Source organism: Streptomyces sp. NPDC090108, from assembly GCF_044747185.1.
Classification (GTDB): domain Bacteria; phylum Actinomycetota; class Actinomycetes; order Streptomycetales; family Streptomycetaceae; genus Streptomyces.
Window position 1 is genome coordinate 1 of the sequence record NZ_JBIVDQ010000002.1, and the last position, 115,343, is coordinate 115,343.

General features: G+C 71.9%; 93 protein-coding genes (1 of these 93 running past the window's edge). 62 read left to right on the forward strand and 31 right to left on the reverse strand.

The features are described 5' to 3' along the window. Positions 1–91 precede the first annotated feature (91 nt). Entirely contained in the window at positions 92–1,222 is a 1,131-nt protein-coding gene (locus tag ACIPRD_RS05385) for an ATP-grasp domain-containing protein (RefSeq protein WP_401560077.1), read from the reverse strand. Positions 1,223–1,507: 285 nt separating this feature from the next. On the opposite strand from ACIPRD_RS05385, the gene ACIPRD_RS05390 reads away from it, so the two are divergent. Further along, entirely contained in the window at positions 1,508–2,413 is a 906-nt protein-coding gene (locus ACIPRD_RS05390) for a metallophosphoesterase (protein WP_356399272.1), read from the forward strand. Next, positions 2,361–3,053 carry a 4'-phosphopantetheinyl transferase superfamily protein gene (locus ACIPRD_RS05395; RefSeq protein ID WP_356399270.1) on the forward strand — a complete coding sequence of 231 codons (693 nt, stop codon included), beginning with the start codon at positions 2,361–2,363 and terminating at the stop codon, positions 3,051–3,053. The genes ACIPRD_RS05390 and ACIPRD_RS05395 overlap by 53 nt, the downstream gene beginning before the upstream one ends. Positions 3,054–3,099: 46 nt before the next feature. On the opposite strand, the gene ACIPRD_RS05400 is transcribed toward ACIPRD_RS05395, so the two are convergent. The 3 genes from ACIPRD_RS05400 to ACIPRD_RS05410 all read right to left on the reverse strand — a co-directional run bounded on the left by ACIPRD_RS05400 (position 3,100) and on the right by ACIPRD_RS05410 (position 5,075). Next, complete coding sequence (locus ACIPRD_RS05400) at positions 3,100–3,327, reverse strand: hypothetical protein (RefSeq protein ID WP_356399268.1); 228 nt, start codon at positions 3,325–3,327, stop codon at positions 3,100–3,102. A 498-nt stretch (positions 3,328–3,825) separates the two neighbouring features. After that, on the reverse strand, positions 3,826–4,386 hold the full coding sequence (locus ACIPRD_RS05405) for a toxin-antitoxin system, toxin component (RefSeq protein ID WP_356399788.1): 561 nt from the start codon (positions 4,384–4,386) through the stop codon (positions 3,826–3,828). 32 nt (positions 4,387–4,418) lie between these two features. After that, a complete protein-coding gene (locus ACIPRD_RS05410) occupies positions 4,419–5,075 on the reverse strand; it encodes a helix-turn-helix transcriptional regulator (protein WP_356399266.1) in 657 nt (218 codons plus the stop codon). A gap of 240 nt (positions 5,076–5,315) precedes the next feature. Here ACIPRD_RS05410 and ACIPRD_RS05415 point away from each other — a divergent pair, with 240 nt between their 5' ends. The 9 genes from ACIPRD_RS05415 (at position 5,316) to ACIPRD_RS05455 (ending at position 17,555) form a co-directional block, all read left to right on the forward strand. Continuing rightward, positions 5,316–5,984, forward strand: a complete 669-nt coding sequence (locus tag ACIPRD_RS05415; protein WP_356399264.1) for a hypothetical protein — start codon at positions 5,316–5,318, stop codon at positions 5,982–5,984. 152 nt (positions 5,985–6,136) lie between these two features. Further along, the gene (locus tag ACIPRD_RS05420; protein ID WP_356399262.1) at positions 6,137–7,135 is read left to right on the forward strand and encodes a LacI family DNA-binding transcriptional regulator; all 999 of its coding nucleotides are present in this window, start codon (positions 6,137–6,139) and stop codon (positions 7,133–7,135) included. Between the two features lie 127 nt (positions 7,136–7,262). After that, entirely contained in the window at positions 7,263–8,621 is a 1,359-nt protein-coding gene (locus ACIPRD_RS05425; RefSeq protein WP_401560084.1) for an ABC transporter substrate-binding protein, read from the forward strand. A gap of 5 nt (positions 8,622–8,626) precedes the next feature. Further along, positions 8,627–9,583 (forward strand): carbohydrate ABC transporter permease, encoded by a 957-nt coding sequence (locus ACIPRD_RS05430; RefSeq protein WP_401560087.1) that lies wholly within the window; start codon positions 8,627–8,629, stop codon positions 9,581–9,583. After that, positions 9,580–10,455 carry a carbohydrate ABC transporter permease gene (locus ACIPRD_RS05435; protein ID WP_401560090.1) on the forward strand — a complete coding sequence of 292 codons (876 nt, stop codon included), beginning with the start codon at positions 9,580–9,582 and terminating at the stop codon, positions 10,453–10,455. Before ACIPRD_RS05430 ends, ACIPRD_RS05435 begins: the two co-directional genes overlap by 4 nt. A gap of 91 nt (positions 10,456–10,546) precedes the next feature. Further along, on the forward strand, positions 10,547–12,163 hold the full coding sequence (locus ACIPRD_RS05440; RefSeq protein ID WP_401560093.1) for an alpha-amylase family glycosyl hydrolase: 1,617 nt from the start codon (positions 10,547–10,549) through the stop codon (positions 12,161–12,163). A 59-nt stretch (positions 12,164–12,222) separates the two neighbouring features. Then, positions 12,223–14,406 (forward strand): discoidin domain-containing protein, encoded by a 2,184-nt coding sequence (locus ACIPRD_RS05445; RefSeq protein ID WP_401560096.1) that lies wholly within the window; start codon positions 12,223–12,225, stop codon positions 14,404–14,406. Positions 14,407–14,616: 210 nt separating this feature from the next. Next, positions 14,617–16,665: a phosphocholine-specific phospholipase C gene (locus ACIPRD_RS05450; protein WP_401560099.1), complete on the forward strand. Its 2,049-nt coding sequence runs from the start codon at positions 14,617–14,619 to the stop codon at positions 16,663–16,665. A 65-nt stretch (positions 16,666–16,730) separates the two neighbouring features. Beyond that, positions 16,731–17,555, forward strand: a complete 825-nt coding sequence (locus ACIPRD_RS05455; protein WP_356399248.1) for a phospholipid scramblase-related protein — start codon at positions 16,731–16,733, stop codon at positions 17,553–17,555. Between the two features lie 131 nt (positions 17,556–17,686). Here the strand turns inward: ACIPRD_RS05455 and ACIPRD_RS05460 are convergent, their stop codons facing one another. Continuing rightward, complete coding sequence (locus tag ACIPRD_RS05460) at positions 17,687–18,781, reverse strand: hypothetical protein (protein ID WP_401560103.1); 1,095 nt, start codon at positions 18,779–18,781, stop codon at positions 17,687–17,689. Beyond that, entirely contained in the window at positions 18,778–19,584 is an 807-nt protein-coding gene (locus ACIPRD_RS05465) for a phosphatase PAP2 family protein (RefSeq protein WP_356399244.1), read from the reverse strand. The genes ACIPRD_RS05460 and ACIPRD_RS05465 overlap by 4 nt, the downstream gene beginning before the upstream one ends. 224 nt (positions 19,585–19,808) lie before the next feature. Between ACIPRD_RS05465 and ACIPRD_RS05470 the strand changes: the two genes are divergently transcribed. Beyond that, positions 19,809–20,420: a TetR/AcrR family transcriptional regulator gene (locus tag ACIPRD_RS05470; protein WP_356399242.1), complete on the forward strand. Its 612-nt coding sequence runs from the start codon at positions 19,809–19,811 to the stop codon at positions 20,418–20,420. Between the two features lie 243 nt (positions 20,421–20,663). Here ACIPRD_RS05470 and ACIPRD_RS05475 read toward each other — a convergent pair whose 3' ends face one another. From ACIPRD_RS05475 to ACIPRD_RS05485, 3 genes are all read right to left on the reverse strand, one after another. After that, entirely contained in the window at positions 20,664–21,926 is a 1,263-nt protein-coding gene (locus ACIPRD_RS05475) for a DUF2510 domain-containing protein (protein WP_401560107.1), read from the reverse strand. 169 nt (positions 21,927–22,095) lie between these two features. Continuing rightward, positions 22,096–23,286 carry an anhydro-N-acetylmuramic acid kinase gene (locus ACIPRD_RS05480; RefSeq protein WP_401560110.1) on the reverse strand — a complete coding sequence of 397 codons (1,191 nt, stop codon included), beginning with the start codon at positions 23,284–23,286 and terminating at the stop codon, positions 22,096–22,098. 4 nt (positions 23,287–23,290) lie between these two features. Further along, positions 23,291–24,697 carry an MFS transporter gene (locus tag ACIPRD_RS05485; protein WP_401561818.1) on the reverse strand — a complete coding sequence of 469 codons (1,407 nt, stop codon included), beginning with the start codon at positions 24,695–24,697 and terminating at the stop codon, positions 23,291–23,293. Positions 24,698–25,032: 335 nt separating this feature from the next. Between ACIPRD_RS05485 and ACIPRD_RS05490 the strand changes: the two genes are divergently transcribed. Beyond that, positions 25,033–27,720 (forward strand): AAA family ATPase, encoded by a 2,688-nt coding sequence (locus tag ACIPRD_RS05490; protein ID WP_356399235.1) that lies wholly within the window; start codon positions 25,033–25,035, stop codon positions 27,718–27,720. Positions 27,721–27,850: 130 nt separating this feature from the next. On the opposite strand, the gene ACIPRD_RS05495 is transcribed toward ACIPRD_RS05490, so the two are convergent. Further along, the gene (locus ACIPRD_RS05495; protein ID WP_401560113.1) at positions 27,851–28,927 is read right to left on the reverse strand and encodes an ATP-dependent DNA ligase; all 1,077 of its coding nucleotides are present in this window, start codon (positions 28,925–28,927) and stop codon (positions 27,851–27,853) included. After that, positions 28,912–29,301, reverse strand: coding sequence for a DUF6879 family protein (locus ACIPRD_RS05500; RefSeq protein ID WP_401560115.1), 390 nt, complete (start codon positions 29,299–29,301; stop codon positions 28,912–28,914). The genes ACIPRD_RS05495 and ACIPRD_RS05500 overlap by 16 nt, the downstream gene beginning before the upstream one ends. A 74-nt stretch (positions 29,302–29,375) precedes the next feature. Between ACIPRD_RS05500 and ligD the strand changes: the two genes are divergently transcribed. Continuing rightward, positions 29,376–30,395 (forward strand): non-homologous end-joining DNA ligase, encoded by a 1,020-nt coding sequence (ligD, locus tag ACIPRD_RS05505; RefSeq protein ID WP_401560118.1) that lies wholly within the window; start codon positions 29,376–29,378, stop codon positions 30,393–30,395. A gap of 87 nt (positions 30,396–30,482) precedes the next feature. Continuing rightward, complete coding sequence (locus ACIPRD_RS05510) at positions 30,483–31,535, forward strand: LacI family DNA-binding transcriptional regulator (protein WP_401560120.1); 1,053 nt, start codon at positions 30,483–30,485, stop codon at positions 31,533–31,535. Positions 31,536–31,556: 21 nt separating this feature from the next. On the opposite strand, the gene ACIPRD_RS05515 is transcribed toward ACIPRD_RS05510, so the two are convergent. After that, positions 31,557–32,345 carry a VOC family protein gene (locus tag ACIPRD_RS05515; RefSeq protein ID WP_401560123.1) on the reverse strand — a complete coding sequence of 263 codons (789 nt, stop codon included), beginning with the start codon at positions 32,343–32,345 and terminating at the stop codon, positions 31,557–31,559. 415 nt (positions 32,346–32,760) lie between these two features. Here ACIPRD_RS05515 and ACIPRD_RS05520 point away from each other — a divergent pair, with 415 nt between their 5' ends. Further along, positions 32,761–33,006, forward strand: coding sequence for a WhiB family transcriptional regulator (locus tag ACIPRD_RS05520; protein ID WP_356399223.1), 246 nt, complete (start codon positions 32,761–32,763; stop codon positions 33,004–33,006). A 19-nt stretch (positions 33,007–33,025) separates the two neighbouring features. On the opposite strand, the gene ACIPRD_RS05525 is transcribed toward ACIPRD_RS05520, so the two are convergent. From ACIPRD_RS05525 to ACIPRD_RS05535, 3 genes are all read right to left on the reverse strand, one after another. Next, a complete protein-coding gene (locus ACIPRD_RS05525) occupies positions 33,026–34,000 on the reverse strand; it encodes an acyl-ACP desaturase (protein WP_356399221.1) in 975 nt (324 codons plus the stop codon). Between the two features lie 279 nt (positions 34,001–34,279). Next, on the reverse strand, positions 34,280–35,056 hold the full coding sequence (gene ddaH, locus ACIPRD_RS05530) for a dimethylargininase (RefSeq protein ID WP_356399219.1): 777 nt from the start codon (positions 35,054–35,056) through the stop codon (positions 34,280–34,282). 143 nt (positions 35,057–35,199) lie between these two features. Next, on the reverse strand, positions 35,200–36,849 hold the full coding sequence (locus ACIPRD_RS05535; protein WP_356399217.1) for an ABC-F family ATP-binding cassette domain-containing protein: 1,650 nt from the start codon (positions 36,847–36,849) through the stop codon (positions 35,200–35,202). Positions 36,850–37,184: 335 nt separating this feature from the next. Here ACIPRD_RS05535 and ACIPRD_RS05540 point away from each other — a divergent pair, with 335 nt between their 5' ends. Continuing rightward, complete coding sequence (locus ACIPRD_RS05540) at positions 37,185–38,024, forward strand: isocitrate lyase/phosphoenolpyruvate mutase family protein (RefSeq protein ID WP_401560128.1); 840 nt, start codon at positions 37,185–37,187, stop codon at positions 38,022–38,024. 367 nt (positions 38,025–38,391) lie between these two features. On the opposite strand, the gene ACIPRD_RS05545 is transcribed toward ACIPRD_RS05540, so the two are convergent. Together ACIPRD_RS05545 and ACIPRD_RS05550 are read right to left on the reverse strand one after the other, a co-directional pair. Next, entirely contained in the window at positions 38,392–39,828 is a 1,437-nt protein-coding gene (locus ACIPRD_RS05545) for a hypothetical protein (protein WP_401560131.1), read from the reverse strand. Positions 39,829–39,910: 82 nt separating this feature from the next. Continuing rightward, positions 39,911–40,327 (reverse strand): SsgA family sporulation/cell division regulator, encoded by a 417-nt coding sequence (locus tag ACIPRD_RS05550; protein WP_356399211.1) that lies wholly within the window; start codon positions 40,325–40,327, stop codon positions 39,911–39,913. A gap of 203 nt (positions 40,328–40,530) precedes the next feature. On the opposite strand from ACIPRD_RS05550, the gene ACIPRD_RS05555 reads away from it, so the two are divergent. Both ACIPRD_RS05555 and ACIPRD_RS05560 read left to right on the forward strand, forming a co-directional pair. After that, entirely contained in the window at positions 40,531–41,748 is a 1,218-nt protein-coding gene (locus tag ACIPRD_RS05555) for a WD40/YVTN/BNR-like repeat-containing protein (RefSeq protein WP_401560134.1), read from the forward strand. Between the two features lie 152 nt (positions 41,749–41,900). After that, a complete protein-coding gene (locus tag ACIPRD_RS05560; protein WP_401560137.1) occupies positions 41,901–42,233 on the forward strand; it encodes a plasmid stabilization protein in 333 nt (110 codons plus the stop codon). A 55-nt stretch (positions 42,234–42,288) separates the two neighbouring features. On the opposite strand, the gene ACIPRD_RS05565 is transcribed toward ACIPRD_RS05560, so the two are convergent. Beyond that, on the reverse strand, positions 42,289–42,585 hold the full coding sequence (locus ACIPRD_RS05565; protein WP_401560140.1) for a YciI family protein: 297 nt from the start codon (positions 42,583–42,585) through the stop codon (positions 42,289–42,291). 138 nt (positions 42,586–42,723) lie between these two features. Between ACIPRD_RS05565 and ACIPRD_RS05570 the strand changes: the two genes are divergently transcribed. Beyond that, on the forward strand, positions 42,724–43,416 hold the full coding sequence (locus ACIPRD_RS05570) for an endonuclease V (RefSeq protein WP_356399203.1): 693 nt from the start codon (positions 42,724–42,726) through the stop codon (positions 43,414–43,416). Positions 43,417–43,557: 141 nt separating this feature from the next. Here the strand turns inward: ACIPRD_RS05570 and ACIPRD_RS05575 are convergent, their stop codons facing one another. Beyond that, positions 43,558–44,760, reverse strand: coding sequence for a saccharopine dehydrogenase family protein (locus ACIPRD_RS05575; protein ID WP_401560143.1), 1,203 nt, complete (start codon positions 44,758–44,760; stop codon positions 43,558–43,560). Positions 44,761–44,900: 140 nt separating this feature from the next. Here ACIPRD_RS05575 and ACIPRD_RS05580 point away from each other — a divergent pair, with 140 nt between their 5' ends. From ACIPRD_RS05580 to ACIPRD_RS05595, 4 genes are all read left to right on the forward strand, one after another. Then, positions 44,901–45,317: an MmcQ/YjbR family DNA-binding protein gene (locus tag ACIPRD_RS05580; protein WP_401560146.1), complete on the forward strand. Its 417-nt coding sequence runs from the start codon at positions 44,901–44,903 to the stop codon at positions 45,315–45,317. 95 nt (positions 45,318–45,412) lie between these two features. After that, positions 45,413–46,738: a CoA transferase gene (locus ACIPRD_RS05585; RefSeq protein ID WP_401560149.1), complete on the forward strand. Its 1,326-nt coding sequence runs from the start codon at positions 45,413–45,415 to the stop codon at positions 46,736–46,738. A 76-nt stretch (positions 46,739–46,814) separates the two neighbouring features. Further along, on the forward strand, positions 46,815–48,029 hold the full coding sequence (locus ACIPRD_RS05590; RefSeq protein ID WP_356399197.1) for an acetyl-CoA C-acetyltransferase: 1,215 nt from the start codon (positions 46,815–46,817) through the stop codon (positions 48,027–48,029). A gap of 42 nt (positions 48,030–48,071) precedes the next feature. Then, positions 48,072–50,249 carry a 3-hydroxyacyl-CoA dehydrogenase NAD-binding domain-containing protein gene (locus ACIPRD_RS05595; RefSeq protein ID WP_401560153.1) on the forward strand — a complete coding sequence of 726 codons (2,178 nt, stop codon included), beginning with the start codon at positions 48,072–48,074 and terminating at the stop codon, positions 50,247–50,249. 109 nt (positions 50,250–50,358) lie between these two features. Here ACIPRD_RS05595 and ACIPRD_RS05600 read toward each other — a convergent pair whose 3' ends face one another. Continuing rightward, positions 50,359–51,165, reverse strand: coding sequence for a MerR family transcriptional regulator (locus ACIPRD_RS05600; RefSeq protein ID WP_401560156.1), 807 nt, complete (start codon positions 51,163–51,165; stop codon positions 50,359–50,361). Between the two features lie 205 nt (positions 51,166–51,370). On the opposite strand from ACIPRD_RS05600, the gene ACIPRD_RS05605 reads away from it, so the two are divergent. Beyond that, the gene (locus ACIPRD_RS05605) at positions 51,371–52,834 is read left to right on the forward strand and encodes an amino acid permease (RefSeq protein ID WP_401560159.1); all 1,464 of its coding nucleotides are present in this window, start codon (positions 51,371–51,373) and stop codon (positions 52,832–52,834) included. Positions 52,835–53,008: 174 nt separating this feature from the next. Here ACIPRD_RS05605 and ACIPRD_RS05610 read toward each other — a convergent pair whose 3' ends face one another. Further along, positions 53,009–54,517, reverse strand: a complete 1,509-nt coding sequence (locus tag ACIPRD_RS05610) for a M1 family metallopeptidase (protein WP_356399190.1) — start codon at positions 54,515–54,517, stop codon at positions 53,009–53,011. A 173-nt stretch (positions 54,518–54,690) separates the two neighbouring features. Here ACIPRD_RS05610 and ACIPRD_RS05615 point away from each other — a divergent pair, with 173 nt between their 5' ends. Both ACIPRD_RS05615 and ACIPRD_RS05620 read left to right on the forward strand, forming a co-directional pair. Beyond that, on the forward strand, positions 54,691–56,640 hold the full coding sequence (locus ACIPRD_RS05615; RefSeq protein WP_401560162.1) for a Xaa-Pro dipeptidyl-peptidase: 1,950 nt from the start codon (positions 54,691–54,693) through the stop codon (positions 56,638–56,640). Positions 56,641–56,835: 195 nt separating this feature from the next. Then, a complete protein-coding gene (locus ACIPRD_RS05620; protein ID WP_356399186.1) occupies positions 56,836–58,476 on the forward strand; it encodes an ABC-F family ATP-binding cassette domain-containing protein in 1,641 nt (546 codons plus the stop codon). A 162-nt stretch (positions 58,477–58,638) separates the two neighbouring features. Here the strand turns inward: ACIPRD_RS05620 and ACIPRD_RS05625 are convergent, their stop codons facing one another. Continuing rightward, on the reverse strand, positions 58,639–61,143 hold the full coding sequence (locus ACIPRD_RS05625; RefSeq protein WP_401560166.1) for a Tex family protein: 2,505 nt from the start codon (positions 61,141–61,143) through the stop codon (positions 58,639–58,641). Between the two features lie 230 nt (positions 61,144–61,373). Between ACIPRD_RS05625 and ACIPRD_RS05630 the strand changes: the two genes are divergently transcribed. Then, positions 61,374–62,345, forward strand: coding sequence for a GlxA family transcriptional regulator (locus ACIPRD_RS05630; protein ID WP_401560169.1), 972 nt, complete (start codon positions 61,374–61,376; stop codon positions 62,343–62,345). 183 nt (positions 62,346–62,528) lie between these two features. Next, a complete protein-coding gene (locus ACIPRD_RS05635) occupies positions 62,529–63,164 on the forward strand; it encodes a DJ-1/PfpI family protein (RefSeq protein WP_356399180.1) in 636 nt (211 codons plus the stop codon). Here the strand turns inward: ACIPRD_RS05635 and ACIPRD_RS05640 are convergent. Continuing rightward, the gene (locus ACIPRD_RS05640; RefSeq protein WP_401560171.1) at positions 63,151–63,906 is read right to left on the reverse strand and encodes an enoyl-CoA hydratase/isomerase family protein; all 756 of its coding nucleotides are present in this window, start codon (positions 63,904–63,906) and stop codon (positions 63,151–63,153) included. The genes ACIPRD_RS05635 and ACIPRD_RS05640 overlap by 14 nt on opposite strands. Positions 63,907–63,995: 89 nt before the next feature. On the opposite strand from ACIPRD_RS05640, the gene ACIPRD_RS05645 reads away from it, so the two are divergent. After that, positions 63,996–64,595 carry a DUF308 domain-containing protein gene (locus ACIPRD_RS05645; protein ID WP_356399176.1) on the forward strand — a complete coding sequence of 200 codons (600 nt, stop codon included), beginning with the start codon at positions 63,996–63,998 and terminating at the stop codon, positions 64,593–64,595. A 173-nt stretch (positions 64,596–64,768) separates the two neighbouring features. Next, the gene (locus tag ACIPRD_RS05650; RefSeq protein ID WP_356399786.1) at positions 64,769–65,266 is read left to right on the forward strand and encodes an ATP-binding protein; all 498 of its coding nucleotides are present in this window, start codon (positions 64,769–64,771) and stop codon (positions 65,264–65,266) included. A gap of 138 nt (positions 65,267–65,404) precedes the next feature. Here ACIPRD_RS05650 and idi read toward each other — a convergent pair whose 3' ends face one another. From idi to galE, 3 genes are all read right to left on the reverse strand, one after another. Further along, positions 65,405–65,998: an isopentenyl-diphosphate Delta-isomerase gene (gene idi, locus ACIPRD_RS05655; protein WP_356399174.1), complete on the reverse strand. Its 594-nt coding sequence runs from the start codon at positions 65,996–65,998 to the stop codon at positions 65,405–65,407. A gap of 229 nt (positions 65,999–66,227) precedes the next feature. Continuing rightward, positions 66,228–67,163 carry a cation diffusion facilitator family transporter gene (locus tag ACIPRD_RS05660; RefSeq protein ID WP_356399172.1) on the reverse strand — a complete coding sequence of 312 codons (936 nt, stop codon included), beginning with the start codon at positions 67,161–67,163 and terminating at the stop codon, positions 66,228–66,230. 136 nt (positions 67,164–67,299) lie between these two features. Next, positions 67,300–68,271, reverse strand: coding sequence for a UDP-glucose 4-epimerase GalE (gene galE, locus ACIPRD_RS05665; RefSeq protein ID WP_401560176.1), 972 nt, complete (start codon positions 68,269–68,271; stop codon positions 67,300–67,302). Between the two features lie 302 nt (positions 68,272–68,573). On the opposite strand from galE, the gene ACIPRD_RS05670 reads away from it, so the two are divergent. From ACIPRD_RS05670 to ACIPRD_RS05770, 21 genes are all read left to right on the forward strand, one after another. Further along, positions 68,574–70,370 (forward strand): DUF5941 domain-containing protein, encoded by a 1,797-nt coding sequence (locus ACIPRD_RS05670; protein WP_401560179.1) that lies wholly within the window; start codon positions 68,574–68,576, stop codon positions 70,368–70,370. Further along, positions 70,367–71,119 (forward strand): phosphocholine cytidylyltransferase family protein, encoded by a 753-nt coding sequence (locus ACIPRD_RS05675; RefSeq protein ID WP_356399166.1) that lies wholly within the window; start codon positions 70,367–70,369, stop codon positions 71,117–71,119. The genes ACIPRD_RS05670 and ACIPRD_RS05675 overlap by 4 nt, the downstream gene beginning before the upstream one ends. Next, positions 71,107–72,168, forward strand: coding sequence for an iron-containing alcohol dehydrogenase family protein (locus tag ACIPRD_RS05680; protein ID WP_401560182.1), 1,062 nt, complete (start codon positions 71,107–71,109; stop codon positions 72,166–72,168). Before ACIPRD_RS05675 ends, ACIPRD_RS05680 begins: the two co-directional genes overlap by 13 nt. Next, on the forward strand, positions 72,146–72,925 hold the full coding sequence (locus tag ACIPRD_RS05685) for a CDP-alcohol phosphatidyltransferase family protein (protein ID WP_356399162.1): 780 nt from the start codon (positions 72,146–72,148) through the stop codon (positions 72,923–72,925). The genes ACIPRD_RS05680 and ACIPRD_RS05685 overlap by 23 nt, the downstream gene beginning before the upstream one ends. A gap of 5 nt (positions 72,926–72,930) precedes the next feature. Beyond that, positions 72,931–73,803, forward strand: a complete 873-nt coding sequence (locus ACIPRD_RS05690; protein ID WP_401561821.1) for a glycosyltransferase family 2 protein — start codon at positions 72,931–72,933, stop codon at positions 73,801–73,803. A 287-nt stretch (positions 73,804–74,090) separates the two neighbouring features. After that, positions 74,091–75,020, forward strand: coding sequence for an ABC transporter permease (locus ACIPRD_RS05695; RefSeq protein WP_356399160.1), 930 nt, complete (start codon positions 74,091–74,093; stop codon positions 75,018–75,020). Beyond that, positions 75,013–75,810, forward strand: coding sequence for an ABC transporter ATP-binding protein (locus ACIPRD_RS05700; RefSeq protein ID WP_401560186.1), 798 nt, complete (start codon positions 75,013–75,015; stop codon positions 75,808–75,810). The genes ACIPRD_RS05695 and ACIPRD_RS05700 overlap by 8 nt, the downstream gene beginning before the upstream one ends. A gap of 373 nt (positions 75,811–76,183) precedes the next feature. Further along, on the forward strand, positions 76,184–77,065 hold the full coding sequence (gene hpnC, locus ACIPRD_RS05705) for a squalene synthase HpnC (RefSeq protein ID WP_401561823.1): 882 nt from the start codon (positions 76,184–76,186) through the stop codon (positions 77,063–77,065). Continuing rightward, the gene (gene hpnD / locus ACIPRD_RS05710) at positions 77,062–78,015 is read left to right on the forward strand and encodes a presqualene diphosphate synthase HpnD (RefSeq protein WP_356399155.1); all 954 of its coding nucleotides are present in this window, start codon (positions 77,062–77,064) and stop codon (positions 78,013–78,015) included. Before hpnC ends, hpnD begins: the two co-directional genes overlap by 4 nt. Beyond that, complete coding sequence (locus ACIPRD_RS05715; protein WP_356399154.1) at positions 78,015–78,155, forward strand: DUF6380 family protein; 141 nt, start codon at positions 78,015–78,017, stop codon at positions 78,153–78,155. Before hpnD ends, ACIPRD_RS05715 begins: the two co-directional genes overlap by 1 nt. Next, positions 78,152–79,588, forward strand: a complete 1,437-nt coding sequence (gene hpnE / locus ACIPRD_RS05720) for a hydroxysqualene dehydroxylase HpnE (protein WP_401560190.1) — start codon at positions 78,152–78,154, stop codon at positions 79,586–79,588. Before ACIPRD_RS05715 ends, hpnE begins: the two co-directional genes overlap by 4 nt. After that, positions 79,588–80,715 (forward strand): polyprenyl synthetase family protein, encoded by a 1,128-nt coding sequence (locus ACIPRD_RS05725; RefSeq protein WP_401560193.1) that lies wholly within the window; start codon positions 79,588–79,590, stop codon positions 80,713–80,715. Before hpnE ends, ACIPRD_RS05725 begins: the two co-directional genes overlap by 1 nt. Positions 80,716–80,832: 117 nt before the next feature. Further along, positions 80,833–82,863, forward strand: a complete 2,031-nt coding sequence (shc, locus tag ACIPRD_RS05730) for a squalene--hopene cyclase (RefSeq protein WP_401560196.1) — start codon at positions 80,833–80,835, stop codon at positions 82,861–82,863. Then, positions 82,864–83,529 (forward strand): 1-hydroxy-2-methyl-2-butenyl 4-diphosphate reductase, encoded by a 666-nt coding sequence (locus ACIPRD_RS05735; protein ID WP_401560199.1) that lies wholly within the window; start codon positions 82,864–82,866, stop codon positions 83,527–83,529. Between the two features lie 6 nt (positions 83,530–83,535). Further along, positions 83,536–84,558 (forward strand): adenosyl-hopene transferase HpnH, encoded by a 1,023-nt coding sequence (hpnH, locus tag ACIPRD_RS05740; protein WP_356399144.1) that lies wholly within the window; start codon positions 83,536–83,538, stop codon positions 84,556–84,558. 4 nt (positions 84,559–84,562) lie between these two features. Then, positions 84,563–85,696, forward strand: a complete 1,134-nt coding sequence (gene ispG, locus ACIPRD_RS05745) for a flavodoxin-dependent (E)-4-hydroxy-3-methylbut-2-enyl-diphosphate synthase (RefSeq protein ID WP_401560201.1) — start codon at positions 84,563–84,565, stop codon at positions 85,694–85,696. Positions 85,697–85,731: 35 nt separating this feature from the next. After that, positions 85,732–87,648 (forward strand): 1-deoxy-D-xylulose-5-phosphate synthase, encoded by a 1,917-nt coding sequence (gene dxs, locus ACIPRD_RS05750; protein WP_401560204.1) that lies wholly within the window; start codon positions 85,732–85,734, stop codon positions 87,646–87,648. Further along, positions 87,645–89,030 (forward strand): aspartate aminotransferase family protein, encoded by a 1,386-nt coding sequence (locus tag ACIPRD_RS05755; protein WP_401560207.1) that lies wholly within the window; start codon positions 87,645–87,647, stop codon positions 89,028–89,030. The genes dxs and ACIPRD_RS05755 overlap by 4 nt, the downstream gene beginning before the upstream one ends. A 111-nt stretch (positions 89,031–89,141) precedes the next feature. Further along, the gene (locus tag ACIPRD_RS05760) at positions 89,142–92,618 is read left to right on the forward strand and encodes a hypothetical protein (protein ID WP_401560210.1); all 3,477 of its coding nucleotides are present in this window, start codon (positions 89,142–89,144) and stop codon (positions 92,616–92,618) included. Positions 92,619–92,727: 109 nt separating this feature from the next. Beyond that, positions 92,728–93,366, forward strand: coding sequence for an XRE family transcriptional regulator (locus ACIPRD_RS05765; RefSeq protein WP_356411012.1), 639 nt, complete (start codon positions 92,728–92,730; stop codon positions 93,364–93,366). Next, positions 93,363–93,491: a DUF6126 family protein gene (locus tag ACIPRD_RS05770; RefSeq protein WP_356411009.1), complete on the forward strand. Its 129-nt coding sequence runs from the start codon at positions 93,363–93,365 to the stop codon at positions 93,489–93,491. Before ACIPRD_RS05765 ends, ACIPRD_RS05770 begins: the two co-directional genes overlap by 4 nt. Positions 93,492–93,601: 110 nt before the next feature. Here ACIPRD_RS05770 and ACIPRD_RS05775 read toward each other — a convergent pair whose 3' ends face one another. Beyond that, entirely contained in the window at positions 93,602–94,399 is a 798-nt protein-coding gene (locus ACIPRD_RS05775; protein WP_401560214.1) for a tyrosine-protein phosphatase, read from the reverse strand. A gap of 325 nt (positions 94,400–94,724) precedes the next feature. Between ACIPRD_RS05775 and ACIPRD_RS05780 the strand changes: the two genes are divergently transcribed. After that, a complete protein-coding gene (locus ACIPRD_RS05780) occupies positions 94,725–95,510 on the forward strand; it encodes an SGNH/GDSL hydrolase family protein (protein WP_356411029.1) in 786 nt (261 codons plus the stop codon). A gap of 145 nt (positions 95,511–95,655) precedes the next feature. Here the strand turns inward: ACIPRD_RS05780 and ACIPRD_RS05785 are convergent, their stop codons facing one another. Together ACIPRD_RS05785 and ACIPRD_RS05790 are read right to left on the reverse strand one after the other, a co-directional pair. After that, positions 95,656–96,276 (reverse strand): TetR family transcriptional regulator C-terminal domain-containing protein, encoded by a 621-nt coding sequence (locus ACIPRD_RS05785; RefSeq protein ID WP_356411003.1) that lies wholly within the window; start codon positions 96,274–96,276, stop codon positions 95,656–95,658. A 128-nt stretch (positions 96,277–96,404) separates the two neighbouring features. Next, a complete protein-coding gene (locus ACIPRD_RS05790; protein WP_401560217.1) occupies positions 96,405–97,583 on the reverse strand; it encodes a Glu/Leu/Phe/Val dehydrogenase dimerization domain-containing protein in 1,179 nt (392 codons plus the stop codon). 338 nt (positions 97,584–97,921) lie between these two features. On the opposite strand from ACIPRD_RS05790, the gene ACIPRD_RS05795 reads away from it, so the two are divergent. The 3 genes from ACIPRD_RS05795 (at position 97,922) to ACIPRD_RS05805 (ending at position 102,873) form a co-directional block, all read left to right on the forward strand. Beyond that, complete coding sequence (locus tag ACIPRD_RS05795) at positions 97,922–99,160, forward strand: MBL fold metallo-hydrolase (RefSeq protein WP_401560220.1); 1,239 nt, start codon at positions 97,922–97,924, stop codon at positions 99,158–99,160. Positions 99,161–100,184: 1,024 nt separating this feature from the next. Then, positions 100,185–101,939: a NaeI family type II restriction endonuclease gene (locus ACIPRD_RS05800; RefSeq protein ID WP_401560222.1), complete on the forward strand. Its 1,755-nt coding sequence runs from the start codon at positions 100,185–100,187 to the stop codon at positions 101,937–101,939. Between the two features lie 125 nt (positions 101,940–102,064). Further along, a protein-coding gene (locus ACIPRD_RS05805; protein ID WP_401560224.1) for an IS5 family transposase occupies positions 102,065–102,873 on the forward strand; the annotation gives its coding sequence in 2 pieces (ribosomal slippage) (positions 102,065–102,404 and positions 102,404–102,873; 810 coding nt in all). Positions 102,874–102,882: 9 nt separating this feature from the next. On the opposite strand, the gene ACIPRD_RS05810 is transcribed toward ACIPRD_RS05805, so the two are convergent. Continuing rightward, positions 102,883–104,340, reverse strand: coding sequence for a hypothetical protein (locus ACIPRD_RS05810; RefSeq protein ID WP_401560227.1), 1,458 nt, complete (start codon positions 104,338–104,340; stop codon positions 102,883–102,885). A gap of 812 nt (positions 104,341–105,152) precedes the next feature. On the opposite strand from ACIPRD_RS05810, the gene ACIPRD_RS05815 reads away from it, so the two are divergent. The 3 genes from ACIPRD_RS05815 to ACIPRD_RS05825 all read left to right on the forward strand — a co-directional run bounded on the left by ACIPRD_RS05815 (position 105,153) and on the right by ACIPRD_RS05825 (position 108,063). Continuing rightward, positions 105,153–105,317, forward strand: a complete 165-nt coding sequence (locus ACIPRD_RS05815; RefSeq protein WP_401560230.1) for a hypothetical protein — start codon at positions 105,153–105,155, stop codon at positions 105,315–105,317. Between the two features lie 461 nt (positions 105,318–105,778). Then, entirely contained in the window at positions 105,779–106,831 is a 1,053-nt protein-coding gene (locus tag ACIPRD_RS05820; RefSeq protein WP_401560233.1) for a hypothetical protein, read from the forward strand. Between the two features lie 437 nt (positions 106,832–107,268). Then, positions 107,269–108,063 (forward strand): hypothetical protein, encoded by a 795-nt coding sequence (locus ACIPRD_RS05825; RefSeq protein WP_401560236.1) that lies wholly within the window; start codon positions 107,269–107,271, stop codon positions 108,061–108,063. A 352-nt stretch (positions 108,064–108,415) separates the two neighbouring features. On the opposite strand, the gene ACIPRD_RS05830 is transcribed toward ACIPRD_RS05825, so the two are convergent. Further along, positions 108,416–109,723 (reverse strand): hypothetical protein, encoded by a 1,308-nt coding sequence (locus ACIPRD_RS05830; protein WP_401560239.1) that lies wholly within the window; start codon positions 109,721–109,723, stop codon positions 108,416–108,418. A gap of 228 nt (positions 109,724–109,951) precedes the next feature. Here ACIPRD_RS05830 and ACIPRD_RS05835 point away from each other — a divergent pair, with 228 nt between their 5' ends. From ACIPRD_RS05835 to ACIPRD_RS05845, 3 genes are all read left to right on the forward strand, one after another. Next, entirely contained in the window at positions 109,952–111,052 is a 1,101-nt protein-coding gene (locus tag ACIPRD_RS05835) for a hypothetical protein (RefSeq protein WP_143684108.1), read from the forward strand. A 427-nt stretch (positions 111,053–111,479) separates the two neighbouring features. Further along, on the forward strand, positions 111,480–114,908 hold the full coding sequence (locus tag ACIPRD_RS05840) for a serine/threonine-protein kinase (RefSeq protein WP_094216382.1): 3,429 nt from the start codon (positions 111,480–111,482) through the stop codon (positions 114,906–114,908). Continuing rightward, on the forward strand, positions 114,895–115,343 hold the 5' end (the start) of the coding sequence (locus ACIPRD_RS05845; RefSeq protein ID WP_401560243.1) for a hypothetical protein. Its footprint extends 961 nt past the window's final position; the window shows 449 of its 1,410 coding nt (coding positions 1–449); its start codon is at positions 114,895–114,897; the stop codon falls past the right edge of the window. The genes ACIPRD_RS05840 and ACIPRD_RS05845 overlap by 14 nt, the downstream gene beginning before the upstream one ends.

Below are 115,343 nucleotides of genomic sequence, written 5' to 3' on the forward strand. Positions count from 1 at the left end.
ACGTACGCCCAGTACGAGGGCGGTCCGGCCGCACGCCGAGGCACCGCACCGGACGCCGCGGCCTGATCCACGAAGATCGAAGAGACGCCCCCTAGAGCGGCAGCGCCTCGGCCGGTGCGGCGGCCGGTTCCACCCGGGCCGCGGGCATCGCCGGCAGCAGCACCTCGGCCTCCTCCGTCCGCTGGCGCGGCAGCTGCGCCGCGGCGCGCAGCGGGCGCGGTCCCGAGACCACCGCGTAGTCCTGTCCCAGGAACGGCGGCTCGATCACCCCCGGATCCTCACCGAGCGCCAGCTGCACGGCGGCCCAGGGGGCGTTCACCCCGCACTGCGACAGCTGGTGCAGGCCGCCCGCCGCCCGCGTGTTCACGTCCAGCAGCACCGGACGGCCGTCGTACATGCGGAACTGGATGTTGGACAGGTAGTGCAGCCCGAAGCCCTCGGCGATCAGCCGGGCCGGCTCCAGCCACTGCTCGCGCAGCGTGAAGCCGCGCCGGCGGCCGTTCTTCGTGCGGCCCACCGCCAGCCGCACCCGGTTGTCCGGGCCGGTCAGGCAGTCGACCGACACCTCGGGCTCCTCCAGCCGCGGCATCACCAGCCAGTCCACCGGCTCCTCGGCCCGGCGCAGGGCGTCGACCACCAGGTCCAGCTGCACGTGCGGCCCGGGGAAACCGCCCAGGTTCGTCAGCGAGAAGGGGGCGCGGGTGATGATCCGGAAGCCGACACCGCCCGCGCCGGAAGCCGGCTTGAAGCACGCCTTGCGCCCGCCCGCCTCCAACACCTCGACAGCCGCTATGAGTTCGTCCGCAGTGCGGACCCGCCACCACGGCGGCACCGGGACGCCGACCGAGCGGACCGCCTCGTACGCGGTCGCCTTGTCCTCGAACACGGCCACCGCCTCCGGCGTGGGCGCGAGCAGCGCCGTACCCACCGCCTCGAAGTCCGCGCGGTGCGCCACGACCGCGGCCTGGTTCAGCCGGGGCACGAAGACGTCGATGCCGCGGCGCGCGCACTCGGCGAGGGCGTACTCGACGTACGCGGCCGGGGACAGGCCCTCCGGCTCCATCGCCGCCGTGTCGGCGGCGGCCAGCACGGGGGAGTCGGCGTCACCGTGCGTCGCGTGGACCTCGACCGCACGGTCACTGGGATTTCTGCGCAGCTGATCGATGAAGAACACGTTCTCCGCGTACGTGCGATTGAGCCATACGCGTACGCGAGAGAGCATGCCGGGCCGCCTTTCACGGTTTTCGGGCACGACTCGGTGGCCCGTGCCCGGGCAGGAGAGAGGAAGGGTCACCAAAGCGCCCTGGAAAAGGGGACGTTGGGCGCCGGTGATGGGGCGATCATACGGCTTTCAAAGGCGTGTTCGTGCAACGCGGGTGTTACGGATTCCCGACGGCCGTCAACCGTCTCCCCGGCCGCGCGCGGCCGTCCGGCCGGGGTGGTCCTTGCCCCCCGCCGGAGGCGTGTGCTGTGGTGGTCACGACAGCGGACGCGGAAGGGGTGCGAGGTGGGACCGACGGCCGGAACCGGACAGCTGCTGGCCATCAGCGACCTGCACATCACCTACCCGGAGAACCGCGCCCTCGTCGAGCGGATGCGCCCGCACACCGACGAGGACTGGCTGATCGTGGCCGGCGACGTCGCCGACACCGTCGCCGACATCCACTGGACGCTGAGCACCCTCGCGGGCCGCTTCCGCAAGGTCCTGTGGGCGCCCGGCAACCACGACCTGTGGACCCACCCCAAGGATCCCGTCACCCTGCGCGGCGTCGCCCGCTACGAGCACCTCGTCGACCTCTGCCGCGACCTGGGCGTCACCACACCCGAGGACCCGTACCCCGTGTGGCGGGGCCCCGGCGGCCCGGTCGTCGTGGCCCCGCTGTTCCTGCTGTACGACTACTCGTTCCTGCCCGCCGGATGCGCCACCGAGGCCGAGGGGCTCGCCTACGCGGAGGGCACCGGGATCGTCTGCAACGACGAGTACCTGCTGCACCCGGACCCCTATCCGTCCCGGGCCGACTGGTGCCGGGCCCGGGTGGCCGAGACGGAGCACCGGCTCGCCGGGCTGCCCGACGACCTGCCGACCGTCCTCGCGAACCACTATCCGCTGGACCGGCACCCGATGGACGTGCTGTGGCACCCCGAGTTCGCGATGTGGTGCGGCACCCGTCTCACCGCGGACTGGCACCGCCGCTTCCGCGTCGAGGCCATGGTCTACGGCCATCTGCACATCCCCCGCACCACCTGGCTCGACGGAGTCCGCTTCGAGGAGGTCTCCGTGGGATACCCCCGAGAATGGCGCAAGCGCCCGGAACCTCCCGGGCGGCCGCGCCGCATACTGCCGAAGGAGGCCGGACCCGGTGATCGAGGAACTGCTCCCGGTGTCGGTGACGGCCGTCGAAGCGTTCGGTGACCCGGCCGCCGACCCCGACGCCCAGGAATCCTCGCTGTACCCGCAGGAGCGGCTCCTGGTGGCCCGCGCCGTCGCCAAACGACGCCTGGAGTTCACGTCCGTGCGCGTGTGCGCCCGGCGGGCCATGGAGAAGCTCGGCGTCCCGCCGCAGCCCGTACTCACCGGCGAACGCGGTGTCCCGCTGTGGCCGGACGGCCTGACCGGCAGCATGACCCACTGCGACGGCTACCGCGCCGCCACGCTCGTACGCGCCACCGACCTGGCCTCCCTCGGTATCGACGCCGAACCGCACGACGTGCTGCCCGACGGGGTCTTCGGCACCATCGCGGTCGGGCCCGAACGGGAGCGGCACGACGTGCTGCGCGCCGCGCTGCCCGAGGTCCACTGGGACCGGCTGCTGTTCAGCGCCAAGGAGTCCGTGTACAAGGCGTGGTTCCCCCTCACCCGGACCTGGCTCGACTTCTCCGAGGCCGACATCGAACTCGTCCCGCGTCCGGATCGCGCCACGCGCGGCAGCTTCCGCGCCCGGCTCCTCGTCCCCGGGCCGGAGGTGGGCGGCACCCGCCGGAACGTCTTCGAGGGCCGCTGGCTGGTCGAGGACGGCCTGGTGCTCACGGCGGTGACCGTCCCGCACTCCTGAACCGGCGCGGGCGGGCGGACGCCGGGCGGCCGCGGGTGTGCCCGCCTCAGCGCCGGGGGCACCATTCGCCCACCAGCCGGAAGAAGTCCTCCTCGTTGCCCGAGAGCCCGGCCCGCGTCAGCGCCTCCTCCGCCTCGGCCAGGACCGCGGGCGGTACGACGACGGGTCCACCGGCGTCGGGCGGTCCGTCGAGGACGGCGCGCACCGTGTGCAGCAGCCTCAGGTACGCCTGGACGGCGGTGCGCTCACGGTCGGTCAGTACGGCGGTGGGCATCGGTCGGCTCTCCCCGGTTCGGCGTCACGGATCACGCGCCCTGCGGCGCCGCGCACCGCCTCGTGCGGCGCACGTGTCCAGCTTGCCGTCCGCCACTGACAACGCCCCGCTTCCGCCCCGGGGCTTCCCCCGGCCGGCGGCGCGCACGCCGGAGCCCGGGCGCCCGGCGGGGACCACTTGGTGCGGGACTCTCGGTACCCTCCGGGTCCGGGCCTCCCGGTACTCTCCGGGTCCGGGCCTCTCGGTATCTTCCAGGTCCCGGGCCTCACGGCCGGACTCCCGCTGCCGCTGCCGCCCGCCACTCCAGCCCGCCGCTGCCGACCGCCGTTGCACCGACCGCCGCTGCCGACCGCCACTCCCGCCCGGCTGGTCGCCGCGGATCCGCCCGGACCGGGGGTGTCTACCGGGATCTGCCTGGGCGTCACACAGCCGTACCGGGGGCGCATCTGGTCACACCTGGTCACACCGGGCCGCCCGGGCCGCCCCGGGACTCGCCCCTCAGCCCGTCCCGGACAGGCCCGCACCGCCCGGATAGCCGAGCGAGGCCTCGATGCGGCCGGCCAAGTCGTCCCGCCGCGCCGGGCCCCGCAGGGCCGAACCGGTCATCCGGGCGCGGAACTTGGCCGCCAGGAGCAGCCCGAACGTCTCCGCCTCCCGCTCCTCGGTCTGCTCGAAGCGGGTGCGCGCCGCGATCCGGTGCACCGCGGCGCGGAGCGCGGCGCCGTCGGTCTCCTCGTCCAGCAGCCGGGCGGCGCCCTGGACGGCCGGCCCGGTGTACTGGTGGGTGCCGTGATCGGCCTGCATGTGCCACAGTTCGTGACCGAGGATCACCAACTGATGGTCTGGAGCGGTGCGTTCCTCGATGACGACCAGGTCGCGGTCGGTCATGTCCAGCCACAGTCCGCTGGCCGTGCCGGGCGGGAAGGCGGCCGTACGGAACTGCACGGGCCGGCCGCGTCTGCGGCCCATCGCCTCGCACAGCGCGCCGTACAGTTCGAGCGGCGGTGTCTGCGGGGGCAGGGTCAGCTCCCCGGCCAGCCCGGTGCACAGCCGCCGCATCTCCCTGCCGATCCCCACGGTTCTCCTCCGGCTCACGACTCGGGCCGTTTGACGCTTTCCAGGAGCATGTCGAGCCACTCGGCGACCTTGTCCCGGTGCTGGTCGGTGGGCAGTTGAGCGGCCCGCCACGCGATCCCGCGCACACCGTGGTCCTGGAGCAGCCGTTCCAGCGGGTCGTCCGCCGCCCCGGCCGCCGCCCGCTCCCGGTCGGCGAGCTTCTGGAGGAGTTCCTGCTCGGTGCGCTGGAGCGCGCCCGCGAGCGCCTCCGGGTCCTCGGCCGTCAGGAATCCCGCGTGGACCCGGAAGAAGCGCTGGAGCGCGTCGCAGTGCTCCATCGTGGGGCGCCGGTCGCCGTTGATCAGGGCGCCGGCCTGCTGACGGGACATCCCGGCCCCGTCGGCGATCTCCTGCTGGGTGTACCTGCGGCTGCCGGGCTTCAGACGCGTGCGCCGCAGCAGGTCCAGCCGTTGCAGGAAGCGGGCCTGGACATCGGGTTCACCGGCGGGCCGGCCGCCGAGCAGGGCCTTGGCCACCTGCTCCGGCACACCGCACGCGACGGACAGCCGTGCGACGTCGAAGACCTCGCCGTGCGGTACGCCGAGCCGGTCGGCGAGCGCGGTGACGCGGGCGACGACGGCCGGCAACTGAGCGGTCGCCGTGGCGCCCGGTTCCTCGTAGCCATCCGTCACCGACAGCACTCCTACGTCTCTTGAGGGTTTCCGATGCGTCCGTGCGTGTGGTGTGTGGTCGCCGTGAACTTCCCGGAGAGTATCGGGTGCTTCGAACTCACATCCAGGTCTCGCCACAACTGTGGCGAATTTCGGCCGTCAACCGGCATGAAATGCCACGATAGTTGACACGACTCACGTCGGAGCAGCAGGATCGCAGGGCCGCGAGAAGGCCGCATAGGCAAGAGGGGTGACCTCCCGATGGCACATCAGGCAGGAGGGCAGCGGCCGGCGCCGCGGCCCGTCCCCGACAGCTACGAGACCCAGGCGTATCTCCAGGACTACGCCGCACTGGTGGAGGCCGCTCCCTTTCCGTCCCTCGTCGTGGACCACGGCTGGAACGTACTCATGGCCAGCGGCGCCTTCGAGACACTCTTCCGCGGCATGGGGCCGCACCCCACGGCCATGCCCGGGGACAACTTCCTGCGGTTCGTCCTCTTCCACCCGGACGCGGGCCGGATCCTCGGCGACCACGAACCGGCCTGGTGCCTGCCGATGCTGGCCCAGCTCAAGACCGCCGTGGAGAGCCACGGCCACGACCACGGCGTGCAGGCGATCCGCCGCGACGTCGCGCACGACCCGATCATGGAGGCCGCCTACCGGCAGGGTCTGCCGCACTGGATGCGCGCCGTGGGCGAGTCGGCCACGCGGATCGACGGCGCCGTACGCCTCCTGCTCCACCCGGACCCGCGCCGCGGCCCCACCGAGTGCCGCATCGTGGACGAGACGCCCCCGCTCCTGCGGGAACTCGGCCACCGGCGCCTGACGATGGTCCTCCGTGACGCGCCCCGTCCGGCGGCGGCCCCGCGCAAGGCGCGCCGCCCCTCCGCGGCCGCGCATCTGACCGTCGTTCCGCCGTCCCAGGACTGACCCGGCCCCGTCGGCGTTCAGGTCGCCGACGGCGCCGGGTCGTACGTTCCCCGCCCGCAGTTCCCGCCCGCGGTCTCCGTTCGCAGTCTCGACCCGCAGTCCCCTGCCGTTCCACGCAAACCGCTTGCATGGCTTGCGCTACGCTTGCGCGCATGACGCGACGACTTGCGGAAGTGGCGAAGAAGGTCGGGGTCAGCGAGGCCACGGTCAGCCGGGTGCTCAACGGCAAGCCCGGAGTCTCCGAAGCCACCCGGCAGGCGGTCCTCACCGCGCTCGACGTCCTCGGCTACGAGCGGCCCACCCAGCTGCGCGGCGAGCGCGCCCGGCTCGTCGGCCTGGTCCTGCCCGAGCTGCAGAACCCCATCTTCCCCGCGTTCGCCGAGGTCATCGGCGGCGCGCTGGCCCAGCTCGGACTGACCCCCGTGCTGTGCACCCAGACCAAGGGCGGCGTCTCCGAGGCGGACTACGTCGACCTGCTGCTGCATCAGCAGGTCTCCGGGGTCGTCTTCGCCGGCGGCCTGTACGCGCAGGCGGACGCGCCGCACGACCACTACCGGCTGCTCGCGGAGCGCAACATCCCGGTCGTGCTGGTCAACGCGGCCATCGAGCACCTCGGCTTCCCGGCCGTCTCCTGCGACGACGCCGTCGCCGTCGAGCAGGCCTGGCGACACCTGGCCTCGCTCGGGCACGAGCGGATCGGCCTGGTCCTCGGCCCCGCCGACCACGTGCCCTCCGCGCGCAAGCTGGCCGCGGCGCGCGTCATCGCCGGCGGCCTGCCGGAGGAGTTCGTCGCGCGGGCCATCTTCTCCGTCGAGGGCGGCCACGCGGCCGCCGCCCGGCTGATCGACCGCGGCGTCACCGGCATCATCTGCGCCAGCGACCCGCTCGCCCTCGGTGCCGTCCGGGCCGCCCGCCGCAAGGGGCTCGACGTCCCCGGCCGGATCTCGGTCGTCGGCTACGACGACTCGGCGTTCATGAACTGCACCGAGCCCCCGCTGACCACCGTGCGCCAGCCCATCGAGGCCATGGGCCGCGCCGCCGTGGAACTGCTGCACGCCCGCATCGGCGGCACCGCCGTACCCGCCGAGGAGCTGCTGTTCGAGCCGGAGCTGGTGGTCCGCGGCTCCACCGCGCAAGCGCCCCGCGACTGAGATCGAGAAGGTCCAGCCGACTGTCGATTAATTTCATATCGCGCGCGACATCTTGCGACCCCGTCCGGTCGGTGCTTGAGTGTGCGGCACCCACCGCTCACCGCTCCCGCCTACGAGGGGTCCACCGATGAGAAGCACCGGGTTCCGCCACCGCCGTACCGTTCTGGCCATCGGCGTCTGTTCCTCCCTCGCCCTCGCCGCCACCGCCTGCGGGTCGGGCGACGAGGGGTCGGCGGGCGGGAGGACGCGCATCACCGTGAACTGCGAACCGCCCAAGAGCGCCAGGATCGACCGGCAGTTCTTCGACGAGGACACCGCCTCCTTCGAGAAGAAGAACCCGGACATCGACGTCGTCGCGCACGACGCCTTCCCCTGCCAGGACCCCAAGACCTTCGACGCCAAACTCGCCGGCGGGCAGATGGAGGACGTCTTCTACACGTACTTCACCGACGCCCGGCACGTCGTCGGCATCGACCAGGCCGCGGACCTGACGCCGTACCTCAAGGAACTCAAGAGCTACGACAGCATCAGCAAGCAGCTGCGGGACATCTACACCGTGGACGGCAAGGTCTACGGCATCCCGCGCACCGGCTACTCGATGGGCCTGATCTACAACCGCGCGCTCTTCCGGAAGGCCGGCCTCGACCCCGACAAGGCACCGGCCACCTGGGAGGAGGTCCGCGCCGACGCGAAGAGGATCGCGGCCCTCGGCGGCGGAACCGTCGGATACGCCGACTACAGCGCGCAGAACCAGGGCGGCTGGCACTTCACCGCCGAGCTCTACTCGCAGGGCGGCGACGTCGTCAGCGCCGACGGCAGGAAGGCCACCGTCGACACCCCCGAGGGCCACGCCGTGCTGCGCAACCTGCACGACATGCGCTGGACCGACGACTCGATGGGCAGCAAGCAGCTCCTCGTCATCAACGACGTCCAGCAGCTGATGGGTTCGGGCAAGCTCGGCATGTACCTCTCCGCGCCCGACAACATCCCGATCCTCGTCAAGGAGAAGGGCGGCGACTACAAGGACCTCGCCCTCGCCCCCATGCCCGGCGGCAAGGGCACCCTCATCGGCGGCGACGGCTACATGTTCGCCAAGCACGACACGCCCGCCCAGATCCGCGCCGGCCTGAAGTGGCTCGACCACATGTTCCTCACCCCCGGCAAAGGCTTCCTCGGCGACTACGCCCGCGCGAAGAAGACCGACTCGCCCGTCGGCCTGCCCGAGCCGCGCCTGTTCACCGGCGCCGCCGACGCCAAGGACCAGGAGGTCAAGAAGGCCAACGCCAATGTGCCGGTGGAGAACTACCAGGCCTTCCTCGACGGCAACCAGAGCCTGCAGATGAAGATCGAGCCGCCGGACGCCCAGCAGATCTACTCCGTCCTCGACGGAGTCGTCTCCGCCGTCCTCACCAAGAAGGACGCGGACATCGACCGACTCCTCCAGGACGCGTCCGGCAAGATCGACAGCATCCTCGCCCGGAGCTGACCGCCATGACCGAGACGGCCGAGCGGCGCGGCACCGGCCGGAGCCCGGCGCGCCCGGCCCCCGCGCCGACCGCCCCGGCGCGGGAGCGCGGACGGCGCCGGCTCCTCGACCAGGCACGCGCCTACGGCTTCCTCCTCGGCGGCCTGGTCTGCTTCGCCCTGTTCTCCTGGTACCCGGCGATCCGCGCCGTCGTCATCGCCTTCCAGAAGTACACGCCGGGCTCGGCCCCCGAGTGGGCCGGCACCGCCAACTTCTCCCGGGTGCTGCACGATCCGGAGTTCACGGCGGCCTGGCGCAACACCCTGACCTTCACCCTGCTCGCCCTGCTCCTCGGCTTCGCCGTCCCCTTCGTCCTCGCCCTCGTCCTCAACGAACTGCGCCACGCCAAGGCGTTCTTCCGGGTCGTGGTCTATCTCCCGGTGATGATCCCGCCGGTGGTCAGCGCCCTGCTGTGGAAGTGGTTCTACGACCCCGGGGCCGGCCTCGCCAACGAGGCGCTGCGCTTCCTGCACCTGCCCACCTCGGACTGGTCCAACGGCGCCGACACCGCGCTCGTCTCGCTGGTGATCGTGGCCACCTGGGCGAACATGGGCGGCACCGTCCTGATCTACCTGGCCGCCCTGCAGTCCATCCCCGGCGAGCTGTACGAGGCCGCCGAACTGGACGGTGCGAACCTCCTCCAGCGCGTCCGGCACGTCACGGTGCCGCAGACCAGGTTCGTGATCCTGATGCTGATGCTCCTCCAGATCATCGCCACCATGCAGGTGTTCACCGAACCGTTCGTCATCACCGGCGGCGGTCCCGAGAACGCGACCGTGACCGTCCTCTACCTCATCTACAAGTACGCCTTCCTCTACAACGACTTCGGCGGGGCGTGCGCGCTCAGCGTCATGCTGCTGGTCCTGCTCGGCGCCTTCTCCGCCGTCTACCTGCGGCTCACCCGCTCCGAGGGGGACGCATGAGCACCCGCACCCTGATCTCCCCGGCCACCCTCGCCCGGCCGCGCGGCAAGGCCGTCTACTGGACCGTGTTCACCGCCGTCGTGGCGCTCTTCGCGCTCGCCTTCCTCTTCCCGGTCTACTGGATGGTCACCGGCGCGATGAAGTCCCCGGACGAGGTCGCCCGCACCCCGCCCACCTTCGTCCCCGAGCACTGGCGCCTCACCGGCTACACCGACGCCTGGGACCTGATGCAGCTCCCGCAGCACCTGTGGAACACGGTGGTGCAGGCGGCCGGCGCGTGGGCGTTCCAGCTGGTGTTCTGCACGGCCGCCGCCTACGCCCTGTCCAAGCTGAAACCCGCCTTCGGAGGCGTCGTCCTCGGCGGCATCCTCGCCACCCTCATGGTCCCGGCCCAGGCACTGGTCGTACCCAAGTACCTGACCGTCGCCGACCTGCCGCTGATCCACACCAGCCTGCTCAACGACCCCCTCGGCATCTGGCTGCCGGCCGTCGCCAACGCCTTCAACCTTTACCTGCTCAAGCGGTTCTTCGACCAGCTGCCGCGCGACGTCCTGGAGGCGGCCGAGATCGACGGGGCCGGCAAGCTGCGCATCCTGTGGTCGGTCGTCCTGCCCATGTCGCGGCCCGTCCTCGGCGTCGTGTCGATCTTCGCGCTGGTCGCCGTCTGGCAGGACTTCCTGTGGCCGCTGATGGTCTTCTCCGACACGGACAAGCAGCCGATCGGCGTCGCCCTGGTCCAGCTGTCGCAGAACATCCAGCTCACCGTGCTCGTCGCCGCGATGGTGATCGCCAGCATCCCGATGGTGGCTCTGTTCCTCGTCTTCCAGCGGCACATCATCGCCGGGATCAGCGCGGGCAGCACCAAGGGCTGACCCGAGCCGGCTCCCCGGGACGGCGCCCATCCGGCGGCACCCCGGGACGGCACCGAACCGCCCGGCACCCCGAGACAGAAAGGCACGCACCGTGGGACAGCCCACCCCTGCCCGCACCTCGCCCGCCGACGGCGACTGGTGGCGTTCGGCCGTCATCTACCAGGTGTACGTCCGCAGCTTCGCGGACGGCGACGGCGACGGCACCGGAGACCTCGCGGGAGTCCGCGCCCGACTGCCCCACCTCGCCGCACTCGGCGTGGACGCCCTCTGGTTCAGCCCCTGGTACCCCTCACCCATGAAGGACGGCGGCTACGACGTCGCCGACTACCGCGCCATCGACCCCGCCTTCGGCACCCTCGCCGAAGCGGAGAAACTCATCGCCGAGGCCCGTGAGCTGGGCATCCGCACGATCGTCGACATCGTGCCCAACCACGTCTCCGACCGGCACCCCTGGTTCCGGGCCGCGCTCGCCGCGGGCCCCGGCAGCCCGGAACGCGAGCTGTTCCACTTCCGGCCCGGGCGCGGCGCGCACGGCGAACTGCCGCCCAACGACTGGCCCTCGCAGTTCGCCGGCTCCACCGCGCCGGTGTGGACCCGGCTGCCCGACGGCGACTGGTACCTGCACCTGTTCACCCCCGAACAGCCGGACCTCAACTGGGACCACCCGGCCGTCCGCCAGGAGCACGAGGACATCCTGCGCTTCTGGTTCGAGCGCGGCGTGGCCGGCGTCCGCATCGACTCCGCCGCCCTGCTCGCCAAGGACCCCGCCCTGCCCGACCTCGCCACGCACCCCGGCCCGCACCCCTTCGTCGACCGCGACGAACTCCACGACGTCTACCGCTCCTGGCGGGCCGTCGCCGACGCCTACGACGGCGTGTTCGTCGGCGAGGTCTGGCTCCCCGACGCCGAACGCTTCGCCCGCTACCTGCGCCCCGGCGAACTCCACACCGCCTTCAACTTCTCCTTCCTGTCCTGCCCCTGGGACGCCGGGCGGCTGCGCGCCGCCATCGACACCACCCTCGCCGAACACGCCCCCGTCGGCGCCCCGGCCACCTGGGTGCTGTGCAACCACGACGTGACGCGCACGGTCACCCGGTACGGCCGCGAGGACACCGCCTTCGACTTCGCCACCAAGGCCTACGGCACCCCCACCGACCTGGCCCTCGGCACCCGGCGGGCCCGCGCGGCCGCCCTGCTGTCCCTGGCCCTGCCCGGCTCGGTCTACCTGTACCAGGGGGAGGAACTCGGGCTGCCGGAGGCGGACGTCCCGCCCGACCGGATCCAGGACCCCATGCACTTCCGGTCGGGCGGCGCCGACCCCGGCCGCGACGGCTGCCGGGTGCCGCTGCCCTGGACCGCCGGCGCGCCGTACGCGGGGTTCGGCTCCCGCGAGGAGCCGTGGCTGCCGCAGCCGGCGGGCTGGTCCGCGTACGCCGCCGACCTCCAGGAGCGCGACCCCGGCTCGATGCTCGCCCTCTACCGCGCGGCCGTCGCCGCCCGCCCCGCCTTCGGCGACGGCCCCCTGACCTGGCTGCCCGCCCCCGACGGCGTCCTCGCCTTCGCCCGCGCGGACGGCGCGCGATGCGTGGTGAACCTCGCCCCCACCCCCGCCGAACTCCCCGCGCACACCCGGCTCCTGCTCGCCAGCGGCCCCCTGGACGACGCGGGCCGCCTGCCGCAGGACACGGCGGCCTGGCTGCACGCCTGAGCCGCCGTATCCGCACCGCACTGCTATCCCCGTACCCCCCACCACGAAGGGATCAGCACATGCACACCAGCAGCACCATCACCAGACATGCCAGGCGCATGCCGGCCATCGGGGCGGTCGTCGCCCTCGCCGCCGGAATGCTCGTCACCGTGGCTCCCGCGGCCCACGCGGCCGCCGGCGCCACGCTCCCCTTCACCTCCGTCGAGGCGGAGTCGGCGAGCACCACCGGCACGAAGATCGGCCCCGACTACACACAGGGCACCCTCGCCTCCGAGGCGTCCGGCCGGCAGGCCGTACGGCTCACCTCCGGCCAGCGCGTCGAGTTCACCGTGCCCCGCGCCGCCAACGCCGTGAACGTCTCCTACAACGTGCCCGACGGCCAGTCCGGTTCGCTGAACGTGTACGTCAACGGCACGAAGATCGCCAAGACGCTTTCCGTCACCTCCAAGTACTCCTACGTCGACACCGGCTGGATCGCCGGCGCGAAGACGCACCACTTCTTCGACGACGCCCGCCTGCTGCTCGGCCAGAACCTCCAGGCCGGCGACAAGGTGGCCTTCGAGTCGACCGGGACCCAGGTCACCGTGGACGTCGCCGACTTCGAGCAGGTCGCCGGGGCCGCGAGCCAGCCCGCCGGCTCGGTGTCCGTCGTCTCCAAGGGCGCCGACCCCAGCGGCAACGGCGACTCCACGCAGGCCTTCCGGGACGCCGTCTCCGCCGCCCAGGGCGGCACCGTGTGGATCCCGCCGGGCGACTACCGGATCACCTCCTCGCTCAGCGGGGTGCAGAACGTCACCCTCCAGGGCGCCGGCAACTGGTACTCGGTCGTCCACACCTCCCGCTTCATCGACCAGTCCGGCTCCTCCGGCGGCGTCCACATCAAGGACTTCGCCGTCATCGGCGAGGTCACCGAGCGCGTCGACTCCAGCCCCGACAACTTCGTCAACGGCAGCCTCGGGCCTGGGTCCTCGGTCTCCGGCATGTGGATCCAGCACATGAAGGTCGGGCTCTGGCTGATGGGCAACAACGACAACCTGGTGGTGGAGAACAACCGCATCCTCGACACCACCGCCGACGGCCTCAACCTCAACGGCAACGCGCACGGGGTGCGGGTCAGCAACAACTTCCTGCGCAACCAGGGCGACGACTCGCTCGCCATGTGGTCGCTGAACTCACCCGACACGAACTCCAGCTTCGTGAACAACACGATCTCCCAGCCCAACCTCGCCAACGGCATCGCGGTCTACGGCGGTTCGGACATCACCGTCAGCAACAACCTGGTCTCCGACACCAACGCCCTCGGCAGCGGCATCGCGATCTCCAACCAGAAGTTCCTCGACCCCTTCAGCCCGCTCGCCGGGACCATCACCGTCTCCGGCAACACCCTGGTGCGGGCCGGCGCGCTCAACCCCAACTGGAACCACCCGATGGGCGCCCTGCGCGTCGACTCCTACGACAGCGCCATCAACGCCACGGTGAACATCACCGACACCACGATCACCGACAGCCCCTACAGCGCCTTCGAGTTCGTGTCCGGCGGCGGACAGGGATACCCGGTCCGCAACGTCAACGTGACCGGCGCGACCGTGAAGAACACCGGCACGGTCGTCGTCCAGGCCGAGGCGCAGGGCGCCGCCACCCTCCGCAACGTCACCGCCACCCAGGTCGGCGCCGCCGGGATCTACAACTGCCCCTACCCGGCGAACTCCGGCTCCTTCACCCTCACCGACGGCGGCGGCAACTCCGGCTGGAACACGACCTGGGGGGACTGCTCCACCTGGCCCCAGCCCGGCCAGGGCAACCCCGACCCCGACCCGAACCGCAACCTGGCCAAGGGCCGCCCCGCCACCGCGACCGGCTCCCAGGACGTCTACACCCCGGGCAAGGCCGTCGACGGCGACGCCAACAGCTACTGGGAGTCCACCAACAACGCCTTCCCGCAGTCCTGGACGGTGGACCTCGGCTCGGCCCAGACGGTACGGCGGCTGGTGCTGAAGCTCCCGCCCTCGTCCGCGTGGGGCGCGCGCACCCAGACCATCGCCGTGCTCGGCAGCACCGACGGCTCGGGCTATTCGACCGTCTCCGGAGCGCAGGGCTACCGCTTCGACCCCGCGAGCGGCAACACCGCGACCGTCTCGCTGCCCAGCGGGACCAGCCTGCGCTACCTGCGGCTGACCGTCACCGCCAACACGGGCTGGCCGGCGGGCCAGTTCAGCGAGGTGGAGGCGTACTCGGCCCCCTGACCGGCCCCGCCGCCCACCGCGCGGACCGCACCCCGGGAGCCCGGTCGGCCCCCGGGGTGCGGCACGGCGTGGGCACCTCGTCGACCGCCGGGTTTCACACGGGCGCCACCAGACCCTTCCCCGACGTCCGCCGCAGTTGGAACACTCACTGCGCGCGGGTTCCGTCGGCCGACGGAACGCCCGGTACGGCAGGACGAGAGGACCTCACCCATGACCGGAGTCGACCGGCGGCGATTTCTGCAGATCGCCGGGAACGCAACGGCGTTCACCGCTCTGTCCGGAAGCATCCAGCGCGCCGCCGCCCTTCCCGCCCACCACCGCACCGGTTCGCTGGAAGACGTCGAGCACATCGTCGTCCTCATGCAGGAGAACCGTTCGTTCGACCACTACTTCGGCTCGCTCAGAGGCGTCCGCGGCTTCGGTGACCCGCAGTCGGTGTCCCGGAACGGCAGGTCCGTCTGGCGGCAGTCCGACGGGACGAAGGACGTGCTCCCCTTCCACCCGGACGCCGACGACCTGGGCCTCGCCTTCATCCAGGACCTCCCGCACGGCTGGAACGACGGGCACGCCGCGTTCGACGGCGGCCGGTACGACGGGTGGATCGCCGCCAAGTCGCCGACGACCATGGCGTATCTGACCCGCGACGACATCCCGTTCCACTACGCGCTCGCCGACGCCTTCACCGTCTGCGACGCCTACCACTGCTCGTTCATCGGATCCACCGACCCCAACCGCTACTACATGTGGACCGGCTGGACCGGCAACGACGGCAAGGGCGGCGGCCCGGTCCTCGGCAACGACGAGGCGGGCTACTCCTGGACGACGTATCCCGAACGCCTGGAGCGGGCCGGTGTCTCCTGGAAGATCTACCAGGACGTCGGCGACGGGCTCGACGCCGCCGGCGGCTGGGGCTGGATCGGCGACGCCTACCGCGGCAACTACGGCGACAACTCGCTCCTCTACTTCGACCAGTACCGCGACGCCCGGCCGGGCGACCCCCTCTACGACAAGGCCCGCACCGGCACCGACGCGAGCAAGGGCGAGGGCCTCTTCGACCGGCTGAAGGCCGACGTCCGGGCGGGCACGCTGCCGCGGGTCTCCTGGATCGTCGCCCCCGAGGCGTTCACCGAGCACCCCAACTGGCCCGCGAACTACGGCGCCTGGTACGTCTCGCAGGTCCTCGACGCGCTCACCTCCGACCCCGGGGTCTGGGGCAGGACGGCGCTGTTCCTCACCTACGACGAGAACGACGGCTTCTTCGACCACGTCGTCCCGCCCTTCCCGGCGGCCTCCGCGGGCCGGGGGAAGTCGACCGTGGACGTCTCCCTCGATCTCTTCACGGGCGACAGCACCCACACCGCCGGCCCCTACGGGCTCGGCCAGCGGGTGCCGATGCTGGTGCTCTCCCCGTGGAGCAGGGGCGGGTACGTCTGCTCCGAGACCTTCGACCACACCTCGATCATCCGCTTCATCGAGCGCCGCTTCGGGGTCCGTGAACCGAACATCACCCCCTGGCGGCGGACCGTGTGCGGCGACCTGACCGCCGCCTTCGACTTCTCCCGCAAGGACACCGCGCCCGTCACGCTGCCCTCCACGGCCGGCTGGCGGCCGCCGGACCACGACCGCCACCCCGACTACGTGCCCGCACCGCCCGCCGCCCCCGCCCTGCCCCGGCAGGAACGGGGCTGCCGTCCCGCCCGCCCTCTGCGCTACGACCCGGTGGCCGACGGGGCCGTGGACCCCGCGGCCGGCACCTTCACGCTCACCCTGCGCTCCGGCGCGCGGGCGGGCGCCGCCTTCCTGGTCACCTCCGGCAACAGCGCCGACGGGCCGTGGACGTACACCACGGAGGCCGGCAAGAGCCTCTCGGACACCTGGGACGCGGCCCGCCCGGACGGCTCGTACGACCTCACCGTGCACGGTCCGAACGGCTTCGCGCGCGGGTTCAGGGGCCACGGAGGCACCGCCGGCCCCGAGGTCACGGCCCGGACCGCCGGGGACGACCTCGAACTCACCTTCACCCACGCGGGCTCCGGCACGGTCAGGCTGAGGCTGGCCGACGGCCACGGCGGCGCCCCCGTCGCCGTGACGGTGCGCCCCGGGGCGACCGTACGGCGCAGGATCGGCCTCGCCGCGAGCCGGCGCTGGTACGACCTCACGGTCACCTCGGACGCCGATCCGGGTTTCCTGCGCCGCTTCGCCGGCCATGTCGAGAACGGGCTCCCGGGGGTCAGCGACCCGGCCCTCGGCAGGGCGTGAAAACAGGGGAGACCCGGTCCGTACGAACTGGTCAGGTACCGGTCAGATCAGGATAGTGTGCCCCGGTGACCACGCAATCGAACACTCCTGCAGGCTGGTATCCCGATCCGCACGGTGCGGCCGAGACGCTCCGGTACTACGACGGCGCGAAGTGGACCGAGCACACGAACCCGGCGCAGCAGGGCGCCGGGCAGCCCGCGCCCCCGTTCCCGCAGCAGCCGGCCGCCGACGCCAAGGTGCAGCACCAGGTGCAGCAGCAGGCCGGCGTCGCGGCGGGCGGGGCCGGCGGCGGCACCCTCTTCACCGAGCCGGTCCTGGTGGTGAACCAGAAGGCCAAGCTGATCGAGCTGACCAACGAGTACAAGGTCATGGACCAGGGCGGCCGCGAGCTCGGCTCGGTCGTCGAGGTCGGGCAGAACGCGTTCAAGAAGATCCTGCGCTTCGTGTCCGACCTCGACCAGTACATGACGCACAAGCTGGAGATCCGCGACGCCCACGGTCAGCCCCAGCTGCTGCTGACCCGGCCCGCGAAGATCTTCAAGTCCAAGGTCGTCGTGACGCGCCCGGACGGCTCACCGGTCGGTGAGATCGTCCAGCAGAACATGATCGGCAAGATCAACTTCGCGATGAACGTGAACGGCCAGAAGGTCGGCGCGATCAAGGCGGAGAACTGGCGCGCCTGGAACTTCGCGATCGTCGACCACGCGGACAACGAGGTCGCCCGGATCACCAAGACCTGGGAGGGCCTGGCCAAGACCCTGTTCACGACGGCGGACAACTACGTCCTCCAGATCCACCAGCAGCTGTCCGAGCCGCTGCTGAGCCTCGTCGTGGCGGCGGCCCTGACCGTCGACACCGCGCTCAAGCAGGACTCGCGGGGTCTCGGCTGATCGCGTCCGACGGGGACACGGCGACGGCGGCCGGCGCGTGCGGGGAATCCGCACGCACCGGCCGCCGTTCTTTCGCGTCCTGTGCCGTCCTGGCGTCCCGTGGCCCCGTCGTCCAGGAGGGCCCTTCGCGCTCAGTGCGAGGTGAGGTGACCGGGGTGTTCCGGCTGCCGAGGGGCCAGGGCCGGTTCGGCCGTCGCCGTCGCGGGCTCCAGGGCCAGGACCGCCGCCACGGGATGCTCGTCGTCGTGCGCGGGTGCGCCGTCGATCCGCCGGACACGCCGGGACAGAACGCGTACGGGCCGGCGCCGGGGAGCCGGGACGGGCCGCGGGGGCGCCGCCGCGAGGACGGGCGACGGTTCCGGGTGTGCGAGCCCGGCCGCGGCACCGGCGTCCGCCGGGCCCGGCGTGCGGGGCGCCCGGGTCAGCAGGATCACGCCCCAGGCGGAGAGGCCGGCCCCGGCCAGCGCCATGAGGACTCCGTCGGCGCCCCCGTGCAGCCCCTGGCCGAGCAGGGTGAGGCCGATGACGGCGGCGGCCGCCGGGTTGGCCAGGGTGACCACGGCCAGCGGGGCGCCGAGGCCCCCGCGGTAGGCCGTCTGCGCCAGCAGCAGGCCGCCCGCGGCGAAGGCGGCGACCAGGACGGCCACCACGATCACCTCGATGCTCAGGACCGGCCCCGAACGGTCGGTCGCCGCCACGGTCACCGTCTGGGTGAGCGCGGAGGCGACGCCCGAGGCGAAGCCGGAGGCGGAGGCGTGCCGCAGGCCGGGCCGGGTGCCGGGGCGGGCCAGCAGGCCGATCACGGCAGCCGTCGTACCGGCGACCACCAGCGCCTCCGTGGTGCTCATCACCCGTGACGGCGCCGGGCCGGAGGCGGAGATCAGCAAAGCGCCGAGCCCCACCAGCGTCAGCCCCGTGCCCCGCCACTCCATCGCGCTGACCCGCCGCCCGGCGGCGCGCGCCCCCAGCGGCACCGCCGCGACGAGGGTGAGCGCGCCCAGCGGCTGGACCAGGGTGAGGGAGCCGTACTTCAGGGCGACGGCGTGGAGCAGCGCGGCGGCCGAGTTCAGGCCGACGGAGGACCACCAGGAGCCGGTGCCGAGCAGGCGTACCAGCCCGGCGCCGGTGCTGCGGGCGGCCAGGCGTTCCTGGGCGACGGCGGCCAGGGCGTAGGCGACGGCCGAGACCAGCGACAGGGCCAGGGCGATCAGTCCGGCGGCGTTCATCGGCCCGCCCCCACCAGCGTGGGGTCCTGCGGGGTGAGCTGTCCGGTGCCGCGCCCCGCGGTGGTCGAGGTGCGGTGCGGGGGGTGGACGAGCGCGAGGGCGGTGCCGAGCAGGGCCGTCGCCACGATCGAGTCGAGCCAGTAGTGGTTCGCGGTCCCCACGATGACCGCCAGCGTGACCAGCGGGTGCAGCAGCCACAGCCAGCGCCAGGGCGACCGGGTGGCCACGATCAGGCCGATCGCCACCATCAGGGCCCAGCCGAAGTGCAGCGAGGGCATCGCGGCGTACTGGTTGGAGAGGTGGTCGGTCGCGGGCGGGCCGTAGACGGAGGGGCCGTAGACCCGGCCGGTGTCGACCAGGCCGGTGCCCGACAGCATGCGCGGCGGGGCCAGCGGGAACGCGAACGGGAACACCAGGGCCGCGCCGGTCACCGCCGCCAGTATCCGGCGCGCCCATATGTAGTGCGCGGGGCGGCGCAGGTACGTCCAGACCAGGAAGGCCACGGTGGCCGGGAAATGGACCGTCGCGTAGTAGGTGTTCGCCACGTGGACGAGGGCGTCGCTGTGCAGCAGGGCCGACTGGACGCCGGTCTCGCTGGGCAGGCGCAGGGCCCGCTCCAGGTCCCACACACCGTGCGCGTCGTCCAGGGCGTGGCGGGTGTGGCCGATGGCCAGCCGCCTGCCCTCCTTGTAGACGAGGAAGAGCCCCGCGACGAGCAGGAACTCACGGATCAGCGGCGGCCGCGCCGCCGGTGGTCCGTCCGGCTCGGGCTCCGCTCGCGCAGGCTCGGTGCGGTCTTTCATCCCCGGCCCTTTCATGACTGTGGTGCTTGTGGTGGTGCTGTGCCGAGTCCGGGCCGAGGTCCGCGATTCAGCGATACGTTTCCGTACCGATACGGTAGTGTACCGATACGTCGCCGTACCGGTACACTGCCGTATCGATTGAGGTGCGACACACTGGAACCAGGTGTGGCGCGGTCCTGGGGGGAAGCCGGGGCGAGCCGTACGTGAGTGAGGAGGAGCCACGCATGACGTCGCAGGCCGCTGATGGTCCGGACACGGTCGCCGGGCGTCGCTCCAAGATCACGCCCGAGCGCGAGCGCGAGTTCTTCGACGCCGTCCTGGAACAGATCCGCGAGTGCGGCTACGACTCCGTGACGATGGAGGGCATCGCCGCCAGCACCCGGTGCAGCAAGTCCACGCTCTACCGGCAGTGGAAGACCAAACCCCAGTTCGTCGCCGCGGCGCTGCGCTCCAGCCGCCGGGTACGCTTCGCCGGGATCGACACCGGCTCCCTCGCCGAGGACCTGCGCCAGGCCGCGCGGGCGGCGGGCGACTGGTCCACCAAGGACACCAAGCTGCTGCAGGCGCTGGGGCACGCGGTCACGACCGACGAGGAGCTGGCCCAGGCGCTGCGCGAGGCGCTGATCCTGCCCGAGCTGGCCGCGCTCCAGGAGATCATCGGGCGGGCCGTGGCCCGGGGCGAGGTGGCCGCGGACCACCCCGCGCTCGAGTACATCCCCGCGATGATCTTCGGCGTCCTGCGTGTGCGGCCCGTGCTCTGCGGGCAGTACGGCGACGCCGAGTACCTCGTCCGGTTCGTGGAGGCGGCGGTGCTGCCCGCCCTCGGACTGACCTGAAGCCCAGGCCGCCGTTCAACGGGATGACTGAACGGCGACCTGCTCGCGCCGCACCGTGGGGACGGGCGCGGCGCGCACCCCCGGCCGGGTGAGGGTGCCTCTTGAGCGGAGAGGCACCCTCACCCGGCCGTTCGGCGTTCCGGGCCGCCCAGCCGCCCAGCCGCCCAGCCGCCCAGCCGCCCAGCCGCCCAGCCGCCCAGCCGCCCGGAGACGGCAGAGCGGACGTGCGGACGTGCGGACGGCTCAGACGTGCTGTCCGCTCCCGTCGCCGGACGACACCTCGATGCCCTTGAGGATCTCGTCGATGACCGACGTCGGCCGGCCGACGTCCAGGCCGAAGCGGACCACCACGATGTTCCGGGGGTCGGTGGGGGAGGGGAAGGCGACCGACTCGGCGTAGCCGTCGGCGCCCTTGCTGGTGACCGCCTTCCAGCGCACCAGATACCCCTTCTGTCCGGCCACCGTGACCGCCTTGGAGTCGAGCACCTGGTGCGAGGTGATGCTGCCGTAGGTGGTACCGCCGTAGGACTGCTCGGCGTTGGCCGCGATGTCCGCCTTGGCGACCGCCTCGGCGGTGTCGCCCCTGGTGCCCAGGTCCTCGGCGGACGCCGAGTACGCGCCGCCGGCGGTGCATGTCTTGGAGGTGTCGCCCGGGCACTTGTAGCTGTCGTCGGAGGTGATCTGCGCGCCCGCGGGGAGCGGTTCGCCCGTCCACCCCTTCGGCACCGGGAGACTGATCCCGTTCACCGGGTCCGGCAGGGTGCCGCCGCCCTGGACCTTCGGCTGTCGGGGCGCCGGTTCCTGGGACCCGCCCGGACCGCCGTCGCCGCCCTGTCCGCCCTGTCCGTCCGGATCACCGGGGCCGCCCGGTGTACGGCCGCGTCCCTGTCCCTGGCTCTGTCCCGGCCGCGCGTCCGCGCGGGAGCCGCCGCCGTCCTTGGTGAGGGCGAACACGCCGACGCCGATGCTGGCCAGGACCACGGCCGCCGCCGCGACGGCTATGCCCGTACGCAGCCCGCGCCGTGGCGCGGCCGGCGGGTGGGTGGGGTAGGCCGGGTACCCCGGGTGCGCGGGGTACCCCGGCTGTGCCGGATACCCCGGGTGCGCCGGGTAGCCCTGAGGCCCCTGCGGCGCCCCGTAGGCCGGACCGCCCGTGTACGCCGGACCACCGGGGTACGCGGGACCGCCGGGATGGGCCGGACCCCCCGCGTACGCGGGACCGCCGGGGTATCCGTAGCCGCTCACAGGGCCCGGGCTGCCCGGGTAGCCGTAGCCGCTCACAGGGGCCGGGCCGCCGGGGTGCGCGGGGGCGCCGGGGTTCTCCGGACCGGCCGGGGCCGCCGGAGCGCCCGATTCCACCGTGCCGTCCGGCTGTGCCGTCCCGGCCCCGCCCGCGGGACGCGTCCGGTCCGTCCAGCTCGTACCGTCCCACCAGCGTTCGGTGGGCGGGGCGTCGTGCGTCTGCCCGGGGTCGGGATGCCAGCCGGGAGGAGTCACCTGCGTCATGCCCCCACCGTAAGAGGCGTCGCTAAGAGAGTGATGAGAGCACCCCCATAAGGAAGACGAGGCGGTGTCCCCGCCCGCCCCGCGTGCCGCCGCCGGTCAGCTCCGTTCCCGCCACCGGGACTTGCCGCGGGGACGGCGGCCCCGTCCGGCGGGAGTCGTACGGGTGCCCTCACCGGGACCGGGCCGCGGGCGCCGGTTCCGTCCGCGTGCCGCCCGCGACCACGAGCCGCCGCGGCCCCCTGTCCACGGCCGGCGGCAGCCGCAACGGGCCCCGGCCGGGCGTCAGCGAGCCCAGCACGCTGGGATGCCGGGCGCCCGTGCCGCGCGGGTCGGTGCCGTGCAGACCGTGGGCGGTGAGGAAGCCGAGCACCGCGAAGGCGTACGCCTCCTTCGCCGCCGCGGGCAGGCCCAGTTCGTCCGAGGTGCGGACCGCGATGCCGGGGAGCAGCTCCCGGAGCATGCCCATCAGGACCGGGTTGCGGGTGCCCCCTCCGGAGGCGACCACCTCCGTCGCGCCGGCGGACCGCACCGCGTCCGCGACCGTACGGGCCGTCAGCAGGGTGAGTGTCGCCAGCACGTCGCCGGCCGTCAGGCCGTCGAGCCCGGCGTCGCGCAGATACCCGGCGTGGAACAGCTCCTTGCCGGTCGTCTTGGGCGGCCGCAGCGCGTAGTACGGCTCCGCGAGCAGCCGTTCCAGCAGCTGCCGGCACGGCACTCCGCTTGCCGCCAGTGCCCCGTCGACGTCGTACGCCAGACGTCCGCCGCTGAACTCCCGGGCCGCCGCGTCGAGCAGCGCACAGCCCGGACCGGAGTCGAAGGCCGTCCCGTCCGGCGCGGTCAGGTTGGCGATGCCCCCGATGTTCAGCGCCACCGGGCGGCCCGGCCGGCCCCGCAGCCACAGCAGGTCGACCAGGCTCACCAGCGGCGCCCCCTGTCCGCCGGCCGCGACGTCCCGGGCGCGGAAGTCGGCGACCACCGGCAGTCCGGTCGCCTCGGCGATCCAGGCCGGCTGCCCCAGCTGGAGCGTGCCGTGCACACGGCCCGCCTCGGCCCAGTGGTAGACGGTCTGGCCGTGCGAGGCCACCAGTTCGGCCCGGCCGGAGCACAGTTCGCGGTCCGCCCGGACGGCCGCGGCCGCGAAGGCCTGCCCGATCCGGGTGTCCAGCCGGCACACCTCCGCCAGCGGTACGGCGGACGGCGGGAGCGCCGCCGCGAGCGCGTGGCGCAGGTCCTCGTCGTACGGCGTGCTCACCATGCCGTACGGCTCCAGCACCAGCGCCTCCCCGTCCAGCCGGAGTCCGGCGGCCGCCGCGTCGACCGCGTCGTAGGAGGTGCCCGACATCAGCCCGATCACCAGCATCCGCTCAACCGTCCTTCCTGGAGGGCTCCTTGACCAGCGCGAGCGCGCTCACCGCGCACGCCGCCGCCGCGTAGTAGGCGGGCACGTCCGTGTTCCCGGTGCGCCGCACCGCTTCCGTGATGATCAGCCCCGCGCATCCGGAGAACACCGCGTTCGACAGGGAGTAGGCGAGCCCGAGCCCCGTCCAGCGCACGCGCACCGGGAACATCTCGGCGAGCAGAGCGGGTCCGGGTCCCGCCATCAGCCCCACCACCGCACCCGCGGCGAACGTGGCCACGCCCTTCACGGCCGCCGGGGCCCCGTCGTCCTGGAGCAGGTTCAGCAGAGGCACCGCCAGCGCCGTGACCAGCGCCGCCCCGGCCAGCATCACCGGCCGCCGGCCCACCCGGTCGCTGAGCAGTCCCGCCGGGAGGATCGCCGCCGCGAAGCCGAGGTCGGCCGGTACCGAGGCCAGCAGCGCGTGCCGTACGTCCGTGTGCAGCGAGGTCTGCAGATACGACGGCAGCACCACGAGGAACGTGTACCCGGCCGCCGCCCAGCCCATGACCCGCGCGGCCCCCAGCAGCACCACGGGCAGCAGCGCCCTCGTCCCGGCGGGGTGCGACACCTCGGTGCCCACGGGGGCGGAGGCCGTCGTCGCCCCGGCGCCTGTCCCCGTGCCTGCCTCCGCGCCCGCCCCGGCGCCTGCGCCCGCGCCCGCTCCTGTGTCCACGCCCGCGCCTGCCTCCGTGCCCGCGTCAGTCCGCGCGCCCGCCCCCGCGCCCGCCTCCCGGAACTCCGGGGTCTCCGCCAGTCCCACCCGCAGCCACAGCGCGACCAGGCCGAGCGGAAGCGCCAGCAGGAAGGGCAGCCGCCAGCCCCACGAGGCGAACTGCTCACCCGTGAGCACCGTGGCCGTGCCCGCCGCGACCCCGGCGCCGCCGAGGAGGCCGAGCGCCACCGTGAACGACTGCCACGCCCCGTACAGCCCGCGCCGGCCGGGCGGGGCGTACTCCGTCAGCAGTGCCACGGCGCCGCCGAACTCCCCGCCCGCCGACAGCCCCTGGACGATCCTCAGGAATGTCAGCAGCCAGGGGGCCAGGGCGCCCGCGGTCGCGTAGGTCGGCAGCACGCCGATCAGCGCGGTGGCCGCCGTCATCAGCGCGACGACCCCGATCAGCACCGGCCGCCGGCCCACCCGGTCGCCGAGGCGGCCGAACAGCGCGGCGCCCAGGGGCCGGAAGAAGAACGCGAGGGCGAAGGAGGCGTACGTGCGCACCAGCGCCTCGGCCGCGCCCCCGCCCGCCGGTGTGAAGAACCGGTCGGCGATCACGGTGGCCAGGAAGCCGTAGACGCCGAACTCGTACCACTCGACGAGATTGCCGACCGACCCCGCGGCCACCGCCCGCACCGACGGGAGCGCACCCGCCATGTCCGCGCGCGCACCGCGCCCCCGTCGCGGGGCGCCGCGGCCGCTCACCCCGCCGCGTCCGTCTCCGCCACCCCGGTCGTCCCGGCCGTCCGGGTCGTCCGGGTCGTCAGGGTCGTCCGGGTCGTCGTGGTATCCGAGAACCAGCTTCATCCCAGGCCTTGCTGACGGTCCGTCGGACGCACACGGGCTGATCGGGCCGTGCGCGCGCCGACCGGGCCTACCGTGTTTCACCCGGCGGTGCAACTCCTGCCCGGACAGGCCTCCGCTTATCCCTCCCGAGGACTACGCTCGTGCTCAGTACGTCATTCGGGCTAGTCGATGGGGAGGGAAACAGGATGACGGATGGACGGCCGCCGACGGCCGCCTCGGCCCCTCTGTGGGAGCGGGACGAGGAGGTCGCCGCCGTCGCGCGGGCGCTCGACGAGCTGTGCGCCGACCAGGCCTCCTCGGGCAGTCTGCTGGTCGTCCGGGGCGAGGCCGGGCTCGGCAAGACCGCGCTGCTCGCCGAGACCCGCCGCATGGCGGAGAGCCGGGGCTGCGTCGTCTGGTCGGCCCGTGGTGGCGAGACCCTGAAGTCCGTCCCGTTCCACGTCGTACGCCAGCTCCTCCAGCCCGCCCTGCTCTCCCTGCACCCGGAAGAGGCCCGCGAGTACCTCGGCGACTGGTACGACATCGCCGGCCCCGCCCTCGGCATAGTGGACCCCGGCGCGGGCAGCGCCGACCCGCAGTACGTGTGCGACGGACTCGTCGCGGCCGTACGGCGCCTCGCGCGCCGGGACTGGCCGCTGGTGCTGCTCGTCGACGACGCGCACTGGGCCGACCAGGAGACCCTGCGCTGGCTCGCCGCGTTCGCCGAGCGCCTGGACGACCTGTCCGTCCTGATCGTGGTCGGCCGCAGGCCGGGCGAGGCGAGCGGCCCGCGCGCCCAGCACCTCGACGCCGTGGCGGCGGCCGCGAGCCGCCCCGTCATCGGCCTCAGCACCCTCACCCCCGACGCCACCGCCGGGATCACCCGCGCCACCGTCGGCCGGCACGCGGACGACGCGTTCTGCCGCGAGGTCTGGGCCGTCACCGGCGGCAACCCCTACGACACGGTCGAACTCCTCGCCAAGGTCCAGGACAGCGAACTCCAGCCGGTCGAGACCCGCGCCGGCGAACTGCGCGCGCTGAACCGCTCCGCCCGCGGCGGCGGACTCGTCGACCGGCTCAAGGGGCTCGGCACCGAGGCCACCCGGTTCGCCTGGGCCGCCGCCGTCCTGGGCAACGAGTGCACCGTGGGCCTCGCCGCACGGCTCGCCACCATGAACCCGCGGGTCGCCGGTGACTGCGCCGAACTGCTCCGCACCGCCCGCATCCTCACCGACGCCCCCGGCGACCGCCCGGCCGGCGGAGCCGAGGGCGGCGCGCTGGAGTTCGCCCACCCGCTCATCGCCTCCGCCGTCTACAACTCCATCCCGTCCGCCGTGTGCACGGCCATGCACGGCATCGCCGCGCAGATCGTCAGCGAGACCGGACGCGGCGCCGCCGAGGCCTCCCGGCATCTGCTCAAGGTCCACCCGGACGACGACGAGGAACTGGTCGGGCAACTGCGCGAGGCGGCCCGCGAACACCTCGCCGTCGGCGCGCCCGACGCGGCCCGCCGCTGCCTGGAGCGTGCCCTCGACGAGCCCCCGCGGCCCGAGACGCACGCGCAGGTCCTCTACGAACTGGGCTGCGCCACCCTGCTCACCGCGCCGGCCGTGACCATAGGGCATCTCCGCTCCGCGCTCGCCATGCGGGGTCTCGACGGCGGCCGGCGCGTCGACGCCGTGGTCCGGCTCAGCCAGGCGCTGCTCCACAACGACCAGCTGGAGGAGGCCGTCCGCACCGTCGAGGCCGAGGCCGCCCGGCACGACGCGGGTCCCGTCAGGATGAGGCTCCAGGCCGTCCAGTTCATGTGGGAGGCCATCCACGGCGAGACCGTCTCCCCGGAACGCTCGACGCGGCTCGCCGAACTCGCCGCCACCTGCACCGGCCGGGACAACTCCGAGCGCGCCCTGCTGATCCTGCGCGGCTTCGACGCGATGGCCCACGGCGAGAGCGCCGAGGAGGTCCTCGACCTCTGCGACCGCGCCCTCGTCAACGGCCGCCTCGCGCCCGGTCTCGGCTGGACCGACGGCGAATGGGGCATCGAGCTGCTGATGATGCTCGGCAGCACCTACTGCTACGCGGACCGTCTCGACCGCGCCGAGAGCCTCTTCTCCGAGGCGCTGCGCGCCTACACCGGGGCCGGCTGGCGCGGCGGCCACCTCTCGCTCGCCAACGCCTACCTCGGTCTCGCCTACCGGCGGCAGGGCCGGCTCCGGGACGCCGAGACCAATCTGCGCGAGGCCCTGACCCAGGCCGAACGCGTCGGCCGGGGCCTGCCGCTGTACTGGTCCGCGACCTGCGGTCTCATCGACACCCTGCTCGCCCGCGGTCATGTCGACGAGGCCTGGTCCATCGCCGACCGGTACGCGTTCAGCCCGCCGTACCCGTCCACGATCGTCCTCCCCGACATCCGGACCGTCCGCGGCCGGCTCCTGCTGGCCGTCGGCCGCACCGAGGACGGCATCCACGAGCTGGAGGCCGCGGAGAAGACCGCCGCCTCCCGGAGCGGTCACAATCCCGTGCTCGCTCCCTGGTCCGTCGACCTCGCCAAGGCCCTCGCCGTGCACGACCCGGCCCGCGCGGCCCAACTCGCCACGGAGGCCCGCCGCCAGGCCGAACGCTTCGGCACGGACACCGCGATCGGCGAGGCCCTGCGCTGCGCGGCCGCGCTGGAGACAGGCCAGCGGGCGGTGCGCCTGGCCGCCCAGGCCGTGGCCTACCTGGAGGCCTCGCCGTGCCAGTACGAGCACGCCGCGGCCCGTGTCGAGTACGGCATCGCCGCCCGCTCCGTCGCCGAACTGAACCGGGGACTCGACCTGGCCCGCTCCTGTGGCGCCGACGGACTGGTGGCCCAGGCCCGCGAGGTGCTGGAGAAGGGACGAGGGCTGCGGTAGCGGGACCGGGACCGGGCGCCGTGATCCGGGGTGGTCGGCCCGCCGTACCCGGTCGGTTCCGGTCGTGCGCGTCCGACGGCCCAGGCCGGGACCGGTGCGTTTCTCGCCGGTGTCACTCCGGGACGCGTCGCTACGCGTTCTTCCCGCTGCCCAGGATCTCCGCGAGGTCGTAGCGCACCGGCTCCTCCAACTGGGCGTAGGTGCAGCTCCGCGGGGTGCGGTCGGGGCGCCAGCGGCGGAAGCGGGCGGTGTGGCGGAAGCGGGCGCCGTTCTCCATGTGGTCGTAGGCCACCTCGGCCACCCGCTCCGGGCGCAGCGGCACCCAGGACAGGTCCTTCTTGCCCGACCAGCGGCTCGGCGCCCCCGGCAGCCGTGCCGTGTCGTGAGCGCTCGTCTCGCCCCAGGCGGCCCAGGGGTGCCCGGAGACGTCGTCCATGCGCAGCGGCTCCAGCTCCTCGATCAGCTCGGCGCGCCGCTTCATGGTGAAGGCCGCCGCCACGCCGACGTGTTGCAGGGCGCCCCGGTCGTCGTACAGGCCGAGCAGCAGGGAGCCGACGACCGGGCCGCTCTTGTGGAGGCGGTATCCGGCGACGACCACGTCGGCGGTCCGCTCGTGCTTGATCTTGAACATGGCCCGTTCGTCCTGCCGGTACAGCAGATCGAGCGGCTTGGCGACGACCCCGTCGAGGCCGGCGCCCTCGTACTGCTCGAACCATCGTCCGGCCAGTTCGGGATCGGTCGTCGCCGGGGCCACGTGGACCGGCGCCGTCGTCCCGGCCAGGGCGCGTTCGAGCAGGGCCCGGCGGTCGGTCAGGGGGACGTCGAGCAGGGAACGGTCGTCCAGGGCCAGCAGGTCGAACGCGACGAACGAGGCCGGGGTCCGCTCGGCCAGCGTCCGCACCCGTGAGTCCGCGGGATGGATCCGCTCGGTCAGCGCGTCGAAGTCGAGCCGGCCGTCACGGGCGATCACGATCTCCCCGTCCAGCACGCACCGCTCGGGCAGCCGCTCCTTCAACGCCGCGACCAGCTCGGGGAAATACCTGGTCAGCGGCTTGCCGGTACGGCTGCCCAACTCGACCTCGTCCCCGTCCCGGAACACGATCGCCCGGAAGCCGTCCCACTTCGCCTCGTAGTGCATGCCGGGCGGAATTCCGGCCACCGACTTGGCCAGCATCGGCTTGACGGGGGGCATCACCGGCAGATCCATGCGGTTTCACCTGCCAGAACTACGGTGCGTGGCCGGAGCGGGCGTTTCCTCTGCATGGTAGCCACTGTGTGGTGATTCCACCCGCTGTGCGACCGGGTGCCCACCCAGTGGCCGTCGCCGTCGACGACGTCGAACTGGACCAGGCGCTCGTCGGACAGCCAGAAGTCATCTCCTGGCCGGGCGAGTTCGGACTCCTCCCGCCTCGGCGGCCGGCGGACCTCCTCGCCCGCGGCGACGCCGGTGAAGGACAGCGCGTGCTCGTAGAAGCGCTCGTCCTCGGCGGCGATCGCGTACACGTCGCGCGTCTCCAGGTGCACGGCGGAACGCTCCGCGGACCGGAGCAGGCCGGCGAAGCTGTCCAGGCTCTGCGTCATGAGGTGTCTCCCGCGGCGGCGGGGCCGCGTCCGCCCGGTGTGCGAGGCGTGCGGGGTGCGCCTACGGTGGCCGCATGGGCGATGCGGTGGAACTGGACGTGGCGGGCAGGACCGTACGGCTGTCCAGCCCGGACAAGGTCTTCTTCCCCGAGCGCGGATACACCAAGCTGGACGTCGCCCGCTACTACATGGCCGTCGGCCCCGGCATCCTGCGCGCCCTGCGCGACCGTCCCACCACGCTGGAACGGTACCCGGACGGCGTCGACGGCGAATGGTTCTACCAGAAGCGGGCCCCCAAGGGCATGCCCGACTGGATCCCGACCGCCCACATCACCTTCCCCAGCGGCCGCAGCGCCGACGAGATGTGCCCCACCGAGGAGGCCGCGGTGGTGTGGGCCGCCCAGTACGGCACGCTCACCTTCCATCCCTGGCCGGTGCGCCGCGACGACGTCGACCACCCCGACGAACTCCGCATCGACCTCGACCCGCAGCCCGGCACCGACTACACCGACGCCACCCGTGCCGCCCTCGAACTGCGGGCCGTACTGGCGGAGTTCGGCGGTCTCCGCGGCTGGCCCAAGACCTCCGGCGGCCGGGGCCTGCACGTCTTCGTGCCCATCGAACCGCGCTGGACCTTCACCCAGGTACGGCGTGCCGCCATCGCCGTCGGCCGCGAGCTGGAGCGCCGGATGCCCGACCGGGTGACCACCAGATGGTGGAAGGAGGAGCGCGGCGAACGCATCTTCCTGGACTACAACCAGACCGCCCGCGACCGCACCATCGCCTCCGCCTATTCCATCCGGCCCCGGCCCGGCGCTCCGGTCTCCGCACCGCTGCGCTGGGAGGAGGTCGGCGAGGCGGAGCCCCGCGACTTCGACATCGTCACCATGCCCGAGCGCTTCGCGGAACTCGGCGACGTGCACGCCGACATGGACGACCACGCCTACTCCCTGGACGCCCTTCTGGAACTCGCCCGCCGCGACGAGCACGACCACGGCCTGGGCGACCTGCCGTACCCGCCCGAGTACCCGAAGATGCCCGGCGAACCGAAGCGGGTGCAGCCGAGCCGGGCCCGCCGCGAGACGCCGTCCTGACGGCCGCGGCCCCCCGCACGGCAGCCCCCGTCGTCGGCGCCGCCGCGCCGCTATCCTGATCGTCAGCCGCCGATGAGGAGTCCCGAAGTGACCGACGCAGTCTCGCGTCCCACGCTGGAGGCCGTCGCCGCGCGGGCCGGGGTGTCCCGGGCCACCGTGTCACGGGTGGTCAACGGAGGGGACGGGGTCAGGGAGAACCTCGCGGGCCGGGTCCGGCAGGCCGTCGAGGAACTGGGGTACGTGCCCAACCAGGCCGCCCGCAGCCTGGTCACCAAGCGGCACGACGCCGTCGCGGTGGTCATCGCCGAACCCGAGGCGCGTGTCTTCGCCGACCCCTTCTTCGCGCTCCAGCTGCGCGGCATCGGCAAGGAACTCGCCGCTCACGACAACCAGTTGGTCCTGCTGCTCACCGAGGGCCGCGGCGACCACGAGCGGGTCGCCCGCTATCTCGCGGGCGGCCACGTGGACGGCGCCCTCGTGTTCTCCCTGCACCTCGACGACCCGCTCCCGGCACTGATCCGCAGAGCGGGTGTCCGTACCGTCTTCGGCGGCCGGCCCGACTGGAGCGACGGCACCGGCGAAACCGGCGGAGCGGTGTACGTCGACAGCGACAACCGGGGCGGCGCGCGTACGGCCGTACGGCATCTGGTGAGCCTCGGCCGGACCCGGATCGCGCACATCACCGGTGCCCTGGACCAGACTTCGGCGGTGGACCGGCTCGACGGCTACCGCGATGTGGTGGGCGGCGCCGACCCCCGGCTCGTGGTGGAGAGCGACTTCACCCCGGCGGGCGGTGAACGCGCCATGCGGGGACTCCTCGACCGGTGCCCGGACGTGGACGCGGTGTTCGCCGCCAACGACCTCACCGCGCTCGGTGCCCTGCGTGTGCTGCGCGAGCGCGGCCGGCGCGTGCCGGAGGACGTGGCCGTGATCGGCTTCGACGACATGGTGCCGGTGGCCGAGCAGACCGACCCGCCGCTGACCACCGTCCGTCAGGACATCGAGGGCATGGGCCGGGTGATGGTCCGTCTCCTGCTCCACGGGACCGCCGAGGCCGTGCCCGCCGAGCGGAGCGACGGGGACGGGGAGGTCCCGGGCGTCGTCCTGCCCACGACGCTGATCCGGCGGGCGTCCGCCTGAGCTGTCGCCCGCCGCCCGGACTCAGCTCTCCCGGGGCTCGCTCGTGATCACCGCGAAGACGGCCCCGTACGGGTCGGCGAGCTGGGCCATCCGGCCCACGCCGGGCACCGTGGTCGCGGGCACGCGCACCGTCCCGCCCCGCTGCCGCGCGTTCGCGACGACCGCGTCGGTGGACTCCACCTCGAAGTAGGGGAGCCAGTGCGCGCCGGAGCCCGCGCCCGCGGGGGCGCGGGAGAGCGGGACCAGACCGCCGAACATCGAGTCCTCACCCCCGCCGGCCGGATTCACACAGGTGTAGGTGCCGTCCGGGAACGGCACCGCGGAGGTCTCCAGCCCGAGGACCCGGTGGTAGAAAGCCGCGGCCGCGGCCTCGTCCGGGGTGTACAGCTCGGCCCAGTACAGCGCTCCGGGTTCGGCCGCCACGTCCACGCCTTCGGTCCGGCCCGGCTGCCAGACGCCGAACGCCGCCCCCGCCGGATCGCGGAGGATCGCCATGTGGCCCTCTCCCATGACGTCCATGGGCCGGAACAGCACGCCTCCGTGGGCCTGTTCGGCCGCCTCGGCCGTCGCCTGCGCGTCGCGGCTCTGGAAGTAGACCGTCCACGCCGCGGCACCTTCCGGCCCGGTCGGCATCGCACCGGCGACGGTCCTGCCGTCCAGCTGGAGGAAGCCGTAACCGCCGGCCTCGGGACCGGCCGACCGGAACCGCCAGCCGAACAGAGCGCCGTAGAAGGAGAGCGCGCCGTCGAGGTCGGGGGAGCCGAGGTCGATCCAGTTCGGAGCGCCGTCGGTGAAGCGGGTGGTGAGCATCTTCGCCCTCCTTGGAAGGGGGCCCCTGAGGCCGGTCCTCTGCACTGCCGCATGCACTGCCGAGTCTGGCACCGCCCACCCGCGATCGCTGGCGGAGCGGCCCCCGCGCGTCGGGCCCTGCGCGTCGAGCCCCAGGCGTCGGCCCTGAGCCCCGCCCCCGGGCTCCCGCCCCTGGGCTCCCGTGCCCGGGCTTCCGTTCCGGGGCTCCCGCCCTCGGGCCTCGCTCCGCGGACTCCCGCGCCGGTCCCGCGGCCCTCGCGTCCGGGCGCGCGGAATCCGTGGCCCCGCGTCCCGCGCGCCGCCGTGCGCGGGACGCGGCGGCGGAGCATCATCGGCGGTCCGCGGGAAGCGCCCCCGCGATGCCGTTGAGCCGGCGTTGATCGAACGTTTTTCGCCGCACGGCAGGCTTTCGACCATGCCCATCGACACGATCACCCCGGCCGTCCCCACCTGGCAGGCTCAGGCCCTGTGCGCCCAGACCGGGGCGGACTTCTTCTTTCCCGAGCCCGGCAGCTCGGTGCGCGAGGCGAAGCGCATCTGCGGTCTGTGCGAGATGCGCTCCGCCTGCCTGGAGTACGCGCTGGACAACGACGAGCGCTTCGGGGTCTGGGGCGGCATGTCGGAGCAGGAGCGCCTCACCCTGCGGCGCGCCTCCCGCTGACGGCAGCCGCCCCGCCGGGTCAGCCCGCCGCCCGTGCCGCCATACGGGCCTTGCGGGCCGCCAGCCGCTCGTCGAACTTCGCCGCCTCCGCGTCGAGACCGCCCATGAACAGGCCGAGTTCCTCCTGCGCCTGGCGTCCCTCGGGGCCGAGACCGTCGATCTCCATGATCTTCAGGAAGCGCAGCACCGGCTGCAGGACGTCGTCGTGGTGGATGCGCAGGTTGTAGACCTCTCCTATCGCCATCTGCGCGGCGGCGCGCTCGAAGCCGGGGATGCCGTGGCCGGGCATACGGAAGTCGACGACGACGTCCCGCACCGCCTGCATGGTCAGGTCGGGGGCGAGCTCGAAGGCGGACTTGAGCAGGTTGCGGTAGAAGACCATGTGCAGGTTCTCGTCGGTGGCGATCCGCGCGAGCATGCGGTCGCAGACCGGATCCCCGGACTGGTGCCCGGTGTTGCGGTGCGAGATGCGGGTGGCCAGCTCCTGGAACGCCACGTAGGCGATCGAGTGCAGCATGGAGTGCGCGTTGTCGGACTCGAAGCCCTCGCTCATGTGCGACATGCGGAACTGCTCCAGCTGGTCCGGGTCGACCGCGCGCGAGGCCAGCAGGTAGTCGCGCATCACGATCCCGTGCCGGCCCTCCTCGGCCGTCCAGCGGTGCACCCAGGTGCCCCACGCGCCGTTGCGGCCGAAGAGCGAGGCGATCTCGTGGTGGTAGCTGGGGAGGTTGTCCTCGGTCAGCAGGTTGACGACCAGCGCGATGCGGCCGATCTCCGTCACCTTGGACTGCTCCTTGCCCCAGGCCTCGCCGTCCTCGAACAGGCCGGGGAAGTTGCGGGCGTCGCTCCAGGGGACGTACTCGTGCGGCATCCAGTCCTTGGCGACCTTCAGGTGCCGGTTCAACTCCTTCTCGACGACTTCCTCCAGCGCGTACAGCAGGCGCGCGTCGGTCCACACGGACGGGCTGCCGAGGTGGGGGGAGGTGATCGTCACGAGAACTCCAAGGGATGCCGAGCAGGGGAGTGCGAGAGAAAGCGGAAAACCCGAAAATGGGGTCGAAAAATGGTCGAAAAGGGTGCGGAAAGGGGACGGTCCGGCGAGCGGTGCCGGGAACCTACGAGATCGTAGGCTACGACTGCGTAGGTTACGAAGCCGTAGGTTAAGGACGTCGTAAAGATCATCGGCCAACCGGGGCGACCTGGTCTTTTGCGGACATGCGAAACGGCCCCGGGACAGGGGTCCCGGGGCCGTCGAGGTGACGGGATCACCCCGTCAGGCGTACAGCTCCCGCATGCGCACCGAGAGGCACGTCACGCAGCCCTCCAGCTTCTCGAACTCGCTGATGTCGACGGTGACCACCTCGTAGCCGAGGTCGGACAGCAGCTCGGCCGTCCTCGGCGCGCTCCGGGACATCAGCAGCGTGTGTCCGCCGAGCAGCACCACGTGCCCGCCGGACTCCTCGGGCACCGACAGGAAGCGCGGGAACAGCGACGGCCGGTCCAGTTTCGGGATGTGGCCGATGACCGTGCCGTCCGGCAGCGCGGTGACCGCCGACTTCAGATGGAGCACCTTGCTCACAGGAACGGGCACCACGCGCGCCCCCAGCGGCTCGAACGCGGCCCGCAGCTGCCGCAGCCCGTCCACGTTGGTCCGGCCGCCCCGGCCGACGTAGATCGTGTCGCCGACCTTGAGGACGTCACCGCCGTCCAGCGATCCGGGCGCCCATATCCAGTTCACCGAGCAGCCGAGGCTCGCCACCGCCTCCTCGACGCCCGGCGACTCCCCGCGCCGGGACTCGGCTCCCGGCCTGGTGATCAGGGCCACGTTCCTGTACATGACGACGGTGTCCTCCACGAACACCGAGTCCGGGCAGTCGTCGGCCGGATCGACCTCGACCGTCTCCCAGCCGTGCTCACGGAGGGCTTCGACGTACGCCTCCCACTGGGTGACGGCGAGCTCCACGTCGACCTTCTCCCGCTCGATGTGGGTGACCAGGCCTTCGGCGAGGCGCGGGCTGGGGCGGCGTACCAGGGCCTTCTTGCTGGGCACGAGGGAATCTCCGTATCGGCGGCGCGGTTCCGGCGCCCGTGACGCGGCGCCGGTCCGCCATCATGCAGGGCGAGTTGACATGCGCAAAACCGCGCCCGGTGAGCCGCCGCCGGCCTGCGGCGGCTCCCCTCGCACGGGCCCCGCTACGCAGGGTCCGCGAGTTCCTCCGGCGTGGTCGGCCGCACCTCGCCGTCCTCGGCCAGGAGCCAGCGGGTGATGCCGAGGGACTCCAGGAACGGCATGTCGTGGCCGGCGACGATCAGCGCGCCCTCGTACGACTCCAGGGCGGAGGTCAGCTGCCGGACGCTCGCCATGTCGAGGTTGTTGGTCGGCTCGTCGAGCAGGAGCAGCTGCGGCGCGGGCTCGGCGAGCATCAGCGCGGCCAGCGCCGCCCGGAACCGCTCGCCGCCGGAGAGAGTGCCCGCCCGCTGGTCGGCCCGTGCGCCCCGGAACAGGAACCGGGCCAGCCGGGCCCGGATCCGGTTGCCGGTGGCGTCCGGTGCGAACCTGGCCACGTTCTCGAAGACGGTGAGCCCGTCGTCGAGGACGTCCAGGCGCTGCGGCAGGAACCGCAGCGGCACGTGCGCGTCCACCGTGCCGGCCACCGCCTCCAGCTCCCCGGCCACCGTCCGCAGCAGCGTCGTCTTGCCGGAGCCGTTGCGTCCGACGAGAGCGATCCGCTCCGGTCCGCGCAGATCGAGGATCCCCCGGACGCGCGCCCCGTGGGCCGTCTCCAGGTTCTCCAGGGTGAGCACCTGCCGGCCGGGCGGTACGGCGGTGTACGGCAGGTCGACGCGGATCTCGTCGTCGTCCCGTACGGCCTCCGCGGCCTCGTCCAGCCGTTCCCGGGCCTCGGCGAGGCGCCCCTCGTGCATGATGCGGTGCTTGCCCGCGGACTCCTGTGCGGCGCGTTTGCGCGCGCCCATCACGATCTTCGGTTCACGTTTGTTCTCCATCATCTTCTGCCCGTACCGCTTGCGGCGGGCCAGTTTCACCTGGGCGTCGGCCAGTTCGCGCTTCTGCTTGCGCACGTCCGCCTCGGCCACGCGCACCGTCCGCTCGGCCGCCTCCTGTTCCACGGCCAGCGCCTGCTCGTACGCCGTGAAGTTGCCGCCGAACCAGGCGACCTCCCCGGAGCGCAGCTCCGCGATCTGGTCGACCAGGTCGAGCAGTTCACGGTCGTGGCTGACCACGACGAGGACACCGGACCAGGCGGCCACGGCCGCGTACAGACGCCGTCGCGCGTACAGGTCGAGGTTGTTGGTGGGTTCGTCCAGGAGCAGGACGTCCGGGCGGCGCAGCAGCAGCGCGGCCAGGCGGAGCAGGACCGACTCGCCGCCGGACACGTCCCCGACGGTGCGGTCCAGGCCGATGTGGCCGAGGCCGAGTTCGCCGAGGGCGACGAGGGCGCGCTCCTCGACGTCCCAGTCGTCGGCGAGGGTCTCGAAGTGCGCCTCGGACGCGTCGCCCGCCTCGATCGCGTGCAGGGCGGCCCGCCGGGCGGCGATGCCGAGGACCTCGTCCACGCGGAGCGAGGTGTCCAGCGTGACCGTCTGCGGGAGGCAGCCGATCTCGCCGGACGACCTGACGACGCCCTCGGACGGGGTGAGTTCACCGGCCAGGAGTTTCAACAGGGTCGATTTTCCCGATCCGTTGACGCCGACCAGGCCCGTCCTGCCGGGGCCGAAGGCGATGTCGAGCCCCTCGAAGACAGGGGTGCCGTCGGGCCAGCCGTAGGTCAGGCCCGTGCAGGAGAGGGAGGAGGAGCGTGCGGGGGAGGAGGAAGATGACATGGAGGCCTCGCGAAAGTCGGGGTGCGGTCCGGATGGATGCGTGGAGAGACACCGCGAGGCGGAAAACCGGAGACCCGGGCACGAGAGGGCCTCGGAAGAAGGCCTGTGCCTGAGGACGGCTCGGACGCCGAGGTCGTACGCCACGTACACCCCAGGGGGTGTGAACGCGGTGTCCCTGAACCTCAGACGAGCAACGTCCTTCTCCGATCGACGGCAACAGAACCGCTGAACACCGTAGGAGGAGCGGTCAAGGGGTGTCAACGCGATTGGTCACGACCATGTGCGTGTCGGATTCCTGCCAGCGTCCGTCCGGTCCCGGCTGTTTGATGGTGGTCATGACGAACCAGAACCCGCACCCGCTCACCGACGCCGCCCTCGCCTTCCGCGCCCTGCACGTGCCCGGCCGGCCGCTGGTCCTGCCGAACGCCTGGGACGCGGTGAGCGCCGCGATCGTCGAGGAGGCGGGCGCCGCCGCGGTGGCCACCACCAGTGCCGGGCTCGCGTGGGCGCTCGGTGCCGCCGACGGCGACCGGCTGGGGCGCGAGCAGGCGCTGGAGGCCGTCGCCCGCGTCGCGCGGGCCGTACGGGTCCCCGTCACCGCCGACATCGAGAGCGGCTACGCCGAGGACGCGGCGGGAGTGGCCGGCACGGTCCGCGCCGTCATCGAGGCCGGGGCGGTCGGCGTCAACATCGAGGACGCCCGGCACGAGGCGGACGGCGGACCGCTGCGGCCGGTGGCCGAGCAGGCGGAGCGGATCGCGGCCGCCCGCGCCGCCGCCGACGCGGCCGGGGTCCCGCTGTTCGTCAACGCGCGGATCGACACGTTCCTGCGCGGCGCCGGGGGAGTGGAGCAGACCCTGGAGCGAGCCGCCGCCTACCTGGCCGCCGGAGCCGACGGCGTCTTCGTCCCCGGGGCCGTCGACCCCGTCACGGTCAAGGCCCTCGTCACCGGCGTCGACGCGCCGCTCAACGTGCTGGTGGGCCCCGGCGCGCCGTCGGTCGCCGAACTCGCCGCGCTCGGCGTGGCCCGGATCAGCGCGGGTTCCGCGCTCGCCGAGGCCGTCCACGCCCTGGTCCGCCGCGCCGCACGCGAACTGCTGGAGAAGGGGACGTACGGCGAACTGGCCGGCGGTCTCGACTACGGCACCCTCAACGGCCTGCTCACCCGCGCGTAGGCCCCGCGCCGCGGCGCCCGGCCGCTGCGCGCGCGGGCGAGCCGCGCGTGGCGTCGTCCCGTGGTCGCGCGGCCGGGTGACGGAGGCGTCAGGACGGTGCCGCGGGAGCCCCGCCCGGGTTCGCGGGCCGCCTGACCGCGGACGCGCCTGCGTGGCGTTGTCCCGTGGTCGCGCCGCCTGGTGACGGAGGCGTCAGGGCGGCGCCGCGGGAGCCCCCCCGCCGGGGTTCGCGGGGCGCCTGACCGCGGACGCGCCTGCGTGCAGTCGTCCCGTGGCCGCGTGGCCGGGCGAGGGCGGCGTCAGGGCGGGGCGCGGGTTCGCCGGAGGCGTGCCGGTGAGCGCCCGCGCCGGACCGGGCGGCGCCCGTTCAGGACGCGGGAGCGCCCATGTCGGACCAGGGGTCGTACGGGTCCGTCCCGGAGGCATCGGCGTCGTCGGTACGGGAGGCGTCGGCGAAGGCGCTCCACCACTGACGCGTGTCCGGTTCGGGTTCGTCCCGCTGAAGGAGCGCCACGGCGTCCTCGACGCGGCCGGCGTCGATGAGGCGGCCCGCCAGCAGGGTGCGGTGGGCGTGGGCGTGCGGCTCCAGCAGGGCGACGGCCTCCTCGGTCCGTCCGGCCGCGGCGAGCAGGTCGGAGACCGTCCAGGCGGCGTACCAGGTGTCGCCCTCGGGATGCGCCCGCGCCCGCTCGACCGCCTCGTCGAGCCGACCGAGCCCGGCCAGAAGCCGGAGACGCACCCGGAAGAACTCCCATTCCTCGGCACCGGCACCGACATCGGCACCGGCGCGCGCTCCGAGGGCGTCGAGCCACTCCAGGCCCTCGTCGGCACGGCCGTGGTCGGCGTACAGGGTGCACAGCGTCTCGACGACGCAGTCCTCCGCGCCGCCGGGCGGGTCCGCGAGCGCGCGCATCACCTCGATCGCCTCGTCGCCCCGGCCGTGCCGGGCCAGGAGCGCGGCCAGGTCGAACGCGCCGTGGTAGCGGCGTTCCGCCGAGTCGTCCGGCCGCCGGTACACGGCGATCGCGCCCTCCACGTCCCCGCGCGCCTCCAGCACCCCGGCCAGGTGCCGCGCGGCGTGCCCGTGATCCTCGGACACCGCGTACGCGCCCAGTTCCTCGGTCCGTCCGTGCCGCGCCAGCAGACCGGCCAGTTGGTCGTCGTCGTTGACGGAGGTGATCCGACGGGTGCGCAGCAGAGCGATCGCCTCGTCGACGCGTCCCTGCCGTTCGCGGACGGTGGCGAGCAGTCCGGCCGCCGTGTCCGGGTCCAGGCCGCGGCAGCACCACGGCGTGTCGCAGCGGTGCCCGGCCGGGATCCGGGCGGCCAGCAGCGAGGCGACGTCCTCGTCCCGGCCCGCGCCCTCGGAGACCTCCACCAGCGCGGTGGCGAGCGCCCCGTCCTCGACCCCGTCGCTCAGCAGCGTGATCGCCTCGCCCCGGTGCCCGTGCCGGGCCAGCAGCCGCGCGAGGAATTCCAGGGGAGGCCCGCCGGCCACGGCGTACGGCCGGGCCAGCGCGATCGCCTCCGGGGCCCGGCCCCAGGCCTCCAGCAGCTCCGCCCGCGCCCGTGCGGCCGGCCACCAGCCCGTGGCGACGTACGGGGCGAGCACCTCCAGCGCCTCCGCCCGCCGCCCCCGCTCACCGAGCAGCCGCGCCCACTCCCGTGCGCAGAACCACTCCCCGCGCCCGGCCTGGAGCTCGACCTCGCTCTCGTGGCCGAGTACGAGGAGGCGTGCGACCAGGGGCGCGGGGATGCAACCCGCCCCCGTCCGGGCCTTGCGGTCGAGATCGGCGGCGTCCATGGCGACGAACCCTAGGGGACGTGTCCCCGGCCACCCCCACCGGCACCGGCCGACGGCTTCCGGATCAGCGGGCGCTCCCCGATCAGCGGGCGTCCCGGATCAGCTGTTCCAGACCGTCGTCCAGGTCCATCTGCAGGTGTTCCCGGCCCTCGGGCACCAGATCACGGGTCGCCGCCAGGAACCCCCGTATCTCGCCGGAGCGCACGTGCACGATCGCGGTGCCCTCGGGAGCGTGGAACTCCAGCACCGTGCGGTCGTAGCCGTACGGCCGCACGCGCACGTCGCCGTGGCCCTCCGCGTCCAGGAGCCCGGCGGCGAGCAGCTCGCGGGAGAACGTCCAGCAGACCTCGACGCCCTCCAGCGTGGCCGGCGCCGGGAAGGTCATGCGGACGGCGAACGGGTCGCGGCGGTCGTAGTGCAGCTTGGCGGGAATGGTCGGCATGCGCGGTGCGGCGGCGACGAGACGCGCCTCGACTGCCTGCTCGATGACGGTGGACAACGCCTGGCTCCCTCATGACGGCTGGACGGGCTTTCGGACGTGTGCGACCTGGTACTGGAAGAGACGACGGAACAGGCCGATCCGTGCACAGAGGGACGGGTGGAGCGCGAGTGACCTCGGTCACCGTCGCCGTGACCGTGCCGCCCCGCCCCACCCGTCGGCCCTCTGGACGCCGACCGGGCGCTGGGCTAGCTTCGCCCGCCATGAGGCGCTTGGGAAGCACGCGACGTGGGAGACGTACGGGACTGCTGGTCACGGCGGGTGTGGTCTGCGGGGCCGCCCTCGCCGCGCTCACGACCCCGGCCGCGCAGGCCCGGCCGGCGACCGCGGGGCAGGGGACGGAGCGAACGGTGGCGCACGGGTCGGAACGAACAGCGGCGCGCGGGTCGGAACGAACAGCGGCGCACGGGGCGCCGGGAGCGGCGGCGCAAGGGGCCGGGCGGACGGCGGCGCACTGGGCGGAGAAGGACACCGGCACCCCGCAGGTCCGCTACCGCGGCCTGTCCGCCGTCGACCGCGACACCGCCTGGCTGGCCGGCAGCGGCGGCACCGTCCTGCGCACCACGGACGGCGGCACGAACTGGCGTGACGTCTCGCCGCCCGGCGCGGCGGACCTGGAGTTCCGGGACGTCGAGGCGTTCGATGCGCGCCGCGCGGTCGTCCTGGCCATCGGCGAGGGAGAGGCCTCCCGCGTCTACCGCACCGACGACGGCGGGACGACCTGGACCGAGTCCTTCCGCAACGCCGACCCCAAGGCGTTCTACGACTGCCTCGCCTTCTTCGACCACCGGCACGGCCTCGCCATGAGCGACCCCGTGGACGGGAAGTTCCGCCTCCTGTCCACCGTCGACGGCGGCCGCAGCTGGCGCCCGCTGCCCGCCGACCGGATGCCCGCCGCTCTGGACGGCGAGGCGGGGTTCGCGGCGAGCGGCCAGTGCCTGGTCACCGCCGGACCGAAGGACGTGTGGCTGGCCACCGGCGGCGGCGCCCACGCGCGCGTGCTCCACTCCGGCGACCGCGGGCTGACCTGGACGGCCACCGTCACGCCGGTCCCGGCCGGCGATCCGGCCCGGGGCGTGTTCGCGCTCGCCTTCCGCGACCGGGCCCACGGCATCGCCGTCGGCGGCGACTACCGCGCCGGCCAGAACTCGCCGCAGGCCGCGGCCGTCACCGGCGACGGCGGCCGCACCTGGCGTCCGTCGGCCACCCCGCCGCCCGCCTACCGCTCCGGCGCGGTCTGGCTCCCGCGCAGCCGCACCACCGCCCTCGCCGTCGGCCCCACGGGCACCGACCTCACCAGGGACGGCGGCCGCACCTGGCACACCTTCGGCACCGGCTCCTACGACACCGTGGACTGCGCACCCGACCGCGGCTGCTGGGCGGCCGGGGAGAAGGGCCGGGTGGCCCGGCTGGAACGCTGACGAAGACGCCCGTGACCGGGTACTCGCCTGGTGGACGCAGGAGGGAGCGCCGGGGACGCGGGCGGTCCGGACGGCGCGGGCGGCACGGATACGCGCCGCCCGCACCCGACGAGCCCGGTGCGCCAGGTGCTCCCGGACCGGAAGGAGCGGCCATGCCGGCCGGGTTCAGCCGTAAACGCGAGCGGCAGTACGAGCACATCAAGGACAGCGCCCTGGAACGGGGCGAGAGCACCCGGCGGGCCGAGGAGATCGCCGCGCGGACGGTCAACAAGGAACGCGCGCGCTCCGGCGAGTCGAGGACCGCGAGCCGCAGCTCGATCGAGGACATGTCGTCCGGCGAGCGCGGCGGCAGGCGGTCCGGCAAGGGCTCCCGGGGGCCGACCTACGACCAGCTGTACAACGAGGCCAGGCAGCGCGGCATCCACGGCAGGTCGGCCATGGACAAGGAGCAGTTGCGGCGGGCGCTGGACGCCGGGAAGCGGTGAGGGCCGGCCCGGCGGAGGCGCTCCGCCGCGGCGTGGGGCAGGCACCGCCCCGTGTTCAGCCCAGCGTCTGCCGGTGGGCCTCCAGGCCGGGGGCGGTCTTCGTGGCGACGAACTCCGTGATCCGGTAGGCGCAGACACCGGCGGTGACGAACGGATCGCCGGCCACGACCTCCTCGATCCGCGCACGGTCCTCGGCGACGGCCAGGATCACCCCGCCGTCACGGGGCACCTTGCGCCCGGAGGCGAGGAAGTACCCCTTGTCGTACTGCTCGTTCAGCCACGCCACATGGGCCTCCAGCGCGGCGTCCACGGCGTCGAGCGGGGCGGTGTAGGTCAATTCCAGTACGAACATGATCACGAGCCTACGCCCGCGCGCCCCGGCACCCGCCATGCCCCCTCACGCTCGCCGGGCGGCCGGGCGGCCGGGCAGCCGGGGTGTCCGAGCCTCAGGGCCGCCGGGCGCCCTGGGCGCCGTAGAGTCGGGGCCACCATGACCACCGCAGACATACCCGCGGGTCGGCCCGCGACCGAGGAAGAGGCCCGCGCCGTCCAGGACGCACTGCGCGGACGGGTGGTGCGCGACGAACCCGGACCGCCGCCCGGCACGGGTCACGTCACCGGCGTCGACGTCGCCTACGACGACGAGCGCGACCTCGTCGCCGCGGCCGCCGTCGTCCTTGACGCCGCCACCCTGGAGGTCGTCGCCGAGGCGACCGCCGTCGGCCGGGTCTCCTTCCCCTACGTCCCCGGACTCCTCGCGTTCCGCGAGATCCCGACCGTGCTGGAGGCCCTGGACGCCCTCGCCCGCCCGCCCGGCCTGGTCGTCTGCGACGGCTACGGCATCGCCCACCCCCGCCGGTTCGGCCTCGCCAGCCACCTCGGGGTGCTCACCGGGCTGCCCGCCATCGGCGTCGCCAAGAACCCCTTCACCTTCACCTACGACGATCCCGGCCCCGCCCGGGGCAGCACGGCCCCGCTCCTCGCCGACGCCGAGGAGGTCGGCGCCGCGCTGCGCACCCGGGACGGCGTCAAGCCGGTCTTCGTCTCCGTGGGCCACCGGGTGAGCCTGGACAACGCCCTGGCCCACACCCTCGCCCTGACCCCGCGCCACCGGCTCCCGGAGACCACCCGCAGAGCGGACGCCCTGTGCCGCCATGCCCTGCGCGAGGCCTCCGCCGCCTGAACCGGCGACGGAAGAACGCCCGAACAAACAGGCAACGGAGGAACGCCCGAAGGAACCGGCGACGGAGGGACGCCCGAACGCACACGACGTCGGGGGAGGGGGAACGCGGTTGGGCCGCCGCCCGTGGCCGGGCCGCGCCCGTCAGTCCTTCGCCCCCGGCGCCCGGTCCCGTTCCGCCGCCACGCGGAACGTGATGCCCGCCGCGCGCAGACGGCCGGTCAGGGCGTCGCCCATGGCGGTGACCGTGGTGACCTGGCCGGAGGCCGGCGGGGTGTCGTCGAAGGCCAGGCACAGGGCCGCCTCGGCGAACATCTTGGCCGTCTCGTCGTAGCCGGGGTCACCGCCGGAAACCTCGGTGAAGACCCGCCGGCCGCCGCCCTCGCCGACGAAACGCAGCCGGAACCAGCTCTTCGCGCGCTTCTCGGCGCTCGGGCCGTCGCCGGGCCTGAGCCGGCCGGACAGCCAGCGCCGGGCGGCGGGGAGCTGCGCCGCGGCCGCGAGCGCGGTGACCGCGGCGACGCCGCCGGCGGCGACCGGCAGGTGCCGGACCGCGGCGTAGTGCCGGTAGCGGAAGTCGGGGCCGTACCGGTCCAGCGACTTCGCCGAACGGCGCACGATCAGCGGGTCCAGGGTCGGCAGCGGCAGGGCCCAGGCGCCGACCTCTCCGGCGAAGCGCGGCGCGCCGGTCGGGGTCGTCACCCGGCGGTCCATCAGCCGCGGTTCGTGGCGGCCCCGGTCGCGGGCCGCGGCCCGCATGTGGCGGCCGCGCGCGAACTGGTTCAGGGCCGACGCCAGCGTGCCCCCGGAGAAGGCCGCGTCGGCGGTCACGAAGCCGTCCACGGTCAGCGGCACCCCCTCCGGCAGCTGCCGCACCGTGAAGTACACGCCCAGGTCGTGCGGTACGGAGTCGAACCCGCACGCGTGCACGAGACGGGCACCGGTCTCCCGCGCGCGTGCGTCGTGCCGGACGTACATCAGGTCCACGAACTCGGGCTCGCCGGTGAGGTCGAGGTAGTCGGCACCGGTGTCCGCGCAGGCGGCGACGAGCTCCTCGCCGTAGGTGAGGTACGGCCCCACGGTCGTGGCCACCACGCGCCCCTGCTCCGCCAGCGCGCGCAGGGAGGCGGGGTCGCCCACGTCGGCGCGCAGCACCCCGACACCCTCGCCGCCGGGCAGCCGCTCGCGCAGCCGTTCCAGCTTCTTCCCGTCACGGCCCGCGATCGCCCAGCGCAGACCCTCGGGGGCGTGCGCGGCGAGGTACTCCGCCGTCAGTGCGCCCACGAAGCCGGTGGCTCCGAAGAGGACGATGTCGTAGGGACGGTCGGTCCGGTTCATCCTGTTCATGACACCCCTTGGTCCTGCCCGCTGCCGCCTGCCGCGTCCGGCGCTGTCCGGTCCCGCTTCGGTCGCGCAGCCCGTGCCGCTGTCGGTGGCCGAGGCTAGCGTGAGGGGTGCGGAGTCCGACGACCAGCCCGGAGGCAGCGGTGGCGGTGCCCAGGAACGCCCTGAAGAAGTGGGAGAAAGTACGCGGGTTCGCGCTCTCCCTGCCCGGAGCGGCCGAGGAGTTCCCCTGGGGCGGGACCGTGGCCAAGGCCGGCCGGAAGGTGTTCGTCTTCCTCGGGGTGACCGACGGCAGTCACCCGCTGGGGCTCACCGTCAAGCTCGTGGACGAGGCCCCGCACGCCCACGCGCTCAGCGTGCCCGGCGCCGCGCCCGCGCGCTACGGCCTCGGCAGGGCCGGCTGGGTGTCCGTGCCGCTCGCGGACCGGGGCGCCCCCGCCGCCGGGGTGCTGTGCGACTGGATCGAGGAGAGCTACCGCGCGGTCGTCCCCAGACGGCTGGCGGCCGAACTCGACGCGCTCAGGCGCGTCCCGGGTCCGCCTCACCGGGCACTTGGCTAAGCGCTTGCTCGTCAGGTCTTGTGCCGGGTGGAACACGTTCTTAGCATCACCGGTGTCACATCGGTTGTGTCACACACGCTTGGGGGCCCGACGGCATGACGCAGGCACAGACGCCGGAGCGGCACGGTCCGCTGCACGGCGTGCGCGTGGTGGAACTGGCCGGCATCGGTCCCGGCCCCTTCGCCGCCATGCTGCTGGCCGACCTCGGCGCCGACGTGGTCCGGGTGGACCGCCCGGGCGGCCCCGGACTCGGCATCGGCCCCGCGCACGACGTGACCAACCGCAACAAGCGCTCGGTGGTCGTCGACCTCAAGGCCCCCGACGGACCCGCGCGCGTGCTCGGTCTCGCCGCGCGGGCCGACATCCTCATCGAGGGCTACCGCCCCGGTGTGGCCGAGCGCCTGGGCATCGGGCCCGAGGCCTGCCATGCCCGCAACCCCCGTCTGGTCTACGGCCGGATGACCGGCTGGGGACAGGAAGGCCCCCTCGCCGACCGCGCCGGACACGACATCGGCTACATCGCCGTCACCGGCGCCCTCGGCCTGGCCGGCCACCCGGACGGCCCCCCGGCCTTCCCCGCCAACCTGCTCGGCGACTACGCGGGCGGTTCCCTGTACCTGGCCGTCGGCGTCCTCGCCGCCCTGCACCACGCCCGCGCGACCGGCACCGGACAGGTCGTGGACGCCGCGATCGTCGACGGCACGGCACACCTGTCGTCGATGATCCACGGCATGCTGGCCGCGGGCGCCTGGCAGGACCGGCGGGGAGCCAACCTGCTGGACGGCGGCTGCCCGTACTACGGCACCTACGCGACCGCGGACGGCCTGTACATGGCCGTCGGCGCGCTGGAGCCGCGGTTCTACGCCGAGTTCCTGCGCCTGCTCGGCCTGGAGGACCTCGCGCCGGCCCACACGGACTGGGCGCGCTGGGGCGAACTGCGCGAAGCCGTCGCGGCCCGCTTCAGGTCCCGTACGCGGGCGGACTGGGCCGCCGTCTTCGAGGGCTCGGACGCCTGCGTGGCCCCGGTGCTGTCCCTCAGCGAGGCCCCGGACCATCCGCACCTGGCCGCCCGCGGCACCTTCACCGGCCACGGCGGCATCACCCAGCCGGCCCCCGCCCCCCGCTTCTCCGCCACCCCGACCGCCGTGCGCACCGGCCCCGCCCTGCCCGGCACCGGCACGGACTCCGTCGCCCGCGACTGGGACCTCCCCGAACTCGCCGAGCCGGCCGGACCTGCCGCACCGGCCGGAACTGTGTCCGGTCCCACGCCGGGCGGTCCTGCGTCCGGCGGTCCCACGTCCGGTCCCACGCCGGGCGGCCCCACAGCAGGCCGCCCCGCACCCGGCGCCCCCGCCTCCGGGCCGGGCGCTCACCCCCACCCCGCACCCGCCACCGACCGCACCCCGGCGGCCGGCCCCTGACCTCGCGTCACCGGTCCGTCCGCCGGTGACGGCCTCGCCCGACCCCGCTCGGCCCACCCTCCCGAAAGGCACCCCAGTGAGCACCGAAGCGTACGTGTACGACGCGATCCGCACCCCGCGCGGCCGCGGCAAGGCGAACGGCGCCCTGCACGGCACGAAGCCCGTCGACCTGGTCGTCGGCCTCATCCACGAGATCCGCGGCCGCTTCCCGGACCTCGACCCTGCCGCCGTCGACGACATCGTCCTCGGCGTCGTCGGCCCCGTCGGCGACCAGGGCTCCGACATCGCCCGGATCGCCGCGGTCGCCGCGGGCCTGCCCGACACGGTCGCCGGCGTCCAGGAGAACCGCTTCTGTGCCTCCGGCCTCGAAGCCGTCAACATGGCCGCCGCCAAGGTCCGCTCGGGCTGGGAGGACCTGGTCCTGGCCGGCGGCGTCGAGTCGATGTCGCGCGTGCCGATGGCCTCCGACGGCGGCGCGTGGTTCAACGACCCGATGACCAACCTGGCGACCAACTTCGTCCCGCAGGGCATCGGCGCCGACCTCATCGCCACCATCGAGGGCTTCTCCCGCCGCGACGTCGACGAGTACGCGGCACTGTCCCAGGAGCGCGCCGCCCACGCCTGGAAGGAAGGCCGCTTCGACCGCTCGGTGGTCCCCGTGAAGGACCGCAACGGCCTGGTCGTCCTCGACCACGACGAGCACATGCGCCCCGGCACCACCGCCGACTCCCTCGCGAAGCTCAAGGCGTCGTTCGCCGACATCGGTGAGCTGGGCGGGTTCGACGCGGTCGCGCTCCAGAAGTACCACTGGGTGGAGAAGATCGACCACGTCCACCACGCGGGCAACTCCTCCGGCATCGTGGACGGTGCCTCCCTCGTCGCCATCGGCTCCAAGGAGGTCGGCGAGCGCTACGGCCTCACGCCGCGCGCGCGGATCGTCTCCGCCGCCGTGTCCGGCTCCGAGCCCACCATCATGCTCACCGGCCCCGCCCCGGCCACCCGCAAGGCCCTCGCCAAGGCCGGCCTGACCATCGACGACATCGACCTCGTCGAGATCAACGAGGCGTTCGCGGCGGTCGTCCTGCGCTTCGTGAAGGACATGGGCCTGTCCCTGGACAAGGTCAACGTCAACGGCGGCGCCATCGCGCTGGGCCACCCCCTCGGCGCCACCGGCGCGATCATCCTCGGCTCGCTCATCGACGAACTCGAGCGCCAGGACAAGCGCTACGGCCTCGCCACCCTGTGCGTGGGCGGCGGCATGGGCATCGCCACCATCGTCGAGCGCGTCTGAACTCCCCGCGGAACCACGAGACCTCAACGAAAGACGACTGCCATGACCGAGAGCACCACCATCCGCTGGGAGCAGGACGACACCGGTGTCGTCACCCTCGTCCTGGACGACCCGAACCAGTCCGCGAACACCATGAACCAGGCGTTCCGCGACTCCCTCGCCGTGATCACCGACCGGCTGGAGGCCGAGAAGGACTCCATCCGCGGCATCATCGTCACCTCCGCGAAGAAGACCTTCTTCGCGGGCGGCGACCTGCGCGACCTGATCCGCGTCACCCCCGACACCGCCCAGGAGATGTTCGACGGCGGTCTCGCCATCAAGCGGAACCTGCGCCGCATCGAGACGCTCGGCAAGCCCGTCGTCGCCGCCATGAACGGCGCGGCCCTCGGCGGCGGCTTCGAACTCGCCCTCGCCTGCCACCACCGGGTCGCGCTCGACGCGCCCGGCTCCAAGATCGGCTGCCCCGAGGTCACCCTCGGCCTGCTCCCCGGCGGCGGCGGGGTCGTCCGCACCGTCCGTCTGCTCGGCATCGCCGACGCCCTGCTGAAGGTGCTGATCCAGGGCACCCAGTACAGCCCCCGCCGCGCCCTGGACAACGGCCTCGTCCACGAGGTCGCCGCGACCCCGGAGGAGATGCTCGCCAAGGCGCGCGCCTTCATCGACGCCAACCCCGAGTCGGCGCAGCCCTGGGACAGGCCCGGCTACCGCATCCCCGGCGGCACCCCCGCCAACCCGAAGTTCGCCGCCAACCTGCCCGCGTTCCCGGCCAGTCTGCGCAAGCAGACCGGCGGCGCCCCCTACCCGGCCCCGCGGGCCATCCTCGCCGCGGCCGTCGAGGGCTCCCAGGTCGACTTCGAGAACGCCCAGGTCATCGAGGCCCGCTACTTCGTGGAGCTGGCCGCCGGGCAGACCTCGAAGAACATGATCCAGGCCTTCTTCTTCGACCTCCAGGCCGTCAACTCCGGCGCCAACCGCCCCCAGGGCATCGAGCCCCGCAAGGTCCGCAAGGCCGCCGTGCTCGGCGCGGGCATGATGGGCGCCGGCATCGCCTACTCGTGCGCCCGCGCGGGCATCGACGTCGTCCTGAAGGACGTCTCCCTGGAGGCCGCCCTCAAGGGCAAGAGCTACTCCGAGCAGCTGTGCGCCAAGGCCGTCGCCCGGGGCCGTACCACCCAGGAGAAGGCGGACGCGCTGCTCGCCCGCATCACCCCGACCGCCGACGCGGCCGACCTCGCCGGCTGCGACGCGGTGATCGAGGCCGTCTTCGAGGACACCTCCCTCAAGCACAAGGTCTTCCAGGAGATCGAGTCCGTCGTCGACCCCGACGCGCTGCTGTGCTCCAACACCTCCACCCTGCCGATCACCGCGCTGGCCGAGGGCGTCGAGCGCCAGGGCGACTTCATCGGGCTGCACTTCTTCTCGCCCGTCGACAAGATGCCGCTGGTGGAGATCATCAAGGGCGAGCGGACCGGCGACGAGGCCCTCGCCCGCGCCTTCGACCTGGTCCGGCAGATCAACAAGACGCCGATCGTCGTCAACGACTCGCGCGGCTTCTTCACCTCCCGGGTGATCGGCCACTTCATCAACGAGGGCGTCGCCATGGTCGGCGAGGGGCTGGAGCCCGCCTCCGTCGAGCAGGCCGCGGCCCAGGCCGGCTACCCCGCCAAGGTGCTCTCCCTCATGGACGAGCTGACCCTCACGCTGCCCCGGAAGATCCGCAACGAGACCAGGCGGGCGGTGGAGGAGGCCGGGGGCACCTGGACCCCGCACCCGGCCGAGGCCGTCATCGACCGGCTCGTCGACGAGTTCGAGCGCCCCGGGCGCAGCGGCGGCGCGGGCTTCTACGAGTACGACGAGAGCGGCCGGCGCGCCGGTCTCTGGCCGGGCCTGCGCGAGCACTTCACCCGGCCGGGGTACGAGATCCCGTTCCGCGACATGCAGGAGCGGATGCTCTTCGCCGAGGCGCTGGACACCGTACGGCTCCTCGAAGAGGGCGTGCTGACCTCGGTCGCCGACGCCAACATCGGCTCGGTCTTCGGCATCGGCTTCCCGGGCTGGACCGGTGGCGTGCTCCAGTACATCAACGGCTACGAGGGCGGGCTGCCCGGATTCACCGCCCGCGCGCGTGAGCTGGCCGAGCGCTACGGCGAGCGCTTCACCCCGCCCGCGCTGCTCGTGGAGAAGGCGGAGAGGGGCGAGACCTTCACCGACGCGCGCTGACACCGACGCGCGCTGACCCCGGTGCGCGCCGGATCCCGGCGCGCACCGGCAGCGGCGCCCGCCGGGACCGGCGCGACCTGACGCCCGAGCGCGCCGTCGCGCCGTCGCCTCACCCGCGGGGCGCGCTCCCGGGACGCCCGCCGTCCCCGGGGCGCGCCCCGCCGGCGTGCCCGGCCGCGTTCCCGTCCGGGCCGCCGCGCGCGTGCTCCGGCCGGGCCTCCTCCAGCCATTCCCGCAGTTCCTGCTTCAGGGAGCGCTGGAACGCCGTCAGCAGGGCCTGCACCACCAGCGGCTCCATCCGCGCGGACAGCGAACGCACGTCGCGGGCGTCCCGTTCGGTGACCGCGTCCCGCAGCAGCCGGGACATCTCCTGGGCCGCGGCCCGCGAGTGCTCCAAGAGCGCGGTGCGGGCGGCGAGGATCACCTCCTGCGACAGGGGGACGTCCAGGAGCCGTACGCCGAGCCGCAGGACGGCGGAGTCGACGCGATAGGCGGCCTCCCGCTCACCGGCGACGGCGATCATGTCCATCGCGACCAGCCGCCGCAGCTCCTCCTCGCTCAGCGTCCGGCCCGCCAGCCGCTCCAGCTCCTCGCGGCCCACCGTCTCCACCGCCTCCGGCGCCCAGGAGGAGACGACCGCCCGGTGCACGGCCAGATCCCGCTCGCTCAGGTCCGCCGGGAGCTGCCGCAGGTACCGCTCGATCGCCGCGAGCGTCATGCCCTGCAGCTGGAGCTCCTCGATCAGCGCGAGCCGGGCCACGTGCGCGCCGCCGTACCGCCCCACCCGGCGCGGGCCGATCTCCGGCGGCGGAAGCAGGCCCCGGCTGCTGTAGAAGCGGACGGTGCGCACGGTGACGCCCGACCGCGCGGCCAGCTCGTCGATGGTCAGGGTCGGTCCCTCGGCCTGGGTCGTCATGCGGAGCAGTATCGCTGTCCCACCAACGGTGTGAAACCCGAGGAGGTCGTGTGAGAAGTGCCGCTCTGTGACCTGGACCACCGCAAATGGGTGATCTCTCTGAGAAACTGCTGCCTTGGTCTGTACCACTCTTCGAGCCGGTGCCGGCCGGACTGTACCGACCCCGGGCCCTCGTGGTCCGGGCGCACCAGGAAGTGGAACCACCGTGAGCAAGGACGCCGTGGAATCGGCACAGGCCACCGCCCCCGCGGTGGCCCAGGCGCCCGCTGACGCGGGCGACGCCGGCTACAGCAAGGACCTCAAGGCCCGCCACGTCAACATGATCGCCATCGGCGGTGCCATCGGCACCGGGCTCCTACTGGGAGCCGGTGGCCGTCTGCACAACGCGGGCCCCGCCCTCGCCCTGGCCTATCTGGTCTGCGGCGTATTCGCCTTCTTCGTCGTGCGGGCGCTCGGAGAGCTCGTCCTCTACCGGCCCTCGTCGGGTTCCTTCGTGTCGTACGCGCGCGAGTTCCTCGGCGAGAAGGGCGCCTACGTCGCCGGCTGGATGTACTTCCTGAACTGGTCGACCACCGGTATCGCCGACATCACCGCGATCGCGCTCTACACGCACTACTGGAGCATGTTCACGACCATCCCGCAGTGGGTGCTCGCGCTGATCGCCCTCGCGGTGGTCCTGGCGGTGAACCTGATCTCGGTGAAGATCTTCGGCGAGATGGAGTTCTGGTTCGCGATCGTCAAGGTCGCCACCATCGTCGGCTTCATGCTGATCGGCATCTGGCTGCTCGCCACCCAGCACAAGGTCGGCGGCCACACCCCCGGCCTGAGCGTGATCTCCGGGCACGGCGGCTTCTTCCCGCACGGCGCGATGCCGGTCGTCCTGGTCATGCAGGGCGTGATCTTCGCGTACGCCGCGCTGGAGCTGGTCGGTGTCGCGGCCGGCGAGACCGCCGAGCCGCACAAGGTCGTCCCGCGCGCGGTGAACTCGATCATGTGGCGCGTGGGCATCTTCTACGTCGGCTCCGTCGTGCTGCTGGCGCTCCTGCTGCCCGGCTCGGTCTACTCCGGCGACCAGAGCCCGTTCGTGACGGTGCTGTCGAAGATCGGCGTCCCGGCCGCCGGTGACGTGATGAACCTGGTCGTGCTGACCGCCGCCATGTCGTCGCTGAACTCGGGCCTGTACTCCACCGGCCGCATCCTGCGCTCCATGGCGATGGCGGGCTCCGCGCCCAAGTTCACCGCCCGGATGAACAGCCGGCAGGTCCCCTACGGCGGCATCCTGCTCACCTGCGGGGTGTGCGTGCTCGGCGTCGGCCTGAACTACCTGGTGCCGTCCCAGGCCTTCGAGATCGTGCTGAACGTCGCCTCGCTCGGCATCATCAGCACCTGGGTGATCATCATGCTCTGCCACATGATCTTCGTCCGGCGTGCCAGGTCCGGCCTGGTCACCCGGCCGAACTTCCGCCTGAAGGGCAGCCCGGTCACCGAGATCGCCACGATCGCCTTCCTGCTGGTCTGCCTCGGCATGATGTGGAACGACCCCGATGTCGGCCGCAAGACCCTGCTGCTGATCCCGGTCATCGCCGTCCTGCTGGTCGCCGGCTGGTTCGGCGTCCGCCGCCGGGTCGCGAGCACCGCCGACAGGGAACTGGCGGACCTGACGAAGTAACTGCCTGGAGCCACCGCGAGTGGCACCGCCCGCGGTGGCGCCGGCCCGGAGACCGATCTCCGAGGGGCCGGCGCCACCGTCGCGTCGGGCCCCGGTTCCGGGCCCCGGTTCCGGGCCCCGGTTCCGGGCCCCGGGACCGGGCCCAGTGACAGGGGCCCGACGCCGGGCCGTCCGTCAGTGCACGTCGTTCGTCGCCTCGATCTTCTTCCACGACTCCGGCCGGGCCACGGCCCCGGTCCCCGCGTCCGCTCCGGCCCGCGTGGCCTTCAGGGCCGCCGCGCCCCCGGCCGGCGCCGCCGGCTTCACCGGCTGGAACAGCCAGGTGTCGAAGAAGGCGGCCAGCGGCCTGCCCGAGACCCGTTCGGCGTACCGCTCGAAGTCGGCGACCGACGCGTTGCCGTAGGCGTGCTCCTTCGGCCAGCCCTTCAGGATCGCGGAGAACGCGTCGTCCCCGATCTCGTCGCGCAGCGCCTGGATCGCGAGCGCGCCCCGGTCGTAGACCGCGATGTCGAACTGGTCGTCCGGACCCGGGTCACCGGGCTTCACCGTCCAGAACGGGTCGTCCGCCGGGTGCGAGGCGTACACGTAGTCGGCGAGCTCCTGCGCGGTGCCCTCGCCCTCGTGCTCGGACCACAGCCACTGCGCGTACCGGGCGAAGCCCTCGTTGATCCAGATGTCCTTCCAGCCCTTGAGCGACACGTCGTCGCCGTACCACTGGTGGGCCAGCTCGTGCACGACCACCGAGGTGTTCGAGCCGTTCGCGAACTGCTTCGGGCTGTAGTAGACGCGGGTCTGCGTCTCCAGGGCGTAGCCCGTGGTGGTGTTCGGCACGTACCCGCCCGCCGAGGCGAACGGATATGGCCCGAACCAGCCGCTCAGCCAGTCCACGATCTCCCCGGTGCGCTCCACGCTGGCCCGCGCCGCCCCGTCGTTGTCGCCGAGGTCCGCGCTGTAGGCGTTGACGACCGGGACCCCGCCGTCGGAGGTGCTCGTCGTGATGTCGAACTTCCCGAGCGCGAGCGTGGTCAGATAGGTGGCCTGCGGCTTGTCCTGCCGCCAGTTGTAGCGCGTCCAGCCCAGCTTCGAGCTGCTCGACTGCAGCGTGCCGTTGGAGACGGCCTGGGTGCCGTCCGGCACGGCCACGGAGACGTCGTAGGTGGCCTTGTCGCTCGGGTGGTCGTTGCTCGGGAACCACCACCAGGCCGACTCGGGCTCGTCGGCGGCGACGGCGCCGTCGGGCGTGCGGTGCCAGGTGGTGAAGCCGTAGGCGCTCTTGGACGAGGGCACCCCGCTGTAGCGGACCACGACCGTGATCTGTGTGCCCTTGGCGAGCGGCTTCTTCGGCGTGACCACCAGCTCGTGCTCCCCGGACCTCGCGAAGGCCGCCGCGGTGCCGTTGACCCGCACCTCGCTCACGTCGAGCAGGAAGTCCAGGTCGAAGCTGGACAGGTCCTGGGTGGTGCGGGCCAGCACCGTCGCGGTGCCCTGGAGCTCGTCCGTCGCCGGCTGGTACTGCAGCCGCAGGTCGTAGTGCGAGACGTCGTAGCCGCCGTTGCCGTAGTACGGGTAGTAGGGGTCGCCGATCCCCGGCGCCCCGGGCGCGTAGCTCGCGGCCGATGCCGGGATCGCCAGCAGGAGGGAGGCCGCCGCCAGTGCGCCCGGCGCGATGATTCTGCGGTCCACGTCAGCTCCAAGTCTTCTGGACAGGAAGTCTGTTCGGAGCCTATTCAGACCCGGTGACCCCCGACCTGTCCACGGCCTCTCCTGTCACACGATTGCCATCCGGCCGTCACGGGTCCCGGCCGTCACCGTGATGCCTTCTTCTGTACGGGAGTTGACCGGAGTACCGTCCGCCCATGCCGAAACGCACGCGCTTCACGCTCTGGAGAACGTTCGTGACCGCGGCCGTCGCAGCCCTGACGGCCGCCCTCCTCACCCCGGCGGCCGCACAGGCCGCACCCCGCGAGAGCCGGCCCGTCTACTCGTACGCCGACGCGATCCGCGAGTCGGTCTGGGTGGACACCGGCCTCGACGAGGACGGCGACGGGCGCCACGACCGGGTCGCCGCCGACATCGTCCGCCCGTCCGAACCGGCCCGGCAGGGCCGCAAGGTGCCCGTCATCATGGACGCCAGCCCGTACTACTCCTGCTGCGGGCGCGGCAACGAGAGCCAGGTCAAGACGTACGACGCCCAGGGCCACGTCGTCCAGATGCCTCTTTTCTACGACAACTACTTCGTTCCCCGCGGCTACGCCTTCGTCGGCGTCGACCTCGCCGGCACCGACCGCTCCGACGGCTGCGTGGACGTCGGCGGCCGCTCCGACATCCGGTCCGCCAAGGCCGTCGTCGACTGGCTGGGCGGCCGCGCCAAGGCCTACAGCAGCCGTACCGGCGGCACACCGGTCAAGGCCGGCTGGACCGACGGCAGCACCGGAATGATCGGCAAGAGCTGGGACGCCACGATCGCCAACGGCGTCGCCGCCACCGGCGTCAAGGGCCTGAAGACCATCGTCCCGATCAGCGGCATCTCCTCCTGGTACGACTACTACTTCGCCCAGGGCGCCCCGCTCTACGACGGCGGCCCCGACGAACTGGCCGGATACGTCGAGAGCGACGACGCGCAGGCCCACTGCGCGGCCGTGCAGAAGGAACTCGCCGACGGCAGCCCCCGCAGCGGCGACTGGACCCCGCTGTGGACCGAGCGGAACTACGTGAAGGACGCCGCCAAGGTCCGCGCCAGCGTCTTCCTCGTGCACGGCATGCAGGACCTCAACGTCCGCACCAAGCACTTCGGCCAGTGGTGGGACGCGCTGGCGAAGCACGGCGTCGAGCGGAAGATCTGGCTCTCCCAGACCGGCCACGTCGACCCCTTCGACTACCGGCGCGGCGCCTGGGTCGACACCCTGCACCGCTGGTTCGACCACGAACTCCTCGGCTACGACAACGGCATCGACCGCGAGCCGATGGCCGACATCGAACGCCACCCCGACCACTGGGTCACCTCCACGTCCTGGCCGCCGCGCGACACCCGGTCCGTCACCCTCCACCCCGCCCCCGGCGCGGCCGCGGGCGTCGGCACCCTGGGCCTGCGCCAGGCCGCCGGCACCGCGTCCTTCACCGACGACCCCGCCCGCGGCGAGACCGACTGGGCCGCCGCGGTCACCACGTCCGCCCCGGAGAAGGCAGGCTTCCTCACCGCGCCGCTCAGCCACGACCTGCGGGTGTCCGGCTCCTCCCGGGTGACCGTCACCGCCCGCTCCTCCACCGCCTCGGCCCACCTGTCCGCCGTCCTGGTGGACCTGGGCCCGGACACCATCCGCGACTACGCCGACGCCGCCGAGGGCATCACCACCCTCGCCGACCGCACCTGCTGGGGCGAGAGCACCGCCGGGGACAGCGCCTGCTTCAAGGACACCCGGGCCAGGACCGCTGACGTCGACTTCACGGTCGTCAGCCGCGGCTGGGCCGACCTCGGCCACCACGCCTCCCTCGACCGGGGCACACCGCTCACCCCGGGCAAGGCGTACACGATGACGCTCGACCTCGCGGCGACCGACCACGTCGTGCCCAAGGGCCACCGGCTGGCGCTGATCGTCGCCGGTACGGACAAGGACCTCATCGACCCGCCGTCCACCCGGCCGACCCTCACCCTGGACCTGTGGCGCACGAGCGCCCGCGTCCCGTTCACCGGCGGCACGGACGCCTTCGTCCGCGCCACCTCGGGCACCACGCCCGCCGCTCCCGCGCCCCGGCACGGGCACGGCGTCCGGGCACCGGAGAACCCGCGGCACGTCCCCGCCGGCTGACCCGGAGCCTGCGCCCCCGGATCCCGGGAGGCCTGCGCCCCGGGATCCCGGCGGGGCCGCGGGACGCCCCTGGAGGACGTCTCCCCGATCCCGTCCCCCCGCCCGGCACCGGGCGGGGGGACGGGCCGTACCGGCCGGGAGGGGAGCCGGGGACGTCCCGGCGCGCCGGGCGCGCGCATTAGGATCGGCGTTCTGATGACTGCCACCCTCGTCGCCAAGAATCTCGCCGCCGGCCACGGCGACCGCTCCCTCTTCGCCGGACTCGACCTCGTCGTGGCGCCCGGCGACGTGATCGGACTGGTCGGCGCCAACGGCGCGGGCAAGTCCACGCTGCTGCGCCTGCTGGCCGGGCTGACCACACCCGAGCAGGGCGAACTGCGGCTCTCCCCGCCGACCGCGACCGTCGGCCATCTGCCGCAGGAGCCGGAGCGCAGGCCGGGCGAGACCGTCCGGGAGTTCCTCGCCCGCCGCACCGGCGTCGCGGAGGCGCAGCGCCTCATGGACGAGGCCACCCAGGCCCTGGTCGACGGCGCGCCCGGTGCCGACGACGCCTACGCCACCAGCCTGGAGCGCTGGCTGGACCTGGGCGGCGCCGACCTGGACGAGCGCGCCGAGGAGATCACCGACTCCCTCGGCCTGGCCGTCGGCCTCGACCAGCCGATGACCGCGCTCTCCGGCGGCCAGGCGGCCCGCGCCGGCCTCGCCTCCCTCCTGCTCTCCCGCTACGACGTCTTCCTCCTGGACGAGCCCACCAACGACCTGGACCTCGACGGTCTGGAGCGGCTGGAGCGCTTCGTCACCGGGCTGCGCGCCGGCACGGTGGTCGTCAGCCACGACCGCGAGTTCCTCACCCGCACCGTCACCAAGGTCCTCGAACTCGACCTCGCCCAGGGGCAGATCAACCTCTACGGCGGCGGCTACGCGGCCTACCTGGAGGAGCGGGACACCTCCCGCAGGCACGCCCGCGAGGACTACGAGGAGTACGCCGACAAGAAGGCCGCCCTCCAGGACCGCGCGCAGACCCAGCGGTCCTGGATGGACAAGGGCGTGAAGAACGCCCGGCGCAAGGCGGGCAACGACAACGACAAGATCGGCCGCAAGTTCCGCAGCGAGGCCAGCGAGAAGCAGGCCGCCAAGGCCCGGCAGACCCAGCGCATGATCGAACGCCTGGAGGTGGTCGAGGAGCCGCGCAAGGAGTGGGAGCTGCGCATGGAGATCGCGGCCGGCCCGCGCTCCGGCGCCGTCGTCGCGACGCTCAGGGACGCCGAGGTCCGGCGCGGCGACTTCGCCTTCGGGCCGGTGTCCCTGCAGATCGACTGGGCGGACCGGGTCGCGGTCACCGGGGCCAACGGCGCCGGGAAGTCCACCCTGCTGGGCGCGCTCCTGGGCCGCGTGCCGCTCGACTCCGGGCACGCCTCGCTCGGCTCCGGCGTGCTGGTCGGCGAGGTCGACCAGGCCCGCGGACTGTTCCTCGGCGCCGAGTCCCTGCTCGACGCCTTCTGCGCGGCCGTCCCCGACACCGAGCCGGCCGAGGTGCGCACCCTGCTCGCCAAGTTCGGCCTGAAGTCCGGCCACGTCCTGCGCCCGGCCGCGACGCTCTCCCCGGGCGAACGCACCCGGGCCGCGCTGGCGCTCCTCCAGGGCCGCGGGGTCAACCTGCTCGTCCTCGACGAGCCGACGAACCACCTCGACCTGCCCGCCATCGAGCAGCTGGAGTCGGCGCTGGACGCCTACGAGGGCACCCTGCTCCTGGTGACCCACGACCGCCGCATGCTGGACGCGGTCCACGTGACCCGCCGCCTGGAGGTCGCCGACGGCAAGGTCACCGAACACTGACCGACCGCCGGGAACCGACCGCCGACCGCGACCGCCGGGAGCCGACCGCCGGCGTCCGGGCGGCCGGGTGACCCGGCGCCGCGGAGGCGTCCCGGCGGTGTCGCACCGGAGGGTCGGCGCGGAGGCGTACGGCGGTGTGCCGCACGCCCCCGCACCGCCGGCTCAGCGCCGTCCGTCCTTCGGGTTCAGCAGACCCGCCCGGCGCAGCGCGTCCGCCATCGCGCTGTTGGCCGGCGCCGGAGCCTGACGGCCACCCCGGTCGCCGCCGCGCGCCTGCCCCTGCCGCTGCCCGCCCTGGCCCTGACCCTGCCGCTGGGCGCCCTGTCCCTGGCCCTGCCGGCCGCCCTGCCCTTGGCCCTGGCCCTGTCGCTGGCCGCCGCCCTGGCCCTGCCGCTGCTGCGGCGGGCGGGAACCGCCACCGCGCTGCTGCCTGCCGCCGCCCTGACCCTGGCCCTGGCCCTGAGGCGTGGCCTCGTCGTCCAGCCGCAGGGTCAGCGCGATCCGCTTGCGCGGGATGTCCACGTCCAGGACCTTCACCTTGACGATGTCACCCGGCTTGGCGACGTCCCTCGGGTCCTTGACGAAGGTCTTCGACATCGCCGAGACGTGCACCAGCCCGTCCTGGTGGACACCGATGTCCACGAACGCACCGAAGGCCGCCACGTTCGTGACCACGCCCTCCAGGACCATCCCGGCGGACAGGTCGGAGATCTTCTCCACCCCCTCCTTGAAGGTGGCCGTGCGGAACGCCGGACGCGGGTCGCGGCCCGGCTTCTCCAGCTCCTTCAGGATGTCCGACACGGTCGGCAGACCGAAGGTGTCGTCCACGAAGTCGGCGGCCCTGAGCGAGCGCAGCACACCCGCGTTGCCGACGAGGGAGGCGACCTGCTCACCGGTCGCCTTCACCATGCGCCGCACCACGGGGTACGCCTCCGGGTGCACGCTGGACGCGTCCAGCGGGTCGTCGCCGCCGCGGATGCGCAGGAAGCCCGCGCACTGCTCGTATGCCTTCGGGCCCAGCCGGGCCACCTTCTTCAGCGCCGCGCGCGACAGGAACGGCCCGTTGGCGTCCCGGTGCGCCACGATGTTCTCGGCGAGACCCGCGGAGATGCCGGAGACCCGGGAAAGCAGCGGCGCGGACGCCGTGTTGACGTCCACCCCGACGCCGTTCACACAGTCCTCGACCACCGCGTCCAGCGAACGGGACAGCTTCACCTCGGACAGGTCGTGCTGGTACTGGCCGACACCGATCGACTTCGGGTCGATCTTCACCAGTTCGGCCAGCGGGTCCTGCAGACGGCGTGCGATGGAGACCGCGCCGCGCAGGGAGACGTCCATGTCGGGCAGCTCCTGCGAGGCGAAGGCCGACGCCGAGTACACCGACGCACCGGCCTCGGACACCATCACCTTGGTGAGCGTCAGTTCCGGGTGCCGGGCGATCAGTTCACCGGCGAGCTTGTCGGTCTCCCGGGACGCCGTGCCGTTGCCGATCGCGACCAGGTCGACCGCGTGCTCCGCGGCCAGCTTCGCCAGCTTGGCGATCGCCTCGTCCCACCTGTTGGCCGGGACGTGCGGGTGGATGACGTCCGTGGCGACGACCTTGCCGGTGGCGTCGACGACGGCGACCTTCACCCCGGTGCGGAAACCGGGGTCGAGGCCCAGCGTCGCGCGCGTGCCGGCCGGCGCGGCCAGCAGCAGGTCGCGCAGGTTGGCGGCGAACACGTCCACCGCCTCGTCCTCGGCCGCCGTGCGCAGCCTGAGGCGCAGGTCGATGCCGAGGTGCACCAGGACGCGGGTGCGCCAGGCCCAGCGGACCGTGTCCGCGAGCCACTTGTCGCCGGGCCTGCCCCGCTGCGCGATCCCGAACCGGTCCGCGATGACGCCCTCGTACGACGACGGTCCCGCCGGGGTGCCGGCCGGTTCCTCCGGCTCCAGGACGAGGTCGAGCACCTCCTCCTTCTCGCCGCGCAGCATCGCCAGGATCCGGTGCGAGGGCAGCGCGGTGAACGGCTCGGCGAAGTCGAAGTAGTCGGCGAACTTGGCGCCCGCCTCCTCCTTGCCCTCACGGACCTTCGCGGCCAGCCGCCCGCGCACCCACATGCGCTCGCGCAGCTCACCGATCAGGTCGGCGTCCTCCGAGAACCGCTCGGTCAGGATCGCCCGCGCGCCCTCCAGCGCGGCCTGCGCGTCGGCGACGCCCTTGCCGGCGTCCACGAACGCGGCCGCCGCGGCCTGCGGTTCGACCGACGGGTCGCCCAGCAGGCCCTCGGCCAGCGGTTCGAGACCGGCCTCGCGCGCGATCTGCGCCTTGGTGCGCCGCTTCGGCTTGTACGGCAGGTAGATGTCCTCCAGCCGCGCCTTGGTCTCGGCGCCGCGGATCCGCGCCTCCAGCTCCTCGCTGAGCTTGCCCTGCTCGCGCACCGAGTCCAGGATGGCGGCCCGCCGGTCCTCCAGCTCCCGCAGGTAGCGCAGCCGCTCCTCGAGCGTGCGCAGCTGCGCGTCGTCGAGCATCTCGGTCGCTTCCTTGCGGTAGCGGGCGATGAACGGCACCGTCGAACCGCCGTCCAGCAGCTCCACCGCGGCCTTCACCTGCCGCTCCCGTACGCCGAGTTCCCCGGCGATCCTGCTTTCGATGGACCCTACGTCGATGGACTCGGGTGTCGTCACGATCCCGTACCGCCTTCTCCACTGAGGTTGCGCGGCAATTGTGGCAGGTGGCGCCGACAACCACGGCCAAGGGCCCCGCCCGCGTGCGCCGCCGTGCCGCCCGGCGTCAACGGGCGTCCACGGGCGTCCTCCGGCGGCCACGGCGGCCGGACGGGGCGGCGGGGGCGATGGCAGAAAAGGTGGGAAGCCCGTCATTGCGGCCGTCCGCGGCGGGGCGAAGAATCGACGGCATGACGCAGCGAACCCTCCTCGCCGTCCTCTTCGACGGTGTGCAGAGCCTCGACGTCACCGGTCCCGTGGAGGTCTTCGCGGGCGCGGAGGTGATCCGTCCGGGGAGCTACCGGATCCGCACGGCCTCACTGGACGGCGGCCCCGTGCGGACCTCCAGCGGGCTCACCCTCGTACCGGACACGGCGCTGGATGCCGCCCCCGCGCCGCACACCCTGCTGGTCCCCGGGGGGCAGGGCACCCGCCGCCCCGATCCGCGGCTGACGGACTGGCTGCGCGCGCACGCGGCCCGCGCCGAGCGGCTGGTCTCGGTGTGCACCGGGGCGGTGCTGCTGGCCGAGGCGGGCCTGCTCGACGGGCGGCGGGCGACCACCCACTGGGCGTACTGCGACCGGCTCGCCCGCGAGCACCCGGCCGTGGACGTCGACCCCGTGCCGATCTACATCCGCGACGGCGAGGTCTCCACCTCGGCCGGCGTCACCTCCGGCATCGACCTGGCGCTCGCCCTGGTCGAGGAGGACCTGGGCCGCGAGACCGCCCTCACCGTCGCCCGTCACCTGGTCGTCTTCCTGCGCCGGCCCGGGAACCAGGCGCAGTTCAGCGCCCAGCTCGCCGCGCAGACCGCGCGCCGCGAACCCCTGCGCGAGGTCCAGCAGTGGATCACCGAGCATCCCGCAGGCGACCTGAGCGTCGAGTCGCTGGCCGCCCGCGCCAGGCTCTCGCCGCGCCACTTCGCCCGCGCCTTCCGCGAGGAGACCGGCACGACGCCCGGACGCTACGTCGACCGCGTCCGCCTCGAACACGCGCGAAGGCTCCTGGAGGACAGCTCCGGCGGCATCGAGGAGATCTCCCGCGCCAGCGGCTACGGCACGCCCGAGGCCATGCGCCGGGCCTTCACCCGGACGCTCGGCACCTCCCCGGCCGCCTACCGCGGCCGCTTCCGCCCCGCCGCGGCGGCCGCCGCGGCCCGCTGACCGCCGTCACCCGGCCCGGCCGAGGACCACCCGGCCCGACCCGGCCGACGACCGCACAGGCAACACAGACCACACAGGCAACACAGACCACACAGGCAACACAGACCTCACGAACCGCCTGACCGCCCGACCGCAGAGCACACCGACGTCCGACCGCAGAGCACACCGACGAAGGGGAACCCCGTGCAGATCGCCATCGTCCTCTACGACCGCTTCACCGCCCTCGACGCCGTGGGTCCCTACGAGACCCTGGGACGGCTCCCCGACGCCGAGACCGTCTTCGTCGCCGAGCGCACCGGGCCCGTCCGCAACGAGACCGGCAACCTCGCGATCACCGCCGACCGGACCCTCGCCGACGTGCCGCGCCCCGACATCGTGGTCGTCCCGGGCGGCCCCGGGCAGACCCCGCAGATGGACAACGAGGTGCTCCTCGACTGGCTGCGGACAGCCGACGCCACCACCGCCTGGACGACCTCGGTCTGTACCGGCTCCCTGCTGCTCGCCGCCGCCGGCCTGCTCGACGGCCGCCGCGCCACCTCGCACTGGCTGGCGCTCGACGCGCTGAAGGAGTTCGGCGTGGAGCCCACGGGGGAGCGGGTGGTGTCCGACGGCAAGTACGTCACCGCGGCCGGAGTCTCCGCCGGCATCGACATGGGCCTCACCCTGCTCGGCCGGATCGCCGGCGACGAACACGCCCAGGCCGTCCAGCTGCTGACCGAGTACGACCCCCAGCCGCCCTACGACGCCGGGTCCCCGCAGAAGGCGCCCGCCCACCTCGTGGAGGAGCTCCGCGCCAGGAGCCGGTTCATCCTGAGGTAGGCACGCCCCAGGTGAAGCGCGGCTGCCTGCGCTCCAGGAACGCGGCGACCCCCTCCGCGGTGTCGCCGCCCGCGCGCGCCTGCCGCGCCCAGTGGCCGTCCCGGTCGGTACGGCCGTTCGCGAACTCCTTCGCGGCGGCCTGGGTGAGCTGCGAGCGCGACACGAGGATCCCGGTCAGCTCCGCCACACGCTTCCCGAGTCCGCCCTCGGGCAGCACCTCGTCCACCAGACCGGTGCGCAGCGCCCGTTCCGTGTCGATCAGCTCGCCCGAGAACAGCAGGTACTTGGCGGTGGCCGGGCCCACCAGCGACACCAGCCGGCGGGTCGAGGACGCCGGGTACACGATGCCGAGCTTCGCGGGGGTCACCCCGAACAGGGCGCCCTCCTCCGCCAGCCGCAGGTCGCAGGCGGCCGCGAGCTGGGATCCGCCGCCCACGCAGTGCCCCCGGATCGCGGCGAGAGCCGGCTTGGGGAACGCGGCGAGGGCCTCCTCCGCGGCCACCGCCAGCCGCTGGGCCTCCTCCGGCGAACCGCGCAGGGTGGAGATGTCCGCGCCCGCGCAGAAGGTGCTTCCCTCACCGGTCAGCACCAGCGCCCGTACCTCGGGGTTGGCGGCCAGTTCGTCCAGCAGGGGCGGCAGGGACCGCCACATCGCGGCCGTCATGGCGTTGCGCTTGGCCGGGTGGCCGATGACGACGGTGGCGACGCGGTCGGTGACCTGGTGCGACAGACGGGGCTCCATGAGGCCGGATCGTATCGGCCGTTACGGGACCGCGGTCAGGGGGGACAAAGAGGGTGTAGCAGGCGAAGGGTGCGACGGAGGAGGTGGCGATGGCCAGGTCCCGCAAGCCGCGCGGCAAGGCGGCGAAGCTGCACCGCGGCTTCAGCTGGCTCGCGGTGCTCGGTGTGGTGCTGGTGATCGCCGGGCTCGTGGGGCTCGTCTACACCGGGGTGGCCACGCTGACCTCGATGATCCTCTTCGGCTGGCTGCTGCTGATCGGCGGCGTGATCGGCCTGCTGCACGCGGTGCAGGCGCGGGGCACCAGCTTCTTCTGGCTCGGTGTCATCGTCGCCGCCCTGAACATCGCGGCCGGTGTCGTGGTGATCCGCATGCCGCACGCCGCGGCCGCCGCCCTCACCATGTTCGCCGCCCTGCTGTTCCTGTCCGCCGGGCTCTTCCGGCTGGTCGGCAGCGTGGTGGTGCGCGGGCCCCAGTTCGGCTGGACGCTGCTGCTCGGCGCGTTCGACCTGCTGCTGGGCATCCTGGTGCTCGTCTCCTGGCCGGGCAGCAGCCAGTACGTCATCGGCGCGTTCTTCTCGCTCTCGCTGCTCTTCGACGGCCTCGGCCTGATCGCCACCGGGTACGGCGGCCGCCGCGTGGCGGGCATCCTCGGCGAGGAGCCCCAGGGCAAACCCGTACAACACGAATAGTTCGCGAACCGGCATCGGGACGACAGGAACGGTCCCGCAACTGGCTCTGGCATACGCGCGCGATCAGAACCGTTCGATAGTCGCTGACTTCTGTTCAGTCATCCGGCCCGGTGCCGGTCGTTACCAACACTCGACGTGTGGTGACAATCGAGCGCGAGGGTGGCGACCGGACGATGGACGACCACGGGCACGGGGGTGTCCCGCGCCCAGCGGAGGGCGGTGAGCGGCAGCCGCCAGGCCCACTGCCGTACGAAGGAGTCTGGCGGTTCACCGCGGCCGCCGTGGACGCGTCGGTCCCGCAGGCGCGGCACGCCGTACGGGACCTGCTGCTGCGCCAGGGTGTACCGGTCTGCGACGACGTGGTCCACGGACTGCTGCTGATCGTCTCCGAACTGGTCACCAACGCGGTCCGGCACGCGGCGCTGCTGTCGCCCATGCTCGCCGTGGAGGTGGCCGTCGGGGCCGAGTGGGTGCGGGTGTCGGTGGAGGACAATCACCCCTACCGGCCGACCGCTCTGGAGGCCGACCACGGTCAGACCGGAGGACGCGGCCTGCTGCTGGTCCGCGAGGTGGCCCGGGAGGCGGGCGGGGTGGTCGACGTGGAGCACACGGCGAGCGGCGGCAAGGTGATCTGGGCCGCCCTGCCGCTCAAGCCCGCGACCCTGCTGTAGCTGTGTAGCTGTGTAGCTGTGTAGCTGTGTAGCTGTGGAGCCGCAGCGCGCACGCGGCCGGGGCCACCGGCCCGTGCGCCGCCGAGGTCAGGGCACGCGCGCGCCGCCGGAGGCACCGGCCCGCGCGCGCCGCCGGGGTCACCAGCCCGCGTTCGCGCCCGTGAGTTCCCTGATCGCCGGCCGGGCCGCGTCCAGGACGGTCATGAACCACGCCGAGAACGGCTCCTTCGCGTGCCGCTCCGCCAGCTCGGCGGCCGTCACGAAGGCGGTGGCGCCGATCTCCTCGGGGTCCGGGGCGAGCGAGGACTGCACCAGGCCGACGAACAGGTGGTTGTACTCCTGCTCGACGAGGCCCGAGGCCGGGTCCGGGTGGTTGTAGCGGACGGTGCCCGCCTGGGCCATGAGCGACGGCGAGACACCCAGCTCCTCGTACGTCCGGCGGGCCGCCGCCGCGAAGGGCGCCTCACCGGGGTAGGGGTGGCCGCAGCACGTGTTGGACCACACACCGGGGGAGTGGTACTTCCCGAGCGCCCGCTGCTGGAGCAGCAGCCGGCCCTGCTCGTCGAAGAGGAACACCGAGAACGCCCGGTGCAGCTGCCCGGGCGGCTGGTGGGCGGCGAGCTTCTCCGCAGTGCCGATCGTCACGCCGCTCTCGTCGACCAGTTCCAGCAAAATCGCCTCTGCGGCGCCGTTCGACGAGCTGTGCGTCTCGGTGGCAGGTGTGATCGGCATACCCATCCTTAGCCTCGGTCTTCGCACCCCAAGTCTGCCGTACGAATCCGGCACTCCCGGCACTTCCCCGCACGTCCGCATGTCCTGCGCACGGGCCGGCGCCGGAACGAGGGGACCCGGTACGTGATCGTGCCCGGCGCCCGGAGCCGGGAATCGCGGCCGCAAATCGGACACCCGTGCGCACATTCCGGGGCGGGAGCCGGGGGCGGCGGGGGCCCGGCGGCAGGGCTCAGTGGCAGAGCCGCGACTCGTGCGCCGCGTGCCCGCTCGGCTCCAGCTGGAAGGTGCAGTGCTCCACGTCGAAGTGACCGCCGAGGCAGCCCTGGAGCTCGTGCAGCATCTTCTCGTGGCCGATGGCGCTCAGCACCTCCGAACTCACCACCACGTGCGCGGACAGCACGGGCATCCCTGAGGTGATCGTCCACGCGTGCAGGTCGTGCACGTCCTCGACGCCGTCCAGGCCCAGGATGTGGGCCCGCACCTCCGCCATGTCGACGCCCTTGGGAGCGGCCTCCAGCAGCACGTCCAGCGTCTCGCGCAGCAGCTTCAGCGTCCTCGGGACGATCATCACGGCGATGGTCAGCGACGCGATCGGGTCGGCGATCTGCCAGCCGGTGGTCAGGATCACGGCCGCCGAGATGATCACCGCCAGCGAGCCCAGCGCGTCGGCGGCGACCTCCAGGAAGGCCCCGCGCACGTTCAGGCTCTCCTTCTGCCCCCGCATCAGCAGGACGAGTGACACGCTGTTGGCCACCAGGCCGATCGCACCGAAGAGGATCATCAGACCGCCCCGCGTGTCCGCGGGTGTGACGAACCGCTCGATGGCCTCGAACAGCACGTACCCGCCGACGCCGAGCAGCAGCAGGCAGTTCGCCAGCGCGGCGAGGATCTCGGCGCGGGCGTAGCCGAAGGTGCGGTTGGTGCTCGGCGGCCGGTTGGCGAAGTGGATGGCCAGCAGCGCCATGCCGAGACCCACCGCGTCGGTCGCCATGTGCGCGGCGTCCGCGATCAGGGCGAGCGAGTCGGCGAGCAGACCGCCGACGATCTCGACCACCATGATCGTGATCGTGATGCACAGCGCCACCCGCAGCCGGCCCAGGTACGCGGCCGCGGCCGTACCCGTGCGCGGCGCGTGCGTGTGGCCGTGGTCGTGGCCTGCCCCCATGAGAAAACCGTCCTTCCGCGTCGCACCCTGGACCACAGTGAACTACTGGCCGGGGGTATCGGGCAACGCGGCACTGAACACCGTTGTCATGTGCCCTGACCTGCGTAAACGAACCGCTGGTCAGGGCCGTGCACGGCTACTTCGCGTGGTGCAGGCGCCAGCCCTCCCAGGCCGACGCGACCATCTCGCGCACATCGCGGCGGGCCCGCCAGCCCAGTTCGGCGGCGGCGCGCCCGGCCGAGGCGACCGCGCGCGGCGCGTCCCCCGGGCGGCGCTCCTCCACGACCGGGGGACGCCGGTCCCCGGTGACCTCTCCGATCACGGTGATCAGCTCGCGCACCGAGACGCCCTCGCCCCGGCCGATGTTCAGCGTCAGGTCGCCGGCGGAGCCGTCCCGGCCGAGCCGCCGCGCCGCCGCGAGGTGGGCCTCGGCGAGGTCGGCCACGTGGATGTAGTCGCGCACACAGGTGCCGTCCGGCGTCGGATAGTCGGCCCCGAAGATCCGCGGGGCCTCGTCACGGGTGAGCCGGTCGAAGACCATGGGGACGATGTTGAACACCCCGGTGTCGGCGAGCTCCGGCGCCGCCGCGCCCGCGACGTTGAAATAGCGCAGACATGTGGTGGAGATCCCGTGCGCCTTTCCCGCCGCCCGCACCAGCCATTCCCCGGCCAGCTTGGTCTCGCCGTACGGGTTCACCGGCGCGCACGGGGTGTCCTCCGTGATGAGGTCCACATCGGGGTTGCCGTAGACGGCGGCCGACGAGGAGAACAGCAGCCGCCGGACGCCCGTCGCGGTCATCGCGTCCAGCAGCGTGGCCAGACCGCCGACGTTCTCCCGGTAGTAGCGGGTGGGATCGGCCACCGACTCGGCGACCTGCTTGCGCGCCGCGAGATGGACGACACCCGTCACGCCGTGCTCGGTGAGGACCCGCCGGAGCAGGTCCCCGTCCATGGTCGAGCCCGCGACGAGCGGGACGTCCGCGGGGAGCCGCTCGGGCACCGCGGCCGACAGGTCGTCCAGCGCCACGACGCGCTCGCCGGCACCGGCCATGGCCCGTGCCACATGGGCTCCGATGTATCCGGCTCCGCCGGTGATCAGCCACGTCATGGTCGCCCACCCTATGCCGACGTGCGCCGGGTCCTCCGTGTGCCCCGTGACGCCCGTGTCCGTGATGCCAGGGGATGCCCGGGTCTGCGAACGCGGTTTGTGGGCCGGGCCCCGGATCCCTGATGATGATCGCGGCAAAGGCCGGGAGAGCCGCCCGCGGTCCGGTCCGTGAACGGCCGGTGAACACCTGCCCCGGCCCATCCGATAGCCTCTGCCGACATGCCGCCCGGGAGCCGCAGGCAGGGGCGCCCCACCAGCGAAAGACCGGCGCCGACGCGCCGGCACCCAGGGAGTGAGTTCGGTTGTCGACCGCCATCGTGACCGGTCAGCCGGTTCCCGGATCGTCTCTCGAGCACGATCTGCGGTCCCTCGGCTTCGACGTGCGGGCGGCCGCCGACGCCGTCGAGGCGGAGACCCTGCTCGCCGCCGCCCCCGCCGGTGACCGCGTCGCCCTGGTCGACGCACGCTTCGTCGGGCACCCGCACGCGCTGCGCCTCGGTCTGACCGACCCCCGCTTCCCGCTCGCCGCCGTCCCCGGCGCCGTCACCGCCCAGCCGGCCGCCCGGCAGGCGCTGACCCGGGCACTGGCCCGCGAGACCTCCGCGGCCGTCCAGGACGACGAGGCCGCCGCCGGTCTCGCCGACCGCGTCGGCACCGCCCTGGACGCCGACGACAACGGCGTCCACCGCCCCGAGCTGGGCAGCCTGGTCGCCGCCGTACCCGCCGACCCGCAGGCCCGCAACGAGGCACGGCAGGCCGTCGCGGCCGTCGACGACGAGGCCGTACGCCTGAAGTCGGCGGTGAAGGCCCGCGACGGCTTCTTCACCACGTTCTTCATCAGCCCCTACTCGCGCTACATCGCCCGCTGGTGCGCGCGCCGCGGTCTGACCCCCAACCAGGTCACCACCGCCTCGCTGCTCACCGCGCTGATAGCGGCCGGCTGTGCCGCGACGGGCACGCGCGCCGGATTCGTCGCCGCCGGCGTGCTGCTGATCGCCTCCTTCGTGCTGGACTGCACCGACGGCCAGCTCGCCCGCTACTCGCTGCAGTACTCCACGCTCGGCGCCTGGCTCGACGCCACCTTCGACCGTGCCAAGGAGTACGCCTACTACGCGGGCCTCGCCCTCGGCGCGGCCCGCGGCGGCGACGACGTATGGGCCCTCGCGCTCGGCGCGATGATCCTGCAGACCTGCCGGCACGTCGTGGACTTCTCCTTCAACGAGGCCAACCACGACGCCACCGCCAACACCAGCCCCACCGCCGCCCTGTCCGACAAGCTCGACAGCGTCGGCTGGACGGTCTGGCTGCGCCGCATGATCGTCCTGCCCATCGGCGAGCGCTGGGCGATGATCGCCGTGCTCACCGCGGTCACCACCCCCCGCATCACCTTCTACGTCCTCCTCGTCGGCTGCGCCCTCGCGGCGACGTACACGACGGCCGGGCGCGTGCTGCGCTCGCTGACGCGCAAGGCGAAGCGGACCGACCGTGCGGCCCGCGCACTGGCGGAGCTCGCCGACAACGGCCCGGTCGCCGGCCTCGTGGCCCGCGTCCTGCCCGCCCCCCTCGGCTCCCCGCTCCTGGTGGCGCTCGCCGGTACCGCGGTCCTCGCCGCCTCGCTCTTCTCCGGTGTGACCTGGGCCCCCGTCGCGGGCGCCGCCGTGTACGCCGTCACCTCGGGCCTCGCGCTCCGCCGCCCCCTCAAGGGCGCGCTGGACTGGCTGGTCCCGCCCCTGTTCCGGGCGGCCGAGTACGGCACCGTCCTCGTGCTCGCTGCCAAGGCGGACGTGAACGGCGCCCTTCCGGCGGCTTTCGGCCTGGTGGCCGCCGTCGCCTACCATCACTACGACACGGTGTACCGCATCCGCGGTGACGCCGGAGCGCCGCCGGCCTGGCTGGTGCGCGCCATCGGGGGGCAGGAGGGGCGCACGCTCCTCGTCACCGTGCTCGCCGCGCTGCTCACCGCCGCGCAGTTCACGGTCGCGCTCACGGTGCTCGCCGTGGCCGTCGCCCTCGTGGTGCTCGTCGAGAGCATCCGCTTCTGGGTGTCCGCTCACCAGGGCGGCGCGCCCGCTGTACACGACGAAGGAGAAACCGCATGATCGGCCTCGTGCTGGCGGCCGGCGCCGGAAGGCGTCTGCGCCCCTACACCGACAGCCTCCCCAAGGCTCTGGTGCCGGTGGGCCCCGCGGGCATAGAGGGCGAGCCCACGGTCCTGGACCTCACCCTCGGCAACTTCGCCGAGATCGGTCTGACCGAGGTCGCGGTCATCGTCGGCTACCGCAAGGAGGCCGTGTACGAGCGCAAGGCGGCCCTGGAGCAGAAGTACGGCCTCAAGCTCACCCTGATCGACAACGACAAGGCCGAGGAGTGGAACAACGCCTACTCCCTGTGGTGCGGACGTGACGCCCTCAAGGACGGCGTGATCCTCGCCAACGGCGACACCGTCCACCCGGTCTCCGTCGAGAAGACGCTGCTCGCCGCCCGCGGCGACGGCAAGAGGATCATCCTCGCGCTCGACACCGTGAAGTCCCTCGCCGACGAGGAGATGAAGGTCGTCGTGGACCCCGCCAAGGGCGTCCGGAAGATCACCAAGCTGATGGACCCGGCCGAGGCCACCGGCGAGTACATCGGTGTCACCCTCATCGAGGGCGACGCGGCCCCCGAGCTCGTGGACGCGCTGAAGACCGTCTGGGAGACCGACCCGCAGCAGTTCTACGAGCACGGCTACCAGGAGCTGGTGAACCGGGGCTTCAGGATCGACGTCGCGCCCATCGGCGACGTGCCGTGGGTCGAGATCGACAACCACGACGACCTCGCCCGGGGACGGGAGATCGCGTGCCAGTACTGACCCGGCTGATTCCCTCGCCGGTCGTCGTCGACATCCGCCCGGGTGCCCTCGACGACCTGGCCGCCGTCCTCGCCGACGAGCGCATCTCGCACTCGGGCCGGCTCGCCGTCGCCGTCAGCAACGGCTCCGGCGCGCAGCTGCGCGAGCGCCTCGCCCCCTCGCTGCCCGGCGCCACCTGGTACGAGGTCGGCGGCGGCACCCTGGACGACGCCGTCCGGCTGGCCGCCGCCATAAGGGCCGGCCACTACGACGCGGTCGTCGGCCTCGGCGGCGGCAAGATCATCGACTGCGCCAAGTTCGCCGCGGCGCGGGTGGGCCTGCCCCTGGTCGCCGTGCCGACGAACCTCGCGCACGACGGCCTGTGCTCGCCGGTCGCCACCCTCGACAACGACGCCGGGCGCGGCTCCTACGGTGTGCCGAACCCGATCGCCGTCGTCATCGACCTCGACGTCATCCGGGACGCCCCGGTGCGCTTCGTGCGCTCCGGCATCGGCGACGCCGTGTCCAACATCTCCGCCATCGCGGACTGGGAACTGGCGAACCGGGTCAACGGCGAGAAGATCGACGGACTCGCGGCCGCCATGGCCCGCCAGGCCGGCGAGGCGGTGCTGCGCCACCCCGGCGGCATCGCGGACAACGCGTTCCTCCAGGTGCTGGCCGAGGCGCTGGTGCTCAGCGGCATCGCCATGTCGGTCTCGGGGGACTCCCGGCCGTCCTCCGGCGCCTGCCACGAGATCAACCACGCGTTCGACCTGCTCTACCCCAAGCGCGCCGCCAGCCACGGCGAGCAGTGCGGGCTCGGTGCCGCCTTCGCGATGTACCTGCGCGGAGCGCACGAGGAGTCCGCGCACATGGCGGAGGTACTGCGCCGCCACGGGCTTCCGGTGCTGCCGGAGGAGATCGGCTTCACGGTGGACGAGTTCGTGCGCGCCGTGGAGTTCGCTCCGGAGACCAGGCCCGGCCGCTACACGATCCTCGAACACCTCGCCCTCAAGACGAACCAGATCAAGGACACCTACGCCGACTATGTCAAGGCCATCGGTAGCTGAACTCCGTCCGGTCGTCCACCCCGCGGGGGTGAAGGACCGGCGCAGCGGTGAGCACTGGGGAGGACGCCTCTACATGCGAGAGGTGTCCCTGCGCGTCGACCGCTACCTGGTGAACACCAGGGTCACGCCCAACCAGCTCACGTATCTGATGACCGTCTGCGGTGTGCTCGCGGCCCCGGCCCTGCTGGTGCCGGGGATCCCGGGCGCCGTGCTCGGCATCGTCGCCACCCAGCTGTACCTGCTGCTGGACTGCGTCGACGGCGAGATCGCCCGCTGGCGCAAGCAGTACTCCCTCAGCGGGGTCTATCTGGACCGGGTCGGCGCCTACCTCACCGACGCCGCCGTCCTGGTCGGCCTCGGCCTGCGCGCCGCCGACCTGTTCGGCACCGGCCGCATCGACTGGCTGTGGGCCTTCCTCGGCACCCTCGCCGCCCTCGGCGCCATCCTGATCAAGGCCGAGACCGACCTCGTCGGTGTCGCCCGGCACCAGACCGGCCGTGAGCCGGTGAAGGAGGCCGCGGCCGAGCCCCGCTCCTCCGGCATGGCGCTGGCCCGCCGGGCCGCCTCGGCGCTGAAGTTCCACCGGCTGATCCTCGGCATAGAGGCCGCCCTGCTGATCCTGGTCCTCGCGATCGTGGACCAGATCCGCGGCGACCTGTTCTTCACCCGGCTCGGCACGGCCGTGCTCGCCGGTATCGCCCTGCTGCAGACCCTGCTGCACCTGGTGTCCATCCTCGCGTCGAGCAGGCTGAGGTGAGCGCGATGAAGGTCGGCGCCGTCATCATCACCATGGGCAACCGCCCCGAGGAGCTGCGGGCCCTGCTCGACTCCGTGGCCGAGCAGGAAGGCGACCGCGTCGAGGCGGTCGTCGTCGGCAACGGCTCCCCCGTCCCGGACGTCCCCGAGGGCGTGCGGACCGTCGAGCTGCCCGAGAACCTGGGCATCCCCGGCGGCCGCAATGTCGGCATCGAGGCCTTCGGGCCCGGCGGCAGCGACGTCGACGTCCTGCTCTTCCTCGACGACGACGGGCTGCTCGCCCGGCACGACACCGCCCGGCTCTGCCGCGAGGCCTTCGAGGCCGACCCGGAGCTCGGCATCATCAGCTTCCGCATCGCCGACCCCGAGACCGGCGAGACCCAGCGCCGGCACGTGCCCCGGCTGCGCGCCTCCGACCCGATGCGCTCCTCCCGGGTCACCACGTTCCTCGGCGGCGCCAACGCCGTGCGCACCAAGGTCTTCACCCAGGTCGGCGGCCTGCCGGACGAGTTCTTCTACGCCCATGAGGAGACCGACCTGGCCTGGCGGGCCCTCGACGCCGGCTGGATGATCGACTACCGGTCCGACATGGTGCTGTTCCACCCGACGACCGCGCCCTCGCGGCACGCGGTGTACCACCGCATGGTCGCCCGCAACCGGGTCTGGCTGGCCCGCCGCAACCTCCCCCTGCCGCTGGTCCCCGTCTACCTCGGGGTCTGGCTGCTGCTCACCCTGCTGCGCCGCCCCTCCGGGCCGGCCCTGAAGGCCTGGTTCGGCGGCTTCAAGGAGGGCTGGGCCACGCCGTGCGGCCCCCGGCGCGCGATGCGCTGGCGTACGGTCTGGCGGCTCACCCGGCTGGGCCGTCCCCCGGTGATCTGACAAGCTCGACCGTGCGGGACCGTACGGGTTCCGGCATGTCCGCGGGGACGGCCGGGTACGCGCACGGGAACGAACGCGGGTCCGCCGCGGCCGCCGCCCGGCGGCGCGCCGCGGACGGACGGCGGCGGGAACGCCGTACCGGCCGGGACCCGTGGACCGCGGGGCCGCCCGGCCCCGCGGAACGGACCGAGAACCGAACGGACGCACTCGACGACGAGAGCGGCCACCCGTGAGTGAGCCCCCACGAGGGAGACCACACATGAGCGAGACCGAATGAGCGAGACCCCGTGAGTGAGACAACACAGGACGGCACCGTCGCGGTGAGCGCGGTTCCGTCACCCGACGAGGGACTGACGGCGGCCCAGCTCGCCGCCCGGTACGGACTCGCCGTGAGCGGCGCCCGGCCCTCCCTCGGCGAGTACATCCGTCAGCTGTGGGGGCGCCGCCACTTCATCCTCGCCTTCTCCCAGGCGAAGCTGACGGCGCAGTACAGCCAGGCCAAGCTCGGCCAGCTGTGGCAGGTGGCGACCCCGCTGCTCAACGCGGGCGTGTACTACTTCATCTTCGGCGTCATCCTGCACGCCAGCCGCGGCATGTCCCAGGACGTGTACATCCCGTTCCTGGTCACCGGCGTCTTCGTCTTCACCTTCACGCAGAGCTCGGTGATGTCGGGGGTCCGGGCGATCTCCGGCAACCTCGGCCTGGTGCGCGCCCTGCACTTCCCGCGCGCCGCGCTGCCCGTGTCCTTCTCGCTCCAGCAGCTCCAGCAGCTGCTCTTCTCGATGATCGTGATGTTCGTCGTGGCGATCGGGTTCGGCAGCTATCCGAGCGCCTCCTGGCTGCTGATCGTGCCGGTCCTGCTGCTGCAGTTCCTGTTCAACACCGGGCTCGCGCTGATCGTGGCCCGCCTGGGCGCCAAGACGCCGGACCTCGCCCAGCTGATGCCGTTCGTCCTGCGCACCTGGATGTACACCTCGGGTGTCATGTTCTCCATCAGCAAGATGATGGAGGGCCGCTCCGAGCTGGCGGTCCGGCTGCTCCAGCTGAACCCCGCGGCGATCTTCATGGACCTGATGCGCTTCGCGCTGATCGACGGCTACAGCGCCTCGGACCTGCCTCCGCACGTGTGGGCCATCGCCCTGTTCTGGGCCGTGGCCGTCTTCTGCGGCGGGTTCGTGTACTTCTGGAAGGCGGAGGAGAGGTACGGCCGTGGCTGAGCTCCACCACCCGGGCGGCGAGGACCGCCGCCCCACGGTCATCGCCGACGATCTGCACATCGTCTACCGCGTCAACGGCGCGCGGACGGGCAAGGGCAGCGCGACCGCGGCCCTCAGCCGCATCCTGAAGCGCGGCTCCGACGACGCGGCCCGGGGCGTGCGCAAGGTGCACGCCGTACGCGGCGTCTCCTTCGTCGCCCACCGGGGCGAGGCCATCGGCCTGATCGGCTCCAACGGCTCCGGCAAGTCGACCCTGCTGCGCGCCATCGCCGGGCTGCTGCCCGCGGAGAAGGGCAAGGTCTACACCGACGGCCAGCCCTCCCTGCTGGGCGTGAACGCGGCCCTGATGAACGACCTCACCGGCGAGCGCAACGTCATCCTCGGCGGTCTCGCCATGGGCATGTCCCGCGAGCAGGTCAAGGAGCGCTACCAGGACATCGTCGACTTCTCGGGGATCAACGAGAAGGGCGACTTCATCACCCTGCCGATGCGCACCTACTCCTCCGGCATGGCGGCCCGCCTGCGCTTCTCCATCGCCGCCGCCAAGGACCACGACGTCCTCATGATCGACGAGGCGCTGGCCACCGGCGACCGCAAGTTCCAGAAGCGCTCGGAGGAGCGCATCAGGGAGCTGCGGGGGGAGGCCGGCACCGTCTTCCTGGTCAGCCACAACAACAAGTCCATCCGCGACACCTGCGACCGGGTCCTGTGGCTGGAACGCGGTGAGCTGCGCATGGACGGGCCGACCGAAGAGGTCCTCAAGGAGTACGAGAAGTTCACGGGGAAGTGACCCCCCGGTGACAGGGGCCCCGCCGGAACCCTCCGGCGGGGCCCCGCGCCTGCAAAGGAAACGTCAACTCCGGCCGCCCGTAGGAATCTTGGCGCCAATCGGTGTGTTGTTGTGATGCGCGGGACACCCCGACGGACCAAGGCGCGTTGTACAACGTAAGCTGTACCGGTCCCGGAAAGCGGCAAGTGGGGCGATAATGCGCGACACCCACGGCCGGGCAGCCCTCGGAGGACCGGGCGGCGTGTCCGAAATAGTGTGTATTGGGTCCGCAGTGTAGAACGGGAGATGTGACGGCAATGGCTACGGAAACTCCCCAGCTCAGCGCAGCAGGTGCCGTCCCCGTCCCGGGCAGCGCGCGGTGACGGGAACCGACATGGCGCGGGAGCTGGAGAGCGCCACGCTGGACAAGGCCGCGAGCGAGAACTTCCCCGTGGCCCCCTTCTTCCTGCCCCGGGACTGGCGCGACGACCTCATGGCCGTCTACGGCTTCGCCCGCCTGGTGGACGACATCGGCGACGGCGACCTGGCCCCCGGCGGCGCCGACGCCCGCGTCCTCGGGGTGACGGACGCCGACGCGGAGGACCGCCTGGTCCTCCTCGACGCCTTCGAGGCCGACCTGCGCCGCGTCTTCGACGGCACCCCGGCCCACCCCCTGCTGCGCCGCCTCCAGCCCACCGTCCGGCGCCGCGCGCTCACCCCCGAGCCGTTCCTCGGGCTGATCGCCGCCAACCGCCAGGACCAGCTCGTCACGCGGTACGAGACGTACGACGACCTCGTCTCCTACTGCGAACTGTCCGCCAACCCCGTCGGCCGTCTCGTCCTCGCCGTCACCGGCACCGCGACGCCCGAACGGATCCGCCTGTCCGACGCGATCTGCACCGCGCTGCAGATCGTCGAACACCTCCAGGACGTCGCCGAGGACCTCGGCCGCGACCGGATCTACCTGCCCATCGAGGACATGAAGCGCTTCCACGTCCAGGAAACGGACCTCGCCGCGAAGAACGCGGGCGCGTCGTTGCGCGCCCTGGTCGCGTTCGAAGCACAACGCGCCCGCGATCTGCTGAATGAAGGCTCCCCCCTGGTGGGTAGCGTCCACGGCAGGCTGCGGCTGCTGCTGGCGGGGTTCGTGGCGGGGGGAAGGGCGGCGGTCCGGGCGATCGCCGCCGCAGAGTTCGACGTACTTCCCGGCCCGCCCAAGCCCGGCAAGATCCAGTTGCTGCGCGAGGTGGGCGTGACCCTGCGAGGAGAGGGGTGATCCAGGCCGTGGAGTCTTCTTCCGCGCACGTGTCCGCACCGGTACTCGCCGCCTACAGCTACTGCGAGACCGTCACCGGACAGCAGGCCCGTAACTTCGCGTACGGCATCCGCCTGCTTCCCGCGCCCAAGCGCCGCGCGATGTCGGCGCTGTACGCCTTCTCCCGGCGTGTCGACGACATCGGCGACGGCGGTCTGCCGGGCGACGTCAAGGTCGCGCGCCTGGAGGACACCCGGGCGCTGCTCACCCGCGTCCGCGGCGGCGAGGTCGCCGAGGACGACACCGACCCGGTGGCCGTGGCGCTCACCCATGCCGCCGGCGCCTTCCCGATCCCGCTCGGCGGGCTCGACGAGCTGATCGACGGCGTCCAGGCCGACGTGCGCGGCGAGACCTACGAGACCTGGGACGACCTGAAGGTCTACTGCCGCTGCGTGGCCGGCGCCATCGGACGCCTCTCGCTCGGTGTGTTCGGCACGGAACCCGGCGCGCGCGGCGCCGAACGCGCCTCCGAGTACGCCGACACCCTCGGCCTCGCGCTCCAGCTCACCAACATCCTCAGAGACGTCCGCGAGGACGCCGAGGGCGGCCGTACCTACCTGCCCGCCGACGACCTCGCCAAGTTCGGCTGCTCGGCCGGGTTCGCCGGACCGACGCCGCCGGAGGGCTCCGACTTCGCGGGTCTCGTCCACTTCGAGGTGCGACGGGCCCGCGCCCTGTTCGCCGAGGGCTACCGGCTGCTGCCCATGCTCGACCGGCGCAGCGGCGCGTGCGTGGCCGCCATGGCCGGCATCTACCGGCGCCTGCTGGACCGCATCGAGCGCGACCCCGAGGCCGTGCTGCGCGGCCGTGTCTCGCTCCCCGGCCGCGAGAAGGCCTACGTCGCCGTGCGCGGCCTGTCCGGTCTCGACACCCGGCACGTCACCCGGCGCACCGTCAGGAGGCGCGCCTGATGAACTGCGTGGACCGCGCCGGTTCCACCGGTCCGACGCGTGAGGCAACCCTCCGCTGCGGCGTGGCGTCCCTGACTGAGACGGCCGGGCGTGCACCGTTCAACCAGCACGCCCCGCACGTACGGAAGGACGCACGATGAGCGACGGCCCACGCCCCGCCAGGGCACCCGCCGGCACTCCGGCACCCGCGGGCACGGCGGCCCGCAGCGCCGTCGTGGTCGGGGGCGGGCTGGCCGGCGTCACCGCCGCGCTCGCGCTCGCGGACGCGGGCGTCCACGTCACCCTGCTCGAAGGCCGGCCGAGACTGGGCGGCCTCGCCTTCTCCTTCCAGCGCGGCGAACTGACCGTCGACAACGGCCAGCACGTCTACCTGCGCTGCTGCACCGCCTACCGCTGGTTCCTCGACCGGATCGAGGGCACGGCGCTGGCACCGCTGCAGGACCGTCTGGACGTGCCCGTCGTGGACGTCGCCAAGCCCGAGGGCCGGCGGCTCGGCAGGCTGCGGCGCGACCCGCTGCCCGTCCCGCTGCACCTGGGACGCAGCCTGGCCGCCTACCCGCACCTCTCGCTCGCCGAGCGTGCCGCGGTCGGACGTGCCGCGCTCGCGCTCAAGGGGCTCGACCCCGCCGACCCGGCCCTGGACACCCAGGACTTCGGCAGCTGGCTGGCCGCGCACGGCCAGTCGGCACGCGCCGTCGAGGCCCTGTGGGACCTGGTCGGAGTCGCCACCCTCAACGCGGTCGCGGGCGACGCCTCGCTGGGGCTCGCCGCGATGGTGTTCAGAACCGGTCTGCTGTCCGACCCGGGAGCGGCCGACATCGGCTGGGCCCATGTCCCGCTGGGCGAACTGCACGACCGGCTGGCCCGCAAGGCGCTCGACTCCGCGGGCGTGCGTACCGAAGTCCGTACACGCGTCACCTCCATCTCCCACAACGAGAACGGGAGCTGGAGCGTTCAGGTTCCCGGCGAGACGCTCCGCGCCGACGCCGTCGTCCTCGCCGTACCCCAGCGCGAGACCCACGAACTGCTGCCGCCCGGCGCCCTCGACGACCCCGCACGGCTCCTGGAGATCGGCACCGAGCCGATCCTCAACGTGCACGTCGTCTACGACCGCCAGGTCCTCGCCCGGCCCTTCTTCGCCGCCCTCGGCACCCCGGTGCAGTGGGTCTTCGACCGCACCGAGGCGTCCGGACTCCGCGAGGGCCAGTACCTCGCGCTGTCCCAGTCCGCCGCGCGCGACGAGATCGACCTGCCCGTCGCCGAACTGCGGGCGCGCTACCTGCCCGAGCTGGAACGGATCATCCCCGGCACCCGCGGCGCCGAGGTCCGGGACTTCTTCGTGACCCGGGAGCGCACCGCCACGTTCGCCCCCGCCCCCGGCGTCGGACGGCTGCGGCCCGGCGCCCGCACCAAGGCACCCGGCCTGTACCTGGCCGGAGCGTGGACCGCCACCGGGTGGCCCGCGACCATGGAAAGTGCGGTCCGCAGTGGAGTGAGCGCGGCCGACGCCGCGCTCAGCGCCCTGGGCCGGCCCCGCCCCCGCGACCTCTTCGAGTTCGAGGAGGCGGCGTGATGCCCGATCGGCACCCGGCCGGCCCCCGCACCCCCGGAACCGCAACAAGAGGAGAGACTGTGCCCACTGTGCCCCCGGCCTCGAGAGCCGCCGACGCGGTGGACGTGACCGCGCTGCTGGAGCGCGGCCGGACGCTGGCCACACCGGTCCTGCGCGCGGCCGTGGACCGGCTGGCGCCTCCGATGGACACCGTCGCCGCCTACCACTTCGGCTGGATCGACGCCGCGGGCAACCCCGCCGACGGCGACGGCGGCAAGGCCGTACGCCCGGCCCTGGCCGTCCTCTCCGCCGAGGTCACCGGCGCCGCGCCCGAGGCGGGCATCCCGGGCGCCGTCGCCGTCGAGCTCGTCCACAACTTCTCGCTGCTGCACGACGACCTCATGGACGGCGACGAGCAGCGCCGCCACCGCGACACCGTCTGGAAGGTGCACGGCCCGGCCCAGGCCATCCTCGTCGGCGACGCCCTGTTCGCCCTCGGCAACGAGGTCCTGCTGGAGCTCGGCACGGTCGAGGCCGGCCGCGCCACCCGCCGGCTGACCACCGCCACCCGCGCCCTGATCGACGGACAGGCGCAGGACATCTCCTACGAGCACCGCGACCGCGTCAGCGTCGAGGAGTGCCTGGAGATGGAGGGCAACAAGACCGGCGCGCTGCTCGCCTGCGCCTCCTCCATCGGCGCGGTGCTCGGCGGCGCCGCCGACGCGACCGCCGACGCGCTGGAACGGTACGGCTACCACCTCGGCCTCGCCTTCCAGGCCGTCGACGACCTCCTCGGCATCTGGGGCGACCCGGACGCCACCGGCAAGCAGACCTGGAGCGACCTGCGCCAGCGCAAGAAGTCCCTCCCCGTGGTCGCCGCGCTCGCGGCGGGCGGCACCGCCTCCGAGCGCCTCGGCGAGATCCTCGCCGCCGACGCCAAGAGCAGCGACTTCGCCACCTTCTCCGAGGCCGAGTTCGCCGCCCGCGCGGCCCTCATCGAGGAGGCCGGCGGCCGCGCCTGGACGGCCGACGAGGCGCGCCGGCAGCACGCCGTCGCCATCGAGGCCCTCGACGCCGTCGACATGCCCGACCGGGTGCGCGACGCCTTCACCGCGCTCGCCGACTTCGTCGTCGTACGGAAGAGATGATCATTATCGGTCGAATAGCCCTCGCTTAGTCGCCGGCCGGTGCGGAGGGACGACACAGCACCGGCCGACGGCGGACCCGCAGCAGCACGACTCGTACGACTGCACGAAGGGGAAGCCATGACAGCGACGACCGACGGAAGCACCGGGGCCACGTTGCCGCCCCGGGCAGCCGCGGCCAGCGAAACCGACACCAGCACCCCCGGGGCGGCCGGGGTACCCCAAGCCGCCGAACGCGCCGCCCGCCGTGCCACCGACTTCCTGCTCGGTCTCCAGGACGAGCAGGGCTGGTGGAAGGGCGACCTGGAGACCAACGTCACCATGGACGCCGAGGACCTGCTGCTCCGCCAGTTCCTCGGCATCCGCGACGAGGCCACGACGCGGGCCGCCGCCCTGTTCATCCGCGGCGAGCAGCGCGCCGACGGCGCCTGGGCCACCTTCTACCGCGGCCCCGGCGACCTGTCCGCCACCGTCGAGGCCTATGTCGCCCTGCGACTGGCCGGCGACGAGCCGGACGCCCCCCACATGGCCAAGGCCTCGGCCTGGATCCGCGAACGCGGCGGGATCGCCGCCGCCCGCGTCTTCACCCGGATCTGGCTCGCCCTGTTCGGCTGGTGGAAGTGGGACGACCTCCCCGAACTCCCGCCGGAACTCATCTGGTTCCCCTCCTGGATGCCGCTCAACATCTACGACTTCGGCTGCTGGGCCCGGCAGACCATCGTGCCGCTCACCATCGTCTCGGCCAAGCGCCCGGTGCGCCCCGCGCCCTTCCCGCTGGAGGAGCTGCACACCGACCCGGCCGACCCCAGTCCCGCCCGGCCCTTCGCACCTCTCGCGAGCTGGGACGGAGCCTTCCAGCGCCTGGACAGGGCGCTGCACCGGTGGCGCCGGGTCGCCCCCCGCCGGCTGCGCGGGGCCGCGATGAACACAGCCGCCCGCTGGATCGTCGAGCGCCAGGAGAACGACGGCTGCTGGGGCGGCATCCAGCCCCCGGCCGTCTACTCCCTCATCGCCCTGCACCTGCTCGGCTACGACCTCGAACACCCCGTGATGCGCGAGGGCCTCGCCTCACTGGACCGTTTCGCCGTGTGGCGCGAGGACGGCGCCCGGATGATCGAGGCCTGCCAGTCCCCGGTGTGGGACACCTGCCTCGCCGCCATCGCCCTCGCCGACGCGGGCCTGCCGGCCGACCACCCCCAACTGGTCAAGGCCGCCGACTGGATGCTCGGCGAGGAGATCGTCCGCCCCGGCGACTGGACCGTGAAGCGCCCCCAACTTCCTCCAGGCGGATGGGCGTTCGAGTTCCACAACGACAACTACCCCGACATCGACGACACCGCCGAGGTCGTCCTCGCGCTGCGCCGCGTCCGGCACCACGACCCGGACCGCATGGACGGGGCGATCGGGCGCGCGGTGCGCTGGAACCTCGGCATGCAGTCCCGCAACGGCGCCTGGGGCGCCTTCGACGTGGACAACACCAGCCCGTTCCCCAACCGGCTGCCGTTCTGCGACTTCGGCGAGGTCATCGACCCGCCGTCCGCCGACGTCACCGCGCACGTCGTGGAGATGCTCGCCGCCGAGGGCCTCGCCCACGACCCGCGCACCCGGCGCGGCATCGAGTGGCTGCTCGCCGAACAGGAGCCGGACGGCTCGTGGTTCGGCCGCTGGGGTGTCAACTACATCTACGGCACCGGGTCGGTGGTGCCCGCGCTGACCGCCGCCGGCCTGCCCGGCTCCCACCCGGCGGTCCGGCGGGCGGTGACCTGGCTGGAGCGGGTGCAGAACGACGACGGCGGCTGGGGCGAGGACCTGCGCTCCTACCAGGACAGCCGCGGGTGGAGCGGCCGCGGCGCCTCCACCGCCTCCCAGACCGCGTGGGCGCTGATGGCGCTGCTCGCGGCCGGGGAGCAGGAGTCCAAGGCCGTCGAGCGCGGGGTCCAGTGGCTCGCCGACACCCAGCGCGAGGACGGCTCCTGGGACGAGCCGTACTTCACCGGGACCGGCTTCCCCTGGGACTTCTCCATCAACTACCACCTCTACCGGCAGGTGTTCCCGCTCACCGCGCTCGGCCGCTACCTGCACGGCGACCCCTTCGAGCGAGGACTTCTCGGCCCCGGCGCCAGGGCCCGCACCGGGGCGGAGAGGAGCTGAATGAACACCCAGCCGGTTCCGGCCCCGCTGCTGATCGCCTGCGCGCTCGGCATCGAGCACCTCGCCCTGCGCACCGGCGCCCGGCCCGCCGGAGCCGGACCGTACCGGCGTGGAGCAGGCGGGCCGTTCACCGTCGTCCGCACCGGCATGGGCCCCAGGGCGGCGGAGCGCGCCGTGACCCGGCGCCTCGGCGAGCCCGCGCTGGCCGGCGCGGCCGTGCTGGCCACCGGGTTCTGCGCCGGACTCGCCCCCGGCATGCACCCCGGCGACCTGGTCGTCGCCGAGGAGACCCGGGACCCGCACGGGACCGTCCCGTGCGTGAACACCGATCTGCTCGTCAAGGAACTCGCGCGCGCCGTACCCGGCCGCACGGTCCACACCGGGCCGCTGACCGGATCCGACCACATCGTCCGCGGCCCCGAACGCTCCGCCCTGCTGGCGACCGGCGCGATCGCGGTCGACATGGAATCCGCGGCCACGCTCCTGAGCGCCGTGCGCACAGGTGAGCGCCCGGTTGCGGCCGTACGGGTGGTCGTGGACGCTCCAGAACATGAACTCGTCCGGATCGGCACGGTACGCGGGGGAATATCAGCCTTCCGTGTTCTCCGTTCGGTCCTTCCCGCGTTTCTCGAATGGCACCGTTCCTCGCTGCTCCCCCGGAGGTGAGCCCAGATGGCCATGCCGTTGCGTCAGTCCATCAAGGTCGCTACATACCTGGCTGAACAGAAGCTGCGCAAGCGGGACAAGTTCCCGCTGATCGTCGAGCTGGAACCGCTGTTCGCCTGCAACCTCAAGTGCGAGGGCTGCGGCAAGATCCAGCACCCGGCCGGGGTGCTCAAGCAGCGCATGCCGGTGGCCCAGGCGGTGGGCGCGGTGCTGGAGTCCGGTGCGCCGATGGTGTCCATCGCCGGTGGAGAACCGTTGATGCACCCGCACATCGACGAGATCGTGCGCCAGCTGGTGGCGAAGAAGAAGTACGTCTTCCTGTGCACCAACGCCATGCTGCTGCGCAAGAAGATGGAGAAGTTCACGCCCTCGCCGTACTTCGCCTTCGCGGTGCACATCGACGGCCTGCGGGAGCGGCACGACGAGTCCGTCGCGAAGGAGGGCGTGTTCGACGAGGCCGTGGAGGCCATCAAGGAGGCCAAGCGGCGCGGCTTCCGGGTCACCACCAACTCCACCTTCTTCAACACCGACACCCCGCAGACCATCGTCGAGGTGCTCAACTTCCTCAACGACGACCTCGAGGTGGACGAGATGATGATCTCGCCCGCCTACGCCTACGAGAAGGCACCCGACCAGGAGCACTTCCTCGGCGTCGAGCAGACCCGCGAGCTGTTCAAGAAGGCCTTCGCGGGCGGCAACCGCCGGCGCTGGCGCCTCAACCACTCCCCGCTCTTCCTGGACTTCCTGGAGGGCAAGGTCGACTTCCCGTGCACGGCCTGGGCGATCCCGAACTACTCGCTGTTCGGCTGGCAGCGGCCCTGCTACCTGATGAGCGACGGCTACGTGCCGACGTACCGCGAACTCATCGAGAAGACCGACTGGGACAAGTACGGCCGCGGCAAGGACCCGCGCTGCGCCAACTGCATGGCGCACTGCGGCTACGAGCCCACGGCCGTCCTCGCCACGATGGGCTCCCTCAAGGAGTCGCTGCGGGCCATGCGCGAGACCGTCTCCGGAAACCGGGAGTGACGCCATGACCGCCGTTCCCTTGGGTGTCCCCGAGGTACCGGCCCGGCCGGTCGCACCGCGGCGCGTGTCGCGGCAGATCCATGTCGGGCCGGTGGCGGTCGGGGGCGGAGCCCCGGTGTCGGTGCAGTCGATGACGACGACCCGTACGTCGGACATCGGTGCCACCCTGCAGCAGATCGCGGAGCTGACGGCGTCGGGCTGCCAGATCGTGCGGGTGGCCTGTCCGACGCAGGACGACGCGGACGCGCTGGCGACGATCGCGCGGAAGTCGCAGATCCCGGTGATCGCGGACATCCACTTCCAGCCGAAGTACGTGTTCGCCGCCATCGAGGCGGGCTGTGCGGCGGTCCGGGTGAACCCGGGCAACATCAAGCAGTTCGACGACAAGGTCAAGGAGATCGCGCGGGCCGCGAACGACCACGGCACGCCGATCCGTATCGGGGTCAACGCGGGTTCGCTGGACCGGCGTCTGCTGCAGAAGTACGGCAAGGCCACGCCGGAGGCGCTGGTCGAGTCGGCGCTGTGGGAGGCATCGCTGTTCGAGGAGCACGACTTCCACGACATCAAGATCTCGGTCAAGCACAACGACCCGGTCATCATGATCGAGGCCTACCGGCAGCTCGCCGCCCAGAGCGACTACCCGCTGCACCTGGGGGTGACGGAGGCGGGGCCCGCTTTCCAGGGGACCGTCAAGTCGGCCGTGGCCTTCGGGGCGCTGCTGTCGCGCGGGATCGGCGACACCATCCGTGTCTCCCTGTCGGCCCCGCCGGTCGAGGAGGTCAAGGTCGGCATCCAGATCCTGGAGTCCCTGGGGCTGCGGCAGCGGCGGCTGGAGATCGTCTCCTGCCCCTCCTGCGGGCGGGCGCAGGTGGACGTCTACAAGCTGGCCGACGAGGTGTCGGCCGGCCTGGACGGCATGGAAGTACCGCTGCGCGTCGCCGTCATGGGCTGCGTCGTGAACGGCCCCGGCGAGGCCCGTGAGGCCGACCTCGGTGTCGCCTCCGGCAACGGCAAGGGCCAGATCTTCGTCAAGGGCGAGGTCATCAGGACCGTCCCCGAGTCGAAGATCGTGGAGACCCTCATCGAGGAGGCCATGAAGCTCGCCGAACAGGCGCAGCCGGCGGACGAAGCGGGTTGAGCAACAGCACGGAACGAACCGAGAGGGGGACCGGCGTGACGATTCTGGAGACTGTCCGGGGACCACGCGACCTGAAGGCGCTTTCGGAAGCGGAACTCGGCGAACTGTCCGCCGAAGTACGTGAGTTCCTGGTGACCGCGGTGGCGCGAACCGGCGGCCACCTCGGACCCAACCTGGGCGTGGTGGAACTGTCCATCGCGCTCCACCGGGTCTTCGAGTCACCGGTCGACCGCATCCTGTGGGACACCGGCCACCAGAGCTATGTCCACAAACTGCTGACAGGGCGTCAGGATTTCTCCAAGCTGCGCGGCAAGGGCGGCCTGTCCGGCTACCCCTCGCGCGAGGAGTCCGAGCACGACGTCATCGAGAACTCGCACGCCTCCACCGCCCTCGGCTGGGCCGACGGACTCGCCAAGGCCCGCAAGGTGCTGGGGGAGCGGGGCCACGTGGTCGCGGTCATCGGCGACGGCGCGCTGACCGGCGGCATGGCCTGGGAGGCGCTGAACAACATCGCGGCGGCCAAGGACCGGCCGCTGATCATCGTCGTCAACGACAACGAGCGGTCGTACGCCCCCACCATCGGCGGTCTCGCCGACCACCTGGCCACCCTGCGCACCACCGACGGCTACGAGAAGGTCCTCGCCTGGGGCAAGGACGTGCTGCTGCGCACCCCGGTCGTCGGACACCCCCTCTACGAGGCCCTGCACGGCGCGAAGAAGGGCTTCAAGGACGCCTTCGCCCCGCAGGGCATGTTCGAGGACCTCGGCCTGAAGTACGTCGGCCCGATCGACGGCCACGACATCGGCGCCATGGAGTCCGCGCTGCGCCGCGCCAAACGCTTCCACGGCCCGGTCCTGGTCCACTGCCTCACCGAGAAGGGCCGCGGCTACGGCCCCGCCCTCGCGCACGAGGAGGACCACTTCCACACCGTCGGCGTGATGGACCCGCTGACCTGCGCCCCGCTCGCCCCGCCCGAAGGGCCCTCGTGGACCTCGGTGTTCGGCGACGAGATCGTGCGGATCGGCGAGGAACGCGACGACGTCGTCGCGATCACGGCGGCCATGCTGCACCCGGTCGGCCTCGGCCGGTTCGCCGAGCGCTTTCCCGACCGCGTCTGGGACGTGGGCATCGCCGAGCAGCACGCGGCCGTCAGCGCGGCCGGCCTCGCCACCGGCGGACTGCACCCCGTCTTCGCCGTCTACGCCACCTTCCTCAACCGTGCCTTCGACCAACTGCTGATGGACGTGGCCCTGCACCGCTGCGGGGTGACCTTCGTCCTGGACCGGGCGGGCGTCACCGGGGTGGACGGCGCCTCCCACAACGGCATGTGGGACATGTCCGTCCTCCAGGTCGTGCCCGGCCTCCGGATCGCCGCCCCGCGCGACGCCGCCCAGCTCCGTGCCCAGTTGCGCGAGGCGGTCGCCGTGGACGACGCGCCCACCCTGATCCGCTTCCCGAAGGAGTCGGCGGGCCCCGAGATCCCGGCGCTGGACCGGATCGGCGGCATGGACCTCCTGCGCCGCGCCGAACGGCCGGACGTGCTGCTGGTCGCCGTCGGCGTGATGGCGACGGTGTGCCTCCAGGCCGCCGACCTGCTGGCGGCCCGCGGCATCGACTGCGCGGTGGTGGACCCCCGCTGGGTCAAGCCCGTCGACCCCGCCCTGCCGGGCCTCGCCGCGGCCCACCGCCTGGTCGCCGTCGTGGAGGACAACAGCCGCGCGGCGGGGGTCGGTTCGGCCGTCGCGCTGGCCCTCGGCGACGCCGACGTGGACGTGCCGGTACGGCGCTTCGGCATTCCGGAACAGTTCCTCGCGCACGCCAAGCGCGGCGAGGTGCTGGCCGACATCGGTCTCACACCCGTCGAGATCGCGGGGCGGATCGGCGCGAGCCTGGCCGTCATGGACGCCAGAGGCGCGGCGGACGCCGACGGCACAGCCAAGGAGAGGGAATGACCACGGAGTTCGACCTCGGCGCCCTCCTCGCCGAGCGCGGGGCGGCACGCTACGAGCTGCACGCGAAGTACCTCAACCCGCAGCTGCCGCGCATGCTGCACACCATCGGCTTCGACAAGGACTACGAACGGGCCGAGGGCGCCCACTTCTTCGACACCGACGGCAACGACTACCTGGACATGCTCGCCGGGTTCGGGGTGATGGGCCTCGGCCGTCACCACCCGGTCGTCCGCAAGGCGCTGCACGACGTGCTGGACCTGAGCCTCGCCGACCTCACCCGCTTCGACTGCCCGCCGCTGCCCGGCCTGCTCGCCGAACGGCTGCTGGCCCACAGCCCGCACCTGGACCGCGTGTTCTTCGGCAACAGCGGCACCGAGGCCGTCGAGACCGCCCTGAAGTTCGCCCGGTACGCCACCGGCAGACCGCGGATCCTGTACTGCGACCACGCCTTCCACGGCCTGACCACCGGATCGCTGTCGGTCAACGGCGAGGGCGGCTTCCGGGACGGCTTCGCCCCGCTGCTGCCCGACACCGCCGTGCCCCTCGGCGATCTCGACGCCCTCGCAAAGGAGTTGAAGAAGGGCGACGTCGCCGCCCTGATCGTCGAACCGATCCAGGGCAAGGGCGTCCACGAGGCACCGCCCGGCTATCTGCGAGCCGCCCAGGAACTGCTCCACAAGCACAAGGCGCTGCTCATCGCCGACGAGGTGCAGACCGGACTCGGCCGCACCGGCGACTTCTACGCCTACCAGCACGAGGACGGCGTCGAGCCCGACCTGGTCTGCGTGGCCAAGGCGCTCTCCGGCGGCTACGTGCCGGTCGGCGCGACCCTCGGCAAGGACTGGATCTTCAAGAAGGTCTACTCGTCCATGGACCGCGTCCTGGTCCACTCCGCGAGCTTCGGCTCCAACGCCCAGGCGATGGCCGCCGGTCTGGCCGTGCTGTCCGTCATGGAGGACGACCGGATCGTCGCCCGCGCCCGGGCCACCGGCGAGCTGCTGAAGTCCCGGCTCACCGCACTGACCGACAAGTACGAACTCCTCGCCGACGTCCGCGGCCGGGGCCTGATGATCGGCATCGAGTTCGGCAGGCCCGCCTCGCTGAAGCTGCGCAGCCGCTGGACCATGCTCCAGACCGCCCGCAAGGGCCTGTTCGCCCAGATGGTCGTCGTACCTCTGCTGCAACGGCACCGCATCCTCACCCAGGTCTCCGGCGACCACCTGGAAGTCATCAAACTGATCCCGCCGCTGATCCTGGACGAGGCCGACGTCGACCGGTTCGTCGACGCCTTCACCGCCGTCATGGACGACGCGCACAGCGGCGGCGGCCTGATGTGGGACTTCGGCAGGACCCTCATCAAGCAGGCGGTGGCCAACCGCTGACGCCGTGGACCCGCGGCCGGGGCGCACGGACCGGGAACGGACCGGAGCCCCGGCCGCATGTCTCGTATATCCGTTCGCATCTACCGATCTTGTTCTGCGACAATTCGGCGTATGCCTACCACCGGGGACGACCTGATCACCGCACTCGAACCGCTGCCGTTCCCGGCCCGGCTCACGCTCACCGCCCGTACGGCCCGCCGCCTCGCCGACGAGGGCCGGCTCGGCGCCCTGCTGGCCGACCTCGACGCGCGCGGCCCCTACGAGCGCCGGCTCGCGGCGCTCGCCGCCCTCGCCGCAGGAGACGCCGGACACCTCGCCGGACGGCTGACCGACCCCGACCCCGTCGTCGCCGGGTACGCCCTGCGCGCCGTGCGCGTCCTGCCCGTCCCCGACGAGGCGGTGGAGGCGGCGTACGAGGACGCCCCGGCGGCGCTGCGGAGACGGCTGGCCGCGGTGATCGCCGCCGACGGCCGCACCGCGCTCGCCGAACGGCTCGCGGCGCGGCTGGGCGCGGAGTGGGGCGACGCGGAGGCGGCCCGCCTGCTCCCCGCGTGCTCCGCCGAGTACGCCGCCCGCGAACTGCCCCGGCTCGCGTACGCCGTCGACGGCTGGACGAGGCTCGCGCGCCGCCACCCCGGCCCGGTACTCGACCTCCTCGAACGCGAGTCGGCCGGCCGCGCCGGCACCCTGGAGCGCGACGCGTGGTGGCGGCTGAACGCCACCACGGTCGCCGCCCTGGCCGCCGGCCACCCCGAGCGGGTGATGACCCTTCTGGAACGGTACGGACCGACAGTCCTGCCCCTCGGACTCCGCAACGGCCTCGGCGCGCTCGTCGCGGCCGACGCCGAGCGCCTGGTCCGCTGGATCGTCGCCCCCGGCCGCGAGCGGCAGCGCTACGAACCCCCGCTGCCGCCCGGCGTCCTGCGCGCCCTGGTACGCGCCGCCCCGGAGTCCCTGCCCCGGCTCGGGCGGTACTGGCTGAACCGCGGGGCACCCTTCGCGGCCCTGCTCAAGGCGATGCCCCCCGGCCGGCGTCCGGCCTTCCTCGACGCGGTCCTCGTGCCCGGAGACCGCGAGCAGTGGGCCCTCCACCACCTCGGACTGCTGCCCCGCGAGCGCCGCTGGGCCGAAGTGCGCCGCGCGGCCGCCTCCTTCACCGGCGGCCTCAACGCGTGGGACGAACTGGACACCCTCGCCCACGGACCGTTCGACGAGGCACGCCAGGCGCTGCTCACCGAGATCCGCCGCCCCGACGCCGACGACCGCGCCGCCGGCTGGCCGGTGCTGGTGAAGTGCGCCGCCCTGGACGGCGGCAGCGGGCCGCTCACCGAGGTGCTCGACCTGACGGAGCGGCTGCGCAACGACCAGGACCCCGTGCGCGCCGCCGCGCTCCAGGCACTCGCCGAGGTCCCGGCGCACCTGTTCGCCCCCGGCCACGCGGCGCGGCTCGACCGGCTCGCCACCGACGCCCTGCAGGCACGCGACTGCTCGCACCGCTCCCTGACCGCGCTGCGCACCCTCGCCGAGCGCGTGCTGGTCGCGCACGCCGCCGCCCCCGCCGCCGAGGCCGTTCCCGCCGCCGTCCCCGGCTCCGACGTGCGCGCCGCCGCCTCCGGCGACGGCACCGGCCCCGCTGCCCGTGCCACCGACGCGACGGCCCTGAGCGACTGGGCGCTGCGCACCCTGGAGCGGATGACGGGCCGGCTCGGCGTGCCGCGCTTCGGCCCCCTGCACAGGGTTCTGCGGCGCGGCCAGGAGCACCAGGTGTTCGAGGCGCTGCGCCCCTGGCTGGAGGCCGCGGCGCAGCGGTCCGACTTCCGGCTGCTGCTGGGCCTCGCCGCCGCGTTCGGGCCGCGCGCCCGGCGGATGCCCCGGCTCCAGGAGATGCTCGCCGACGCCCTGGAGCGCGGCGACGACACGGCCTTCGAGGCCGCCGCCGGGCTGTGGCTCGCCGCACCCGCGACCCGGGACGAACGGCTGGCCCGCGTCATCGCGCTGGAGCCCTCGGCGGTCGTCCTGCCCGTCGTACGGCGTGAGCTCTCCCGGCGCCGCACCGACCTGCTGGACGCGCTCCTCGCCGCCGCCCCGCCCGCCGGACGCTTCCTGGTGCCCGGCGCCAGGGCCCCGCTCCCGGATCTCGCCGACGCGGGCCGCTGGCTGCCCCGCCAGCAGCGGCGCGCGGTGGAGATCGCCGGGCACACGGCGGCGGACACCGCCCTGCCCCTGGACGACCGGGCCGCCGCGATCCTCGCCGCGGCACCCGTCCCCGAGCTGGGCCACGCCCTGGCGATGCGGTACAAGGACGACGCCGACGTGCTGCTGGCGGAAGCGGCGCTCGCCGCGCTGTCCCGGACCGAGCAGCCCCAGCACTCCCTGCCGGTGCTGCTCCAGGAGGCCGGCGGCGACCGCGCCCGGGTCGCCGTCCACGCGGCCGCCCGCGCCGCACGCCGCACCGCCCCGTCCCGGCTGGCCCCGGTGCTGGAGGAACTGCTGACGGGGGAGCGGCCCGCGAAGGTGACCTCGCGCAAGGAGGCCGTACGGCTCGCCGCCCGCTTCCTGCCGGCCCGGCGGACGGTGGCCCTCCTGTCGGGCGCCTTCCACACGCCCGGCGCGCACCCCGACGTGCGCTGCGCCGTCGTACGCGCCCTGCCGCCGCTGCTGGGCGCGCCGGAGGCCTGGGACCTCCTGCGGGACGCCGCGCGGGACGACTCCGCGCCCGTGCTCCAGGCCCTCGTGACCGCCTCCCCCTGGGGACTGGCGGAGGGCCACCGCGCCGACTACGCCGCCGTCGTCGGCACCGCCTACGACGCGTGCCTGGCCTCCTACGAACACCACGGCTGCCACGGCATGCTGGTGGCGGTGGCCGGCTGGGCCCGCCACGACCCCGCACTGGCGGACCGGATCGCCGGCACGGCCGTCGACCTGACGGACCGTCCGCACTGGCAGGCCGCCGCGCGTGTCCTGCACGACCTGGCCTGGTCCGCGCTGCCGCATCCGGCGGGCGGCGCGGCACCCGGCAGCGTGCTGCACGGAGCCGTGGCGACCCTGCTGGCCGCCGTGCACACCCCGGCGGGCGGCGCCGAGGCGCTGGAGGACCGCGACCTGCCGGCGCTGCAGCGGCTGCGGATCCTGGTGGCGCCGGGTACCGGAGCGAGCGCGCAGGCCGAGACACTCGTGGCACAGCTGGCCGCCGAACCCCTGCTGGCCGCCGAGCGCGCCGATCTGCTGCGTCTGCTCGTCGAGCGGACCGAGGAGGCGGCCGGCCTCCTCGGCAGGCTGCGGGACCTGGCACAGGCCCTGGACGGCACGGGCGTGACCGTCGCCGCGAAGATCGCGGAACGCCTGCGCCCGTTCGACTGGCAGCGTGGTCCCGAACCGGAGCGCGCCGAGGCGCTGGAGGCCGCCGCCGGCACCCTGGCCCGCGACGGCGGCCCCGCCGCCGGCCTGCTCGCCGCCACGCTCGTGAACTCGGTCGGCGCCCAGCTGAAGTGGCCCGCCGGCTGGCGGTCCGTGCTCACGCTGCTGCGCCGCCATCCGAGCCCCGACGTGCGGTACGCGGCGCTCCACACCCTGACGGACCACGAGTGAGCGTGGCCGGGGCCGCCGGGGGAGCGCGGGCGATCAGTGCCCCCGACCGTCTTTTTGCCTCTGGGGCAACAAAATTGCCGCAGAGGCAATTCTGCGGCTGAATAGAGGCATGAACGCCTCAGAAGCCGGGCCTTCGACAGGCCCGGGCGATGCGGGATCCGGCGGCGAACTGCCCGCCGTGGCACCCCAGTTGCGGGCCCTGCGCCGACGCGCCGGGCTCACCCTGGAGGCCGCCGCCCGCTCGGCCGGCCTCTCACCGGCCCATCTCTCCCGGCTGGAGACCGGTCAGCGCCAGCCCTCGCTGCCGATGCTGCTCGCGCTCGCCCGTATCTACGGTACGACGGTATCGGACCTGCTCGGCGAGGCCGTCGCCGACCGGGACGCCATCGTGCGCGCCGCCGACATGGAGCCGACCCGCGCGGGCGGCTGGACCTACCTCCAGGCCGGGTCCCCCGGGCGCGGTATGCAGGCGCTGCGCGTGCAGGTGCCGTACGGCGCCCAGGGCGACGTGGTGCGCGTCCACCCCGGCGAGGAGTGGCTGTACGTCCTGAAGGGACGGCTCAGGCTGCGGCTCGGCGACACCGCGCATCTGCTCGCGCCCGGCGACAGCGCCCACTTCGACTCCCTCACCCCGCACCGCCTCGCCGCCGAGGACCACGACGGCGTCGAGCTCCTGTTCGTCCACACCCTGCTGCAGAGCCCCACGGCCACGCTGTGCCTGGGCCCGCTGACCGGAGAGCTGCCATGAGCGACCTCGAAGAGAAGTTCCCGCGCTCCCTGTGGATCCGCCTGATCATCTACATCGCCCTGGGGCACGTGCTGGCCGCGTTCCTCTTCCTGCTCTTCACGCTGGGCGCGAAGAACGGGGGGTGAGCTGAGGGGCACATGAGGGTGACCCGGGGGCGAGCTGAGGGCGGCGGCCGGAGTCTCCGTCGCCCGGGCTCGGTCCACCGCCCGGGCTCGGTCCGGGAACCGCCCGGGGCTCAGTCCAGGAACCGCTCGCGCAGCCGCTCCCGGTGCGCGGGGGTGAGTCCCAGACCGCGCTCCAGGTAGGCCTCGGTCCCGCCCCACGTCTCCTCGATGCTCGCGAAGGCCGCCGACAGGTACTCCGCGCGCGCCTCGAACAGCGGGCTGAGCAGCTCCATCACCTCGGGCGTGTACGCGGTGTCCTGATCACCGCTGCGGCGCACCTTGTAACGGCGGTGCCTGGCGTTGGACTCCAGATAGTCGGCGGTGATCGCCTCGCGCTCCACGCCCACCGCCAGCAGCGTCACCGCTATGGAGATGCCGGCGCGGTCCTTGCCCGCCGCGCAGTGCATCAGCGCCGGCACGCTGTCCGCCGCGAGGGCGTGCAGCACCTGCGCGTGCTCGGCGGTGCGGTCCTTGACGATCCTGCGGTAGGAGGTGATCATCCGGTCCGCGCCCTTGCCGTTCGCGAGTATCCCGCGCAGTTGTTCGAGGTCGCCGTCGCGGACCATCTTCCAGAACTCGGCGCCGTCCGCCGGGTCGCTCAGCGGCAGGTTCACGTTCCGCACGCCCGGCAGTTCGACGTCCGGACCCTCCAGCTGCTGGTCGGCGCTGTTGCGGAAGTCGAAGACCGTGTGCAGGCCCAGGGAGGCGAGGAAGGCCGTGTCCTTGTCGGTGGCGTGGGCGAGGTGCCCGCTGCGGAACAGCACACCGTGGCGCACGCTGCGCCCGTCCACGGTCGGCAGTCCGCCCACGTCGCGGAAGTTGCGGACTCCGGTCAGCTCGGGCTCGGTCGACGGGACCTGCTGCGTCACGGGGGCTCCTCCCGGTCGGCCCCGCCGACGCTGATCACCGACGGGCGCTGAGTCGACGATACGACATGGGTGTCTCCGGCCGGCGAGTTGTCCACAGGCACGGCGACCAGCGGATAAGGGACTTCATGGCGCCCGCGCTGTCGCGGGCGCGTTCCCGGCGATCACAGTGTCAACGCGGCCGTGCCGACGGCTATTCCTGGATGGCAAATCATTTATGAGTGTCTTATCTCACCCACCGTCAACCCCTTCCTACGGTCGCGTAGGTCACATCCAGGGTGAATCATGGATCTCCGTGGCAGACGATTCGAAGAATGACAACAGATCAGTGATCGGGTCGTACGTGGCGGTGGGGGACAGCTTCACCGAGGGTGTTGGCGACCCCGGCCCCGACGGGGCCTTCGTCGGATGGGCCGACCGCTTCGCGGTCCTGCTCGCCGACCGGCGGCCCGAGGGCGACTTCGCGTACACGAACCTGGCCGTGCGTGGCAGGCTGCTCGACCAGATCGTGGCCGAACAGGTGCCGAGGGTCCTGCGGACGGCGCCGGACCTCGTCTCCTTCTGCGCGGGCGGCAACGACATCATCCGTCCCGGCACCGACCCGGACGAGGTCGCCGAGCGCTTCGAGCGGGCCGTGGCCCAGCTGACCGAGGCCGTGGGGACCGTGCTGGTGACGACCGGGTTCGACACCCGCGGCGTCCCGGTCTTCAAGCATCTGCGGGGCAAGATAGCCACGTACAACGGGCATGTGCGCGCCATCGCCGACCGGTACGGCTGCCCCGTGCTCGACCTGTGGTCCCTGAAGTCCGTTCAGGACCGCAGGGCCTGGGACGACGACCGGCTGCACCTCTCGCCCGAGGGGCACACCCGCGTGGCGCTGCGCGCGGGCCAGGTCCTCGGCATGCGGGTACCGGCCGACCCCGAGCAGCCCTGGCCGCCGCTCCCGCCCCGCGGCACGCTGGAGATCCGCCGCGACGACGTGCACTGGGCCCGTGAGTACCTGGCTCCCTGGATCGGCCGGCGCCTGCGCGGCGAGTCCTCCGGCGACCACGTGACGGCGAAGGGCGCCCTGTCGCCCGACGACATCAAGATGCGGATCGCGGCGGTGGCCTGACCCTCTCGCCCCGGGCCGCGCGAGCGCGGACAGGCGGCGGCCGGACACCCGTAGGGGTGCGACGGGCCGCCGCCCACCCGGGTTCGCGGGTCCCGGTCCCGGTGCGCCGCCGGACCGATTCGGTTCGTCCACCGACCCGGCGCGCTCACGCCTCCGGCGTGGCGGACGTGCCGTGTCCCAGGCCCAGTTCACGGTCCAGGGCCTCATCCACCCAGGCCAGGGCCCGAGTTCGCGAGATCGCGCCCGGATAGGACGTCACCTGCACGGCCAGCCCGTCCAGGAGTGCCGTCAGCCGCAGGGCCGCGCCCGCCGGATCCGCGCAGCCGAACTCGCCCGCGGCCACGCCCTCGGAGATGACACCGGCCAGTTCGGCCTTCCACCGCCGGTCGAGGTCCCGCGCGACCTCCCGCAGCGCGGGTTCGCGCAGCGACACCGCCCAGCCCTCGATCCACAGCCGCCAGCCCTTGGCCTGCCCCGTGGGCGCGTACCACCGTACGGCCGCCCGCAGCCGGCGCAGCGCGGACGTACGCCGGCCCAGCAGCCCGCGCAGATGCGCGAGGTCGCCCTCGGCGGCGTGGGCGAACGCGGCGGAGACCAGCTTCTCCTTGGTCGAGAAGTGGTACAGCACCAGCGCGTTGCTCACCCCGAGCGCCGCGGCCACGTCGGCGATCCTGACCGCCGCCACGCCCTTCGCCTCGATCTGCCCGATGGCGGCCCGCAGCAGCTCCTCCCGCCGCTCGGCCACGCTCAACCGCACTCTCGCCACGCGGTCACCCTATTCCGTGGACAGGGACGCGGTGCGCGGAACGGGTCGGTCACGGGTGCCGGCGCAACGGGTCGGTCACCGGTCCAGCCGAGGCGTGTCCGTGACGGGTGCCAGCCGAAGCGGGTCCGTCACCGGTACCAGCCGAAGCGGTCCGCGATCACCGGCAGCCGGTCGGCCACCAGGGCGTGCGCGGCGGCGCGCGGCGTCGTGCCGTCGGCCTCCGCGCGGGCCAGCATCAGATCGATGAGCGTGCGCATCGAACGGCGGACGCGGGCGAACGCCTCGTCGGCGTCCGGGCCGATGTCACCGAACAGGGTCCACCACCACCACGCGTTCGTACCGGAGTTGACCACCACGTCGGGCAGTACCGTCACACCGCGCGCGGCGAGCAGTTCCTCCGCCTCGGGCAGTACGGGCATGTTGGCCGCCTCGACGATCCAACGGGCCTTGATCCGCTCGTGGTCGGCCGGTCCGATGGCGTACGACACGGCGGCGGGCACCAGCACGTCCACGTCGGCGGAGAGCCAGGCGTCGCCCGGCAGCTCACGGAAACCGGGGCGCAGCGCGGCGCGGTCGACGGTGCCGTACGCGTCCCGCGCGGCCAGCAGTGCCTCGACGTCGAGCCCCGCGGGGTCGGCGAGGGTCCCCTTCACGTCGGCCACGGCCACCACGGTCAGGCCCGCGCGGGCGAGGAAACGCGCCGTGGCCCCGCCCATGGTGCCGAATCCCTGCACGGCGACCCGGGCGCCCCGGTACGCCACGGACGCCCGGTCGAGGGCCGCGAGCACCGACTCGGCGACGCCGCAGCCGCCGACGAGCTCGTCCAGGCCGATGCCGTCCACGTCGACCGCGAAGGCGTCCGCGAGCCGCTTCCGGGCGGCGGCCTCGTCGTCCAGCAGCGGGTACACGGCCTGGATCGAGGAGACCAGGCCGGCCTCCGCCGCCGCGCGGTCCACCAGGTCCTGGGTGAGCCCGAGGTCCTCGCCGGTGGTCCAGAAGCTCTCGACATGCGGCCGCATGGCGCGCAGATAGCGGACCAGCAGCCCGTACGCCTCCGGGTCGCGGGGGTCGCAGTCGATGCCGCCCTTGGCACCGCCCAGGGGGACGTAACGGCCCTGGGGGTCGTAGTGCAGGGCCTCCTTCATCGTCATGCCGCGGGCGAGCCCGGTGACCTCCTCCAGGGTGCAGCCCGGCCGCATGCGCAGCCCGCCACTGGCCACACCCCGTACCAGCCGGTCGACGACCAGGAAGCCCTGGCGGCCGGTGACGTGGTCGGTCCAGACGAGCGAGATCAGGGGGGCGGTCATGCGGGGTCTCCTCCGGATACTGAACGATGGGTCAGTATCCGGAGCGGTTCCCGGCGCTGTCAACGGTGGGCGGGGCCGGCCGGGATCCCCGGGGGCGGCCCGAGGGCCACGGCGGCTCGACCCCGGGTGCCCCGCGAGCCCTGGCCGCGGAGCGCCGGCCCCAGGGCTGCTGGACCTCACCCCCATGCCCTGCTGTAGCCCCATGGCGACGCGCCGTGAGGTGGTCCCGTTCGGCGCTCGCGGGCGCGACGCCAGGGGGCGTGATGCGCCCCCGCCACCCGAGTCCGACGGGACGGCCGCTCATAATGGAGACCTCAGAGACGTTATCTGGAGGTACCGTGACCGGTCTGCGTTCCCAGAGCTTCGGGTTCGGCGCACTACAGCCCGAGGCCTTCGGCGCGGAGCCGCGCGGTGAGCGCCTCGCGCGCATTCGCCGTTCCCCGCACTTCAGGGACGGTGTCTTCCAGAACCCCGGCGGCACCGCGCGGACCCGGCCGTCCGCCTCCCCGCTGGACATGGCGAAGATGTTCTTCGACCAGGACACCCGCCCCCTGCGCGCGCCCGGCGGCACCCTCCCGGTGCACGCCACCACCTTCGCCGACCTGGCGAAGCCGCCGGTCACGGGACTGCGCGTGACCTGGATGGGGCATTCGAGCGTGCTCGCGGAGATAGACGGTCACCGTGTGCTGTTCGACCCGGTCTGGGGCGACCGCTGCTCGCCGTTCCCGTTCGCCGGGCCGAAGCGGCTGCACCCGGTGCCGTTGCCGCTCGCCTCGCTCGGACCGGTCGACGTCGTCGTCATCTCGCACGACCATTACGACCACCTGGACATGCCCACGATCAAGGCGCTGGCCGGCACCGACACGCTGTTCGCGGTGCCGCTCGGCGTGGGCGCCCACCTCGAACACTGGGGTGTGTCCCCGGACCGGCTGCGCGAGCTGGACTGGCACGAATCCACCAAGGTCGGCGGCCTCACCCTCACCGCGACCCCGGCCCGCCACTTCTGCGGCCGGGGCCTGCGCAACACCCAGCACACCCTGTGGGCGTCCTGGGTCGTCGAGGGCGACGAGCACAAGGTCTTCCACAGCGGTGACACGGGCTACTTCGACGGCTTCCGGGACATCGGCGCCGCGCACGGCCCGTTCGACGTCACGATGATCCAGATCGGCGCCTACAGCGAGTACTGGCCCAAGAACCACACGGATCATAGGCCGCTTCCTGGCGCGTGGCCGGACATCCACATGTCGCCGGCGCAGGGGGTTCAGACGCACCTTGACCTGCAGGGCGGCAGGCCGCATGGGGTGTTGCTGCCGATCCACTGGGGGACGTTCAACCTGGCGTTCCATGCGTGGGCGGAGCCGGGGGAGTGGACCCGGGACGCGGCTGAGGAGGTCGGGCAGGCCGTTGCTTCTCCTCGGCCGGGCGAGCCTTTCGAGCCGGCCGGGCAGATTCCCACGGATCCGTGGTGGCGGTCGGTGTCCGGCCCGATCGCTCACCCGTGGCGTCGGCCGCGGCCGGTGGTGTCGGCTGCGGCTGAGGGGCGGAGCGAGGATCTCGACTTCGCGGGTGACGTGTGACATCGGGCGAGGATGAGATCGGTCCGATCGTAGAGATGTTGAGCCGGTGTTCCGGTTCTCAGTTTGACCACGTGATCCGTGCGTGGGACGGGCCGCCTCGCAAGGAACCCTCGGATCTCCCCCGACAGTTCAGGCCCCTGCCGACGTTGGACGGCTCGGCGCGGGTCTCGGTCCGAACGCACGTCGTGAGCCGCGGGGACGATGAGCCGTCGGCAACGCCGCTCGGGATATGAGTCCTGCGCTGGGTGAGGATCTGCTCGGCTCTGCCGACATGTTTCCGATGACCCACCACGTGGAGTGCGTCGCGATCCTAGAACCCGCCGTGAAGGGCTCCTGACCTGCGGTTTTGTGTGTGCGCATTATGTGCGGTGTGGGCGTTACGGGCGATATCTTGACGCTGAAATGACGCTCGTGACGCTCATTTGACGCTGGTTCTGATGGGGTGTCAGGCGCGTTGGGTCGCTGGTTAAACGGCCGGTAGCGGCGGGGAAATGGGTGGCTCCATGCATAGCAGCGGGCTCGTGCCCGCCGGAACCACCTACCTGACGTCCTGCCGCGCAGGGACTTCACCACCGAGATGCGACGCCCGCCGCTCCGCACCCCTCTCAAGCGATCGGAGCTCCTCCTGCCGCACCTCCATCTCAGTGGGCGGAGCGGCTGGCGGCTGGCCCGTGCGCCAAGCCGAGTACAGGCCCGCCAGGGCGATGGTCACGGCAGCGAGGGACTCCGGTGACAACCCCAAGGCCACCAGCGTGACCCCGGTTGCGAGCACCATGACGAACGCAACGAAGTCCAGGGCGGGGGAGCGGCGGAGCGGGGTGGGACGGCGCACGGGCGGATTCCTCTCGGTTCAGGCTATGGTGATCAGCTTTCCTGAGGGCGCCCTCGCTCGCTAGATTTTCCCAGTTTTATCGGAGAAAATAGCCGTCTTGCCGAGAGAATTGTGAGCCTGATGTACCCATTCCGCGCCAGCGGACGGCCCATCGTGCCTCCATCGACAGGTTCGGATGCCGTAGATGCGCTTGTGCTGCTCCTGCTGGACATACGCACGCAAGCTCGGCTATCCGTCGAGGACCTCCACGAACTACTCAGGACCAGCGGCCAGTTTGATGGTCAACTGCCCGCCCGATCGACGCTCTACCGCAAGCTGAGCGGCGTCGGGTTGAAGAACGAACGGCGTCTGATCGAGGCCATCGTCAGGGTCTGCATCCCCGACGCCCAGCGTGCCAACACGCTCAGGGAACAGGCCATCTCCCTACTGCATCAGGCTTGGTCGGAGGATGCCGAGCCAGATCAGCCGGAGCCCGGAGCGGTTCCGGACGACGGAGGTTTGCTGGCAGAACTGGTCAGGGTTCAGCGCGAGTTGATCGATACTCAGGCCCAGCTCACTGCCGCGCTCCAAACCGCTACCGAGGCTGAGAAAGAATCTGCCAAGTCACGCGCGCTCGTTACCACGCTGTTGGTACTTGGAGCTTTGGGGCGCCCCGCAGTCGGACGAGTCTCAACTCCTTCCCCTGATGCCCCTTCCTATGCCGTCTCCGGAATCGAGCTGTCCAGACTGCGGACCCGCCTCGCGGCCGCCGAGGCCGAACGAGACGAGGCTCAGCAAGTCGCTCGCGCAGCACAACATCGACTGGCCGAGGCAGAGAACCTGCTTACCGCCCACGGCACTGGCTCCACAGACCCCCCGGGTCTTTCAGCTCCTACCCCTACAGGTCCCGTGGAATGGCCGACGACTCGGACCGATCCCGCCGGCCAGGCTGCCCCAGCAGGTACGCTCCGCAGCTCCCGTCAGGCACTGCCGGACACCACCGCCATCGAGCGGGAGGTAGAGCAAGGAGAGGGGGTGTCGTCGTTCGAGGGGCACGAGCGCGTCCGGTCACTAGAACAGGATCCGGAACTGGCCGAGGTCCTCGCCGAGATGCTGCGTTTGGACCCAGATGGCAGCCGCCTGGGATCCGTGATCGACGGAGCGGGACGGCACCTGCTTGACCCCGCACACACCGGCCGCTACCTATGGTCCCAGCTCACCAAGGTCGAGAAGACAGGCTTGGGCACCGCCGTGTATCACCGGATGCAGCGCGAGTTGGGCCTCCCTGACGGATTGCACCTGGACTTCATGGTGGCCGGGCACGACGTCGACATGAAGTTCACCCGGGGCAGTAACTGGATGTTCCCGCCTGAACTGCAGGGTGGCCTGTGCCTGGTCGTACGCGGTGATGACGCCAGCGGCCTGTGGAGCATCGGCCTGCTGCGGGTGAGGTCCGAACTGATGAACACGGGTTCGAACCGCGACGGGAAACGCACGCTAAGCGCGCAGGGCCGGGAGGCAATCCACTGGATCCACTCCAACCTTCCCCTGCCCGAGCATGCCCTGCGTCGACTGTCTGCTGACACAGTGAGTTCGATCTTCGCCAAGGCTTCAGGACAGGCTCGCACCGAGGAGCTGTTCCTGCAGGCACAGCTCACTCCGATCACCACTGCGGACCTCTCCGCCGTCACCATGCAGGCTGATGGGGTTAAGCGAGCGCGGGAGGCGCGGCAGAGGCTCGCCCATCGGGGCGTGCTCGTCCTTAATGGCACTCGCCCCCGCGACGTCGAGTGGGCCTGGGACCTCGGTCTACCTGCCCTTGAACCAAGCACGTGGATGAGTGTCCGGCTCACCCCGGCACAACCCGGACACGAAGGCACTCCCGCGATCGTGCTCGACGGTACCCCGTGGTGCGTGGCTCACCCGGAGGATCTAGAAGTCCCCCTGCCCACAGTTGCCCTCGCATGACCGGCGCCAGCCGCACTCACGATGTACATGCTCCATGACCTGTCCAGAGGACCTTACTGATCGTTTCAAAATGAGTTGAGCTGCGAGTCTTGTGCTCGACGATCTTGGTCGGCAGGGTGTCTGGAGTGCGTGCTGATCTTGTTCCTGACGACCTGTGGGAGCGGTTGGCTCCGTTGCTGCCGCCTGCTCCCGAGCGGCGGCGCCGTCATCCGGGGCGGTTGCGTGTTCCTGACCGAACGGCGCTCGCCGGCGTCCTGTTCGTGCTGCGGACGGGTGTCGCCTGGCGTGATGTCCCGGCGGAGACTGTGGGCTGTTCCGGGGTGACGGCCTGGCGTCGGCTGCGGGACTGGACCGAGGCCGGCGTCTGGCCACGTCTGCATGCCGCCTTGCTGAGCGAGCTGCGCCGCGCGGAACTGTTGGACCTGGAGGACTGCGCCGTGGACGGCTCGCATGTCCGGGCTCTCAAAGGGGGGATCACGTCGGCCCGTCGCCCGTCGACCGCGCCCGCCCTGGCTCCAAACACCATCTGATCGTCGACCGACATGGAATCCCGCTCGCCGTCACGCTCACCGGCGGCAACCGGCACGATGTCACCCAGCTCCTACCCCTGCTGAACGCGGTCCCGCCGATCCGGGGCGTGCGGGGGCGCCCCCGTCGCAAGCCTCGGCGGCTGTACGCGGACCGGGGCTACGACTTCGACAAGTACCGCCGCCTGCTGTGGAAACGCGGCATCAAACCCGTGATTGCCCGACGCGGCGTCGCCCACGGCTCCGGACTGGGCAAGGTTCGTTGGGTGGTCGAGCGCGCCTTCGCCTGGCTGCATCAGTTCAAACGGCTCCGCATCCGCTACGAACGACGCGCGGACCTCCATCAGGGACTGCTCGAACTGGCCTGCAGCCTCATATGCCTCCGCCGCCTTCGAACCTCATTCTGAAACGATCAGTTAGCGGCTTGGAGCACGGAAGGCGTAGAGCAGGCGGGCAGCCAGTTCCTCGGCCAGGTCGCTGCGCCGGCTGGCAACCACCGCCGCAGTGACAGCTTCTTCGGGTTGGACGCGGACAGGACTATCCGACATACGCAACCCGCTGGACCGGCGGGGATCGACTTCACTCAGACGTTCGACCGTGACCATCATGGTGTTTTCGATACCGGCCGCCGGTGCATATGACGGAGCGGCCTGTCCATCGACAGCTTCCAGCATCTCCAGCAGAGTCGTGATCCGTTCGCGAACATCGGCCTCGTCGAGTACGTACGTGATGCCTGGTTTGGGAAGCGAGTCCCAGGCACTCCTCTGCCCAGATCGTGTGATCGCCAGGCCAGCCGAGCGCCCCCGAGGATTGGCAACAGCGACCACCGTCATCTCAGCGGCGTTGTGGACGTCGACCTGCTCAGCGTTCGTAAACAGCCCCTTCGAACGGCCCAGGTTCACCATTTCCTCGGCCAGCTCCCGCATGCGCGTCGCAGTGATCCCGCTTGTCACCGGAATGGGCACCAAGTGGATCTCCAGCAGGGAAGGACCATTGGTGTAGCCACTCGACGGCACGAGGTCCCTGTACCAAGCCACGCTGGCCGGTTGATCGAGGGGCTGCCAGATCAGCTCGTCTGTGGGCTGTCCGGAAGAAGGCGCCTTCGGCAGGGATGCTGCGTTCGCGGGTTTGAACTGGGTGATCACTTCCGTCAGGAAGAGAGCCGCGTGCTGCGCTGCGGTTTCCTGCACACCGGCATCGTCGGTGCTCCGCTTGGTTCCGTTCGCCAAATCACTGATCCCCCGGACCAGAAGGTAGGGGACCCCCGCCTTGGTCGCGGCGTTGGCGAAACCCGCACCTTCCATCTCCACAGCTACGGCGTCGTTGAAGCTCCGGTCCAAGTGGACTCGGGACGGCGACTCGGCCGGAGCGTCCAGCACGAGGTCGCCCGCCGCGATGGGTTTGAAGTGCACCTTGGTCGTGGCTCGTTCCGCCTCCGACAGGGCTCCCCGCCATTCATCCACGCTGTGGACGTACATGGCCACCTGCTGGAGCGGATGGGAAGTTTCCCAGCTGCGCGGGCGCCCCTTGAACCCTTCCGGACTCTCCTTGCCCCCGTGGTACGCGTACACCTCAAGGGCAACCACCACGTCGCCTGGCGAAACGTCGGACTTGAGCGATCCCGCGATTCCGACGAAGAAGACGGCTTGGGGGCGCACGAAATTGATGGCCCGCTCGGTGATCACCGCCGCAGAGTCGTTCCCCGGCCCGGTGGCAGCCAGATAGACCGTCCAGGACGTACCCGGCAGCCGACCTCGCTCGAACACCGTTCCTGCTTGATCGACTCTCTCCAGCCCCTCCAACAGCCGACGCACCGCCTTGTACTCCAGCGGCAGTGCAGTCAGTACAACGAGCGTTTCCCCAGTTGCGTCCATGACCGCCCCCTTGCCGCCACCGCTGTGTGCGTCTCGCGCTCATACCGTACGTAGATCCGGTGAGCCTCACGGAACGGGGTGGTCACCGGCGTGTCGGCGGCCACGCCGATCCCCGACCAGCTGTTGCGCAGGCGCCGACGGGCGGGCATCCCGAACTTCCGCTCACGCAGAACCCCGAAAACGCCACAGCGCCCGACCCGACCGAAGCCGACCCGAGCGCTGCGTAGCAGGTCAGAAGGGGTTTCCCCTCCACGCATCCGTAGGCCCTGTGGGACTCGAACCCACAACCAATGCATTAAAAGTCCTGGCCAAAGCTTGCTGGGTGGTTCCGGACGGTTCTTCGGTGTCCGGAACCACCAGGTCAGAGGGCATGCGCCGTAAGCGGCGATCCACCTACCGATGGGTCGTGCCACACCGTCCGCTCACGCATCGCTCACGCAGGGCACCCCGCATGAACTGCATGGAACACTCTGGGCGGGCCACGCTTGCGGATCCATCCAAGATCGAAAAAAGTAGGCTCGACCCTACAGACGCCAGCCCGTTCGACGGGCAGCCTGGGTGTATCGGCTCAGCCACGTTCCCGTGGCGCAGATCTTCAAGATCAGCAAAGGCATCAACCCTGATGCTGACCCGCGCCCTCACGGCGGCAAGTGTTGTACGTGGTGCCTCAAAGTGGCTCGGCTCGTTGAGTTCAGCCGCGTGTCCGTCCAATCGTGCGGGTGAAGCCGAGGGTGATCACGAAATGTACCCAGCGGGGTACAGACTTCGCGGTGTGAGACGGAGAGGCTGGTGCCCGAGGTGGGGAGCAGCCGATGAGCGGGCTCGCGGTGGAATTCGAAGTAGCTACTGCCATTTGTGCTGCGCGGGTTTTCATTCGCCAACTTCGAGGGCTGTTGATGGACATCGGTAACGCAATCCGCGCCTGGCGCTCCGTGCGCGACGCCTTGCGGGACGATCAGGAGGAAGACCAGGGCTGACCTCTGCCCTCGCACCGCCTGGGCGGCGGGCGAACGGCGCCAGTCCCAGGGCGCTCAGCAGCCGAGACCGCTGTCACCGCCGAGCTGAATCTCTGCGGCCGGCCTGGTGACGAAAGGGCGCGGCGTTCCGTTTCGGAACAGCCGCAGGTGCTGGTCAGTTCTGAACGGGCACTGCTGATCATTTGCTCCGCGTCTCCGTCGGCAGCGAGAGACGGCGCACGATCATCAAGGGCGTGCGGACGACGGCGACAGCTCGGACTCAACCCAAGCGTCGCCGGGACGCTGCAGAAAACCCGTGGGAGCAGCGCACGGAGCAATCTATGATCGTTCGTCATGGGCGTGTACATAAGCCGACATCGGACAGATGCGACACCGAAGCGAGCATCGGAGTCGGATGCCGAATTCTTCGAACGGATCGCCGGTCCGTTCTGGGACCAGGTTCGAGATGTGATCAACGAGTGGTGGTCACACCTGCCCCCGATGCTCAGCCCGGCCTGCGCAGTCGGCTACGCGATCGCAATTCCGACGCGAATGTCTTCTCCGCGCTGTGGGAGCTGTACGTGCACGAGATGCTGCGCGGATCCGGTTGCACCGTGGAGATCGAGCAGCAAATAGGCACAGGGGGAAAGTACCCAGACTTCCTGGTCACCCGTGGCGACCAGCAATTCGTTGTCGAGGCGATCTGGACGGCCGAGAATCTGGACGCAACCGGGAGCCGCTCGCTCCCGCCTCAGGTGGTGGACGTGATTGACCGCGTTCCGAGCCCAAACTTCCACGTGGCGTACAAGGTTGACAGCGTTGGCTCGACCACACCGCAGCAACGGCGGTTGAAGAACGAGTTGACACGATGGCTGGCAAGTTTGGACCCCGACCAGGTCACTGCCGAGTATGAGCAGAAGGTGCCGCTACCCAGGCACACCTGGCAGGAGGCAGGTTGGCGCCTCAGCTTCGAGGCGATCCCCCGCAGCCCCGGCAGGCGAGGCGATCCGACGAGCAGGACAATCGGCTTCCATCCCTCGGTGTGGGTCGCCGATGACTCAGATCGGGTACTCAAAGCCGTGAGAAAGAAGGGCAGGAAGTACGGCGAATTGGGGCTGCCATTCATCGTGGCGGTTGGCAATTCAGCGGTCTTTCCCGAGGATGAGGACACCGAAAGCGCGTTGTACGGGACCTCGGTCGAGTACGCCCACCACACCGGATCGACCTTCGGTCGCAATGCCGACGGCTACTGGACTGCTGCGCAAGATCAGACCCATAGCCGGGTCAGCGGCGTACTGACCGTCGATAATCCGGTACCTTGGACATGGGCGAAGAAGGCCCCAGTCCTCTGGCAAAGCCCCGCACCTGACTCGCTCCCGGCCCCCGTTCTCCCCACCTGGGAAACAGTACAATTGGTTGATATTCACGTCGAACGTCAGCCAGCGGCTCGCCCCATCCACACGTCTCTTGGTCTGTCTGAGGACTGGCCGATCGGAGATGCTTTCCCCCGGCGTCGGCCAAGCGCCCAAAGCTGAGAGCTCGACGCAAACGGGCGGATGCCCCACGTATGTAGAGTGCCCGGGGACCAGAGCAGGTCCCCTCGTCATACCAAGCAAGGGTGTCTTCACAGCCCAGTAACCGGCTGCCCTATGGGCGCCCGGGCGATCTGCCAGACGGCAGCATGTTCCTGCACTTCACGTGGGATCGCGGATTTGTCGGCCGGCTACTGCTCACCGTCGTAGGTGCCGACCGCATCTATACCAAGACAGGGGTCACCGTTCCCAATGCGTCGCTACAGGTCGCATCTCCTCCTGTATGCCCTACCTCGCACCCCCAACTGCCCCACTGCAAAGTTCTGTTGTGCGCCCTCAGCAGGCTGACCTCGCTGCTCGGCGCGACCCAGGCAATGTTCGGCTCGTAAACTTCGCTGTCCACTACTACGGCACCGACTCCTCGTGCATCATGGCCTCTTGTGGATGAGGGAATCGTCGCACTGATAGCGGCAGGTTGCGGGCTTCTCGGCTCGATACTGGGAGCTGCTTTCACGGCATGGGCCACCCAGGCCGGAGCAGACAAGAGCGCTGATGCTGTGCGTGGACAGGCACACGACCAGGCTGTGAACGAACACGCCCATTGGCTACGGCAACAACGTCTTTCCGCCTGCGAGGGATTCCTCTACGCTTGGGACGAGTGCACCCGCAGGCGAAAGGAGTTGGCCCGTCCAACAGAGGAGGGCCAACATAATTCCCATCGTACAGAACTGCATCAAGCTTCCACTCGCATGCTGGAACGTGCGCGTCGCGTATCTATTCTTGGCCCTGAAGAAGTCGCTCAAGCCTCTCAGGTGATCTCTGTTGCAACAATGGAGAATATCGAGAGAGAAGAAAAGTTCGGCCAATGCATCGAGGCAGCTATCGCACGCCTACGGGAGCAGGAAAGGCATATCCGCGAACTCTCGCCAGATCTCAAAATTGAGCAGCTGAATCAGGTGCTCGCCCACGCTGGCGACCTAGAGAGCTTGCAGGAACTCTATTCCATAGAGGATCTGGAGCGGATTCTGGAAAATGCGGAGCACTCCATGGGAGAGGGGGAAGCGTGGCTCGGCAGGATGACCGCATTCGGGGAACTAGGGGACGAAATAAACAACGAAGGAGCGCGCTTCCTGGAGGACTTTAAACACAACATTCAGGTGACCGAAGAGAATAGGGCGGTATTCGTTCGCACCGTGCGGAACTCAATCGCAAGTCCGCCGATGCGTAACGACTGATCAGCCTCGTTCTGCCGCAGGAGATGAGCGCATACCCATCTCCCTCAACTCGTCGAAGACCACGCGGGAGTCACCCGTGGTCTGTACACGGACACCAGGAACTGGCTCCTGCAGCCCAACGCGCGGCAGCTCGGCGAGGTCGCCGCCACCACGGTCTCCGACCACTGCGGAACACCGGTGTTGTCTAGTTCTCCATGTACGGCGCCGCCGGCAACCTCGCGCTGCACGAGCGCGGCGACTTCCCCGGTCATCAACACGCGCGAACGCATCAGGCACCATCACGACCATTAGCGGGACTTCGTGATCATCGAGCACCGCATCCTTGCCATCAGCTAAACGGCGAAGACCGCGCTCAGGAAGCTTCGGCGGGCTGGGGATTCCAGAGCTCGGTGTATCGCTCCACTTCCTCGGAGCTCAGTTCATTGTCGCTCTCGGTGCGCAGCAAGGTGGTGTCCCATGGCCGGCTGCCATCGGTGCGCGGGGTAAGCAGCACGCCGAGGGTGGAGCTCTGTTCGGCCAGGCCGGTCTGCTGGTGGAGTTGGTGGTGGCGCAGCAGTACGTACGACTGGAAGGCGGCTTCCACCTCGGGACCGAAGCGCGTGGCACATCCGAAGATGAGCTGGCGGGTGCCGGACGGGTCGATGGAACGGCGCCAGCGCCACTTGGATTCGTCAGCGGGCACCTCACGCACGTCGGCCAGCATGTCCAGCAGCAGTTGTCCCCACTCAGCGCGCGCTCCGACCGGCAGCTTGTCCAGGTCGGAGAGGAGGAGCTGCCGGTTGGGCTCACTCATCTGTGAGCGGATGGCGCTGGTGGCGACGTCCTCCATGATGATTCGCATAACCCGGTGAGCATGATCTGACCCCACCGGAGCCTGCGGGAGCAAGGGGGTGGAGAAGTGGCTCCCGCCGAGTCCGGCGACATCTGGGTTGAGGGGGCCGGGGGGTGCCTCGGCGTCGGCCGCGGCGAACTCGTAGTACCGCACGGGCTCTTCGCCCAGGGCTACAGGAGGCTCGACGGCGGCGCGGAAGAGGTAGTCGAGGACAGCGGTGGTAGAGCGCAGCTGGTCGAAGAGGAAGTCCCAGTCCCTCCGTGTCAGGGCGATCGTGGGGATACCGATCGGCTCCAGCGAGCAGATCGTGCCCTCGGGTACTTGCTCGTGATCCAGCAGGAACACCCCGATCCACTCGTAGGCATTGCCGTCGACAGACAGCGTTCGATCGCGGCCGTTGGCCATGTCAGCGGGCAGCATCCGCAACTGACGCACGGTGCCCTTGGCCTGACGTGCAGCCTTGGTCGCCACCTTCTGGATCCAGGCCACCTCGCTGTCCGCGTCCTTGGGCTGGATCGTGCGCGCCTTGACCTGGATCACCGCGCCACGCCCTCCGGCGAGCAACAGCCTGTCGCCGAGCTCGCGTCGACCGGAGCCCTTGCTGGCGTAGGCGGACTGGAAGACGAAATCGGGCAGACCCCAGGTGGCGGCAGCGGTGTGTGCCGCCACCTCGGCACCCGGGCCATGCTCCACGCCGGACGGCAGCGGTAGCGCTGGACGTATGCGCCGCACGTACTGCCCGTTCGCGGTTTCCACAATGAGCGTGAACGCGTCGGGGTCGTCGTCCTGGATGAACCGCCACAGCGCGGGAGAAGCCTGATCAGTCACGCCCTCTATTAGACGCAAAGCACGGCCGCCGACACCTACCCTTTTCTCGTAGTACGTGTCACTCGGCAGCTTTCCGGCCCGGCATGAAGATGAGGGCCGCCCTGCAGGGCGGCCGTGCGGGCGTCCCAGGCACGCCGAGCAAGGCCGGTGCCCACGGACCCGAAACACGATATGCCCCAGCTGGCGGCACCTCTATCCTGGTCCGTTGCCCACCTGGAGATAGACGCCATGACCGCCCTGACAGACCCGCTCACCGAGGAGCAACGGCTCCTCCTCGACATCGTGTGGACGACGTTCGTCGAACACGAGCGCTTCCCGAACTTTTTCCACGTCGCTTACCGCATGCGAAAGCACGGCCACGACGCCGCGAAGGTCCTCTACAGCTTCCCCGTGATTGGCCACGATCAGGTCTCAAACGGCTACCGGGCCGTCGGGTGGTGGGGGCACGGCTTCACCCCGCAGTCCGACGGGCCGGTGTACCTGACCATGGCGGGGCTCTACCACCTGCAGCATGATCAGATGGCCCGCGATCTTGCCCGTGGCCTGCTGGCGTATATGCAGCAGATGACCCGGGAGCAGGACAGGATCCTCGACAGCCCCTTCGACCTGCCCGATATCGACGTGAACCTCGGCGAAGTCCTGAAGGAGATCGACGGCACCAGTCCCCTGCTGGAGCGCATGGCGCAGATCGCCGACCGAGAGTGGCCGGGCATGCGCTTCAACAAGACATCCCTCACGGGCCGAATCGGCGCGCTGCCATCCGCCGACTGCGACACCCTCGACCACTACCTCGCCGATATCGCCGCCCACCTGTCGCCGCCTGCGCCGCCGGAGGCGCTGTCCTTCACCGAGCCGCGCTCCTTGTTGCGCGCGCTGAACTTCCTCGACGTCACCTACGAGCTGGTCTTCGGCGAAGCCCTGGTTGTCCCGCCGCCCATGGACCGATCCAGCCTCCTCGCCTTGGACGTCGACGACGAAGCGGCCTACAACTCCGGGCTGGTCGTCCTGACCGACATCCTGCGCGACTTCAAAGTGCCCGGCCGCAGTCCAGGCTCGGGCCTGCTGCGACTAGAGGAACATCTCGCCGACGAGCTACCCGCGCTCGACCGCAACGCGGTCCACCAAGCCGTGCAGCTCCTGGACCAGATCCGTGTCATCCGCAACTCCGCCGTCCACCCCAAGCCGCGGCCGGAACTCGCCGCCGCCCACCACGCGCTTGGGCTGGGCTTCCCGGTCCGCGACTTCACCGCTGCCTGGGACAGCGTCCGCGCGCACGCTGAGCGGGCCGTGAGCAACCTGCAGGAGGCAATCCAGTCCGCTAGGCCCTAAGACCAGTCGCCGCGGAGGGTGTTTCTATCTGTTCGGTCAAGGTCTGTGGGCTTGGTCAGGAGAAAAAAGGTAGCCAGAAGGGGCATGATCTTGATGGGTGGTTCCGGACGCTTCTTCGGTGTCCGGAACCACCTCGTCAGGTCAGGTTCGGTGTGACCTTCGATCCGATCCCTCGTCGCCGCCGCTGCATCGTCCGCTCACGCATCACTCAAGCACCCAACCCGTTCTACCGTGGTCGAGGGGCCGACTCCGATCACGCCTCGCTGCTTGGGTCAAGGGGGGCGTCCTCTCGCAGAGCCACTCCGAAGGGACCATTACTCGCCAAGTCCGTATCGCCCTGGGCAAACTGCTGATCCGATGGGAAAGCCGCTGGCAAGATGGCCGCTTGGGTGGACTGCGCGGCAGTCGGGGGAGCAAGGAGCAGTGGGTGGGGACGACGATTAACGGCCGGTTTCTGTTGCTCCCTCAGGAGGCCCGCCCGGGGGGGTTGTCCGAGGTCCGCAAGGCCGTGGACATCAAGAGCGCTGGCGGTGACCACGTCGCCGTGAAGCTGCTCAAGCAGCGGGAGGACGACGCGATCACCCGGATCTTCCTGGAGCGGGAGACCTCGGCGCTCAAGGCACTGAACCATCCCCATATCGTGCGGATGCTCGACTCTGGCTGGGATCAAGGGCTGGAGCGGTACTTCATCGCCCTGGAGTGGATTGACCGCAGCCTCAAGGACGAGATGGCAGATGGCCGTCCCCTTGACTGGCCGGCCTACTTCACACGCATAGGCGGACCGTTGGCTTCCGCCCTCGCGTATGCCCACGAGAAGGAGATCGAGCACCGTGATCTGAAACCGGGAAATGTCCTGCTGACCGGCGACGGCACGGTCAAGCTCGCCGACTTCGGGATCGCCAAGATCTTGTCCAAGGCCGCAGCCGTGACCGACGAGACGGTCGCGGACTTCCGATCCGCTCTGTACTCGCCGCCCGAGCAGAGCGAGGCAGTCCCGTACGTCCGTGACGTGTACGCCTACGCGGTCCTGGCCATTCAGGTCCTCTCCCGCAGCCAGGCACGTGACTACCACGATCTGGCGACGGTACTCGACGGTCTGGAACTCGACACCGAGATCCGCAACGTCCTCAGAACCTGCATCGACCTCGACCCGAAGAAGCGGCCAGCCAACGCTATCGTTCTCGAACACCGGCTCCTGGAGGCCGAACGGGTCTGCGAAAACCGTGATGCTCGCCAACGCAACGCGCTCTGGCTGAAGATGACCCGTCGCGCGGCCGAAAGCTTGAGCACCACCCCGGCCGGAGAAGAGATCGACTGGGATGCGGTGAAGAACACGGTGCTCGCGGACATCTCCGGCACGGTTCATGTCGACTACGGCTACAACGCGCAGAGCGACGAAGTCGACACCGGCACGGTGCGGGTGTTCGGCCAGAGTCTGTTCCTGCGCCTGGTCAACGACGAGGATCAAAGCGACCGATGCGTCATCGTTTCGGCCGAGGAACGAGCAGAGGAATGGATGGCCAAGCGCCGTGCGTCCGCCCTCAAACTCGGCCCCATCCTCACCTGGACGTTCAACGATCCGGGCGAGGACCCGGCGTACGACGGCCTCAACCTGCTGCTGGACAGCCTCAACGAAGAACTTGACGCACGCGAGACACAGGCCAAGGAGGGTAAGCGCCAGCAGCTCGGCGACCTGTTCGACGGCTGGCGCCGCGTCCTGGAAGCCCGTGAGGAAGCGGCGGCCAACGGGCGGCAGCCGATCCAGTACGAACGGCTGGAAGGCGGCGGCCGCACCCGAGTCTTCCATCTCGCCGCGCCCGACACTACCGCCGAAATCGGTGAAGAGTGGTCCGTCGCGGAGTACCCCTACAGTCGGCCCATCGACCGTGGCGAGATCACCAACCGCACTGACGACACCGTCGTCCTGCGAATGACGCGTCCCCAGGCCGTCCTGCCCGCCCGGGGGGTACTGCTCCCCTTCCTCGGACCCAGCCAGAACGCGATCAACCGGCAGCGCGACGCACTTACCGCGGTCGCCGCCGGCCAGACCGCAAATCTCGACCTGCGGCAGATCATCGATAACCCCGGAGTCCTTGAGGTCGGCCCGCCCACCGAAGTCACCACCTGGGTCCGCGCCGACCTCGACCAGAGCAAACGGGACGTCGTCGCCCACGCCCTGGGCACCCAGGACCTACTGCTCGTCGAGGGACCACCCGGCACTGGCAAGACGACCGTGATCGCTGAGATCGTCGAGCAGACCCTCAGCCGGCATCCCACCGCCCGCATCCTCATCGTCAGCCAGACCCACATCGCCATCGACAATGCCCTCAAGCGCCTTGAAGACGCAGGCATCACCGAACTCGTCCGCCTCGGCCGCGTCGACGATCCACGCGTCGCTGAAAGCGCACAGCCGCTGCTGCTCGACCGGCAAGTCAAGAAGTGGACCCAGGGTGTCCGGACGCGCGCAGAACGGCATCTGGAGAGCGTGGCCGCCAACAGCGGCCAGCAGCCCAGCCACCTCAAAGCGGCCCTGGTGCTGGAAGAACTCGCCGCCGTGGCCGCCGACCTCGCCCATGTGACGGCCCGCCTCGACGAGCTGGCGAACCAGCCTGTGCCTGAGCGCACCACCTCCGCCAGAGAGCTCGGCGAGGAAGTCGTCACCACCCGAGCCCGTCGAGAACAGCTCCTCGAACAGCGGGCAGAGCTGTTCGCCGAAGTGCAGACCATGCTCGACGGCGAACTCACCCTCCGCGAGGAAATGAGCGCCGCAGACGCCCGCGACGTGGTCGAGGCGCTCCTCGGCCCGGCCGGGACCGGCAGGGAACTGATGCACCTGCTGCGCCTCCAGGGCGAATGGCTGCAGCGAATCGGCACCGACCAGAACCTGATCGCGGGCTTCCTGCGCACCCGGCGCGTCATCGGCGGCACCGCGCTCGGCTTCCTCGGCCACCCGGCGGCCCGGGATCTCGAATTCGACCTGTGCATCTTCGACGAGGCGTCCAAGGCGACCGCGACCGAGGCGTTGGTGCCAATGGCCAGGGCCAAGCGATGGGTGCTGGTCGGCGACACCAACCAGCTGCCTCCCATCGATGAGGATCTGCTGCGCGATGAAAAGATCATGGCCGATCACCAGCTCATCCCCGAGCTGGTGAAGACCACCCTGTTCCAGTACTTCGCCAACTCCACCAAGGCACCCGTCAAGCACCTGCTGCGCGAGCAGTACCGGATGACCCCGGCGATCGGCAACATGATCAGCAGCTGCTTCTACGACAACAAGCTAATCTCGCCCAACGACCATGTCCTTCCCGGCTACAGCACGGTCAACAAACCCGTCCTGTGGCTGGACACCAGCGCTCTGCCGAACCGCCGCGAGGACGAGCAGTCCGCCGCACAAACCAGCGTTTCAAACCGCCTTGAGGGCCAACTCGCGATGCGACGCCTGGAAGTCATCGATCGGGCCATCGACAAGGGGGTGATCAAGACTCCCGACGGCAAGCGCCTCGACGTCCTGCTGATCGCCCCCTACGGCCGCCAGGTCGAAGAACTCACCAAACGCCTAGCCTCCCTGAGACTCAAGCACATCGCTCCAGAAGTGCTCTCCGTCGACGCGGTACAGGGTCGAGAATGCGATCTCGTCGTGTTCTCCGTGACCCGAAGCAACATCAGCGGTCGCTTCGGATTCCTTGGCCAGCCCTACTGGCGCCGCATCAACGTCGCTCTCTCCCGCGCCCGCTACGGCTTGATCATCGTTGGCGACGCTGGCTTTTGCCGCAGCAAGCCCGGCGCCCTGCGCGACGTCCTCGACTACATGAGCGGCCACCCGGAAGACTGCGAGATCCGCAATGCCTACCTCTAGCCCCACCTTCGGCGACGACAGCCTCCTGGCCCTCCGCTTCCACAACACCCGTCCCGGACTCGAACTCATCCAGATCGCCGACGCCGCACTGCCTGTCGCCCGGATCACCGCCGAGGTCCTCGCCCAGGACAGCAAGGACCTCCCGCTTATGGAGGAATTCGTACTGCGGCTGGTCGACCACAACGTGAGCAACACGCGTGGTATCGCCGGCCTACTCGGCCTGCCCGAAAACATGGTCGACCGGACCGTCGCCGTGCTGTTCGGCTCAGACGACCTCAAATGGGCCCGCCCCACCCCCGCAGACGCAGGCCGGGCTCCCGGCCTGCGGCTCACAGACAAGGGCCACCTCACTGCCCAGAAGGCCGCCGCCGTAGCGCCCGTGCGGGTCAACCAGCCGCTCGTCTACGACCAAATGCTGTGGAAGGTAGCCCCCTA

Excerpts from the sequence above, each read along its gene's own strand:
- ACIPRD_RS05385 (WP_401560077.1), bottom strand. The coding sequence starts at position 1,222 with ATGCTCTCTCGCGTACGCGTATGGCTCAATCGCACGTACGCGGAGAAC.
- ACIPRD_RS05400 (WP_356399268.1), bottom strand. The coding sequence starts at position 3,327 with ATGCCCACCGCCGTACTGACCGACCGTGAGCGCACCGCCGTCCAGGCG.
- ACIPRD_RS05405 (WP_356399788.1), bottom strand. The coding sequence starts at position 4,386 with ATGCGGCGGCTGTGCACCGGGCTGGCCGGGGAGCTGACCCTGCCCCCG.
- ACIPRD_RS05415 (WP_356399264.1), top strand. The coding sequence starts at position 5,316 with ATGGCACATCAGGCAGGAGGGCAGCGGCCGGCGCCGCGGCCCGTCCCC.
- ACIPRD_RS05420 (WP_356399262.1), top strand. The coding sequence starts at position 6,137 with ATGACGCGACGACTTGCGGAAGTGGCGAAGAAGGTCGGGGTCAGCGAG.
- ACIPRD_RS05425 (WP_401560084.1), top strand. The coding sequence starts at position 7,263 with ATGAGAAGCACCGGGTTCCGCCACCGCCGTACCGTTCTGGCCATCGGC.
- ACIPRD_RS05430 (WP_401560087.1), top strand. The coding sequence starts at position 8,627 with ATGACCGAGACGGCCGAGCGGCGCGGCACCGGCCGGAGCCCGGCGCGC.
- ACIPRD_RS05435 (WP_401560090.1), top strand. The coding sequence starts at position 9,580 with ATGAGCACCCGCACCCTGATCTCCCCGGCCACCCTCGCCCGGCCGCGC.
- ACIPRD_RS05445 (WP_401560096.1), top strand. The coding sequence starts at position 12,223 with ATGCACACCAGCAGCACCATCACCAGACATGCCAGGCGCATGCCGGCC.
- ACIPRD_RS05450 (WP_401560099.1), top strand. The coding sequence starts at position 14,617 with ATGACCGGAGTCGACCGGCGGCGATTTCTGCAGATCGCCGGGAACGCA.
- ACIPRD_RS05460 (WP_401560103.1), bottom strand. The coding sequence starts at position 18,781 with ATGAACGCCGCCGGACTGATCGCCCTGGCCCTGTCGCTGGTCTCGGCC.
- ACIPRD_RS05465 (WP_356399244.1), bottom strand. The coding sequence starts at position 19,584 with ATGAAAGACCGCACCGAGCCTGCGCGAGCGGAGCCCGAGCCGGACGGA.
- ACIPRD_RS05470 (WP_356399242.1), top strand. The coding sequence starts at position 19,809 with ATGACGTCGCAGGCCGCTGATGGTCCGGACACGGTCGCCGGGCGTCGC.
- ACIPRD_RS05475 (WP_401560107.1), bottom strand. The coding sequence starts at position 21,926 with ATGACGCAGGTGACTCCTCCCGGCTGGCATCCCGACCCCGGGCAGACG.
- ACIPRD_RS05480 (WP_401560110.1), bottom strand. The coding sequence starts at position 23,286 with ATGCTGGTGATCGGGCTGATGTCGGGCACCTCCTACGACGCGGTCGAC.
- ACIPRD_RS05485 (WP_401561818.1), bottom strand. The coding sequence starts at position 24,697 with ATGGCGGGTGCGCTCCCGTCGGTGCGGGCGGTGGCCGCGGGGTCGGTC.
- ACIPRD_RS05490 (WP_356399235.1), top strand. The coding sequence starts at position 25,033 with ATGACGGATGGACGGCCGCCGACGGCCGCCTCGGCCCCTCTGTGGGAG.
- ACIPRD_RS05495 (WP_401560113.1), bottom strand. The coding sequence starts at position 28,927 with ATGGATCTGCCGGTGATGCCCCCCGTCAAGCCGATGCTGGCCAAGTCG.
- ACIPRD_RS05500 (WP_401560115.1), bottom strand. The coding sequence starts at position 29,301 with ATGACGCAGAGCCTGGACAGCTTCGCCGGCCTGCTCCGGTCCGCGGAG.
- ligD (WP_401560118.1), top strand. The coding sequence starts at position 29,376 with ATGGGCGATGCGGTGGAACTGGACGTGGCGGGCAGGACCGTACGGCTG.
- ACIPRD_RS05515 (WP_401560123.1), bottom strand. The coding sequence starts at position 32,345 with ATGCTCACCACCCGCTTCACCGACGGCGCTCCGAACTGGATCGACCTC.
- ACIPRD_RS05520 (WP_356399223.1), top strand. The coding sequence starts at position 32,761 with ATGCCCATCGACACGATCACCCCGGCCGTCCCCACCTGGCAGGCTCAG.
- ACIPRD_RS05535 (WP_356399217.1), bottom strand. The coding sequence starts at position 36,849 with ATGTCATCTTCCTCCTCCCCCGCACGCTCCTCCTCCCTCTCCTGCACG.
- ACIPRD_RS05540 (WP_401560128.1), top strand. The coding sequence starts at position 37,185 with ATGACGAACCAGAACCCGCACCCGCTCACCGACGCCGCCCTCGCCTTC.
- ACIPRD_RS05545 (WP_401560131.1), bottom strand. The coding sequence starts at position 39,828 with ATGGACGCCGCCGATCTCGACCGCAAGGCCCGGACGGGGGCGGGTTGC.
- ACIPRD_RS05555 (WP_401560134.1), top strand. The coding sequence starts at position 40,531 with ATGAGGCGCTTGGGAAGCACGCGACGTGGGAGACGTACGGGACTGCTG.
- ACIPRD_RS05560 (WP_401560137.1), top strand. The coding sequence starts at position 41,901 with ATGCCGGCCGGGTTCAGCCGTAAACGCGAGCGGCAGTACGAGCACATC.
- ACIPRD_RS05565 (WP_401560140.1), bottom strand. The coding sequence starts at position 42,585 with ATGTTCGTACTGGAATTGACCTACACCGCCCCGCTCGACGCCGTGGAC.
- ACIPRD_RS05570 (WP_356399203.1), top strand. The coding sequence starts at position 42,724 with ATGACCACCGCAGACATACCCGCGGGTCGGCCCGCGACCGAGGAAGAG.
- ACIPRD_RS05575 (WP_401560143.1), bottom strand. The coding sequence starts at position 44,760 with ATGAACAGGATGAACCGGACCGACCGTCCCTACGACATCGTCCTCTTC.
- ACIPRD_RS05585 (WP_401560149.1), top strand. The coding sequence starts at position 45,413 with ATGACGCAGGCACAGACGCCGGAGCGGCACGGTCCGCTGCACGGCGTG.
- ACIPRD_RS05595 (WP_401560153.1), top strand. The coding sequence starts at position 48,072 with ATGACCGAGAGCACCACCATCCGCTGGGAGCAGGACGACACCGGTGTC.
- ACIPRD_RS05600 (WP_401560156.1), bottom strand. The coding sequence starts at position 51,165 with ATGACGACCCAGGCCGAGGGACCGACCCTGACCATCGACGAGCTGGCC.
- ACIPRD_RS05615 (WP_401560162.1), top strand. The coding sequence starts at position 54,691 with ATGCCGAAACGCACGCGCTTCACGCTCTGGAGAACGTTCGTGACCGCG.
- ACIPRD_RS05620 (WP_356399186.1), top strand. The coding sequence starts at position 56,836 with ATGACTGCCACCCTCGTCGCCAAGAATCTCGCCGCCGGCCACGGCGAC.
- ACIPRD_RS05630 (WP_401560169.1), top strand. The coding sequence starts at position 61,374 with ATGACGCAGCGAACCCTCCTCGCCGTCCTCTTCGACGGTGTGCAGAGC.
- ACIPRD_RS05640 (WP_401560171.1), bottom strand. The coding sequence starts at position 63,906 with ATGGAGCCCCGTCTGTCGCACCAGGTCACCGACCGCGTCGCCACCGTC.
- ACIPRD_RS05645 (WP_356399176.1), top strand. The coding sequence starts at position 63,996 with ATGGCCAGGTCCCGCAAGCCGCGCGGCAAGGCGGCGAAGCTGCACCGC.
- ACIPRD_RS05650 (WP_356399786.1), top strand. The coding sequence starts at position 64,769 with ATGGACGACCACGGGCACGGGGGTGTCCCGCGCCCAGCGGAGGGCGGT.
- idi (WP_356399174.1), bottom strand. The coding sequence starts at position 65,998 with ATGCCGATCACACCTGCCACCGAGACGCACAGCTCGTCGAACGGCGCC.
- ACIPRD_RS05660 (WP_356399172.1), bottom strand. The coding sequence starts at position 67,163 with ATGGGGGCAGGCCACGACCACGGCCACACGCACGCGCCGCGCACGGGT.
- galE (WP_401560176.1), bottom strand. The coding sequence starts at position 68,271 with ATGACGTGGCTGATCACCGGCGGAGCCGGATACATCGGAGCCCATGTG.
- ACIPRD_RS05675 (WP_356399166.1), top strand. The coding sequence starts at position 70,367 with ATGATCGGCCTCGTGCTGGCGGCCGGCGCCGGAAGGCGTCTGCGCCCC.
- ACIPRD_RS05685 (WP_356399162.1), top strand. The coding sequence starts at position 72,146 with ATGTCAAGGCCATCGGTAGCTGAACTCCGTCCGGTCGTCCACCCCGCG.
- ACIPRD_RS05690 (WP_401561821.1), top strand. The coding sequence starts at position 72,931 with ATGAAGGTCGGCGCCGTCATCATCACCATGGGCAACCGCCCCGAGGAG.
- hpnC (WP_401561823.1), top strand. The coding sequence starts at position 76,184 with ATGGCGCGGGAGCTGGAGAGCGCCACGCTGGACAAGGCCGCGAGCGAG.
- ACIPRD_RS05715 (WP_356399154.1), top strand. The coding sequence starts at position 78,015 with ATGAACTGCGTGGACCGCGCCGGTTCCACCGGTCCGACGCGTGAGGCA.
- hpnE (WP_401560190.1), top strand. The coding sequence starts at position 78,152 with ATGAGCGACGGCCCACGCCCCGCCAGGGCACCCGCCGGCACTCCGGCA.
- ACIPRD_RS05725 (WP_401560193.1), top strand. The coding sequence starts at position 79,588 with ATGCCCGATCGGCACCCGGCCGGCCCCCGCACCCCCGGAACCGCAACA.
- shc (WP_401560196.1), top strand. The coding sequence starts at position 80,833 with ATGACAGCGACGACCGACGGAAGCACCGGGGCCACGTTGCCGCCCCGG.
- ACIPRD_RS05735 (WP_401560199.1), top strand. The coding sequence starts at position 82,864 with ATGAACACCCAGCCGGTTCCGGCCCCGCTGCTGATCGCCTGCGCGCTC.
- hpnH (WP_356399144.1), top strand. The coding sequence starts at position 83,536 with ATGGCCATGCCGTTGCGTCAGTCCATCAAGGTCGCTACATACCTGGCT.
- ispG (WP_401560201.1), top strand. The coding sequence starts at position 84,563 with ATGACCGCCGTTCCCTTGGGTGTCCCCGAGGTACCGGCCCGGCCGGTC.
- ACIPRD_RS05755 (WP_401560207.1), top strand. The coding sequence starts at position 87,645 with ATGACCACGGAGTTCGACCTCGGCGCCCTCCTCGCCGAGCGCGGGGCG.
- ACIPRD_RS05760 (WP_401560210.1), top strand. The coding sequence starts at position 89,142 with ATGCCTACCACCGGGGACGACCTGATCACCGCACTCGAACCGCTGCCG.
- ACIPRD_RS05765 (WP_356411012.1), top strand. The coding sequence starts at position 92,728 with ATGAACGCCTCAGAAGCCGGGCCTTCGACAGGCCCGGGCGATGCGGGA.
- ACIPRD_RS05770 (WP_356411009.1), top strand. The coding sequence starts at position 93,363 with ATGAGCGACCTCGAAGAGAAGTTCCCGCGCTCCCTGTGGATCCGCCTG.
- ACIPRD_RS05790 (WP_401560217.1), bottom strand. The coding sequence starts at position 97,583 with ATGACCGCCCCCCTGATCTCGCTCGTCTGGACCGACCACGTCACCGGC.
- ACIPRD_RS05810 (WP_401560227.1), bottom strand. The coding sequence starts at position 104,340 with ATGGACGCAACTGGGGAAACGCTCGTTGTACTGACTGCACTGCCGCTG.
- ACIPRD_RS05815 (WP_401560230.1), top strand. The coding sequence starts at position 105,153 with ATGAGCGGGCTCGCGGTGGAATTCGAAGTAGCTACTGCCATTTGTGCT.
- ACIPRD_RS05835 (WP_143684108.1), top strand. The coding sequence starts at position 109,952 with ATGACCGCCCTGACAGACCCGCTCACCGAGGAGCAACGGCTCCTCCTC.